The organism is Caryophanon latum (genome assembly GCF_001700325.1).
GTDB lineage: Bacteria > Bacillota > Bacilli > Bacillales_A > Planococcaceae > Caryophanon > Caryophanon latum.
Map to the genome: position 1 here is coordinate 1 of NZ_MATO01000016.1, position 115,243 is coordinate 115,243.

A 115,243-nucleotide genomic window follows, 5' to 3' on the forward strand; every position below is an offset into this window, starting at 1 on the left:
TGACCAACATCGTGTTCGCCGCCGAGCCCCAGGAATTTATCTGCCTCGAGTAACCGCAGAGGCAAAGCGAGCCGCAATACGCTTCTGCCAATTGATTGGCTAATCAACACGCTTGTAGGAAAAGCAAAAATTTTTTGCGACCAGTAATCGTAAAGGCACCCGAGACGAAAATCGCAGAACAAAGGCTACGTTCTTAGCGTCTATGCAACAACGCCATTGTGACTAACATCGTGTTGCCATCCGCGAAAAGCGTCCGTCGAAACAAAAGAGTGAACGGTTACAGTATTAAGTTCAATGTATATAGCGCTTTTATCGGCGCAATAAAATCACATGTGTACTATGAATTAGCGGGCATTTGAAATGAAGGTGTGACGCAAAACTTCATGAAACATAAGGTAATTTGCAGTAGATTTTGATATGATAATGAAGTACGTTCGATTTGTAGTCAGTGGAGGAAAAGTAAATGTTAAAAAAATGGTTCGGGAAAACGGAAACGTTGCCGCTAAATGAATCTTTTGAAGAACGTGTACAACAGGCGACTGAGCATACGGTGCCAACGCATATCGCCATTATTATGGATGGCAACGGACGCTGGGCGAAGAAGCGTAACTTGCCGCGTGTTGCGGGGCATCATGAAGGCATGAAAACAGTGCGCAAAATTACACGTTTTGCAGACCGACTTGGCGTCAAGGCGTTAACGGTGTATGCATTTTCAACAGAAAACTGGAAGCGACCACGCACCGAAGTAGAATTTATTATGAAGTTGCCGCAGGAGTTTTTAGGTGATTTTTTACCAGAGATGATTGAGCGTAACATTCGTGTTGAAACAATCGGAGAGCCAGAGCAATTGCCAGCGCATACGAGAAAGTCGTTAGCTGAAGCGATGGAGGCAACGAAGCATAATACAGGGCTTGTGTTAACATTTGCACTCAATTACGGCAGTCGTGCTGAAATTATTCAAGCAACGCAAAAAATTGCGCAAGCTGTACAAGCAGGGGAATTGCGCGTAGAAGATATTACCGAGCAAACGATGAATGAGGCATTAATGACGGCAAGCTTACCTGAGCCAGAATTGTTAATACGCACAAGTGGAGAGGTGCGTTTAAGCAATTTTATGCTATGGCAGTTGGCGTATACAGAGTTTTTCTTTACCGATATTAATTGGCCTGATTTTTCGGAGGAGCATTTGCTAGAAGCGGTTGAAAGCTTTCAAGGAAGAGATCGTCGCTTTGGCGGATTAAAAGGAGGAGAAGCGTAGTGAAAACACGCATGATCACAGGTGTAGTGGCAGCAGCTCTTTTCATTCCATTTGTGCTATATGGCGGTTTACCTTGGTCGATTTTAGTGTATGCACTTGCGGCGATTTCAATGTATGAGTTGCTGAAGATGAAGGATATATCGATTTTCTCAGCGCCAGGCGTCATGGGGACATTGGCGCTATTTGTTTTGCTGTTACCGACACAATGGGCAGTGAAGTTACAGGAATGGACGACGTATGACAAGCTAGAGCTATTATTTTTAGTTGTATTAGCGCTACTTGTTTATTCAGTTGTTGTGAAAAATAAATTTACGTTTGATGGCATTGGCTTTATTATTATGAGCGCGATGTATGTCGGACTTGGTTTTCATTATTTCATCGAAGCACGTGCAGAAGGTGTTGTTTATTTAATTTTTGCGTTCGTTGTCGTATGGACGACGGATTCAGGCGCATATTTTACAGGGCGCAAATTTGGAAAACGCAAACTATGGCCGCACATTTCACCGAACAAAACGGTGGAAGGCTTTGTCGGCGGTATCGTCATCGCGATTATTGCCGCGGTGATCATGGAGCTGATTTATCCGTTTGCACCTTCTTGGACGATGCTTATTATTGTAACGATTATTTGCTCGATTTTCGGACAAATTGGTGACTTAGTGGAGTCTGCGATTAAGCGTCATTACAACGTGAAAGATTCAGGGCGCATTTTACCTGGACATGGTGGTATTTTAGACCGCTTCGATAGTTTATTATTCGTTATACCGCTTTTACATTTTTTACACTTTATGTAGTGTCGGAAAGGACTTATAACAAATGAAAAAAATTAGTTTACTCGGTGCAACTGGTTCGATTGGCTTGCAGACGATTGATATTTTAGAGCAACACGCAGATCAATTTCAGCTTGTTGCATTTTCATCAGGACGCAATATGGAGGCGACGCGCAATATTTTACGTAAGCTAACACCACAGCTCGTATCAGTAATGACTGCTGACGATGCACATGCACTACAGCAGGAGTTTCCAAACGTAGCGTTTACATATGGCAACGACGGACTTGTCGAAGTGGCGACGCATCCAGAAACGACGGTGCTCGTCAATGCGGTGCTAGGCAGTGTCGGGCTGGCGTCAACGCTTGCGGCTATTCGCATGGGCAAAACGATTGCGATTGCGAATAAAGAAACGCTCGTAACAGCGGGGCATTTAGTAATGAGCGAGGCGAAGAAATATAACGCACCGATTTTACCAGTAGATAGCGAGCATTCAGCGTTATTCCAGTCAATGAACGGCGAAAACATAAAGCGCATTGAGCGTTTAATTTTAACCGCTTCTGGTGGCTCATTCCGCGATAAAACACGTGCCGAGCTTGAAGGTGTAACGGTAAAGGATGCGCTGAACCATCCAAACTGGTCAATGGGTGCAAAAATTACGATTGACTCGGCGACGATGATGAACAAAGGGCTTGAAGTGATCGAAGCACACGTTTTATTCGATATGCCGTATGACAATATCGACGTGTTATTGCACCGTGAAAGCATCATTCATTCGATGGTTGAATATAGCGATACGAGCGTCATGGCACAGCTTGGTTCACCAGATATGCGCGTGCCGATTCAGTACGCACTTAGCTATCCAGACCGTCTGCCGATTGCGAATGCACAGCGCTTAAACTTAGCACAAATCGGTCAGTTGCACTTTAAAGAAGTGGATTTTGATCGTTATCGTGCGCTGAAGCTTGCGTACGATGCAGGGCGTGCAGGTGGAACGGTGTTAACGGCGATGAACGCGGCGAATGAAGCGGCAGTTGCACTGTTTTTAGATGAGAAAATTACGTTTTTACAAATTGAAGAGTGCATCGAGCGTGTGATGGATGCACACAACAACATTTTACTGCCGGATTTAGAGACAATTTTAGCGGTAGATAGTGAAACGAGAAAAATTGTGCAGAGCATGGTAAAATAAGCAAAAGCATTGAGAGATGAGGGTGACAAGTATGCAAACAGTTTTAGCCTTTATCGTCATTTTCGGTGGGCTTGTTTTTTTCCATGAGCTTGGACATTTCTTATTTGCAAAACGTGCGGGTATTATGGTGCGCGAGTTTGCGATTGGGATGGGACCGAAAATTTTTGGCGTCACAAAGGGCGAAACCATTTATACGATTCGTTTATTACCAGTTGGTGGTTATGTGCGCATGGCGGGCGAGGATACAGACAGTGTAGAGCTAAAGCCAGGCTACCGCATTGGTGTCATTTTAAATGATGACAATGAAATCGAAAAAATGTATTTCAATCAAAACAAAACGTATCCGAACATTTACTTTTTAGAGGTGGAGCGTGCGGATTTAAACCGCGAGCTATGGGTGGAAGGCTATAACGAGGACGAGGAGCTTGTGCGCTTTAACGTTGCGCGCAATGCAGTGCTTGTCGAAAATGGTGTAGAAACAATTATCGCACCGTACGATCGCCAATTTAATTCAAAATCAGTTGGCGCGCGTACGATGACGATTTTTGCAGGGCCGTTATTTAACTTTATTTTAGCGTTCTTTATTTTTATGGCACTGGGCTTTATGCAAGGTGTACCAACGAACGAGCCGATCATTACGAAAGTTGTGCCAGAATCACCAGCTGCAGTTGCGGGTATGGAAGATGGCGACCTCGTAACGAACATTAACGGTACGACCATTTCGGAGTGGAATGACTTAGTTGCGATCGTGCAGGAGTCGCCAAAGGAATCGCTAACGGTAAATGTTGAACGTGATGGAGCGCCACTTACGTTAACGATGACACCAGAAGTCATTGAGCAAGACGGTGAGCAGTTTGGACAAATTGGTGTGCAGTACGCTTCGCCGATGGAACGTATCGTCAACCCGCTTGAAGCGGCATGGTACGGCGCTGTATCAACATATGAAGGGACAATTCGTATTTTTGAAGCGTTAGGCGATTTAGTGACAGGGCAATTCTCACTGGATAAGTTAAACGGTCCAGTCGGCATTTATAAAACGACGGAAATGGTCGCAGAAGACGGTGTGTTCCAGCTAATGCACTGGGCAGCGATGCTTTCGATTAACCTTGGTATTATGAATTTACTGCCATTGCCGGCGCTTGACGGAGGACGTTTAATGTTCTTCGCAGTGGAAGCGGTGCGCGGCAAGCCAATTGATAGCCAAAAAGAAGGCATGGTGCACTTTGTCGGCATTATGCTGCTAATGGCGTTAATGGTTGCCGTAACGTGGAACGATATTCAAAACTTTTTCTTCTAAATTCGTCCGTATGTGGCGAAACAATGGTAAAATAGCACAGTATATTGAACTGTGGCATGTCGTTGGCTTTGAGTGGATTTGTCAAATATTGACTAGCACTCAAAGCCAAATTTGATTATGCTAAACATGGGCGTGTTGATTAGCTGATTGTAGTGTCTCATGTTGCTTTTCACATCGAGGCAGGCTTTCCGCGGGCGTGGCTTGAGCCTCCTCACCGCAAGCGGTTGCGGGGTCTCAAGTCTCACGCTTATCCCGCTGGAGTCCGCCTCTCGTTTCAAGCAACAGCAGTTTCCTACGTGATCAGTAATGAATTACAGTATAATACATGCTTAAGGCTTAAAATGTTCGATGTGTATTCTATAGCACAATCGAGGTCGTTTCTTGTATTCATGTATAACCTGTAATGTTTAATGGCTGGAAGCGTCGCGGCAAGACTCCTAGGGGAATAGCTCGTGCCTCAAGATCCCACAGACACGAAGAATGAGTGTCGAGGAGGCTTGAGGAAGGCGATAAGCGCCACGTCCATGTGGCATCGCCTTCATGACAAACTTCGTGTTCGCCGCCGAGCCCCAGAACTTTTGCGACGAGTAACCGCAGGAGCACCGCGAAGCCGCATGACGCGACCAGACATACATGAGAGCCATTAGTGACTGTTCGCATATATATGGTGAGCTGCTGATTCACTAGCTAATCAAACACATGAAACATATTAACTTAAAAGGTGGAACTTTTATTATGAAACAAAGTAAAACATTTATTCCAACATTGCGTGAAGTACCAGCAGATGCGGACGTAAAATCGCACAAGCAATTGCTACGTGCAGGCTTCATTCGTCAAAATGCGAGCGGTATTTATTCATATTTACCACTTGGTCGTCGCGTATTAGCGAACATCGAGCAAATTGTGCGTGAGGAAATGGAAGCCATTAATGCAATCGAATTATTAATGCCAGCAATGCAAGCAGCGGAGCTTTGGCAAGAATCAGGTCGTTGGGAAGCATACGGTCCAGAGCTTATGCGCTTAAAAGATCGTCATGACCGCGATTTCGCATTAGGAGCAACTCACGAAGAGGTGATTACTTCTTTAGTGCGCGACGAAGTGAAATCATACAAAAAATTACCGTTATCACTGTACCAAATTCAAACGAAATTCCGCGATGAAAAACGTCCACGCTTCGGCTTGTTACGCGGTCGTGAGTTCATTATGAAGGATGCATACTCATTCCATGCGACGCGCGAATCATTAGATGAAACGTATGACGATATGTACCGCGCATACTCAAACATTTTTACGCGCCTTGGTTTAAACTTCCGTGCGGTAATTGCAGACGCTGGTTCAATCGGTGGTAAAGGGACGCACGAATTCATGGTGCTATCTGAAATCGGGGAAGATACAATCGCATACTCAGATTCTTCTGATTATGCAGCGAACATTGAAATGGCTGAAGTTGTAACACAATATACAGCGAGCGACTTGCCGATGAACGATATTGATAAAGTAGCAACACCAGATCAAAAGTCAATCGAAGAAGTGTCAGCTTTCTTAAACGTGCCAGCTGACAACTGCATTAAAACGTTAGTGTTTAACGTAGACGGTGAGTTAGTCGTTGTGTTAGCGCGCGGCGACCACGAAATTAACGACATTAAATTAAAAAATGCGTTAGAAGCAACGTCTGTTGAATTAGCGGATGAAAAAGATGTGCTTGCATTAATCGGCGCAAACATTGGCTCAATCGGTCCGGTGAAATTACCAGTAGATGTGAAAGTCGTTGCGGATAAAGCGATTAAATCAATTCGTAACGGTGTTGCTGGTGCGAATGAAGACGGCTTCCACTACGTAAACGTCAATCCAGAGCGTGACTTTGCGGTAAACGATTATTTAGACATTCGCTTCGTTCAAGTAGGCGATCCTTCTCCAGATGGGCAAGGGGTTATTCAGTTCGCTGAAGGTATTGAAGTTGGTCATATTTTCAAGCTAGGTACAACGTATTCAGAAAAAATGGGTGCAACGTTTTTAGATGATCAAGGGAAAGCGAAACCGTTCATTATGGGTTGCTACGGCATCGGGGTGTCACGTATTTTAGCGGCAGTGGCAGAGCAGTTCCAAGACGAAAGTGGCTTTACATGGCCGAAGCAATTAGCGCCATATGATGTACATTTAGTGCCGGTAAACACGAAAGACGAAGCGCAAGTTAGTTTAGCAGATGATTTATATTCTTTATTAAAATCATATCGCTACGACGTGTTATATGACGACCGTGCAGAGCGTGCAGGTGTGAAGTTTGCAGACGCAGACTTAATCGGCTTACCAGTGCGTGTAACAGTTGGTAAAAAAGCTTCTGAAGGTTTAGTTGAAGTGAAATTCCGTCAAACTGGCGAATCATTCGAATGGCAAAAAGAAGAGTTAATCGACCGTTTAAATGAGTTTTTCCGCACAAACTAATTCGTGGAAAGACACGCTTGAAACAGATAAAATAAAAGTAGAGTGTGTAGCGCATTTTACAAAATTAGAGCTGGCGTAGCTACGCCAGCTCTAATTTTTTCGCGCGAGCACAGATTGAAGAAAGTGTAGGTGACAACTATGTCAACGACTCAGGAGGCGCAGCAACGCTTTCAAATTTTATTACAGCAGCTCGATTTAACAGAGGATGTGTACATGTCATTTTTTGAACGCGGGGAATTAACGCGTATGACGGTGCATAAAACGAATCGACAGTGGCATTTTCATGTGAAGCTACCGCAAATTTTACCGTATAAATTATATGAATTATTCATCGTGCGACTGCGAGAGCGCTTTTCCGGCATTGCTGCGATTCAGCTAACGCTTGCGACGGAGCACCCTGAAGTAACAGCAGCACTTGTCCATGATTATTGGCAATTAGTGCTTGAAAGTATGGACGGGCTTTCACCGCCGATGCGCGAGCGCTTCAGCAGCCAACAACCACAGTGGACAGGTAATAAATTGCAGCTCGTTTGTGCGCAGCAAGTGGAATATTTAACGTGCAAAAATAAGTACGCAAATATTATTTCGGAGCATTACGGTTATTTCGGCTTCCCGCATATGCACGTTGAATTTGATTTACAGGAAAATCGCGATGAGTTCGAGCGCATGCAGCAGGAGTTTTTAGAGCAACGTTCACGTGAGGAGGAGGCGCTTAGCCAACAGGCGATTCAGATGGCGCAACGTAGTTTACGTGCAAGTAAAGAGGAGGAAGCAGCAGCTGAGCAAAATATCCCAGCAGGACCGATTCAAATTGGTAAGCCATTGCAAGACGTTAGCCAAATTACAGAGCTAAAGCGCATTCAAGAGGAGGAGCGTTTCGTCGTTGTAGAAGGGTATGTGTTTGACGTCGAAGTAAAAGAGCTAAAATCAGGGCGCTATATTGCGACGCTAAAAATTACCGATTACACCGATTCGTTCATCGTCAAAATGTTCTCGAACTCAAAGCAGGACGTGGCGCTCATGTCGATGCTGAAAACGGGTATGTGGGTGCGCGTCGGTGGTGGCGTGCAAAATGATACGTACTTGCGCGACTTAGTGATTATGGGGCGCTCGATTACCGAAATTTCGCGTGAATCGCGTAAAGATACGGCAAAGCCTGAAGAAAAGCGTGTGGAGCTTCATTTACATACGCCGATGAGCCAAATGGATGCAGTGACACCAGTAAGTAAGCTCGTTGCACAGGCTGCCAAATGGGGACACCCTGCCGTTGCGATTACCGATCACGCCGTCGTGCAATCATTCCCTGAGGCGTACGCAGCCGGCAAGAAAAACGGCATTAAAATTTTGTACGGCTTAGAGGCATATTTAGTCGATGACGGTGTGCCGATTGCGTATGACGTTGAGCATATCGATTTAGAAAACGCTACGTATGTCGTATTTGACGTTGAGACGACTGGTTTATCTGCGGTGTACGATACGATTATTGAGCTTGCGGCGGTGAAAATTCGAAACGGTGAAAAAATCGATGAATTTTCGAGCTTTGCGAATCCGCACCATAAATTATCGGCAACGACAATCGAGTTAACAGGCATTGAAGATAAAGATGTAGAAAACGCACCGGAAGTCGAGGAAGTTATTCGCAAGTTCCACGATTGGATCGGCGACGACAGCATTTTAGTTGCCCATAATGCATCGTTTGATATGGGCTTTTTGTACACGTCGTATAAAAAGTTTCATATTGCGACGACGCACCCAGTCATTGATACGCTTGAGCTTGCGCGTTTTTTATATCCAGATATGAAGTCGCATCGTTTAAACGTGCTATGTAAAAAGTTCAACATCGATTTAACGCAGCATCACCGCGCTATTTATGACTGTCGTGCTACCGGAGATTTGTTGCTGCATTTGATGAAGGAAACGGTGGAAAAGTATGACATTGTGTACCATGACGATTTGAATAAATACGTCGGTGAGGGAGATTCGTACAAGCGTGCGCGTCCGTATCACTGCACGATTTTAGCAGTCGATGATGACGGCTTAAAAAACTTGTTTAAAATTGTGTCCGATGCGCATGTGAAAACGTATTACCGCGTGCCTCGTGTAACGCGCTCGTCGCTTATGCAGTATCGCAAAGGCTTAATTGTCGGAAGCGGCTGTGATAAAGGGGAAGTATTCGAAGGGATGATGCAAAAGCAGCCTGAAGAAGTCGAGGAAATGGCGAAGTTTTACGACTACATCGAAATTATGCCAAAGCCGGTATACGCGCATTTGTTAGAAGGTGAGCGTGTACAAAATGAATTTCAGCTAGAGGATATTATTCGAAAAATCGTGAAGCTTGGTAAAAAGCTAGGCAAGCCGGTCGTTGCAACAGGAAACGTCCATTATTTAAACAAAGAAGATGCGATGTTCCGCCAAATTTTAATCGGCTCACAAGGCGGGGCAAATGCGCTCAATCGCTACAAGCTACCGGAAGTGCATTTTCGCACGACGAACGAAATGCTTTCGGAGTTTGACTTTTTAGGTGAGGAGCTCGCAAAAGAAGTTGTTGTGACGAACACGCAGCTAATTGCCAACATGATTGGCGATGTGAAGCCGATTAAAGACGATTTATATACACCGAAAATTGAAGGCTCTGATGAAGAAGTAACGAATTTGACGTATGAAATGGCGCATGCGATTTACGGTGAGACGTTACCGGACATTGTCGAAGCGCGCATTCAAAAGGAGCTGAAGTCGATTTTAGGGCACGGTTTCGGGGTAATTTATTTAATTTCGGCAAAGCTCGTAAAAAAATCACTCGCAGACGGTTACTTAGTAGGCTCGCGTGGCTCGGTCGGCTCCTCGCTCGTCGCGACGTTTATGGAAATTACCGAAGTAAATCCATTGCCACCGCATTACATTTGCCCAGATTGTAAACATTCTGAGTTTATCGCGGATGGCTCGGTTGCGTCAGGCTACGATTTACCGAACAAGCAATGCCCAAAATGTGGCGCCGATTATAAAAAGGACGGGCAAGACATTCCGTTCGAAACGTTCCTTGGGTTTAAAGGGGATAAAGTTCCAGATATTGACTTAAGTGCGACACGTTGCTAGTTGAAAAGACTAGCCACCATTATTGGTAGAACTGCTATTTCGAAGTGTGGAATGACGGAGTAACGCCCCGAAACACACTCGCTGAAGCTACGACATGCAAGCGGATGACTGCAAAACTGAAACTTGTATGAAGCTCGTTAAAGTAGGCTGAAGTTCACCCAAACAGTACGGCTGTGGAAAGGGAGACATCCTGTGAATGATAGGTCTGGCGTCTAAAAACTTCCTATGGTTAGAATCAGTACAATGACTGGGACGAACCCTCGATTGACTTTTCGTGAATATCACGTAGTAGAAATGCTATGGGGTCCAAATTAGGGCTTCTAGGTATGGATGAGTAAGCGTTTGGTTATGAAAATCCATCTTGTGTTACAGGCACATGCAAGCCGAGCGGAATTTAGGGGGAACCTAAGGGAAGATGTACAGATAGAAATAGTGGAACGTGTGAAGCTCCGAACGTAAGAGGAAGTTGCATTCCGATGACGACGGTGTAAGGAAAGGCTTTTGGCTATAACTTACTTAAACGGAGTGGCAGTAGTGCCGTAGTACCGATTAATGAAATGCCGAAGATGACTGAATATCCAATAGGTCGGAGGATAAAACATTTCAGAGGGAAGGGCACAAGTCGTTTTCGTTCAAGCTTGTTGATTTATTTTGCATAGTAGTCTACGAGTAACGTTAAGATAGTGCAATCGCTGGGCGTGTGGTGAGATTTCTTGAAGAATAGCTCGTGCCTGAAGAACGCGAGCCGCATAAAACGACTAGCAGACATCAAAATGAATCAATGAATTTAAATCAGTAAAACGATGGAACGCCGTGTGAGTGTGAAAGCCTCATGCACGGTGTGGGACGGGGGAAAAGCTGGTGATAACTTCAAAGGCTTACCTATCGTCATATTTCTCCGGCGAATATCAGCCACAAGCGCATAACTACACGAAAGTGCTGTTTGGTGAGGATTATGTTTTCCGTGCTGGCACGATCGGTACCGTTGCTGAAAAAACTGCGTACGGTTACGTAAAAGGCTACGCAACAGACAATAATTTAATGATTCGCCCGCCTGAAGTGGATCGTCTCGTACAAGGTTGTACAGGCGTAAAGCGAACGACAGGGCAACATCCAGGCGGTATTATCGTTGTTCCAGATTACATGGACATTTACGACTTTACGCCAGTGCAATATCCAGCCGATGCGCAAGATTCAGAATGGAAGACGACGCATTTTGACTTCCACTCGATTCATGACAACATTTTAAAGCTCGATATTCTCGGACACGATGATCCGACGATGATTCGCATGCTGCAAGATTTATCGGGCATTGATCCGAAAACAATTCCGACTGACGATCCGATTGTTATGAACATTTTCTCATCGACAGAATCGCTCGGTGTCACACCGGAGCAAATCGGTACGAAAACAGGGACGCTCGGCATTCCAGAGTTCGGTACAAAGTTCGTCCGTCAAATGCTTGAGAGCACGAAGCCGTCAACGTTTAGTGAGCTCGTGCAAATTTCAGGGCTGTCGCACGGTACGGACGTATGGCTCGGCAACGCGGCAGAGCTCATTAAAGAAGGAACGTGCGTGCTATCAGAAGTAATCGGCTGTCGTGATGACATTATGGTGTATTTAATTTATCAAGATTTAGAGCCGTCATTTGCGTTTAAAATTATGGAATCGGTGCGTAAAGGAAAAGGCTTATCAGAAGAGATGGAAGCGGAAATGCGTGATAAAAAAGTCCCGGAATGGTATATCGATTCGTGTAAAAAGATAAAATATATGTTTCCAAAGGCTCACGCGGCTGCATACGTACTCATGGCAGTGCGTATCGCGTGGTTTAAAGTGCATTACCCAATTTTATATTACACAGCGTACTTTACCGTGCGTGCGTCAGACTTTGATTTACTAACGATGACGAAAGGCTCGCAAATGATTCGTTCCAAAATTGACGAAATTAATTTGAAGGGGCTTGATGCAGCACCGAAAGAGAAATCTCTACTAACGGTGCTTGAAATTGCGCTTGAAATGTGTGAGCGTGGTATTACGATGCAAAAGGTCGATCTATATCGCTCCGAGGCGGCGGATTTCGTCATCGATGGACAGACAATCATTCCGCCATTTAATGCAATTCCAGGGCTAGGCGAAAACGTAGCGAAGCAAATTGTAGCAGCGCGTAAAGATGGGGAGTTTTTATCGAAGGAAGACTTGCAACAACGCGGTCGTGTATCGAAAACGCTCATTGAATATATGGATCAAATGGGGTGCTTAGAGGGCATGCCGGATGCGAACCAATTATCGTTGTTTTAATGAAACACCGCTTTTTTCGTGATGATGCGTTTGCAATTGCTGTAGGAAGTGTGCGCATTGCTTATGTGACGCGGCTTTCGATTTGCATTCTAGTGCTTACTATGCTATTCTAGTTAATAATTAATTGTTGAAAAACAAACGTTGATGAAAGAGTGGGACCTTCCCGCTCTTTTCTCTTTGTTTGCGAGTAAGACAGAAGTCAGGGGGATTTTATGAGCAATGTAACGTCAGTTATCGAAGCGTATGTCACGCCGATTGTCGAAGAGCTAAATTTAGTGTTAGTCGATGTCGAATTTGTTAAAGAAGGTCGTGACTGGTTTTTACGCGTCTATGTAGATACTCCTGAAGGCGGGATTGATATTGAGCAATGTGTACAAGTGAGCGAACGCTTGAGTATTGTACTGGATGAACACGATCCAATTGAGCAAAACTACTATTTAGAAGTATCATCACCAGGGGCAGAGCGTCCACTAAAAACAGACGACGATTATCACAATGCCATTGGAAAACTCGTTTTCGTCAAAACATATGAACCAATTAAAGATATGAAAGAATTTCTTGGCACGTTAGATTTTTATGATGGACAAACATTACAAGTTACGATTCGTATTAAAACACGTAAAGTAACAGTAACAATCGAAAAAGAAAAAGTTGCGCTTGCTCGTCATGCGATTGACTTTTAGCATAATTTAGGAGTGAATAAATAAAATGGGCAGTGAATTGCTAGATGCGCTAGTTGCGCTTGAAACAGAAAAAGGTATTTCTCGTGAGGTTTTAATTGAAGCGATTGAAGCAGCTTTAGTAACAGCATACAAACGCAACTTCAATCAGGCGCAAAATGTGCGTGTAGATTTAAATTTAGACAAAGGCACAATGCTTGTATTCTCACGTAAAGACGTTGTAGATGAAGTAACGGACGACCGTCTAGAAATTTCATTAGAAGATGCACAAATGATCAACCCGGTATTTGAAATCGGTGACATCGTAGAGCAGGAAGTAACGCCGAGCAACTTCGGTCGTATCGCCGCACAAACAGCGAAACAAGTCGTAACGCAGCGTGTACGTGAAGCGGAGCGTGGTAAAATTTACGAGGAGTATGTAGAACGCGAAGATGACATCGTAAATGGCGTTGTAGAGCGTCTTGATGCACGTAACATTTACGTAGGTATTGGCAAAATTGAAGCGGTATTACCGGTCAACGAGCAAATTCCAGGTGAAGCGTACAATCCGCATGACCGCATTAACGTCTACATTACGAAAGTAGAGCGCACAACACGTGGTCCACAAGTTGTCGTATCTCGTACACATCCAGGTTTACTTCGCCGCTTATTTGAAAAAGAAGTGCCTGAAATTTTCGAGGGACTTGTTGAAATTAAGTCGATTGCGCGTGAAGCAGGTGACCGTTCAAAAATTTCTGTTTACACAGAAACGGAAGAAATCGATCCAGTTGGTTCATGTGTAGGAACAAAAGGTGGTCGTGTGCAAACGATCGTTAACGAGTTAAACGGTGAGAAAATCGACATCGTAGAATGGTCAGAAGATCCGATCGTATTCGTTGCGAATGCACTTAGCCCATCAAAAGTGTTAGACGTACAAGTAAACGAAGAAGAAAAATCGACGACAGTTGTTGTTCCAGATTACCAATTGTCATTAGCAATTGGTAAACGTGGTCAAAATGCGCGTTTAGCAGCAAAGCTAACGGGCTGGAAAATCGATATTAAATCAGAGACAGATGCGCGCGAACTAGGCATTTATCCATCTGAAACGAGCGCTTACGTGCAGGAGCAATTCTCACAAGAGGACGTAACAGTTGATTTATATCAAGATGACGAAGAATAATAAGTAAAGTCGATTGAAAAGGGAAGGTGATTCTCATGGCGATCCAAAAGAAAGTACCTTTACGAAAATGTGTCGCTACGGGTGAAATGTTGCCGAAAAAGTCGATGATTCGCGTTGTGCGTTCAAAGGAAGGCGAAGTATCTGTAGATGTTACAGGGAAAAAGTCTGGACGCGGGGCATATGTTTCAAAATCCGAGCAAGCAGTAGAAATTGCCCGTAAAAAAAATGTTTTAGGTCATCAGCTTGAAGCAGAAGTACAAGAGGAAGTGTACGAAGAGCTTTTACGCATCATTCGTCGAGAAACAATTTTATGATGACACCACAGCAACAAATTATTCAAATGCTTGGTCTTGCTGCGCGTGCTCGTAAAATTATTACCGGAGAAGAGCTTGTCGTAACAGCGGTTCGCAACGGTTCTGCCAAACTTGTATTCCTTGCAGACGATGCATCAAAAAACAGCAATAAGAAAATTCAAGATAAATGCACGTATTATAAAGTGCCGTATGCGATTTTTGGCGATCGATATACACTTGGCCAGGCAACAGGAAAAGAAGCTCGCGTCACAGTGGCGATTACAGATGCAGGCTTTGCAAAGAAGCTGAAAAGTTTAATCGCGCAAATTAACGAAGCGTAACACCAAAAAACGGAACATACATCTTTAACGTATGCAAAAAAATCTATGAGAGAAAAAGGGTATCAAAATATAAATATGACACAAAATTCTAATAATAATTCTAATAATAATCGTAGCAACAATAACAACAATCGTCGCGGAGGCAATCAACGTCCAAGACCAGGTATTAATGGAGGAAAGCGTCGTACGCACCGTCCACAGCCGGTTCCAATGAAGCAAAAAGAATTGCCAGAAAAAATTACTTTCTATGAATCATTATCAGTAGCGGAGTTAGCGAAAAAGTTACACCGTGAACCTTCTGAAATTATTAAAAAATTATTCATGCTTGGTGTAATGGCAACAATTAACCAAGAGCTTGATAAAGATGCAATCGAATTACTTTGTGCAGATTATGGCGTAGAAGTAGAAGAAGAAATTCGCATCGACAAAACAGATTTAGACACATACTTCGATGAAACAATCGTTGTTGTAGATGAAGATGCACTTGAAGAGCGTCCACCAGTAGTAACAATTATGGGGCACGTTGACCATGGTAAAACAACGTTACTTGACTCAATTCGTAACACAAAAGTAACAGCGGGTGAAGCGGGCGGAATTACGCAACATATCGGGGCTTATCAAGTAGAAGCAAATGGTAAAAAAGTAACATTCCTAGATACACCAGGACATGCTGCATTCACAACGATGCGTGCGCGTGGTGCATCTGTAACAGATATCGCCATTATTGTAGTAGCAGCTGATGATGGTGTAATGCCACAAACGGTTGAAGCGATCAACCATGCTAAAGCAGCAGAAGTACCAATTATCGTAGCGGTAAACAAAATGGATAAGCCATCTGCAAATCCTGACCGCGTACAACAAGAATTAACAGAGCACGGCTTAGTACCTGAAGCATGGGGTGGCGAAACGATTTTCGTGCCGATTTCTGCTTTAAAAGGTGAAGGCATCGATGAATTACTTGAAATGGTTCTTTTAACTGCTGAAGTTGGAGAGCTAAAAGCAAACCCAACACGTACAGCAATCGGTTCTGTAATTGAAGCACAATTAGATAAAGGTCGCGGTGCAGTTGCGACACTTTTAGTGCAAGACGGTACGTTACGTGTAGGCGATCCAATCGTAGTCGGTCACGCATACGGTCGTGTTCGTGCAATGGTGAACGATTTAGGTCGTCGCGTGAAAGAAGCGGGTCCATCTACACCAGTAGAAGTAACGGGCTTAAACGAAGTACCGCAGGCGGGAGACCGTTTTGTAGTGTTCGGCGATGAAAAAACAGCTCGTCAAGTTGGTGAGTCTCGTTCGATGACAGCAATTCAAGCGCAACGTACAGAAAAGACACGTGTAACGCTTGATAACTTATTCGAACAAATGAGCCAAGGCGAAATGAAAGAATTAAACTTAATCGTAAAAGCTGACGTACAAGGTACAGTGGAAGCGATGGCTGCATCACTTATGAAAATCGATGTAGAAGGCGTAAACGTGAAAATTATTCACACAGGCGCAGGTGCAATTACAGAGTCTGATATTTCATTAGCGGCTGCATCAAATGCAATCGTAATCGGCTTCAACGTACGTCCTGACGTAAACGCAAAACGTGCAGCAGATGAAGAAGGCGTAGATATCCGTTTACACCGCATCATCTATAAAGTAATCGAAGAAATCGAGCAAGCAATGAAAGGCTTACTTGATCCAGAATTTGAAGAAAAAATCGTTGGACAAGCAGAAGTGCGTCAAACAATTAAAGTTTCAAAAGTTGGTACGATTGCTGGTTCTTACGTAATCGAAGGTAAAATGGTTCGCGATGCAGGCGTACGTGTAATTCGCGAAGGCATCGTTGTATTTGAAGGCGAGTTAGATTCATTAAAACGCTTCAAAGATGATGCGAAAGAAGTAGCAAAAGGTTACGAGTGTGGTATTACAATTAAAGGCTACAATGATGTTAAAGAAGGCGACATTATTGAAGCATTCGTAATGGAAGAAATTAAACGCTAATGATCGTGTACGCTGAATGTGAGTTTATGATTCATACAGCACACTCGTTAAAAGAAAAGCGCGCCGTGTTGAAAAAAATGACGACGCGCACGAAGCAAAAGTTTAATGTGTCGGTTGCTGAAATCGACCATCAAAATGTATGGCAACGAACGCGAATTGCGCTCGTTGCTGTTGCATCTTCAAAACTTGCAGCAGAGCAAGAAATTCAACGTGCCATTCGTTTTTTGCAGTCCAACCCAGAGTGGGAAGCAATTGACGTCTGGACCGAAAACTTATAAACAGAGGTGACATGAGATGTCTTTACGTTCAAATCGTGTTGCAGAGCAAATGAAAAAAGAGCTTGGTGATATTATTACACGCAAAATTAAAGACCCACGAGTTGGCTTCATCACAGTAACAGATGTAGCAGTAACAGGGGATCTGCAACAAGCGACTGTATATATTACATCACTTGGTAACGACCGTGAGCGTGCAGAAGCATTAAAAGCGTTGGAAAAAGCGTCAGGCTTTATCCGTACTGAAATTGGTTCACGCATTCGCTTACGCCGTACACCAGAAATTTTCTTCGAGTTTGATTCTGCGATTGCATACGGAAACAAAATCGACGCATTACTTCGTTCATTGCACGAAGAGAAATAATCGTTCAGTACGTCTACAGATTGTTCGCGTTGTACGGCTCGCTTTCCCGGGGCGCGGCTTGAGCCTCCTCACCGCAAGCGGTTGCGGGGTCTCAAGTCTCGCGCTTTTCCCCGAGGAGTCTCGCCGTAACGCTTCCAATCTGCTCAACGTCGGTTTACCGGACAGTGACGTGAATGAACATAAATTATAAAAAGCCTGCTCTGCATGAATTATGCGGGCAGGCTTTTTTTAGGAGGAAAACAAAGATGAACGGCATTATCCCATTATGGAAAGAGCGCGGCATGACAAGTCATGACTGCGTATTTAAACTACGCAAAATTTTACGCACAAAAAAGGTTGGACATACAGGCACGCTTGACCCAGGTGTTGAAGGCGTGTTACCAATTTGCATTGGCACGGCGACGCGCATTGCGGAATATTTAACAGACGCAGGGAAAACATACGAAGCGGTCATTTCGATTGGGCGTACGACGACGACCGAAGATGCAGAAGGCGACACAGTAGAGGAAAACACCGCGCCAAAATCGTTTACACGCGCACAAATTGAAGACGCGCTTGCTTCATTAACAGGTGTCATTACACAAACGCCTCCGATGTACTCAGCCGTTAAAGTAAACGGTAAAAAATTGTATGAATATGCACGCGCTGGTCAAACAATTGAGCGTCCATCGCGCGAGGTGACGATTTATGACTTAACGTTACTAAGCGATGAAGCGGTATTTGAAGGGGATGAAGTACGCTTTTCAGTGCGCGTTGCATGCAGTAAAGGGACATATATTCGTACGCTTGCTGTTCAAATTGGTGAAGCACTCGGTTACCCAGCACATATGTATGAGCTTGTGCGCACAGCATCTGGTACGTTTTCAAAAGATAACTGCTTCACGCTTGCGCAAGTGGCAGAATTGATGGAAAATGAGCAAATTGACGACGCATTATTGCCGGTTGAGCATGCGCTACGTGACTATCCGTACGTTGAAATTACGGCCGATGTGGAGAAGCAAATTCATAACGGTCAAGTGCTTCCGATGCACACATTACTACAAGAACATGATAAAGTAGTGTTTGGGAAGAATCATAAAGCAGTCGCAATTTATATTGCGCATCCGACGAAAGAGCATATGATGAAGCCAGATAAAATGTTTCCAAATGTAGAATAGAAGGGAGTATGGGTATGGACGTTATTCATTTAAAGTATCCACATCAAATTACGACGCAAGTGCAGCCGACGTCGCTTGCAATTGGTTTTTTTGATGGTGTGCATCGCGGGCATCAGGCGGTAATCACAGAGGCGAAAAAGAAGGCGCAGCAGCTTGGGATTCGATCAGCTGTTATGACGTTTGACCCGCATCCATCGATTGTGCTTGGTGGACGCAATGAACGCGTGTTTTACATTACGCTGCTTGAGGATAAGCTACGTATTTTAGAGGAAATGGGCGTAGATGTTGTGTATGTCGCACATTTCACATCACAGCTTGCTCAGCTATCACCGACAGACTTTATTGAGACATTTTTACGCGAATTAAATGTTAAGCATATTACAGCAGGCTTTGACTTTTCATTCGGAGCGTTCGGCAAAGGCAAAATGACGGATATCGAGGCAGCCGCAAACGGTGATTTTGGTGTAACAGTTATTGATAAGCAGCAATGTGGTGACGATAAAATTAGCTCAACGCGCATTCGTGCTGTGCTTGAAGCAGGTGACATGGAGGAAGCAGCAAAGCTACTCGGTCGACCGTTTGCAACGAGCGGCATCGTCGTACATGGCGATAAACGTGGTCGCACAATTGGCTTCCCTACAGCGAACGTGCAGGAGAAAGAAGGCAGCTTCATTCCAGCGGTTGGCGTCTATGCGGTGCGTTTATTCGTGCAAAATACGTGGTATGACGGCGTATGCAACGTTGGCTACAAGCCGACATTTAAAGACCCAGAAGCAAAGCAACTATCGATTGAAGTACATATTTTTGAGTTTGAGCAAGATATTTACGGCGAGGATGTTGTTGTCGCTTGGTACAAATATTTACGAAACGAGCGTAAATTTGCGGGACTTGAGGCGTTGAAGGAGCAGTTATACATCGATCAACAGCAGGCGATTGATTACTTTGCACAGCAGGTGTAGAAGATAGATGCACGATGTTATTAGCCGGGTATGATGGACGGGAACATTGCGGCGACACTCCTTGGGGAAAAGCCTGAGCTTCGAGACCCCGCAACCGCTCGCGGTGAGGAGGCTTGAGGAAGGTGGTGAACCTATCTTCAGAACAAACATCGTGTTCGCCCCCGGGTTCTAGAAACGCGAGCTGCAAAAGGTGACCGTCGACATAAACACAACAGTTGCACATTGATTTAAACGTGTGCTATAATGCTAAAGTATGTTATTGACATACGAACCTTGGCTAGGCTATTTGTTTCTCCGAACGATGGCGTTGCTAATGGGGATATTTATATTCTAGGAGGTCCATTCAAAATGGCAATTACAAAACAACGTAAAAACGAAATTATCGCTGAGTTCCGTACTCACGAGAGCGACACTGGTTCACCAGAAGTACAAATCGCTGTATTAACTGCTGAAATCAATGCATTAAACGCTCACTTACAAACACACAAAAAAGATTTCCACTCTAAACGCGGTCTTCACAAAATGGTAGGTACTCGTCGTAACTTATTAAAATACTTACGCGAAACTGAAGTTCAACGCTACCGTGAATTAATCAAACGTTTAGGCTTACGTCGTTAATCTTTGCGCATAACGTAAAAAGCGGGAGTATTCCCGCTTTTTATTTATGTATCGAATGTTCCTATAATTAACTTTCATATTAATTCATTATAAAATTAAGTAGTTGATCGTTGTTTATCGTTAAAGTAGCGTGCATTATTGCTCTTAAATGATACAAATAAACGGGTTTTTGACCAAAGTAGGTTCTTGATCGTTCTTCCATGTTGCAAGCACCGATTTTGGAATAAAACTAATTAACGATGATGAAATGCTAAAATTTTTCGCATATAATATAGTAATTTTGGTACACTGTGTATGATACATAGGCAGACATGTACAAGTAGAAAGGGGTTCAGTCAATGAACGATAAAAAAGTCTATTCTTTTGAATGGGCTGGCCGTCCTTTAGTAGTAGAAGTAGGACAGTTAGCAAAACAAGCAAACGGTGCAGCGATGATTCGTTACGGCGAAACAGCAGTGTTAGCAACAGCAACAATGTCAAAAGAAGCAAAACCAACAGATTTCTTCCCATTAACGGTAAACTATGAAGAGCGCTTATACGCAGCAGGTAAAATTCCAGGAGGCTTCATTAAACGTGAAGGTCGTCCGTCAGAAAATGCGGTGTTAACGTCTCGCCTAATCGACCGTCCAATCCGCCCAATGTTCCCAGATGGTTTCCGTAACGAAGTACAATCAATTTTAATGGTCATGTCAAATGATCCAAACTGTCCAGCAGACGTTGCGGCTATGTTTGGTTCTTCATTATCACTTGCGATTTCAGATATTCCGTTTGACGGACCAATTGCCGGCGTACACGTAGGCTACATCGATGGTGAATTTATCGTAAACCCAACGATGGAACAAGCGAATGCATCAACAGTTCACTTAACAGTTGCTGGTAATAAAGATGCGATTAACATGGTAGAAGCAGGCGCGTTAGAAGTACCTGAAGATGTGATGTTAGAAGCGATTATGTTCGGTCATGAAGAAATTAAAAAATTAATCGCGTTCCAAGAGCAAATTGTTGCTGAAGTCGGCAAAGCGAAAAAAGAAGTTGTATTATACGAGCTTGATGCACAATTAACAGCAGCGATTAAAGAAATGGCTGAAGTGGATATGAATACAGCGATCCAAACTGCAGATAAGCAGCAGCGTGAAATTAACATTACAGCGGTTAAAACGCGTGTAGTGGAATCATACGAAGCAGAAGAAGCAGATGCGGATACGATGAAGCAAGTAAAAGCAATTTTAGATAAAATGGTAAAAGACGAAGTTCGTCGCTTAATTACAGAAGATAAAGTGCGCCCAGATGGACGTAAACAAGACGAAATCCGTCCGTTATCTTCTGAAGTAGATTTATTACCACGTACACACGGTTCAGCAATGTTCACGCGTGGACAAACACAAGCAATTTCAATTACAACATTAGGTCCATTAGGTGATGTACAAATTATCGATGGCTTAGGTATTGAAGAAACAAAACGTTTCATGCACCACTACAATTTCCCAGCATTCTCAGTTGGGGAAACAGGTCGTTACGGCTCTCCAGGTCGTCGCGAAATTGGTCACGGTGCGTTAGGTGAGCGTGCAATTTCAGCGGTATTACCTTCTGAAGAGGAATTCCCGTATGCGATTCGCTGTGTAGCTGAAGTTGTCGAATCAAACGGTTCAACATCTCAAGCATCAATTTGTGCATCGGTTATGTCGTTAATGGCTGCAGGTGTGCCAATTAAAGCACCGGTTGCAGGTATTGCGATGGGTCTTGTGAAAAAAGGCGAACACTATACAGTATTAACAGACATTCAAGGCATGGAAGACCATTTAGGTGACATGGACTTTAAAGTAGCAGGTACTGCAAAAGGGATTACTGCACTTCAAATGGACATTAAAATCGACGGTTTATCACGCAACATTTTAGAAGAAGCGTTAACACAAGCGAAAATTGGTCGTATGCAAATTTTAGACCATATGCTACAAACGATTGCAGAGCCACGTACGACGTTATCAGCATATGCACCGAAAATTGTAACGATTAAAATTAATCCAGACAAAATCCGCGACGTTATCGGACCAGGCGGCAAAATGATTAACAAAATTATCGACGCAACAGGTGTTAAAATTGATACAGAGCAAGACGGTACAATTTTCATCGCTTCATCTGATGAAGAAATGATTGCACGCGCGAAAGAAATGATCGAAGCGATTGTACGCGAAGCAAAAGTAGGCGAGTACTACATGGGTACAGTAAAACGCATCGAGAAATTTGGCGCATTCGTTGAAATTTTTACAGGTAAAGACGGTTTATTACACATTTCTGAAATTCAAGAAGAGCGTACGAAGGAAGTTGAAGACGTACTGAAGCTTGGCGATCAGTTACTTGTAAAATGTGTAGAAATCGACAAGCAAGGTCGCGTAAACTTATCGCGTAAAATTGTGTTAAAAGAAGAAAAAGAACGCGCAGCACAACAATAAGCTGTTTGTGTTTTCAATATAACAAGGGGGCTGCGACATGTGCGTAGCCTCCTTTTACGATGGAATAAAATCAGGTCTGTTGATTCGCGGTTTTTATACAGCTGAATCGCTTGTTTTTAACGATAAAACTGGAATTATGGCGGCACTGTGATGGCAGTGAGCGTGCGGCGAGACTCCTTGAGCCGAGCACCAGTACGCACACGACCAGTTAAATAGCTAATCAACATGCTTGTAATAAAATATGAATACGTTTCATATGATCAGTCGAAAACGTAGAAAAGTGAGGAATTACATGGTACAAATTTATACATGTCAAAACGGCGTACGCATCGTGTCAGAGCACGTGCCGTATGTACGCTCTGTTACAATCGGCATTTGGGTAGATGCGGGCTCGCGCTATGAGCTACCGCACGAAAACGGCATTACACATTTTATCGAGCATATGTTATTTAAAGGGACCGCTACACGTTCAGCACATCAAATCGCCCAGGCATTTGACCGCATCGGCGGCGAAATTAATGCGTTCACGTCGAAGGAAAATACGTGTTATTTCACGAAGGTGCTCGATCATCACGGTGAGCATGCGATTGATATGCTCGCGGATATGTTTTTTAACTCAGCATTGCGAGAAGACGATTTAGAGCGCGAACGTCAAGTAGTTGGTGAAGAAATTTTAATGAGTGAAGATGCAGCAGATGACGACATTCACGAAAAGCTTTGGTACGAAATGTATCCGAAAGATGCGCTCGGCTTGCCGATTTTAGGGACGGCTGAAACGCTTGCAACGTTTGATGCGGATATGATTCGCAACTATATGGATAAGCATTATGCGCCAGAAAACGTCGTTATTTCGATTGCTGGGAACATTTCGACGGCATTAATACGTCATATTGAAAAGTTGTTTGGCTATTACGAGCGCACGGAGAAGTTCGTGAAATCTGCGCTAACATATCCTGAATTTACAGCGGGACATTACAAGGAAGAGCGTGATATTGAGCAGTCACATATTGCGCTTAGCTATCCTGCAATCTCTTGTAAAAATCCAGACTTTTACTCGTTCGTCGCGTTGAACAATTTAATTGGTGGCAACATGAGCTCGCGCTTATTCCAAGGTGTGCGCGAGGATCGTGGATTAGCATACAGTATTTATTCATATGAAACGGCGTATGCAGATATTGGCACATTTACGATTTATAGTAGCACGACAAATAAGCAAATGCCGTTACTCGTTGAAACGATCGATGCGACGTTACACGATATTGTAACGAATGGCATTACGCATGAGGAGTTAACGAACGCAAAAGAGCAATTGAAGGCAAGCGTCGTGTTAGGCATCGAATCGATGGAAACGCGCATGAGCCGTAACGGTAAGGCAGAGCTTATTTTCGGTCGCCATAAAACGATTGATGAAGTAATTGCAGGTGTTGATGCGATTTCGATGGAAGCATGCGATCGCCTCATTCAAACGATTTTCACGAAGGAACGTGCAACGGCTATTATTAACGGCACGGAGCAAGAAGCATAAAATAAAAAGGTGTGTTACACGTCAAATGAGACGGGTGCACACCTTTTTTGTGCCTATAACGATATAAAATGGCTCTTCACCATAACTTGGGGTTGCTTTTCACGTCGAGGCAGGCTTTCCGCGGGCGCGGAGGCGAACACGATGTTTGTCATGAAGGTGATGCCACATGGACGTGGCGTTTATCACCTTCCTCAAGCCTCCTCGTCGTTCGTGCCTCACGACTGCGGGGTCTTGAGGCTCGCGCTTTTCCCGCTGGAGTCCGCCTCTCGTTTTAAGCAACTTTTATACGTCAACCCCAGCTTACGGTGATGAACCTATAAAATGGTAATTAACATTTAGAACGAGAACAAGCTCGAAATAAAAAACGGACTTCAGCGCGAAAAGCGAAAATTGTTTTTGCGACGAGTGACCGTACAGGCAAAGCGAGCCGTAATACGCTTTTGCCGATTGAATGGCTAATTAACACGCTTGTAACGAAACATTACAATACATTCACCGTCTATTTACGTTAAAAAGCAAACGGGCATTCTTTTTCACCGCTAAACGAGTAAATGCTCGACATGAAAAAGGGAATTGTGACATCGGTGAAATCGCCAATGAATGCGTATAAATAGTCGTTTATACGTCTATTTATACAATTTTTGAAATAATACGATTTTTGTACTCAATTTAGAAATTGTGTGGTACAATATCACACATTATGGTTCACAAAAACATGTACAAATAATGAAATATGCACAAACAGCTATGAACCTACATACAGAAAAATGATGGATATATTTGAGGAGAGATGACAAAATGACAAAGCAATTAAACGTTGCTGTAGTCGGGGCTACTGGCGCAGTTGGAACAAAAATGATGGAGAAACTAATCGAACGTAATTTCCCAATCAAATCAATTAAATTTTTAGCATCTGCTCGCTCAGCTGGCAACCCAATCGAATTTAACGGCACAACATACAAAATTGAAGAAGCAACACCAGAAAGCTTTGAAGGCGTGGATGTAGCATTATTCTCAGCAGGCGGTTCCGTATCAGCTGCGTTAGCACCAGAAGCAGCTGCTCGTGGCGCAGTTGTAATCGACAACACAAGCCACTTCCGCATGGATCCTGAAGTACCACTTGTTGTACCTGAAGTAAATCGTCACGCATTAAAAACAATTCCTAAAGGCATTATCGCAAACCCGAACTGTTCAACAATTCAAATGGTTGCAGCATTGCAGCCATTACGTGAAAAATTCGGCTTAACGAAAGTCGTTGTATCGACGTACCAAGCTGTATCAGGTTCAGGCATCGCGGCAATCGACGAGTTAAAAGCGCAATCTCAAAACTGGGAAGCTGGTAAAAACGTTGAAGCGAACGTATTACCAGTAAAGTCAGACGTGAAGCATTTCCCAATCGCACGTAACGTTATTCCACAAATTGATAAATTTACGGACAACGGTTACACGTATGAAGAAATGAAAATGATCAACGAAACGAAAAAAATTATGGAGCTTCCTGAATTACACGTTGCGGCAACTTGTGTGCGCGTACCGGTCGTATCAGGTCACTCTGAGTCTGTATACATCGAGCTTGAGCAAGAAGCGACAGTACAAGACATTTTCGCAGCACTACAAGGCGCACCTGGCATCGTAGTACAAGATGACATTACGAACCAAACGTACCCAATGCCATTATTTGCAGAAAACGAAGACCCAACTTATGTAGGACGTATCCGCCAAGACTTAGACAACAAAAAAGGCTTCCACTTATGGATCGTAGCAGATAACTTATTAAAAGGTGCTGCGCTAAACTCAATTCAAATTGCAGAAGCAATGTTAGAGGATAACTTACTATAATAAGAGGAGTGTTTGTGAATGGATTTCGGACGTATTGGAACGGCGATGATTACGCCGTTTAAAAAAGACGGATCAATTAACTACCCAGAATTAGAACGCATCATTAATCACTTAATCGACAACGGTACAGACGCGATCATCGCTTGTGGGACAACTTCAGAAAACCCAACGATGTCGACGGAAGAAAAAATCGAAGTTGTACGTTTCACAGTTGAAAAAGTAGCAGGTCGCGTGCCAGTAATCGCTGGAACAGGTGATAACGAAACAGCATACTCTATTATGATGACGCATAAAGCGGAAGAAAACGGTGCAGACGGAATTATGCTTGTAACGCCTTACTACAACAAGCCGAACCAACAAGGGATGTACGCTCACTTCACGACAATTGCAAAAGAAACGAAGCTGCCAGTGATGCTTTATAACGTACCAGGACGTACTGGTGCTAACTGTAAAGCAGAAACGACAGTCGCACTGAGCAAAATCGACAACATTACATGTGTGAAAGAAGCTAGCGGTGATTTAGACCAAATGGGTGACATTATTGAAAATGCCGATCAAGACTTCATCGTTTATAGCGGTGATGATGGCTTAACATTACCACTTCTTGCAATCGGTGGTTACGGTGTCATTTCAGTAGCATCACACGTTGTTGGTAACGATATGCAAAAGATGATCAAAGCGTTTAACGAAGGTCGTCACGAAGATGCAGCGGCAATTCATCGTGCGCTATTACCACTTGTACGTGCGTTATTTGCACAGCCAAACCCATCGCCGATTAAATACGCGATGACGAAGCTAGGCTTTGATACGTTAGACGTACGCTTACCAATGGTTGAAATGACAGACGAAGAAAAAGCAGCATTCGATCAAATTTGGGATACATACCAAGAAAAAGCGAAAAACTTTAAATAATGATGGAAGCGATGCACACGTCTACAGACGAGTGCATCGTTTTTTTGAATTTCCGCACAATGAGCGCGGTCTCATTTTTCACGAGGTGAGGCGCAAATGAGTTGCTGCATGCCTCGCATTCATCGTTGTAGTTAAATTCTTATATACAGCAATCGTTTTTTTATGGCTTTTCACGTCGATGCAGGCTTTCCGCGGCAACACTATTTTTATGCTACTAAATGGATTGTTTTTGCAATATATGCAGCATCGAAATAGCAGTGAACGTGCGGCGAGACTTCTAGGGGAACGGCGTGAGACTTGAGACCCCACAGCGAAGCGAGGAGGCTCAAGCCACGTCCCAAAAACGCGAGCCGCAATCCGTTCACTGACGAATGAACATATGACCAACCTCGTATTTGTTTCCACAAAAAGCTGAACGCGACACGAAAAGCGCCACAATTGTCCCTCCAGGAAAGAATTTCTCATTTTTGTTTGTACAAAGTGTGAGCAACACCGTATAATAAGGACAAGTGGTTGTTGTTCGGGATATTTTTTAGGAGGAAACAAAGTGACGAAAACAAAAAATGAATTAATTCGAGTAATCCCTCTCGGCGGTGTAGGCGAGATTGGAAAAGCAATGTACGTAATTGAAATTGACGAAGAGCTATTCGTTGTAGACAGTGGCTTAATGTTCCCAGAGGACGAAATGCTAGGCATTGACATTGTCATTCCAGATGTTACGTATTTAGAGGAAAATAAAGACCGCGTCAAAGGTATTTTCTTAACGCACGGTCACGAGGATGCAATCGGTGCAATCGCGTACGTGCTACGTAAAATTAAAGCACCAGTGTACGGTTCAAAATTAACGATTGCCCTTGCAAAAGAGCATTTAAAAGATTTACCAGCGCCGTACCAAGTGAAGTTCTTTGAAGTAACGAATCGTAGTCGCATGAACTTCAATTCAACGCACGTAACGTTCTTCCATACAACACATAGCATTCCGGACTCATTAGGCGTTGTGTTCCATACGTCAGAAGGAGCGATTGTACACACAGGTGAGTTTAAATTCGACCAATCTGCACAAGGGAAGTTCCGCCCTGACTTAGCGAAAATGGCGCAGCTTGGCGAAGAAGGCGTACTCATGCTGTTATCGGAATCAACAGAAGCAGAGCGCCCAGGTTATACGACATCTGAAGCGGTAGTAAATGACCACTTAGCGAAAACATTCCACTCAGCACCAGGTCGTTTAATTGTCGCGTTATATGCATCAAACTTCATTCGTATTCAGCAAGTGTTACACCAAGCGCACGCATCACATCGTAAAGTGGCCATTATCGGTAAGCCGTTAGAAAAAGTGGTGGAGCTTGGTGTAAACTTAGGCTATTTAGAAGTCGAAGAAGATACAATTATTCCAATTCAAGATATTCATAAATATAACGATGATGAGCTCGTTATTATCGCAACAGGTAATCAAGGTGAGCCGTTAGATGCGTTAGATAAAATTGTGCGTAAACATCATCGTGAGTTAAAAATTAAAGATACGGATTCAGTACTGATCACGTTCACACCATCACCGTCGATGGAAGTGCAAATGTTCAACACGATGAACAATTTAGCAAAAGCAGGCGCACGCGTATTAACATCAGACAAAAAAGTGCACGTATCTGGTCACGGTAGCCAGGAAGACTTAAAGCTTATGTTAAACTTAATGCAGCCAAAATATTTCATCCCGATTCAAGGGGAGTACCGCATGTTAATTGCGCACTCAAAAGTGGCTCAATCAATCGGTATGCAAAAATCACAAATTTTTATCGCGGAAAAAGGCGATATCGTAGAATACAAAAATGGCAAAGTGCGCATGAGCGGTCGCGTACAAGCAGGTAACGTATTAATCGACGGCTCAGGAGTTGGCGACGTCGGCAACATCGTATTGCGCGATCGTAAATTATTATCACAAGATGGTATTTTCATCGTTGTCGTAACATTAAATCGCGCGCAAAAGAAAATTGCATCAGGTCCAGAAATTTTATCACGTGGATTCGTTTACGTACGTGAATCAGAGGAGCTTATGCAAGAGTCAGCGGACATTGCACGCAAAGTAATCGAAAAGTATGTTGGCAAAGAAACGTTTGAATGGACGAACATTAAGCAAGAAATCCGTGATACGTTAAACCAATATTTATTCCAAAAAACGAAGCGTCGCCCGATGATCATTCCGATTATTATGGAATATTAATTTCAATAAGCATACAAGAAATCATTCGAACTTTATTTTCGAATGGTTTCTTTCTGTTTAGGAATACGCTTTGACAACATTTCAAAATAGCCATACGATAGAGTGGAGAACTTTTTTGTCGTCATAGGCGTCATGAAAAAAGCTGGTCATGAAGGAAAGAGGTGATGAAATGGCACAGCAAAAACAAAAGGAAAGTACTCGCACACCACGTAAGCGTACGGCGGTTAAGACGGAGGAGGCTCCGGTGAAAAAGCCAGTACGCCGCCGCACAACTGCTGCGAAAAAAGAAAGTAGCACGCATACAGCGGAGCAAGCAGTGCAAAAATATCATCCACTTGCTTACGAAATTGTCGGCATTTTATTAATCGTATTAGCAATCGTTATTTTCCAACAATACGGAGTTGTCGGACGTGCGTTGCAATCGACGGCACGCTTTTTCTTTGGTAATTTACATTTTTTAATTCCTGCGACGCTCATTTTAAGTGCCGTGGCGCTCATGATGCGACGTAAAGTGAAACTGAAAAATCGCATCGTTGTCGGTGTCGGCTTATTGTTTACGAGCTTCATTATTTTTAGCCATGCGCTATTGTTTGAGCAGCTAACTGTATCGGGTGATTTAGCATCGACGTCGGTATTGAAGGAAACGTGGAATTTGCTCATTACGACAGGCGGTATTGAAAACCGCTCGAACGCACTCGGTGGCGGCATAATCGGCGGCATTATTTTTAGTGTGCTGTCGTTATTGTTTGATGTAGACGGAGCAAAAATTTTAGCGTGGGTGCTGTTACTCGTTAGTGCGCTATTATTTGGTGGTAAAGCGCTAATGCCGCTTGTAACGAATAAAGCGACGGAGCTACGCACGAGCATGAAGGAAAAATTCGTGCAGTGGAAGGAGCGCAAAAAGCAACAGAAGGCGGAAGGAGCAGTTGAAAAGCCTGAAAAGCCAGCTCGCAGTAAACGTAAAAAAGACGTTGCGTCCTCGTCTGATGAGGTCGACACAGTTATGCATGAAATGTCGCCGCAAAAAGAGGTAGACGAAATTGTCATTAAAACGTTTGCAGAGCGAGTAAATGATGAAAAGCCGTTTAGAGCAAATGAAAATAAGGAATATACAAAACAGAAGCCGCCGCGTGTAGATGCTGAAGATAACACGTCGTATACGTTACCGACGATCGATGTGTTGCAACGTTCAAAAGCACAGGACCAAAGTGATGAAAAGAAAAAAGCAGAGCGCAATAAACGCCGATTAGAAGAAACGTTTGAAAGCTTTAATGTGCGTGCGCGTGTAACGAATGTGTTGCTCGGTCCGGCGGTAACAAAATACGAGGTGACACCAGAGCCTGGCTATAAAATTAGCAAAATTGTTAGCTTGCAAGATGATTTAGCGTTAGCGCTCGCAGCGAAGGACATTCGTATTGAAGCGCCGATCCCAGGGAAATCTGCAGTCGGTATTGAAGTGCCAAATAGTGAAATCGCGGTCGTTACGTTGCGAGACGTTTTAGAAACAGACGCAAATAACAAGCCGGACGAAAAGTTATTAATTGGCTTCGGTATTGACGTAACAGGTGAGCCGATTTTGGCGCAGTTAAACAAAATGCCGCATTTACTCGTCGCTGGTTCAACGGGCAGTGGGAAAAGTGTGTGCATTAACGGCATTATCGTATCGATTTTAATGCGTGCAAAGCCGCATGAAGTGAAAATGATGATGATTGACCCGAAAATGGTTGAGTTAAATGTGTATAACGGTATTCCGCATTTGCTTGCGCCAGTTGTGACAGATCCACGTAAAGCGGCGCAAGCACTTCAAAAGGTCGTTTCGGAAATGGAGCGTCGTTATGAGCTGTTTTCGCATACAAGTACGCGCAACATCGAAGGATATAATGATTATGTCATGCGTCACAACGAAGAAACAGGCGATAAGCAGCCGAAGCTTCCGTATATCGTTGTCATTGTCGATGAGTTAGCAGATTTAATGATGGTTGCGTCAAACGAGGTGGAAGATGCGATTATGCGTCTTGCACAAATGGCGCGTGCAGCAGGCATTCACTTAATTATTGCGACGCAGCGTCCGTCTGTCGATGTCATTACCGGCATCATTAAGGCGAACATTCCTTCACGTATTGCGTTTGCCGTGTCATCAGCGATTGATTCACGCACAATTCTTGATATGGGTGGGGCAGAAAAGCTGCTAGGTCGTGGAGATATGTTGTTTATGCCAGCTGGTGTATCAAAGCCAACGCGCGTGCAAGGAGCGTTTTTATCTGACCAAGAAGTAGAACGCATTACCGAGTACGTCATCAATCAGCAAAAGGCGCAGTACGAAGAAAGTATGATTCCGACTGATGAGGAAATAAAGCAAATTGATGATGATGTAGACGAGCTGTATTTGCAGGCGGTTGATTTAGTTATAGAGCTACAAAGTGCGTCCGTATCGATGCTACAGCGCAAGTTTAAAATCGGCTATTCACGTGCAGCACGCATCGTCGATCAAATGGAGGCACGCGGAATTGTTGGGCCGCCGGAAGGATCAAAGCCACGAAAGGTTCTTACGTCATAAATTAACAGTAAGTTTTAAAGAAATTGCAGCTTGATTCAGACAATTAATTTTTTCTGTTTTGCCTGCAATTTTTTTGGCGAAAAAAGAATAAATTATGATGTATTATTTCTAAAACTATTCCTTTTTAAATCGAAAAGTGTTATATTATTTCTCAATTAGTAGGGATGTTTTACATCAGATGTCTGATTTCTAACTTTGGTGGTGGTTAAAAGGTGACTATTAAATCGGATCATCGTCATTTGTATTTACAAGTAATTGATCGATTAAAAGCCGATATTGAGCAAGGAATCTTCAAAGAAAACGAAAAATTACCTTCTGAGTTTGAGTTATCGAAGCTGCTCGGTGTAAGTCGCGCTACGCTACGAGAAGCACTGCGATTATTAGAGGAGGAAAATGTCATCGTTCGTCGACATGGTGTTGGGACGTTTGTTAACCCAAAGCCAGTGTTTACATCAGGCATTGAACAGTTAACAAGTATTTCTTCAATGATCGAGCAAGTTGGCATGGTACCGGGAACGGAATTTTTAAGTGCTGTTGAAACGGTGCCGTCTGAAGATGATTTAAAACGTTTTGAAAATACAGAGAGCGACAAAATTATTACAATTGAGCGAGTGCGTACAGCTGATGGCGAGCCAGTCGTTTATTGTATTGATCAAGCTCCAACAAGTTTACTGCCGAGCGATTTTGCACAAAGCAATCATCGGGAGTCCATTTTTGAGGCAATTGAACAAACGGGAACGGTTCGTGTAGCGTACGCCGTTACATATATTGATCCTGTTGGGTATCATGAAAAAGCGTCTCCGATATTAAAGTGCAATCGTGAGACAGCGTTACTCGTATTAAAGCAATTACACTACGACGAGCAAGACCGCGTAGTGCTTTATTCAAAAAATTATTTTAGAGCTGATAAATTCAGCTTCCATGTAGTGCGTAAACGGGTGTAAAACATTGTTGTCGTATTACCTGCTAATTACAAAATTTTAGGGGGATTCTTACATGAAAAAGCGTAAATTTGGTTTTGCATTAACAGCAGTATTAGCTGCAGGTACAGTATTAGCAGCTTGTGGTGACGAAGAAACAACGGACAATGGTTCTTCAACTGACGAAGGCGCAGCAACGACTGAAGATACATTTTCAGTAGCAATGGTAACAGACGTAGGTGGCGTGGATGACAAATCATTCAACCAATCAGCTTGGGAAGGGATTCAAGAGTTCGGTGAAGCAAACGGTTTAGCGAAAGGAAACGGCGGCTTCGACTACTTACAATCAGCTTCTGATGCAGACTACAACACAAACATTAACAACTTAATCCGTCGTGACTTCGATTTAGTATTCGGTATTGGTTACATGATGGAAGATGCAATGACTGAAATTGCAAATGAAAACACAAATTCAAAATTAGCAATCATTGATGGCGTAGTTGATGCACCGAACGTAGTATCTGTACTATTCAAAGAGCAAGAAGGAGCGTTTTTAGCAGGTGCTGTAGCGGCAACAATGTCTACAACTGGTAAAATCGGCTTCGTAGGTGGCGTTGATATTCCAGTAATTAACCGTTTCCACGCTGGTTACGTTGCAGGGGCAAAAGCAGTAAACCCTGACATCGAAATCCAAGTGCAATACACAGGTGCATTCGACAAAGCAGATTTAGGTAAAACAGCTGCAAACTTAATGTATTCTTCTGGCGTAGATATTATTTTCCACGCAGCAGGTGGTACAGGTAACGGTGTATTCTCTGAAGCAAAAGAGCGTAAAGCAAAAGATCCAAACGCAAACATTTGGGTAATCGGCGTAGATGCTGACCAGTACGATGAAGGTTAAGTAGATGCAAACACAAACATTACATTAACATCAATGTTAAAAGGTGTTAACGCAGCAGTAGTAGATATTTCTACGCGCGCACAAGATGGCGACTTCAACGGTGGCGAAACGCTTGTATACGGTCTGAAAGAAGGCGGCGTACAATTAGCAGATTCTCGCGGTGCAATTCCAGCTGACGTAATGGCAGTTGTAGAAGATTACACAGCAAAAATCTCTTCTGGTGAAATCGTTGTACCAGAAGAAAAACCAGCTCAATAATTTGTAAAACGATCGCTTATAGACATGAATATCATAGAGGTCATCGCGGCTTCTATGATGTTTTTTCTAAGTTATTAGATGAAAGATTTGTGTACATAAATCGAGCCTGTTCATGAGCCGTTTTTATGTAGCTGAATTGGTTGTTTTTGATAGCAAAATCGTTCATCACCATAAGCTAGGGTTGACGCTTGAACATGAATGTTGCTTGGAACAAGAGGCGGACTCCTGCGGGAAAAGCATGAGCTTGAGACTACAGGCTCAAGCCATGCCCGCGGAAAGCCTGCCTCGGCGTGGAAAGCAACCCCAAGTTATGGTGAACAGCCAGCAAAATGGAAATCAACGCGGCATTGTACTGGCAAAGAGCGTGCAGCGGCTTAAGACGAGCCGAAGAGACAACGTGAATTGCCGATTAAATGGCTAATTAACACGATTGTAAACAAATCTTTCATGTAGTAATTTATTAGTTTGATTGCTTACACAAACATATATTTTTATGTATATTGACAAGTTATTGATCGCAATATGCATCATATTTTTATTAAAATTTTGAAATGGCTAAAGGAGTGATTACAGTGGAATATGTGATTGAGATGCTCGGAATCCGTAAAGAATTCGGCAATTTCGTAGCGAATAACAACATCACGCTCCAACTAAAAAAAGGCGAGATTCATGCACTTTTAGGAGAGAATGGTGCAGGGAAATCGACTTTAATGAACGTCTTATTCGGACTTTATCAGCCTGAAGCTGGTGAAATTCGCGTACACGGGAAAAAGGTGAACATTGCGAATCCGAACATTGCAAATGACTTAGGAATCGGCATGGTGCATCAACATTTTATGCTTGTTGAAAATTTCACCGTAACGGAAAATATTATTTTAGGTAGCGAGCCGACAACATTTGGGATGGTTAGTCTTAAAAAGGCGGCTAAAAAAGTAAGAGAGCTGTCAGAGCGCTACAATTTAGATGTGGATCCGAATGCAAAAATCGAGGATATTTCAGTCGGGATGCAGCAGCGTGTTGAAATTTTGAAAACGCTTTATCGCGGCGCTGAAATGTTAATTTTCGATGAGCCGACTGCATCATTAACACCGCAAGAAATTGAGGAGCTTATTCAAATTATGCGCCTTCTTATTAAAGAAGGAAAATCAATCATCATCATTACGCATAAGCTAAAAGAAATTATGGAAGTGTCAGACCGCGTAACGATCATTCGTAAAGGTGAAGGAATCGGCACAGTTGTTACAGCGGAAACGAATCCAAACGAGCTAGCGGAATTAATGGTCGGTCGTCAAGTAGAGTTTAAAACAGAAAAAACAGAGGCGACACCAGGTGAGGACGTACTAGTTGTAAAAGATTTAGTCGTTTCAGATTACCGCGGTATCGATAAAGTTGTGAATTTAAACTTAAATGTGCGTCGCGGCGAAATTGTCGGCATTGCTGGTATTGATGGCAACGGTCAGTCAGAGCTAATCGAGGCGCTTACTGGTTTACGTAAAGTAAAGAGCGGTACGATTACGCTAAACGGTCAAAACATTACGAACTTAAAGCCGCGTTCGATTACAGAAGCGGGGGTTGGGCATATTCCAGAAGACCGTCATAAGCACGGCTTAGTACTCGATTTCCCAATCGGACATAACATCGCGCTTCAAACGTATTACAAGCCACCAATTTCAAAAGGCTTCGTCATGGATTATAAAAAAATTAGCGAAAAAGCGCGTCAAGTTATTGAGGAATACGACGTGCGTACAGGGCAAGGTGAAATGACGCCTGCACGTGCGCTATCAGGTGGTAACCAACAAAAGGCGATTATCGGTCGTGAAGTAGATCGTAATCCAGACTTACTTATTGCGGCATTGCCGACGCGTGGCTTAGACGTTGGGGCAATTGAGTTTATTCACTCACGCTTAATCGAGCAACGCGATAAAGGAAAAGCGGTACTGCTCATTTCATTCGAGCTTGATGAAGTAATGAACGTATCAGACCGCATCGCCGTTATTTATGACGGTACAATTGTCGATACAGTTTATCCGAAGTTAACGAGCGAGCAGGAGCTTGGTTTATTAATGGCGGGCGAGACGCGTCAACAACCAGATTCGCTTACAAAAGGAGGAACGGAATGATGTCAAATCGTATCGTAAATATTCTCGTTCCAGCTATTTCAATCATTGTCGGTTTAGTCGTCGGTGCAGTTGTTATGCTCGTATCAGGCTATGATCCGGTGCAAGGCTACACAGCGTTATGGAACGGGATTTTTGGAGATTCGTACTCAATTGGGAATACGATTCGTCAAATTACACCATACATTTTAGCAGGTTTAGCGGTAGCGTTCGCGTTCCGCACAGGCTTATTCAATATCGGGGTTGAAGGGCAATTATTAATGGGTTGGTTAGCTGCTGCGTGGGTAGGATATGCAGTAGAGCTACCACGAGTAATTCACTTGCCGCTTGCGATTATCGCAGCAGCAGTAGCTGGTGGTTTATGGGCATTATTAGTCGGGTTCTTAAAAGCACGCTTAAATGTGCACGAAGTTATTTCGTCAATTATGTTAAACTACACAGCACTTTACATTACGAACGCAATTATTAAATCATTATCAGATGGCGGTTTCAAAACTGAAACGGTTTTACCAACTGCGACATTACGTGCACAGTGGCTACGTGATATGACCGACAATTCAAGTCTTCACTTAGGGATTTTAGTAGCGCTAGCGATGGTGCTTGTTATGTGGTTCCTACTCGAAAAAACGACACGCGGTTACGAGCTAAAAGCAGTAGGTTTCAACCAAAATGCTGCTGAGTACGCAGGGATGAGCGTAAAGAAAAACATCATTTTAGCAATGACAATTTCAGGTATGTTCGCCGGTCTTGCCGGTGCGATGGAAGCGCTCGGTACGTTCCAAAATGCATCGATTAAAGCAGGATTTACAGGTGTCGGCTTTGACGGAATCGCCGTAGCACTACTTGGTGCGAACACGCCACTTGGGGTCGTGTTTGGGGCAACGTTATTTGGTTCATTAAAATACGGCGCACTGAACATGCCAAACGAAGCCGGCATTCCAGAAGAAATTGTATCGATTATTATCGCCTTAATTATTTTCTTCGTTGCATGTGGTTACGTTATTCGTTTACTTTTAGAAAAATTTGGATCAAAGAAGGAGGGCAACTAAGATGAGTGGATTAGACATTTTATACTTCATCATTCCTTCAGCGATTCTGTACGCAACACCATTAATTTTTACGGCAATCGGTGGCGTGTTCTCCGAGCGATCAGGTGTTGTCAACATCGGTTTAGAAGGGATCATGGTCGTTGGTGCATTCACTGGTATTTATGTGAACTTAGAATACGGAGAGGCGATAGGTCCAAACGTTATCTGGTTCGCGATTTTAGCAGCACTCGTTGCTGGTGCGGTGTTCTCTCTACTATTAGCAGTAGCGGCGGTATCGTTCCGCGCTGACCAAACGGTAACAGGGGTTGCGCTGAACATGCTCGGTGCAGCAGTAACGATTTTCTTAGTAAAGTTAATTTACGATAAAGGGCAAACGGATATGATCGCCAATTCCATTCAACGTTTTGAGATGGATGGGTTTGAGCTTTGGGGCATCAATTGGTTTCCGTTAGCAAATATTCCGTTTTTCGGGCCATTATTGTTCCAAAATGTATATAGCACGTCGCTATTAGCATTTGGAGTAGCAATCGTTGCATGGTTTGTCATTTATAAAACGCCATTTGGTCTACGTTTACGTGCAGTCGGGGAACACCCGATGGCAGCAGATACGATGGGTGTGAACGTAGCGAAAATGCGCTACATCGCCGTACTCATTTCAGGAGCACTTGGCGGTATCGGTGGTGCAGTATATGCGCAAACGATTACGCTAGACTTCTCAGCATCAACTATTGCAGGACAAGGGTTCATGGCGATTGCTGCTGTCATTTTCGGTAAATGGCATCCACTTGGGGCGCTTGGTGCAGCATTATTCTTCGGGGTAGCACAGACGCTTAGTATCGCAGGAAACCAAATTCCATATATTCAAGACATTCCGGCTGTATACTTACAAATTTTACCGTACGTACTAACAATTTTAGCGCTTGCTGGCTTCATCGGCAAAGCAATCGCGCCAAAAGCATCTGGTACACCGTATATTAAAGGAAAACGATAAAAAGAAAAGCGAGCGAATACATACAAAGTATTCGCTCGTTTTTTTACTTTGCGGTACAATGCTATAGACATGCTTTTTTAGCGTTCATCACGACAATGAAAATGCGCTGTTTGTAATAGAAGGTGTAATTAAATGAGTGATGAAATGTAGTTTTATGTATACGTATACACGCATGATGTTGTGAGATTCAATAGGTGGGAGCTTTGCGGCGAGACTCCTTGGGGAAAAGCGTGAGACTTGAGACCCCACAGCTGTGAGGAACGAACAGCGAGGAGGCTCAAGCCACGCCCCAGGAAAGCGAGCCGCATGTAGCGACCACCGTAATGATAACTAAGACGATGTATATTCGTTTTCGAAGGAGGAATCGGATTTTGTTTACAACAATCCAATTAGCAAAAGGTGTGCAGCTTCATGTACATCCAACAACACAATTTAAAACGGTAAACTTCTCAATTAAATGGCGTGCTCCGTTAACGGACGAGGCGGCAGCTGCACGTACAGTGTTAACGAACGTTTTACAGCATAGCAACGCAAAGTACGATACGACGGCGGCATTCCGTAGCTACTTAGACGATTTATACGGCACGGTGTTATATTTTGATACGGCAAAGCGTGGCAATGAGCATACGGTATTATTAAATGTTGAAACGGTAAACGACCAATATTTAAAAAATGCGAACGTGTTACAAGAAGTGCTACAAACAATTCATACGTCGGTTTTTGAGCCGAATGTGGACGAAGCAGGGCAATTCAAAGAAGCAATCGTCAACCGTGAGCGCGAAATGGTCGTGCAGCGCATTCAATCGATTTTTGATGATAAAACGCGCTATGCACAGCAGCAGTTAACGAAGCTAATGCGTCCAAATCACGCCGCTTCAATTTCAGCGAACGGCTCGCTTGAAGCGGTAAAAGCGTTAACTGTGGCGGACGTAACAGCAGCGTATCACGACATGCTTTTACACGATCGCATCGATATTTACGTTGTCGGCGATGTACAGCCTGATGAAATGGCGACGCGTCTAAAGCAAGAGCTACCATTTGCAGATCGTGATGCACAGCCACTTGAAGCGATTCCGGCAAGCACGACGGAATTTGAATACGTACGTGAGCAGCAGGACATGAAGCAAGGGAAGCTACATATTGGCTATAGCACATCAGTACGCTTTGGCGACGACGACTTTGCGGCGATGCAAATATTTAACGGCATGTTCGGCGGCTACCCACATGCGAAGCTATTTATGAACGTACGCGAGAAAGAAAGCTTAGCGTACTACGCGTCAAGCTCATACTCAGGGCATTACGGCTTAGTATTTGTATTAGCTGGCATTGAAGCGGCGAATGAGGAAAAAGCATACACGTTAATTCAACAGCAGCTAACAGCGATGCAGCAAGGTGATATGACCGAGCTTGAGCTAGCGCAAACGAAGGCGATGTTAACAAATCAATTAAAAGAGGCACTTGATTCGGCACGAGGTCAAATTGAAGTGTACGACCAATACAAAGAGTTAGACGAGCAATTTTCGATCGACACGTGGGCGGCTCGTTGGGATCGCATTACGTTAGATGACGTCGCGCGTATGGCGAAGTACGTAACGCTTGAGAAAGTTTACTTCTTAAGTGGGAAGGAGCAAGAATAATGGAGAAAATTACATTTGAACAACTAGACGAAACGCTTTATTACGAAAAGCTCGACAACGGCTTAGACGTATACATTTTACCGAAAAAAGGGTTTTCGAAAACATTCGTGACGTTCACGACGAAATACGGTTCGATTGATCGTACGTTCGTGCCAATTGGTGAGGAAGAAATGATTACCGTACCAGACGGCATCGCGCATTTTTTAGAGCATAAAATGTTTGAAAAGGAAGACGGCGATGTGTTCCAAAAATTTAGTGAGCTCGGTGCATCGGCAAACGCATTTACGTCATTTACGCGCACAGCGTATTTATTCTCAGGCACAAACCACATTTACGACAGCACGAAAACGCTGCTTGATTTCGTGCAGCAGCCGTACTTTACAGAAGAAACGGTCAACAAAGAAAAAGGCATTATCGGGCAAGAAATTACGATGTACGATGACCAACCAGATTGGCGTCAATATTTCGGCACGATTGAAAATATGTATCATAATCATCCAGTAAAAATCGACATCGCTGGAACGATTGAAACGATTGACGGCATTACAGCGGAGCATTTATATACGTGCTACAACACGTTTTATCATCCGTCGAATATGTTGCTATTTGTCATTGGGGCAGTGGAGCCTGAAGAAATGATGGACTTCATTCGCAACGACCAAGCGAGCAAGGAATTCCAAGAGCCGACGCCGCTTAACCGTCATTTCGACGAGGAGCCGACGCATGTTGCGGTGAAGGAACGAACGCTGCATATGGACGTGCAAAAGCCAAAAGTGATGCTCGGCTTAAAGGCGAAAACGGTGCATTTACAAGGTGCGGACATGTTAAAGCACGAGCTAGCAATGAACATCGGCTTTGAGCTATTGTTCGGACGCACATCACCGTTTTACACGCGCGTATACGAGGCGGATTTAATCGACGAGTCGTTCGGGCAAGATTTCTCACTTGAAGAAGGGTTTGGATTTGGTTTAATCGGTTCCGATACGTCAGAGCCAGCGCGTTTAATCGAGGAAATTCAGCAGGAGCTAAAGGCGGCTGAGTCGGCATTGCCGTTTACAGCAGAGGACGTTGAGCGCATGAAACGCAAAAAAATTGGCTTCTATTTACGCGCGATGAACTCGATTGAATTTATTGCAAACTCATTTACACGTTATAAATTTAACGACATGAACTTATTTGATGCTGTACCGACGCTTGAGCAATTAACATTTGACGACATTCAAGAAGCGTTAACGTCCATTCAAGGGCAAGACCAGCAAACGATTTTCACTGTATTGCCGATGGAGCAGCATGCATAAGCGATTTGCGCTCGTCGTCGGTGCATCGGGTGCGATTGGTCAAGCGATTTGTCGCCGCTTAGCGCAAGATGGCTGGTCGCTTTATTTGCAGTATTACAAAGGGAAAGACCGCATCGATGCATTGTATCACGAGCTAGCAAGCAACTACCGCGAGCAGGAATTTATGACGGTACAAGCTGACTTTAGCGTTGCAGACGGCGCAGAGCAGCTTGTACCGCACATTTTTTCGCTTCATGCCATCGTTTTTGCGAACGGGCAGGCATATTACGGCATGCTAGACGATACGAGCGTCGAGGTGATGGATGCGTTATGGCGCGTTCACGTACAAAATCCGATGCGTCTTTGTGCGCTTCTTAGCTCGAAGTTGCGTCAGGCGAACGGCTCGATTGTCGTCATCGGCTCCATTTGGGGCGAGGCAGGGGCATCGTTTGAAGTGGCGTACTCAGCAGTAAAAGGGGCACAGCATGCATTTGTGAAGGCATATGCACAAGAGGTCGCACCGAGCATTCGTGTTAACGCCATTTTACCAGGATTCATTCATACGAATATGAATGGGCATTTGAGTGAGGACGAGCAGCAGGAGCTACTCGCGGACATTCCGATGCAGCGAGCAGGAGAGCCAGACGAAGTTGCACATATGGTCGCATTTTATATGAGCGATGCGACGCGTTACGTTACAGGGCAATGCGTGCGAATAAACGGCGGTTGGTACATATAAAGGAACATGTCGTTTCATGAAAGTAAGGTTTATGAGATTTTTAGCGAATTTTCTATTAAAACGCCCTGAAATATCATGAATGGAACTTTTCAATAGGTAGAAAATCGGATATGATGATAAATAGAAGCAACCGCGTGCACACGCATCATAAAGGAGTTGATGTTCATGAATGAATGGTATTTTGAGTACGAAATTCAAGTCAATCGCCCAGGGCTACTTGGCGATATTTCATCACTGTTAGGTATGCTGCGTGTGAATATTGTAACGATTAATGGGATTGATGAGGTTCATCGAGGTATGTTGTTGTCAGCAGAACGCGAGGAATCCATTGATCGCTTTCGCTCGATTGTTTCAACGATGGAGCATATACATGTAACAAAGTTTCGTCAGCCGAAGTTGCGTGACCATTTAGCACTACGTCACGGTCATTATATTCCGAAAGATAGCGACGAAAAAAATACATTTCGCTTTGTGCGGAGCGAGCTAGGTATTTTAGTTGATTTTTTAGCGGAAATCTTTAAAAAAGATGGTCATAAAATGATTGGGATTCGTGGGATGCCACGCGTTGGAAAAACCGAGTCGATCGTGGCGGCAAGCGTCTGTGCAAATAAGCGATGGATTTTTTTATCGTCTACAATGATTAAGCAAACGTTGCGTAATAAACTGCTTGGGGATGAATTTAGCACGGATAACGTCTTTATTTTAGACGGCGTTGTAACGCGACGTTCAGGCGATGAGCGTCACTTGCAGCTAGTGCGAGAAATGATGAGCTTTCCTACAACGAAAGTAATCGAGCATCCGGATATATTCGTGCAAAATTCGGAATATACGCTTGATGATTTTGATTATATTATTGAGCTGCGTCATCATCCAGAAGAGGAAATTACATTTGAAATTTTAGAGCAAAATCAAAAACAATCCGATTTCGGTAGCTTTAGTGGATTTGGCGGAGGGTTTGATGGTTTTAATTTTTAAGTAAAGTAGGTGTTATTGGTGAATGATATTGGAAGTCGCTTGAGGGAAGCGCGTCTTGTAAAGCAATTATCGTTAGACGATTTACAGGATATTACAAAGATTCAAAAGCGCTATTTACAAGCAATTGAAGAAGGCAATTTTGACATGATGCCCGGCGCGTTTTACGTTCGTGCTTTTGTGAAGCAATATGCGGAAGCGGTCGGCTTAAACTATGAAGAATTATTAGTAACGTACAAACTGGATCTTCCAGAAGCAAGCACAGAAGAAGTGACAAGCTCAATTCAAAGTACACCTAATCGTCGAAAAATCTCTCGTTCATCAAGTAAACTAGTCGAAGCAATGCCGAAAATTATTGTCGCACTATTCATTATTGTGTTATTTGTCGTATTTTGGATTTTCTTACAAAAGAAGCTCGGCAATGATACAGCAGTTGAGAAAGAACAAGCACCTGAAGTTGAATATGTGGAAAAAGATCCGACAGAAGCAGGCGTTGTAGAAGACGGTGAACAAAACGAAGAGGAAGCGATTGAGGAACCAGCAGCACCAGCGCAAACACTTCCTCAAGGTGAAATTCAAGCAGATGGTGTAACGACAATTTATACACTTTCTAATACGGATACGATGAATTTACGCGTTGAAGCGTATGGTTTAACATGGATCGGTATTCGAAATGCAAGTGCAGCTGAGCAAGTAGATGCACGTGCTTACGATAACGGTGAAGTTGTCGAATTCGATGCAACGGCAAACCGCTTTGCCCGCATTCGTTTAGGTGACTCGACGAAGGCAAAAGTATTTGTAAATGGCGAAGAACTACAATACGCACAAAATATCGTCACGCAAAATATTATTATTCAATTTGCTGAATAATTTCGAGTCATTATTTTGAAAGGAAATAGTCATCGCATTATGGCTATTTCCTTTCTAATATGTACAATCATAACTAACGATTCGTCTCCACGCAGCTCTCGTAGTTGCGTGGTGTCTTATTAAAGAGGCAAGACGACATTTAAAACGAAAGGTGTTAACGAACATGAACATTCCAAATAAAATTACGGTGTCACGTATTTTATTAATTCCAGTCTTCATGATTTTTATTATGTTCGATTTTGGATGGGGCAACATGACGTTTATCGGAGCTGACATTGGCGTTAGTCAGTTCATCGGTGCATTAATTTTCATCTTTGCATCGGCAACAGATTGGGTAGACGGATATTACGCACGTAAATACAATTTAGTCACAAACTTAGGGAAATTTTTAGACCCGCTTGCAGATAAGTTGCTCGTTTCAGCCGCGCTTATTTTACTTGTTGAAATGCAATATGCACCTGCATGGGTAGTCATTTTAATTATTAGCCGTGAGTTTGCGGTGACAGGATTACGACTTGTGCTAGCAGGTGGTGGCGAAGTTGTTGCAGCAAACAACTTAGGGAAAATTAAAACGTGGACGCAGATTGTTGCTATTTCAGCGTTGTTATTAAACAATACAATTTTTACGTTAATTGACATTCGATTTGATTTAATTATGCTTTACGTGTCATTGTTCTTTACAGTATGGTCAGGATGGGGTTATTTTTATCCGAACCGTCACGCACTATTAACAAACAAGTAAAGGGGACTTTTTTGTGAATGCAGAAATCATCGCAGTAGGCTCAGAGTTACTACTTGGGCAAATTACAAATACGAACGCACAGTTTTTATCGCAGCATTTAAGCGAGCTTGGCATTAACGTGTATTATCATACCGTTGTTGGGGATAACCCACAACGTTTAGAGGAGGCGGTGGCGATTGCACAAAAGCGTGCGAACGTCATCATTTTCTCAGGTGGGCTTGGGCCGACGAAAGATGATTTAACGAAGGAGACGATTGCGCGTGTCGTCGGACGTAAGCTTGTAACGGACGAAATGGCAATGCAGTCGATTGAGCAGTTTTTCGCATCGCGCAATCGCGTCATGACAGAAAATAACAAAAAGCAGGCGCTCGTATTAGAAGGAAGTCACGTGTTTCCAAATAAAAACGGTATGGCTCCAGGAATGGCGCTTGAAACAGAAACGCATACATACATGCTGTTTCCAGGACCGCCACACGAGCTAGAGCCGATGTTCCAATTTGAAGCGAAGCCGTATTTAGCCGCGAAGCTTTGCGATGATGAAAGCATTATTTTATCGCACGTTATGCACTTTTTTGGCATTGGCGAGGCAGAGCTAGAACTGCGCATTCAACATATTTTAGATGCGCAAACGAATCCGACTGTTGCACCGCTTGCATCAGCTGGTGAAGTGAAACTGCGCATTACAGCGAAGGCAAAAACGATTGCCGAGGCGACGCAATTAAATGAGGATATGACGAAGCAGCTACAAGCAATCGTTGGACAGTACCAATACGGTGTGAACGACGATACGATCGTGTCAAAAACGGTTGAAATGCTACAGCGTCACGAGCTAACGATTGCCGCCGCGGAAAGTTTAACAGCAGGGCTATTCCAAGCAGAGCTCGCTGAAATTAACGGTGTGAGCGCAGTGCTTGCAGGTGGCGTCGTCGCCTACAACGAGGACGTGAAAGTACAGCAGCTCGGCATCGACCGCGCATTAATTGAGCAGCATTCTGTTGTGAGTGCAGAAGTTGCAGCAGCGATGGCGATCGGTGTGCGCGATAAGTTCCAAACAAATATCGGCATCGGTTTAACGGGTGCAGCTGGACCGAATTCACACGGCGACCAGCCACCTGGAACAGTTTTCATTGGCATCGACGTACAAGGTGATGTGAAGACGTACAAGTTAAATTTAAGTGGTATGCGTAATACAAACCGCATTCGTACGGTGAAATATGCATGTCATTATATTATGCAGCAGCTCGTTGCAAACGGTTATGAAAAGTAAATGATGGAGGTGGGCAATCAGTTAACAGAACTGCTGCACACCTCTTTTTTATGTGAAAAATAAAGAGCGTGTATGCTCCGGCTCAAGTCGTTTTGCTCCAGATTTCATGTGTTTTCCCGTATAATAAAGAGTGTGAAAAGCGCGTCATATAGCGTATTTGACTACATTTTGCAATGAATACGCCTAAAATAGTATTTTTATAAAAAGCGAAAATATGTTCGCTTTTTACTTGAATGTTTCAATGAAACGAGTTATACTTTAACTATAGTAATGGAGAAGAACGAAGGAGGAAATGCAGCATATGAGCGATCGTAAACAAGCGTTAGAAATGGCGTTAAAGCAAATCGAAAAACAATTTGGTAAAGGTTCGGTTATGAAACTTGGTGAGGCGACAGACCGTAAAGTAAGTGCAACACCATCAGGTTCGGTAGCGTTAGATATTGCATTAGGTATTGGTGGTTATCCAAAAGGACGTATTATTGAAATTTACGGTCCAGAATCTTCAGGTAAAACGACATTTGCGTTACATGCGATTGCAGAAGTACAAGCAAACGGTGGAACAGCAGCATTTATTGATGCAGAGCACGCGTTAGATCCGGAATACGCACAAAAACTAGGCGTTAAAATTGATGACTTATTATTATCTCAACCAGATACAGGTGAGCAAGCGTTAGAAATTGCAGAAGCATTAGTGCGCTCAGGTGCAATTGATATTATCGTTGTTGACTCAGTTGCTGCATTAGTACCAAAGGCCGAAATCGAAGGCGAAATGGGTGACTCGCACATGGGGTTACAAGCGCGTTTAATGTCTCAAGCATTACGTAAACTGTCAGGTGCGATTAATAAATCAAATACATTGGCCGTGTTTATTAACCAAATCCGTGAAAAAATCGGTGTTATGTTCGGAAATCCAGAGACGACTACAGGTGGTCGTGCGCTAAAATTCTACTCATCTGTTCGTTTAGAAGTGCGTCGTGCAGAGGCGATTAAGCAAGGTACAGAAATTATCGGTAACAAAACGAAAGTGAAAGTAGTGAAAAATAAAGTAGCACCACCGTTCCGCACAGTTGAAGTCGACATTATGTACGGTGAAGGGATTTCAAAAGAGGGTGAAATTGTGGACCTTGGTGCAGAGCTTGATATTATTCAAAAGAGCGGTTCGTGGTATTCATACAATGGCGAACGAATCGGGCAAGGGCGCGAAAACGCGAAGCAATTTTTAAAAGATAATCCACATATTCGTGAAGACGTAGCGGAGAAAATTCGCATTTATCATGGCATTGGTGAAGGTGTAGCACCGGTGATTGAAAAGAACGATTCTCATGACGCGGACGTACTAGAGGAAGAATAATAAATGGAGGGCAAAGCTGAACTGTTTTAGCTTTGCCTTTTTCTCATCTCATAGCGACTGTAAACACTACGCCGAAGTAAAGCGAACCGTTGCCGCTCCTTGACAGTTTGGCAACATTACATTTACAATTGAGAAGTATAATTTCTTACATTTGAAATGAAATGACGCATAAAAAGCGTACATCAATTGAACATGAGCTGACATTAGCAAGAGGAGGTGTTCGAATGCCAGAAATCATTACAATCATCATCTCCGCTATGCTTGGAATCATCGTCGGTGCCGTTGTTGTTTATTTCTACGTGAAACAAGTGAATGAATCAAAAGTAAATGGTGCAAAATTTATTGCCGACCAAATTGTTGATGAAGCAAAGCGAGAGGCAGACGCTTTAAAGAAGGAAGCACTACTTGAAGCTAAGGATGAAACTCACAAACTTCGAACTGATGCCGAAAACGATATTCGTGAACGTCGTTTCGAGCTTCAAAAGCAAGAAAATCGCTTATTACAAAGAGAAGAAAACTTAGATCGTAAGGATGAAGCTCTAAATAAGAGAGAAGAAGGGTTAGAGCGTAAAGATCAAAACGTCGCTGAAAGACAACAGCAACTTGAGCAGATGGAAAGCAAAGTGGAACAACTCGTTGCACAGCAACAATCTGAGCTAGAGCGTATTTCGGCGTTAACACGTGAAGAAGCAAAAGGAATTATTTTACGTGAAGTCGAGCAAGAGCTAACAGCAGATATCGCGACGATGACAAAAGAGTTTGAGCTACGTGCAAAAGAAGAGTCAGATAAAAAAGCGCGTGAAATTTTATCGCTTGCGTTACAACGTTTTGCGGCAGATCACGTTGCAGAAACGACTGTGTCGGTTGTCACATTACCGAATGATGAAATGAAAGGTCGAATTATCGGTCGTGAAGGTCGAAACATTCGAACACTTGAAACGTTAACTGGTATTGATTTAATTATTGACGATACACCAGAAGCAGTAATTTTATCAGGATTCGATCCAATTCGTCGTGAAACAGCACGTCTTGCATTAGAAAAGCTTGTGCAGGATGGTCGTATTCACCCAGCGCGTATTGAAGAGATGGTTGAGAAATCTCGCCGTGAAGTGGATGAGCAAATTCGCGAAACAGGCGAGCAAACGATTTTCGAAGTAGGAATTCATAACATACACCCAGATTTAATGAAAATTTTAGGACGTATGAAGTATCGTACGAGCTATGGTCAAAACGTTTTAAAGCATTCGATCGAAGTGGCGCATTTAGCGGGATTACTTGCAGCCGAGCTTGGCGAGGACGTAACACTTGCAAAACGAGCAGGCTTACTGCATGACATCGGGAAAGCAATTGACCATGAAGTCGAAGGTAGCCACGTTGAAATCGGCGTGGAGCTTGCGACGAAATATAAAGAGCACCCCGTTGTTATTAACAGTATCGCATCGCATCATGGTGATGTGGAAGCGACATCGGTTATTGCAGTGCTCGTTGCAGCAGCAGACGCTTTATCAGCAGCTCGTCCAGGTGCGCGCAGTGAGACGCTTGAAAACTACATTCGTCGTCTAGAGAAGCTAGAAGAAATTTCAGAGTCATATGACGGCGTTGAAAAATCATTTGCCATTCAAGCAGGTCGTGAAGTGCGCATTATCGTACAGCCTGACAAAATTGACGACTTATCAGCACATCGCTTAGCGCGGGATATTCGCAAGCGTATTGAAGAAGAACTCGATTATCCAGGGCATATTAAAATTACCGTATTGCGTGAAACACGCGCGGTTGAATACGCGAAGTAATAAGAAAAAAGGTAGCGGGATGTTAACATCTTGCTACCTTTTTTATATAATTCATCATAATTATCCAAATATTTCTTTTCAAAGGCAGTATATGTGATAAAATTGTATATAGATAAAAGGGGGAATTTTATCATGAAAAAACGATATCAATTTATCGCAACAGCAACTGCTGCTGCATTGACAGCTTCAGTTGTAGCTGTGCCGACGACGGAAGCAGCACAAGTGTTTCCAGACGTACCGACGACACACGGACATTTTGAAACGATTAACGAGTTAGCAGAGCGTAACATCGTTCAAGGGTTTCCTGATGGTACATTTAAGCCAGGTCAAGCGGTAACGCGTGGACAAGCTGCGAAAATGATTGCGGGTATTTTAGGGTTAGATACAGTAAATGTTGAAAATCCAAACTTTACAGATATTAAAACGAGCTTCCAATATTACGGTGCAATTGCTGCATTAGTAGATGAAGGCATTATCGACGGCTATGAAGATGGCACGTACCGCCCAGATGCGACGTTAACACGTGGGCATATGGCGAAAATTTTAACGCGTGCATTTAAGCTAGAGCAAGATGAAAACGTAGCGCCATTTACGGACATCGCGTTATCTGAGTACAGAAATGATATCGAAGCGTTATACGATCACGGCGTAACAGTTGGTACAACAGCTACTACGTATAGTCCACGTGAAAACGTAACGCGCGCGCAATTAGCATCATTCATCATCCGTGCTGAAGATGCGGTGGAGTTTGAGCTTGTTGAAGTAACAGGTACCATTACGAAAATTGAAAACGGCGTCGTGACAATCGGCGGTGTTGAATATGCAGCAGATAGTCAATGGGCGGCATTTTTCGGTGAAGCAAATGAAGCGGCATTACTTGGCGCTGAAATTGTGTTAACTGTACAAAAATCAAAAACAGGCAACGTCATTAAAAATGTAAAATCGCTAAAATTAAAAGCAGCGAACACGACGTTTGATGCGCAAAATTTAGCAGTTGAAGCAATTGAAATTGGAGCAGACGGCATTACGTTAAAAAATGCAGATGCAAAAGATGTGAAAGTTGCTGACAAAGTAAAAGTGACAATTACAGATAGCGATATCGACAACATTACGTTTGGTGTAGATGCAAACGCAGCATTCAGCGGCACAAACAACGTCGGCGGTATTACAGTACCAAAAGGTGTGAAACCATCAGACGTCATTACAGGCTTACCGAATGTAGACGATATTCCAGTGACGGAATACGAGCCGACGACACCACCAGTAGTGGATCCACCAGTAGTAAACCCACCATCAACAGGCGGTGGCGGTAGCTCAGGTGGAGGTGGCGGCAGCTCAGGCGGCGGAACGACAACAACAAACTACGAGCCAGGCTTTGAGTCGTTCTTAACAAAAGTAGAAGCAACAGAGCAGTTCCAAGCGTATAAAGCGCAATTACAACAACATGTAGAAAACATTACGTATAGCTATACATCATCAACAGGTGGCGGCTCAATTACAATTGACGTAACAGATACAGCAACATTAGCAGAGCTACGTGCAGCACTTGCGACAGAAGCGCAAGAAGGCTTAGGTTTAATGGCATTTGCACAAGAAGCGTTAGCAAATGTTACGGATTCACAAGTAGAAGCTTTAGATGCGTTATCAACAGTGACTGTAACAGTCAATAACGTAACAAAAGCTATTACAGTACCTGCAAATAAAACGTCAAATGAGTCGTTAGCTAACTTAGCAAGTAAGGTGAAAGTCGCAGCAGTAGAAGCGTACGATGAGTTAGGTGGCGACAAGCTTGTGAAAGATTTACAACCAGCAAACGTGAAAGTTGTATTCTCAAACAACACATCATTAACGTACGCAGTTACAGTAAAATAATGTAACGAAAAGGCGCGAAACGATACATGTCGTTTCGCGTCTTTTTTGTGCGCTTTTTTACAACGACTTGAAAAAACGCTATAATACGTATATCTATTGGAGAAAGAGTGATTATATGAAAGTTTTATTTATCGGCGATATCGTCGGCTCAATCGGTCGCGACGCTGTGGAAAAATATTTACCGCGCTTAAAGCGTAAGTATGCGGTCGATGTTGTTATTGCAAACGGCGAAAACGCAGCAGCAGGTCGCGGCATTACGCAAAGCATTTACAATGATTTATTACAAATGGGCGTTGACGTCATTACGATGGGGAACCATACGTGGGATAACCGCGACATTTTTGAATTTATTGACGATGCGGACTATTTAATTCGCCCAGCAAATTTTTCGCCAGAAGCACCAGGTAAAGGCATGGTACAAATTTCGAAAAACGGCGTAACGATGTCAGTTATTAACTTACACGGACGCACATTTTTACCGCCGCATGACGATCCGTTCGCAAAAGCAGATGAACTCATTGCAGAAGCGAAGAAAATTTCACCGCTCGTGTTCGTCGATTTCCATGCGGAAGCGACGAGTGAAAAAATCGCGCTCGGCTGGCATTTAGACGGTCGTGCATCAGTAGTTGTTGGCACGCATACGCACGTACAAACAGCGGACGCGCGCATTTACCCAGGCGGCACAGCGTACATTACTGACGTTGGTATGACAGGTCCGTACGATGAAATTTTAGGTATGACGAAAGAAAATGTCATTTACCGCTTCCAAACACAAATGCCTCAGCGCTTTGAAGTACCGAAAAAAGGACGCGACGTGCTGAGCGGCTTCTTCGTTGAAATTGACGATAAAACAGGCAAGGCGCTTCGACAAGAACGCATTTACATTAACGCAGATTATCCGTTTGAAGCGTAATGATTGAAAGCTATACGACAATAGGGACAGCCTTATTGTTGTGTAGCTTTTTTTAGTTGCGTATGCTTCGTGTTATTTCGTTCTACGTAGCGGTTCGTGCCAAAGCATGACGAATGAGATTGCGTGCGTTTTGCAGGCTCAGGCGGAGAGCGCGAATTGCTTTGATGATACGTTAGTAGTTAAAAAAGATAACCCACTACGAAAAGTAAAGTGACAAAATTCTGACTTTTTTCCATAAATCTATTTCGGCCTATTGACTGAAATTTAGAAAAAAGCGCGAGAAACGATAGTTTAACACGAATGTTCATGTTAAACTTATGAAGGAATTTTATATATATAATTAAGGAGATGTTTACATGTTACATCAGCTTTCGTGGAAAGTCGGTGGGCAACAAGGTGAAGGGATCGAGTCAACAGGTGAAATTTTCTCAACGGCAATGAACCGTTTAGGCTATCACTTATACGGCTATCGTCATTTCTCTTCTCGCATTAAAGGTGGCCACACGAACAATAAAATTACAGTACGTCCAACACCAGTACAGGTGATTGCAGACGATTTAGATATATTAGTCGCGTTTGACCAAGAAACGATCGATGTGAACTATAAAGAGTTAACGGAATCAAGCATCATTTTAGCAGATGCGAAGTTCAACCCAGTAAATCCAGAAGATAGTAAAGCACCAATGTATGCAATTGGCTTTACAGAAATCGCATCGGAGCTTGGGACATCTCTTATGAAAAACATGGTCGCAATTGGTGCGACGGCTGCGCTATTAAACTTAGATGAATCGGTATTCCAAAGTGTAGTAGACGAAATTTTCGGTCGTAAAGGCGAAGAAGTCGTAGCGAAAAACTTAGAGGCGATCAAGCGTGGGCGTGAAGAAGTAGTCGCACAAATTGGCGAGCGCGTCGGTGCATGGGAGCTACAGCCAGCAGACGGCAAGCGCCGCATGTTTATGATTGGAAACGATGCAGTTGCTTTTGGCGCGTTAGCAGCAGGCTCTCGCTTCATGGCAGCATACCCGATTACACCAGCTTCTGAAATTATGGAATACATGATTAAAAAGCTACCACTTGTTGGCGGAGCGGTTATTCAAACAGAAGATGAAATCGCAGCAGCAACGATGGCAATCGGTGCAAACTTCGGTGGCGTGCGCGCATTTACAGCATCAGCAGGTCCTGGTCTGTCATTAATGATGGAGGCAATCGGTTTATCAGGGATGACGGAGCAGCCGCTTGTCATTGTTGATACGCAGCGTGGTGGCCCTTCAACAGGTTTACCGACGAAGCAAGAACAATCAGATTTAATGGCCATGGTATACGGCACACATGGTGAAATTCCGAAAGTCGTTATCGCGCCATCAAACGGTGAAGAAGCGTTTTACGATACAATTCAAGCGTTTAACATCGCGGAAGAATTACAATTACCAGTCATTATTATTACCGATTTACAACTATCACTTGGTAAGCAAACAGTAGAGCCATTTGATTACAGTAAAGTTGAAATCCGTCGCGGCAAAATCGTCGACAGCGTAGAAGACGAAGAAACGAAAGAATACTTCAAGCGCTACGAAGTGACAGAAGACGGCGTATCACCACGCGTATTACCAGGTGTAAAAGGTGGCATTCACCACGTAACGGGTGTTGAGCATGACGAGCAAGGGAAGCCATCTGAAGCGACAGGTAACCGTCGTGCACAAATGGATAAACGTTTCCGTAAATTAGAGCATTTACGCTTTGACAACCCAGTGCATGTGAACGCACCACATGACGAGGCGGACGTATTACTTGTCGGCTTTAACTCGACGCGCGGCACGATTGAAGAGGCGATGACGTCACTTGAAGCGGACGGTTTAAAAGTAAACCACGCGCACGTACGTTTAATTTACCCATTCCCTGCAGAGGAAATGAGCGAATTAGTGAACCGTGCAAAACATGTTGTAGTCGTTGAAAACAATGCGACAGGTCAATTAGCGAACATGTTAAAAATGAACGTTGGCGGACATGCGAAAATTAAAAACGTGCTGAAGTATGACGGAACGCCGTTTTTACCACGCGAATTAGCAGGTCTTGTAAAGGAGAGCATCTAATATGGCAACATTTAAAGATTTTCGTAACGCAATTAAACCGAACTGGTGCCCAGGTTGTGGTGACTTCTCTGTACAAGCGGCCATTCAGCGTGCAGCAGCGAACGTCGGCTACGAGCCAAGCGAGCTAGCGGTGATTTCAGGAATCGGCTGTTCAGGTCGTATTTCAGGCTATATTAATTCTTACGGCTTCCACGGTATTCACGGTCGTGCATTACCGATTGCACAAGGCTTAAAAATGGCCAATAAAGATTTAAAAGTAATCGCTTCAGGCGGTGACGGTGACGGCTTTGCGATCGGAATGGGTCATACAATTCATGCAATCCGTCGTAATATCGACATCACATACGTTGTGATGGATAACCAAATTTACGGCTTAACGAAAGGGCAAACGTCCCCTCGTTCAGCGGCTGGCTTTGTTACAAAGTCAACGCCAGGCGGAGCAATCGAGCCATCGTTAAAGCCACTTGAAGTTGCGTTAACAGCAGGTGCTACATTCGTCGCACAAGGCTTCTCAACAGACATTAAAGAATTAACAGCTTTAATTGAAGCAGGTTTAAACCATAAAGGCTTCTCATTCATTAACGTCTTCTCACCATGTGTAACGTATAACAAAATTAATACGTACGACTGGTTTAAAGAAAACTTAACGAAGCTTTCAGACATCGAAGGCTATGACCCACATAACCGTGAGATGGCGATGCAAACAGCAATGCAGCATGAAGGGCTTGTGACTGGCATCATTTACCACGACACAGAAACGGCGTCGTACCAAGAAAAAATTCAAGGTTACTCAGAGCTTCCGTTAACGGATATCGACATTTCGTTACAAGAAGATCAGTTTAACGCACTTGTGAACGAGTTTATGTAATAAAAAAGCGTAGGTATAACTTATAAAGTCAAGAATGCTCATAAAATCGACAGACGTATTTTGCCTAATTGTAGTTGAGCAAATATGTTGTTGAAAATCAGTAACATTGTGGTTAGTAGTCAATTTAAACATTTCAAACAAAAACAATCTCTACCGAATTTTAAATTTGGTAGAGATTGTTTTTTAGTTAGCTCTTCACTATAACTTAAGTTCATAGTTCGCTAACTTGTATGAAATACCTTTTATATATATACAAGGTGATTGAAATTTAGAATGTGAACGAGGCTCTCGAAACAAGAGGCGGACTCCTGCGGGAAAAGCGTGAGCGAGAGACTACAGGCTCGAGCCACGCCCGCGGAAAGCCTGCCTCGATGTGGAGAGCCGACGAACAAAATGCTAAAATACATTCACCGTCTATATAGCTAAATTCTCTATTTTCAGCAGTAAGAAAGAAATATATGTGACATTGACAGAGCAGGGAGAGGCAATACGCGAATGACTATGCTTGTCTTTTTAGGAAAAACAAGCGAAAAAATATGATTTAGCGCGTGTATCGGACAGCTTATTTTTTGTATGGTACAGTAAAAGAAAAAGGGGGAATTCGAATGACACCGACGGCAACGGCACATACAGAAGCAGAGCTACAAGCAATCATTTATCAAGGAATGCGTCAGTTTACGCCGACATTTCACATTCGGTATAAAGGAATGATCGCAAATTTAGATGCAGCATTAACGCGTGCGATGAAGCGCGCCATTGCAAAAGATGATTACATCGCAGGGACGATTCAGCGTCACGGCTATTCGTATGAAGGCTATGACCGAGACGTGGACATTACGATTTCTTTAACGTACAATACGACCGCGCAGCAGGAGCAGTTCGTGCAGCAAGAAGTACGACGCATCGTCACGAATATGACGACGCGCGACATGCAAGACGTCGAAAAGGTGCAGGCGATTAACGAGTGGCTCGTATTACATACATCGTATTCAAAGCAGACGAACGGCAATCCGCACGCGGCACATACGATTTTCACCGAGCATAAAGGAGTGTGCCAAGGCTATGCGATGGCGGCGTACGCGATGCTCAGGCAGGCGGGGCTTCGCGCTCATTATGTAACAGGCGTCATTTTGAAAAACAATGAGCCGCACGCATGGAATATCGTACAAGTGGACGGACATTGGTATCATTTAGATGTGACGTGGAATGACCCGCGTTTGCAAGACGACATACGAGTGGACGATTTCATTTCGTATGAATATTTTTTACAATCAGAAGCAGCGATGTGCAAAACGCGTACCATTCATAATAAAGGACAGCTGCGTGCGACGAGCGAGCGCTTTCAAGTAATGCGCGACATTCCGTCTACGTTGCTGCGCATAAATGGCACGTTTTATAGCATTTGCCCGAGCTACGCAAACGGCAAGCTATATGCGGTGAAAGACGATACCGTTGTACGCATCGAGTTAACGGAAAATGTGCCGCGACTAGAGCCGATTGCGCGTATGTACGCACTTGGCATTGTCGCAACAGCAACGCACGTATACGTCATTGATGGGAAGCGGGGCAATCGCATTACTGAAATCGACACGCTAACGAAGCAAATGAAGCTACTTCCAACAGACGCGGTGACGAAGCTATGCATTGAAAACGGTACGGTCGTCGGCTATGCGAACAATCGCGTCGTATGGAAGCACGAGATAGCGCAAGTACAAACCGCAACAAAAGTCGTCGATCATAAAAGCGGGGCAGTTGTGCGACAAGCGGCAACGAAGGACAGTCGCACGCTCGCTGTATTGCCGCAGCATACGGTTGTACACGTTTACGACGAGAAAGGCGACTGGGTACGTGTGCGTGTGAACGGCATTGACGGCTACATGCTGCAAAATAAACTGCGTACGTCATGAGGTGACAAGATGGATATTATTGATTTTTTACAGCATAAAAACATACGCGATGAGGCGCAGTTTATGAAGCTGTTTACGAAGGCGCATAGCTTGGACGAGCGACTTGATGCACTCATTGCAAGTCAACATGTACAACTAGATGACCATCCGCGATTTTTAGCATTTTTAGCGTATTTACAGATGGAGCAAATTGAGCCGAAGACGTTATTTTACGATGTCGTTCATTTGCCGAAGTTTCAATTTGAAGCGAAGTATGCGATGAACTGGGCACAAGTTGTGAAGCTAAGTGTGACGTTTTTGGCGATTTTGCGTGAAAACGACCGCGAAAGCTACGAACAATTTAGCTCGTAACTTGTCACGTATGCGGGAAGTTCGCTATAATGATTGAATGCACTGCAAGGAGAAAGGAGCTATCGTCGGATGAATGAAGAACAACGACTAGCTAGTCAGCAAATTACAGCACGAAAAAAAGAGGAAAAAGATTATAGTAGCTACTTTGAGAAAGTATTTACAGCGCCGTCGCTGAAAGATGCAAAAAAGCGCGGTAAAGAGGATATTAACTATCATAAAGACTTTACGATTGATGAAGCGTTTTTAAATATGGGGGTAGGTCGCAAGTTTTACATTCGTACGTACGGCTGTCAAATGAACGAGCACGACACAGAAGTAATGGCGGGTATTTTCCAGGCACTCGGTTACGAATCAACGACAGAAATTGCCGAAGCGGACGTCGTGTTACTGAACACATGTGCGATTCGTGAAAATGCCGAAAACAAAGTGTTTGGAGAGCTTGGCTTCTTACTGAAATATAAGCGTAAAAACCCAGATATGTTAATCGGTGTATGCGGCTGTATGTCGCAGGAAGAAGCGGTCGTCAACAAAATTTTAAAGCAATACCAGCACGTTGATATGGTGTTTGGAACGCATAACATTCACCGCCTGCCAAACATTTTAAAAGAGGCATATTTATCAAAAGAAATGGTCGTTGAAGTATGGTCAAAAGAGGGCGACGTTATTGAAAGTTTACCGAAAAAACGTCTCGGCTCGATTAAAGCATGGGTCAACATTATGTACGGCTGCGACAAGTTTTGCACGTACTGCATCGTACCATACACACGCGGCAAGGAGCGCTCACGCCGACCAGAAGAAATCATTCAAGAAGTACGTGAGCTTGCTGCACAAGGGTATAAAGAAATTATGCTGCTTGGGCAAAACGTTAACGCATACGGCAAAGACTTTGACGATATCGAGTATCGTTTAGGCGACTTAATGGACGAGCTGCGCACAATCGACATTCCGCGCATTCGCTTCACGACGAGTCACCCGCGCGATTTTGACGATCACTTAATCGAAGTGCTTGCAAAAGGCGGCAATTTAGTTGAGCACATTCACTTACCAGTACAATCGGGCTCAAATGACATTTTAAAAATTATGGCACGTAAATATACACGCGAGCATTTTTTAACGTTAGTTGATAAAATTAAAGCAGCGATGCCAAACGTGACGCTGACGACCGACATTATCGTCGGCTACCCGAACGAGACGGAAGAGCAGTTCGAGGAGACGATTAGCTTATACCGTCAAGTCGGCTTTGATATGGCGTTTACGTACATTTATTCACCGCGCGAAGGTACACCAGCTGCGAAAATGGTTGATAACGTATCGGACGAGGAGAAAAAGCGTCGTCTACATCGTTTAAATGAAGTTGTAGCGGAGTATTCTGGTGCCGCGCTGAAAAAGCTTGAAGGAACAGTTGTGGAAGTGCTTGTAGAAGGTAGCAGTAAGCGCCGCGATGACGTGCTTGCAGGCTATACGCGCAGCAACCGTTTAGTGAACTTCGAGACGGACGTATCGCCAGAAGAGCTTGTCGGACAGCTTGTGAACGTGCGCATCGTGGAAGCAAAAACACACTCGCTATTAGGAGAGTTTGTAGAAGTAGTGAAATAAGAAGGGGTGGATGAGATGTCGACGTATTATACGAAAGACCAAATTATCGAAAAAGCAAAAGAGCTAGCCCACATGATTGCCAATACAGAAGAAGTCGCGTTTTTTAAACAGGCGGAAGCGCAAATTAATGAAAATCAATTTGTGCGCGAAAAAATTGCATCAATGAAAACACTACAAAAGCAAGCGGTCAATTTCCAGCACTTAGGGAAAGAGCAAGCGTTTATGAAAATGGAGCAAAAAATTGAGCAAATTGAAGCGGAAATTGATGCGTTGCCGATCGTGCAGCAGTTTAAGCAATCGCAAGTTGACGTCAATTACATTTTACAGCTCGTTTCTAACAGCATTGCGAACAACGTAACGAACGAAATTATTGAATCGACAGGTGGCGACTTGCTGCGCGGTGAAACAGGCGCGAAGGTGGCACATACTGCTAGCAATAGTTGCTCGTAACGAACGGTCATCTACACACATGTATTGTGCTGTAGATGGCTTTTTTTGTGCGTTCACAGTAGGAAATCATCGATATTTAGTAAAATCGATGCATGAATACGGTTGAATACTGTAAAAAGTGGGAACATAACGGGTAACCGATTAACACGATTAGGGAGGACGGACGATGACATTAAATGCACATGTTCAGCAAGAAAAAAAGGCACTTATGCAGTGGCTTATTCGATTAGGAGAACAAATTCAAGATGGGACAGTCATTTTAGATGCCACGAGTGCTTCTCCCGAAATTTTACATTGCAATGAGGCATTTACGAAAATGATGCACGGCGATGCGGACGTATTGAAGGAAAAACAGCTGCACCATTTTAACGACGATGTGACGCAGCAGGAGTTGTATCAGCGCTTTTATTTTACATTAGCAACAGGACAACAGCAGCAGCTTACAGTCATTACGAAGCGCGGAGATGACACGACGTTTTGGAATGAAGTAAGCGGTTACCCGATTAGCTCAACACAAGGCGATGTACTATTATTTTTTTGCATTTGCCGCGACGTGACAAGTGCGATTAATGACGGGGTGTTTTCAAATATTGAAAAGGATGTGTACGCCTCAATTCATGAGGAACGTTCATTGCAATCGACGCTGTATGATGTGTGCGAGCAAGTGCGTTTATTTATGCGACGCCCTGTATATACGGTCATTTGCTTAAAGAAAAACAATCAATTTTATATTGCGGGGAAAAATGATACGTTCAAGCAGTGGCATGAGCGCAATGAACAAGCGTTTCGTGCAGGACCTTACATATACGATGAGGAGGAAATGATCGTCAGCAATCGGCTATGGCATCATAACCGTACGTTGTTCCAAGAGCAAGACATTCATTGCGTCTGGCAGCAGCGCATTAACAATCAGCAGCAACGAATGGTCGCGCATTTTTCAGTGTACGTCGACGGCAGCGTGAGGCTCACTGCACAGGAGCGCATGTACTTGCAGCGCGTCACAAACTTGCTTAATGTGTATTTACAAGTGCAGCAACAAAAGGAGGAAATCGAGCGCTTAGCATACACCGATTATTACTCGACGTTGCCAAATCATAAATATTTCACGACATCGATGCAAACGATATATCGTCAACGCAAAGACGGCCATATTGTCATTTTAGAAATTAGCGAGTCGCAGCACATTATTGACTTGTATGGACGTGAAGGTATGAGTCGTTTAATGGAGCAAATGGCAAATCAAATGCAGCAGCTTGTCGGCGAGCCGATTTTACTTGCGCGATATGACAACGCGTCGCTGATCGTGTGCAATGACCGGCAGTACAATATGAAAAAGTTAAACGCGCACATTTTAGATAATTTAACGAGTGCGGCGTATGAACTAAAGGAACATAAAATGTACATTACGCTCAAAGTTGGTGTGAGCAAATATAGCGCTGAGACGAATTGGGAAGAGGCGATTCACCATGCGGAAATTGCGCTATCAGATGCGCGCAAAAGCATAGGTACAGTGATGCGCATGTACGATGAATCGTTAAAGCAAAACTTACAAAAGGAAATGGATTTATTGACGCATTTGCTTGAAGACTTGCAGCAACGCAAGCTTCAAGTATATTTGCAGCCACAAGTTGATTTACGCACAGGGGAAATTGTATCGTTTGAGGCACTCGCACGTTGGCATAGCGAACTGCTCGGCTTCGTGTCGCCGGCTGAATTTATTCGCGTCGCTGAAAATGCAGGCAAAATTCATAAGCTCGATATGTATATTTTGCATCTCGTGCTCGAATGGCAAAGTGAGCGCAAACGAAAAGGCTTACCGATGTACCCGGTATCTGTCAACATTTCAGCTGATCATTTTTATTACCCGACGTTCGTCGAAGATTTCACGAAAAAAGTCGATCGTTTCAACATTGAGCATGAGCTAATTAAAGTGGAAGTGACCGAAAGCATTGAGCTAAACGATATGCAGCGTGCGAAATGCATTATTTCGGAGCTGACGGAGCTTGGTTTTGATGTGTCGATGGATGATTTTGGTGTAGGGTATTCGTCGCTTAGCTATTTACAGCAGCTGCCGTTTCGTGAAATTAAAATCGATCGCAGCTTCATTAACAATTTAATCGATCAGCGTATGCACGCGGTTATGCGAACGATTGTGCAGCTGTCGAAGGACTTGTCGCTGCGCTCGGTAGCAGAAGGTATTGAAACACCAGAGCAGCAGCAAAAAATGCTAGACATTGGCTGCGATATCGGGCAAGGCTATTACTTTTATCGACCGATGCCGCTGCATGAAATTGATGACATTTTGTATAAGAAATAACGATAAAATCATTCGAAGCGCGCATGTTTCGAGTGATTTTTTCGTCTGCGTAGAGCAATCGCTTTTACGATACAGACGTTTGCGCTTTTTGTTATAATAAAGAAATGTTTAAAGCTTGTGGATTAGCGATTCATTCGCTGTATGTATATTTCGCTAATCGATAATGTCCAGAAGTAATGATAATGAGTGAGGTTTTATATATGGCACATACGCCAATGATGTTGCAATACTTAGAAATTAAAGAAAACTACAAAGACGCTTTTTTATTTTTCCGACTAGGCGACTTTTACGAACTATTTTTTAGCGATGCTGAGCGTGCGTCCCAACTGCTTGAAATTACGCTGACGAGCCGATCAGGTGACGGTGATAATCGCATTCCAATGTGTGGCGTGCCGCATCATTCGGTGCAAGGATACATCGAAACGCTCGTTGCAAAAGGCTATAAAGTAGCGCTTTGTGAGCAGGTGGAAGACCCAAAAATGACAAAAGGTGTCGTGAAGCGTGAAGTTGTACAGCTCATCACGCCGGGAACGATTACGCAAGGGAAAACGATCGATGGCAAAACGAACCATTATTTAGCGGCAGCAACGAAGGAATCAAACGGCTATGCGCTTGCCTATTTAGACGTATCAACAGGCGAAGCGGTCGCGCAAATGATTGATGGTGATGAACGTGCGCTGCTCAATCAATTAAATGCTTACAACATGAAGGAACTTGTTGTGGAGGAAACGTTTTACGATGCATTCGTCGAGCAAGCGGCAAACGCAGGTGTCGTGTTATCGATTGCGAAAAATAGCATCGTCGCAGAAAGTGTTGCACCGTTTATCGTTGACGTGCCAAGCTACATGGAGCACGCATGCACGCAGTTACTGTCATACGTTGAGCAAACGCAAATGCGCGCGCTTACGCATTTACAGCCGTTTACGTTTAATGAAGCGGAGCATTATTTACGCATCGATACGAACTCAAAGCGCAATTTAGAGCTTATTCAGTCGATTCGCGGTGGCGATACGAAAGGGACGTTACTTTGGCTCGTCGATGAAACGGTGACGGCGATGGGGGGACGCAAGCTAAAGCAATGGATGCATCAGCCGCTTGCAAGTAAACGTTTGATTGAGCAGCGCCAGCAATTCGTTTCGGACTTTCTAGATGAATTTTTCGTGCGTGCTGAGCTTCAGGAGTTACTGAAAAAAGTGTACGACTTAGAGCGTTTAGCAGGGCGCGTCGCATTTGGCAGTGTCGGTGGGCGCGACTTAGCCCAGCTGCGCGATTCACTGCGTCAAGTGCCAGCCATTTATGCACAGCTTGCTTCTGCACAATCGCCGACGCTACGTCAATTTGCGAGCAAGCTTGACCAATGTACAGATATTGAAGCGCTACTAGCACAGGCGATTACCGATCATCCACCGCTGACGATCAAAGACGGCGATGTTATTCGCGACGGTTATAACGCGAGATTAGACGAGCTGCGCGATGCATCGCGTAACGGCAAAGATTGGATTGCCCAGCTCGAACAGCGCGAGCGCGATTTACTCGGTATAAAAAATTTAAAAATCGGCTACAATCGCATTTTTGGCTATTATATTGAGCTGACGAAATCGTACGTGCACCATGCCGATTTATCTCGTTACGAGCGCAAGCAAACGTTAGCGAATGCCGAGCGTTACATTACGCAGGAGCTAAAGGAAAAAGAGGCGCTCATTTTAAACGCACAGGAGGAAAGTTTAGAGCTTGAGTACCGTTTATTCGTCGAGCTACGTGAGCAGTTAAAGGCGTTCATTCCGCGCGTCCAAGCACTTGCTGCACACATTAGCGAGCTTGATGTGTACATGAGCTTTGCGCAAATTGCTGAAAAATATCATTTCGTGAAGCCGGTATTTCATGACGGACGAGCGATGCGCATTGTGAACGGTCGTCACCCGGTCGTTGAAAAAATGCTCGGCAAGCAAACGTACGTGCCAAACGACTGCGTGCTAGAGGAAAATAGCAACATGTATTTAATTACCGGACCGAACATGTCGGGGAAAAGTACGTATATGCGTCAAGTTGCGCTCATTTTAGTGCTTGCGCAAATGGGTTGCTACGTGCCGGCAGATGAGGCGTTTTTACCTGTTACCGATCAAATTTTCACGCGTATCGGAGCAGCAGACGACGTAGCATCTGGGCAGTCGACGTTCATGGTCGAAATGATGGAATCACAGCACGCCATTACGCATGCGACCGCAAACAGCTTGCTATTATTTGATGAAATCGGACGCGGTACATCGACGTATGACGGCATGAGCTTAGCGCAGGCGATGATGGAATACATTCATGAGGAAATTGGTGCCAATACGCTATTTTCGACGCATTACCACGAGCTAACGACACTTGAAGACGCATTGCCACGATTAAAAAATGTACATGTCGCAGCAGCGGAGCAGGATGGCAAAGTCGTATTCCTGCATAAAGTAAAAGACGGTGCCGCAGACCAATCGTACGGTATTCACGTCGCAGAGCTGGCCGAACTACCAAAGCCGATTTTAACTCGTGCACAGCAACTTTTAGAGACGTTTGAAGCGCAAAGCGGAGACGTACAAATTGTTGAACGCATCGTTGAAAAGCCAGTCGAAGTAGTAAAAGAGATCATTGTCGAAAAGCCAGTTGAAGTAATCGTCGAGCGCATCGTTGAAAAAGACGCAAGCGCCGAGCAGTTATCCTTGTTTAGCGAAGAAATGACGCCACAGCAAAAGCAAGCACTCGCAAAAATCGAGCAGTGCAGCGTACTCAACACAACGCCATTTGAAGCGTTACAACTGTTAAATGAATTACAGCAGTTGTTGAAAAAATAAACGTATTGTGGCTCTATTTTAGAGAAAGATTTTGTAATATGTCATAGCAAGCGTGTTGATACGCCAATAAGTGGGCAGTACGCATATGGCGGCTCGCTTTGTCTCTGCGATTACTCGAGACAGAAAAACATGTGCTCCTGCGGTTACTCGTCGCAGAAGTTCTGGGGCTCGGCGGCGAACACGATGTTTGTCATGAAGGTGGTGCCACATGGACGTGGCGCTCACCACCTTCCTCAAGCCTCCGCGCCACTCCTTTGTCGTGGCTTACGGGGGCTTGATGCACGAGTTTTTCCCCAAGGAGTCTCGCCGCACGCTCTCTGCCACTGCAATGTAGCATTGATTTCGGTTTTACGGTTCAAAACAAGTAATTAAGATGTATACAAATGGCGTATCAACAGGCATGATGTCATCGTCTGTTCTGAAATGTAGGCAGCGACTTCTGCGGGAACAGCGCTAGCCAAAAATCCATTTTTTGCGGCTTGTCCGACAAAAATTAGTTGAGGCAACGCCCGCGAAAAGCGTCCGCCGAAATGGAAGAACGATTAAGATACCATTATTAGAAAACAAATAGGTGCAATGAAAACGTAAGGAAGTGACACGATGGGCAATATTCATATTATGGACGAATGGCTGTCGAACAAAATTGCTGCTGGTGAAGTAGTCGAGCGCCCCGCATCGGTCGTCAAAGAGCTTGTCGAAAACGCTATTGACGCAGGCAGCACGCAAATTGAAGTGTTTTTGCACGATGCAGGGTTAGGGAGCATTCAAGTGACCGACAACGGCAGCGGCATGGACGAGGAAGATGCATTCAAATGCTTTATGCGCCATGCGACGAGTAAAATTAGCAACGAGCACGATTTGTTTCGCATTCGCACGCTCGGCTTTCGCGGGGAGGCGCTCGCATCGATTGCCTCGGTATCGAAAATCCATTTAAAAACGTATGACGGAAAATCCGGCATCGAGCTTGTGCTTGAAGGTGGCATTGAGCGCGCACGCCATGCAGCACCGTCACGTCGCGGTACGGACATTACGGTATCGCAGCTGTTTTTCAACACGCCAGCGCGACTAAAATACATGAAGACGATTCAAACGGAGCTAGGGCATTCGATTGATTTAATGAACCGCTTAGCGCTTTGCAACCCGCACATTGCGTTTAAATTGATGCATCACGACCAGCTGCTGTTGCAAACGAACGGGCGCGGCAACGTTCAGCAAGTACTCGCATCGATTTACGGCATTCAAAATGCGAAAAAAATGATTCCGTTTGAAGGGAAGTCACACGATTACAACATTTCAGGCTACGCGACGTTACCTGAAATTACGCGCGCGTCGAAAAATTACATGTCGATTTTCGTCAACGGTCGATGGGTGAAGCACTTTTTAGCACAAAAGGCGATGACCGACGCGTACCATACATTTTTACCGATTGAGCGCTTTCCAATCGTCGTACTGTTCGTCGAGGGCGATCCGTATTTAACGGACGTGAACGTACACCCAGCGAAGCATCAAATTCGATTGTCGAAGGAGCCGGAGTTACTCGAGCTTATTCAAACGACGATTCGTGAGGCGATTCGTGCGGTCAACCGCGTGCCAGAAGCGGTGAAGCAAGCGAAGCCTGTTCGTGTACCGACCGAGCAAATGAACATGTTTAAGCCAACGTTTAACGAGGAGCGCTTGCAGCAAGTGACCGACGAGCTAGCAAAACGAAGCCCATCGCCGCCGCGCAGCACACTATCACCGCAACAGCGCATCGTCGCACAAGAAATATATCGCGACGTGACAAATGATGTACCGATTATGAAAGAGCCAGAGCCGGCGTTCGCGAACACGACAGAAACGGAGCCGATCGACGTCATTGAACCGATTGCACCGTCGCAAGCGGAGGAGCATTTCCCGCATGTTGAAATTGTCGGGCAAATTCATGGCACGTACATCGTCGCACAAATGGAAGACGGCTTTTATTTAATTGACCAGCATGCTGCACAGGAGCGCATTAAATACGAGTATTTCCGCGATAAAGTAGGAGACGTTAACCCGAATGAGCGTCAAGCACTATTGTTGCCACTGACGTTTCATTACGCGGCGGACGAGGCACTTCATTTAAGGGAACGTCGTGAGCACCTAGAGCAAGTTGGTGTATTTTTAGAGGATTTCGGGCAAGGGTCATTTATCGTTCGTGAGCATCCGAGCTGGTTTCCAAAAGGCGAGGAGCAACAAATTATTGAAGAGCTACTGGAACAAGTGTTACGCTTTAGCAAGACGGACATTAAAAAGCTGCGGGAAGACGCTGCCATTATGATGAGCTGTAAAAAGTCGATTAAGGCGAACTATTATTTAACGCATGAGCAAATGACGACGCTGATTGACGATTTACGCGCATGTGAGCATCCGTTTACGTGCCCACACGGACGTCCGGTGCTCATTCATTTTTCAACGTATGAAGTGGAGAAAATGTTTAAGCGAGTAATGTAGGAGGTTGCGATGATTACGTTAAACGACGGAACGAAAATTTTTGTACGACAGTTTGAGCCAGCAGGAAAAGCGATTGGGCATATTCATATTTTGCACGGCATGGCGGAGCATAGTGGACGTTACGTGCCGTTTGCGGAAAGTTTAGTAGAGGACGGCTACCGCGTGACGATGCATGACCACCGCGGACACGGTCAAACAGCCGAGCTCAACAATGCACCGTTTGGCTATTTTACAAAACGCGGCGGCTTTGAGCGCGTCGTTGATGATGTCGAGGAAGTGATGCAACAGCTTGGCGTGACGACACCGTTTACACTATTTGGACATAGTATGGGCTCGTTTATCGCAAGACGTTATGCACAGCGTTATCCGCATCGACTGCAGCGCCTCATCATTTGTGGCACAGGCTTTGTCACACCGCTTCATTACATCGGGCGCGTTGCCGGTCGAATGTTTGCCTATATGCAAGGCGACGACGTGAAAAGTCCGTTTTTAAACGGCATGTCGTTTAAAAGTTTTAACAACAAGTTTCGCCCGACACGTAGCGACTTTGACTGGCTTGCGCAAAGTGACGTAGCAGTGGATGCATACGTCCGTGATCCATACTGTGGCTTCGTGCCGACAACGCGCTTTTTTGCGGATTTGTCAGACGGTATCGTAAAAGTGTGTCAGTTAAAAGAAGTTGCCCAGATGAAAAACATTCCGGTACTGCTCATTAGCGGCAGTGAAGACCCGCTCGGACAGCGAGGAGTCGGGGTTTTTAAGTTGGCACGTCAGCTCACAGCAGCAGGGCTCGACAACGTACAAGTATATTTAGCAGAAAACATGCGTCATGAAATATTAAACGAAAGAAATCGTGCGCACACAATCGCACAAATTAAACGGTGGTTATATGAACAAACAAATTGATGTCATCGCAATCGTTGGACCGACTGCTTCTGGAAAAACAGCGCTAAGTATAGACCTTGCAAAGCGCTACAACGGAGAAGTCATTAACGGCGATTCGATGCAAGTATATAAAGAATTAAATATCGGCACAGCAAAAATTACGCCTGACGAAATGGATGGCGTTGTGCATCATTTAATCGACATTAAAGAGCCGACTGATTCGTTTTCAGTGGCGGAATACCAAACGCTCGTGCGCTACAAAATTGCGGACATTCAAGCGCGTGGCAAGCTGCCGATTTTAGTCGGTGGCACAGGGTTGTACGTGCAGTCTGTGCTATACGATTTCCGCTTTACCGACGATGAAGTCGATGAGGCGCGTCGCCAAGCGTATTACGCAGAGCTAGAAAAAATAGGACCTGAAGCGATGCATGCACGATTGGCGGCACTTGACCCGAAAACGGCAGCTGAGCTTCATCCGAACAATACGCGCCGTGTACTACGAGCGATTGAAATGATCGAAGCGAGCGGTGTGCAAAAATCGAGCGAGGAGCATCATTTAGGCGATACGCCGCTATACAATCATCTCATTATCGGCTGTGACTGGCCGCGCGACGTGTTGTATGAGCGCATTAATCGCCGCGTCGATATGATGATTGAAAAAGGGCTTGAAGCAGAAGTGCGCGGCTTATACGACCGAGGTATTCGTAACGTGCAGTCGATTAAAGCGATCGGTTATAAGGAGCTGTATGCTTATTTTGATGGGCTTGCAACGCGCGATGAGGCGATTGAAGCGATTAAGCAAAACTCGCGCCGCTATGCAAAACGCCAGCTGACGTATTTACGCAACAAGCTTGACGTACAGTGGATCGGGCATGACATCGCACAAATCGAAGCGCAGTTAAAAAAATAAAGCACGTCAATTTTATATAAAAAGCGAAAATGTTTCTGTGACAAATAGGTTTAAGAAGTGCTAGAATGTGGAAAATCCGAATAGGTGTATTAATGAAGGAGGGTTCTTTTTGAAATCAATTAACTTGCAAGAAACGTTTTTAAATTATTTACGCAAAAACAACGTACAAGTGACGGTGTTTTTATTAAACGGCTTTCAGCTAAAAGGTTATGTGAAGTCCTATGATAATTTTACAGTATTGTTTGAAGTAGACGGCAAGCAACACTTCATCTACAAACATGCCATTTCGACGTTTGCTCCGTCAAAGCCTGTGCCGTTCGGAGCGGATGCAGACGAACAGTAGCGCTTTTGATGCATTGCGCGTATAATAAAGTGGAATTTAATTTTTGGAGGCATGGAACATGAAAGTAATGACAACAGAAGAAATCGTAAACTTATTAGATGCAAACGAAGATTTACACGTAATCGACGTTCGCGAAGATGACGAAGTAGCAGAAGGTATGATTCCTGGTGCTGTACATATTCCACTAGGACAAGTTGAAGCCCGTGCAGGCGAGCTTGACCCGACAAAACCATACATTTTAGTATGCCGCGCTGGTCGTCGTAGCGAAGCAGCTTGCAACATTTTAGAAGAAAAAGGCTTCGACGTAACAAACCTTGAAGGCGGCATGATGGCTTACGACGGTGAGCTTGAATTCAAATAAAATCGTATAAAAAGAAGGAGTTGCCCGAACAATCGGACAGCTCCTTTTTCATTGAATCGGTAGCTTGCGAAACGGCAGCTGCCATTTGCGCGTATACGATAGCACACGAAGCGCTGTAATAATTAAAAACACGACATATAGCGCCCAATCTGAAGCGGCAAGCCCGAGCCAAATAACGATCGCAGCTAAAATTGCCCACACTGCATAAATTTCATCGCGCAGCACGAGTGGCTTACGCTGTGCCAATAAGTCGCGCACGATGCCACCGCCACAGCCTGTAAGTACAGCTGCTACAATAGCCGCACTCATCGGCAGCCCTAAATTAACGGCATGAATCGCACCTTGAATGGCGAATGCCGACAAGCCGATTGCATCGGTAAAGTTCCCCCAACGATGCCAATGCGACAGCAGTCGATGTGGAAAGAAGAAGAAAAATGTAATCGAAAAAATCGCAATTTGAAACATCATTTCTTGACTCCACAACGTTGAAACCGGTAAACCAATTAATAAATTACGAATCGCTCCACCACCAAATGCCGTCACGATTCCTAATAAATACACGCCAAATAAATCATAGCCTTCCTCCATCGCGACAATCGCGCCCGAAATCGCAAACGCAATCGTGCCGATGATGCTAAATACTTCCCAAGCCATGCAAAACGTCCTCTCTATAACGTATGATGCAAGCATTGTAGCAAATTTTTGAAGCTTGCACTATATAATTTTTAGTTTATTGCGATAATGCTTTTGTAACGAGGTTTTGCAAAAAGCGGCTGACACTATTTTTTAGTACCGATGAAGCTAAAAAATATGGTACATTGAAGCGATACTAACTTTTAATGGAGTGGAATGTTTATGTTTACATCAATTTTAACAGCAGCAACGTTACAGCGTGCGGCACAGGCGGAAGAAAAAGTACGTCCGTATCACGCAGCAGTAGACGAGCGCGCATTTATCAATCAACAAAAAGTATTGGCGGCGTTTCGCAAGCATCAAGTAAGTGACTTTCATTTAAATCCATCATCAGGCTACGGCTATGACGATGAAGGGCGCGACAATTTAGAGCGCGTCTATGCGACCGTGTTCGGGGCAGAAGCGGCAATCGTGCGCCCGCAAATTATTTCAGGCACGCATGCGATTACGCTTAGTTTATTCGGCGTGCTACGTCCAAACGATGAACTCGTGTACATTACAGGCAAGCCGTACGATACGTTGCAATCCATTGTAGACGGCGGTGAAAAAGATACAGGTTCGCTAAAAGATTTCCATATCGGTTACAAGCATGTTGATTTAATCGACAACCGCGACATCGACTGGGCAGGTGTCGAAGCGGCCATTACACCGAATACGAAAATGATTGCGATTCAGCGCTCAAAAGGCTATGCGACGCGCCCATCGTTTACAATTGCGCAAATTGAAGACATGTGTACACGCATTCGTACGCTTGCACCGAACGCCATTATTTTTGTCGACAACTGCTACGGCGAATTTGTTGAGCTGCAAGAGCCGACAGAAATTGGTGCGGACTTAATGGCAGGCTCGCTCATTAAAAATCCAGGTGGCGGCTTAGCGAAAATTGGTGGCTACATTGCAGGGCGTGCCGATTTAGTCGAACAATGTGCATATCGCATGACGTCACCAGGCATCGGAGCAGAAGCAGGCGCAACACTGAATACGCTTGCCGACTTTTATCAAGGATTCTTTTTAGCGCCACACGTCGTTGCACAAGCGTTAAAAGGTGCGATCTTCACATCAGCAATGCTTGAAGATGCAGGCATGACGACGTCGCCGCACTATAGCGACGTGCGCACCGACTTAATTCAATCGGTGTCATTCCAAACGCCGGAGCAAATGATTGCGTTTTGCCAAGAAGTACAAGCGGCGTCACCGATTAATGCACATTTCGCACCGGAGCCTGCGTACATGCCAGGCTATGAAGATGACGTCATTATGGCAGCGGGCACGTTCGTACAAGGGTCAAGCATCGAGCTAACAGCAGACGGCCCGATCCGCCCACCATACACAGCGTTTATTCAAGGTGGCTTAACGTATGAGCACGTGAAGTTTGCGACGTGTGCAGCGGTGCAAAAAATTACAGCACAATAAACGAGCATAAAGGGGTGGGTGAATGCGCATCGTTTTGATGTTATTTTGCAGCATTGTTTTAGCAAGTTGCAGTAGCGCACCAGCAGCAGTCGACGAACAAGCGCCGCATTTTACGTTGTCGACGCTTACGGGGGAAGAGCTGTCGCTTGCTGATGTTGAAGGAAAGCGCGTCATGTTAAACTTTTGGGCGACATGGTGTGCGCCGTGTCGCGAGGAAATGCCGCATATGCAGCAGGCGTATGACGAAAGCGATGTCGCCATTATTGCGATCAATCGCACGGATCAAGATTACGGCGCACAACGCGTTCAGTCATTCGTTGAGGAGTTTGGCTTCACATTTCCAATCGTGTTAGATGAGACGGGGGAAGTCGCGAAACAATACGGTGTCATTACGATTCCGACGACGATTTTTATCGACGAAGCGGGCAACGTGATCGAGCGCATTAGCGGCCCGGTAACGGCGGAGCAAATCGACAGCTACATGCAATGAAAAAACGCGGCGTAAATGTACGTCGTGTTTTCGTTCGGGCTTCAAACGAATTATGCCCAACCGTTGTCACAATATGCTACAATGGTTGGTGCTAAACTACGTGTAATGAATCGCTCAGTTGGCGTTGCGCATACGATGACATAGCTATAGCAGCGAATCCACACATATAGTGCGAAACAATGAACGAACAGAGAGGAAGAAAGCGTATGGGAGTTGCATCAAAACAAGGTGCAGAGCAAATGTCGCCGGCAAAATTAATGTGGCAAATGACACGACCACACACGTTAACGGCAACATTTGTACCAGTAATACTCGGCACAGTAATCGCGCTATTTGAGGCGAGTATGAACTGGGCACTGTTTATCGCGATGCTGCTAGCGTGCTTATGCTTGCAAATTGCGACAAACTTATTTAACGAATACTATGATTTTAAACGAGGGCTTGATACGGCTGATTCGGTCGGCATCGGTGGCGGCATTGTGCGTCACGGCTTAAAGCCACAAAACGTGTTAAATGTCGCCTTTTTACTATATGTCGTCGCGGCGATCATCGGCGTTTACATTTTCATTGAAACGAGCTGGTGGCTACTCATTATAGGCGTAGCAGGGATGGCGGTTGGCTACTTATATACAGGCGGCCCATTACCGATTGCGTACACGCCGTTTGGAGAGCTGTTTTCAGGGTTATTTATGGGCACAGCGTTTATTTTAATCGCAACGTTCATTCAAACAGGTACGCTGACGACACTTAGCGTACTCATCTCGATTCCGATGGGCGTATTAGTTGGCCTTATTAATATGTCAAACAATATTCGTGACATCGAAGAAGATACAGTTGGCGGACGAAAAACGCTGCCGATTTTACTCGGACGTGACCGCGCCATTACAGTGCTTGCAGGTGGCTTCGTATTTGCATACGCATGGATCATTGTACTTGTTATGATCGGGCAAATGTCTCCGTGGGCATTGATCGTTTTACTAAGTGTTATTAAGCCATTAACAGCAGTGAAAAGCTTCCGCAACGGAGTCGGCAATCCAGCAGTTACCGGCATGGCGATGAAATCAACAGCGCTGACGAACACATTTTACGGTGCGCTACTAAGCATCGGGCTAGCGATTCAGTTACTAGTAGGGTAATGTATCGTTCATCGCATGTCTTTTAATACGCCGTTTTTAACTGTAAAACGGAAATCAATGTTGGATTGTTGTGGCAGAGCGCGTGCGGCGAGACTCCAGCGGGAAAAGCGCGAGCCTCGAGACCCCGCCTCGACGTGAAAAGCAACCCCAAGTTATGGTGAAGAACCTAATTTATGAACAACTTACAAAAAACGGTTACAGACGACAGGAGTATGTCGTTTGTAACCGTTTTCTTGTATTTGTTGTCAGACGACGGAAATTTTCTTTATTTTTAAACAATCTTTCTGTTTCATAGACAAAATGCGTGCAGTAATGTTAAAATGGACAAAAATACGTGTTAGGTTTTCTTACATCGATTTGACAAACATTTTTGCAGTCGATATGATAAGTCTAACTAGAAGAGAGGTGACGTGTCATGAGTAGTGAAATTCGACGTTCAATGCCATTATTGCCAATCAGTATTGTGATGCAGTTAACAGAATTAACTGCACGTCAAATTCGTTATTATGAGGAGCATCATTTAATTGAGCCGCATCGCACAGCAGGAAATCGCCGTATGTTTTCATTGAACGACGTCGATACGCTTCTAGAAATTAAAGATTTATTAGAGCAAGGCATTAACATGGCAGGTATTAAAAAAGTATTTGCGCTGAAAGACTTGCCTGAAGAACAACAAAAAGAAACAGAAATTACAGATGCTGAGCTGCGACGTATTTTGCGAGAAGAAATGCGCCAAGCACAACGCATGCAAAAATCATCAATCCGACAAGGCGATTTATCACGATTTTTCCAATAATCGTATAAATGATACGTGTGAAGTACATATGATGATCGTTGGTGCATAGACAGTAACGAGCCCGCGGAAAGCCTGCCTCGACGCGAAGAGCACATAACAATGGCTGATACGTATCAATAAAATAACAAACCAAAAACTAGGAGTGTGCAATTTCGTGGGTAAATACACAAAAGAAGACATTTATCGTTTAGTTCAAGAGCAACAAGTAAAATTCATTCGTTTACAATTTACGGATATTTTAGGCACAATTAAAAACGTTGAAATTCCTGTAAGTCAATTAGAAAAAGCACTAGACAACAAAATGATGTTTGACGGTTCATCAATTGAAGGTTTCGTACGTATCGAAGAATCTGACATGTACTTATTCCCAGACTTAAGCACGTTCATGGTATTCCCTTGGACAGCTGAAAAAGGGAAAGTAGCACGTTTCATTTGCGATATCGCTCGTCCAGATGGTACACCGTTTGAGGGGGACCCACGTTCAAACTTAAAGCGCGTATTAAAAGAGATGGAAGCGTTAGGATTTACAGATTTCAACTTAGGGCCTGAGCCGGAGTTTTTCTTATTTAAGTTAGATGAAAAAGGCGAACCAACTCTTGAAGTAAATGACAACGGTGGTTACTTCGACTTAGCACCGACAGACTTAGGCGAAAACTGCCGTCGTGACATCGTATTAGAGCTTGAGGAGATGGGCTTTGAAGTAGAAGCATCTCACCACGAAGTAGCGCCAGGTCAACACGAAATTGACTTTAAATATGCAGATGCAATTTCAGCTTGCGACAACATTCAAACGTTCAAACTAGTTGTTAAAACAATTGCACGTAAGCACGGTTTACACGCAACGTTCATGCCAAAACCATTATTCGGTGAAGCAGGTTCAGGTATGCACTTTAACGTATCATTATTCAAAGGCAAAGAAAATGCATTTTACGACGAGTCAACAGAGCTTGGTTTATCAGAAACAGCAATGCAGTTCATGGCTGGCGTATTAGATCACGTAAAAGGCTTCACAGCAGTTATTAACCCAACAATCAATTCATATAAGCGTTTAGTACCAGGTTACGAAGCACCTTGTTACGTTGCATGGTCAGCGCAAAACCGTTCACCATTAATTCGTATTCCATCGTCTCGTGGCGTATCAACACGCGTAGAAGTACGTTCAGTTGACCCATCAGCGAATCCGTACTTAGCGATGGCGGTTATTTTAGAAGCGGGTCTTGAAGGTATTCGCAAGCAATTAACACCTCCAGCTGCGATTAACCGCAACATTTATGTAATGAGCGATGCAGAGCGTGAAGCAAACGGCATTGACAACTTACCAGCTTCTCTTGAGCACGCATTAGAGCTATTAGCAAAAGACGATGTGGCGATAAAAGCATTAGGTGAGCATATTTATGCAAACTTTAAAGAAGCAAAAGAAATCGAATGTGAAATGTTCCGTACGACTGTACACCAATGGGAACGTGACCAATATTTAAAAATGTTCTAATTAAAAATAGTTCAAATAGCTTTATAAGCTATTTGAACTATTTTTGTTTTTAGTCATTTCGAAATAATAATTTAGCTATTACTTTGTCATGCTAAAAAAAATAAAGACAACAACGTTCGACATATTGACAGATAACATTATTTTTAGAGAAAATAGGGGAATAACGATATTATTGAAAAAGGAGTTTTATGATGAGTTCGATTATTCCATTGAGATCGACAAATGAACAAGTGCATACGCAAGGAGTTGACGATGTTCAATCGAATGAACCGAAGAAAGTCCAAAATGACTCACAAGTGATTCGACTGTATAATTCACGTGAGCATGAGTTTGACGAAAGAGGCATTCATAAAAACGGTACACTCCTTGACGATGAAGGGTACAATGCAGCGGGGTTTAACTATTTAGGCTATGACCGAGAAGGATATGACCGAGGTGGCTTTAACGCGCAAGGTTATGATCGCCAAGGTTTCGCACGTAACGGTTACGACCGAGAAGGCTACAACCGAGAAGGTTACGATAAACGTGGCTATGATCGAGAAGGCTATGATAAAAATGGTTTTGATACGCGTGGCTTTGATAAAGAAGGCTATGATAAAAATGGTTATAACCAGTTAGGCTATGATCGAAAAGGCTACAATCGCCACGGTTATGACAAAGATGGTTACGACCGACAAGGCTATACGTTAGCAGGCTACGATGAAAAAGGGTATAACCGACAAGGATTCAACCGTGATGGCTATAACGAAGCCGGCTACGATCGTCAAGGTTACGATGTAAACGGATACAATGTGCGCGGCGAATATCGAGAGCCACGATTTAATTATTACAAACGTTAAGCGTTTATTGGCTTTGTCCAATAAACGTTTTTTCATTTTTCTGAAAGTATTGTATGATGAGGAAAAAGGGGGACGTTTGTATGCACATTCCATTTACGAAAATGCACGGCTTAGGTAATAATTATATTTATATTAATTTATTTGATACCGAATTACAGGAGGAGCAACTCGTGCCATTAGCGATTGCGATGTCTGATGTGAAGCGCGGTATTGGGTCAGATGGTATTGTGCTCATTCATCCGAGCGACGAAGGGCATTGTGGCATGCGCATTTTTAATAAGGATGGCTCAGAAGCAACGAACTGTGGCAATGCGCTTCGCTGCGTCGCGAAATTCGTGTACGACCGCGGCATTTTACCGTACGAACAGTTTATTATTGCGACGAAATCGGGGCTTAATTACGTGCAAGTAACAGCACAACATGGCTTAGCGAGCACGATTACAATCAATATGGGCAAGCCTGCATTTGACCGGGCAGCGATGAATATGAAAGGTGAACCGAGCGCACACGTCATCAACGAGCCGTTCGTCGTCGAAGGGCATACGTTACATATGACGAACGTTTTTTTAGGCAATCCACATGCGGTATTTTTTGTCGAGCGCATTGAGGAAGCACCGTTACATACACTCGGTCGTCAAATTGAAACGCATGACGTATTTTTACAGCGTACGAACGTTGAGTTCATCGAAATAGTGAGCGACACGGAAATGCATTTTCGCGTATGGGAGCGGGGGTCAGGTGTGACAGAAGCATGCGGTACAGGGGCGTGCGGAGCGGTCGTTGCGGCAGTTATGAACGGAAAGTGTAAGCGTGGTGAGGACGTTCTCGTGCATTTAGCTGGTGGCGATTTAACGATTAAGTGGGATGATGACGGCGATGTATGGATGACTGGTCCAGCCGAATTTATTGCAGACGGTCTCTTTTTTACATAAAAAGGGTTCGTCACCATAAGCTACGGTTGACGCATAAAGGTTGCTTGAAACGAGAGGCGAACTTCAGCGGAGACCCCGCAGTCGTGAGGTGCGAACGACGAGGAGGCTTGAGGAAGGTGATAAGCGCCACTACACGAGCCATCACCTCATCACCTTCAGAATAAACATCGTGTTCACCCCTGGGTCCGCGGAAAGCCTGATTCGACGTGAAAAGCAACCCTACGTTATGGTGAAGAGCGATCAAAAGCAAAAAATCATTCGAAACGATGTCGTCTCGAATGATTTTTTATGTTATTGAATGTTGCGGTATAGCCCGATAACTTTCCCTAAAATCGTCACGTCATCGACAATGATTGGGGCCATTGCCGCGTTTTCAGGCTGTAAACGGAAATAGCCATCTTCTTTAAAGAAACGTTTTACTGTCGCCTCGTTATCAATCGTCATGGCAACGACGATATCACCGTTTGTCGCCGTATTCGTTTGACGTACAATAACATAGTCTCCGTTTAAAATACCTGCATCAATCATCGACTCGCCCATAATTTCAAGCATGAAAATAGAATCGTCACCATTTGCATATGTGCTTGGCAGTGGGAAATATTCTTCAATATTTTCAATTGCTGTAATCGGTGAACCGGCTGTTACTTTACCGATTAAAGGCACGTGCATAACATCTGTTTTACGCAAGCCGTTCATTTCACGTTCGTCTAAAATTTCAATTGCACGGGGCTTCGTAGGATCGCGGCGGATTAAGCCTTTGCTTTCAAGTCGTGCTAAATGTCCGTGAACGGTTGAGCTAGACGCTAAACCTACTGCTTCTCCAATTTCACGTACAGATGGTGGATAGCCTTTTGTGCGTACCTCGTCTTTAATAAAATTTAAAATGTCGAGCTGTCGTTTCGATGCCTTTTTCATAGTTTCCCCCTCCTACTCATTTTTATGGTTTATCACTACAAGCTAGGGTTGATCTATATATTGCTTAAAACAAGAGACCGATTACTTTCACAAAAAATATCGTGTTTGCCCTCATGTCCGCGGAAGGATTCCCTCGACGTGTGAAGCAACCCTAAGTTATGATGGATAGCCATTTTTATTACAAATAGTATAACAACTGTTTTATTAAAGTGCAAACACAAGTTCGAAAAAGTAGTTGACAAAAACAACTGTTCGCATTACATTATTTTTTATAGAAAGTGAACATTTGTTCGTAAAAAGAGGTGGCGCAATGGAACAGCTCAAACATTTTGTATTATATGTGATAAAATTAACGGTGCTTATATGTATAATTGGTTTTTTTCTATTGAAAGAAGATGTATCGTATATGGTGCATACTGTACAGCATGGTGAGGATGTCCATGCGCTTTCCGAACAGTATCGTGGTACGCTAAGCGAGGAGAAATGGATCGCTATATTTGAGCGGGAAAACAACATGTATTTTGGCACATACGTATATAGAGGACAGTACGTCGTCGTGCCGGTACATGATACAGTCAATCTAATAGATACAATTGAACGAAGGCTGGTGAGCAATAGCTAATGAAACAACAATGTGTCATTTATTGTCGGGTTAGTACACAAAAGGAGCAGCAGCAAACATCTTTGCAAAGGCAACAAGCAGAGCTACAAACATTCGCTCAGCAGCTCGGCTATGACGTGGCGGCTATTTTTACAGATGAGCATAGTGGCTATGATGTTGAGCGAGACGGCTTGCTCGATTTATTTGCGTATATAAAAGAGTACGGCATTGATGTTATTTGTGTGCAAGATGAAACGAGGCTAGGACGTGGCAATGCGCGCATGGCAATCATTCATATGCTAACGAAGCAAAGTATTACCGTATATACGCTTAGCAACGGCGGACAAATGGCACTTACCGATATGGATACGATGATGCTGGAAATTTTAGCGATCGTTGAGGAATATCAACGCAAAGTACATAACGCCAAAATTAAGCGAGGGATGCAGCGCGCGGTAGCAAACGGCTTTCGTCCTGAAAAAAATTTAACGAAGGGTGGCAATGTGGAAGGACGCGAGCGCATCGATGTGCCGATGGAAGACATTGTGCAGCTGCGAAAGGAAGGATTAACGTTCCAAGAAATTGCGACGATTTTGCGTACGCGTGGCTTTAAAGCGAGCAAAGCGACCGTCCACCGCCGATTTATGGAATACGAGGCACAGTCGGAAGATTAAATGCTTGCGATTCTAGCCTTTTTTGCATACCTTTGTATAGAACGTACTATAGAAAGGTTGAGAAAACATGTTATCAAAAGAAAAATTACAGCGCATTAACGAACTATCAAAAAAGAAAAAAGCAGGCACATTAACGGAAGCTGAAACGAAAGAGCAAGCTGCGTTACGTGCAGAATATTTAGAGACATTTCGTGCAACGATGCGTGACAATATCGAAAGCTTGAAAATTGTGGATCCAGAAGGTAATGACGTAACGCCAGATAAGTTAAAAGAAATTAAAGCGAATAAGTTTTTAAACTAGTAGCATATTATGTGAAGTATGTTCATTAGCTAGTCAATCATCATGCAAATTAATGAAAAAACATGAATTAGTATGTCATAATTAAAAAATATGTCATAATTTTTTTGTTAATGATGCAAAATAGCATTGTTTTATTCGTCAAATTTGCATAAACTGTACTATGAAGATTTTATTATGGAACGAGAAAGGATGTCTCTTTTAACATGACTCTACAAGCGGATCAATTAGCAATTAATGCAATTCGAACTTTATCGATCGATGCAATCGAAAAAGCAAATTCTGGCCACCCAGGTTTACCAATGGGTGCAGCGCCAATGGCATATACTTTATGGACGAAACAACTTCGACACAACCCACAAAATCCGAACTGGTTCAACCGCGACCGCTTCATTCTTTCAGCAGGTCACGGCTCGATGCTTCTTTATAGCTTATTGCACTTAGGTGGCTATGGCTTAGAGCTAGACGAAATTAAAAACTTCCGTCAATGGGATTCAAAAACACCTGGTCACCCAGAGTTCGGTCACACAGTAGGCGTTGAAGCGACGACAGGTCCACTTGGTCAAGGAATCGGTATGGCTGTTGGTATGGCAATGGCAGAAAAGCATTTAGCCGCAACTTATAACAAAGAAGGTCATGACGTAATCGACCATTACACATTCGCACTATGTGGAGATGGTGACTTAATGGAAGGCGTTGCAGCAGAAGCGATTTCACTTGCGGGTCACTTAGAGCTTGATAAATTAATCGTTCTTTACGATTCAAACGATATTTCATTAGATGGCGATTTAGAAAAGTCATTCTCTGAAAACATTCAAAAGCGCTTCGAGTCTTACGGCTGGAGCTACTTAAAAGTACAAGACGGCAACGACATTGCAGACATTAACGAAAAAATTGCAGCAGCAAAAACGTTAAACGGTCCGACAATTATCGAAGTCAAAACAGTTATTGGCTTCGGTTCACCAAACAAATCAGGTAAAGCGGATTCTCACGGTGCGCCATTAGGAACTGACGAAGTAGCGTTAACGAAAGCAGCATATGGTTGGGAGCGCGAAGCATTCGACATTTCTACTGAAGTGTATGACACATTTAACGCAGCGGCAAAAGTGCAAGGCGAAGACGCAGAAGCAGCTTGGAACGCACAATTTGACGCTTATAAAGCAGCATTCCCAGAGCTTGCAGCACAATTAGAAGAAGCGATCGAAGGAAAAATCGTTGTAACAGATTTACCACAGTACGAAGTAGGTAAATCAGTAGCAACACGCTCATCTTCAGGTGACGCAATTAACGCGATCGCACAAGCAGTACCTTCATTCTTCGGTGGTTCAGCTGACTTAGCAGGCTCAAACAAAACGACGATGAAAGGTGCAGGTGACTTCTCAAAAGACGATTACGCAGGTCGCAACATTTGGTTTGGCGTACGTGAATTCGCAATGGGTGCAGCACTTAACGGTATGGCATTACACGGTGGCTTAAAAGTATTCGGCGGTACGTTCTTCGTATTCTCTGACTACGTGCGTCCGGCAATTCGTTTATCAGCACTTATGGGCTTACCAGTAACATACGTATTCACACATGATTCAATCGCTGTCGGTGAAGATGGTCCAACACACGAGCCGATCGAGCATTTAGCTTCATTACGCGCAATGCCAAACTTATCGGTAATCCGCCCAGCAGATGCGAACGAATCAGCAGCTGCATGGAAAATCGCAGTAGAGTCAGAAAGTACACCGACATTACTTGTACTATCTCGTCAAAACTTACCAGTGTTAGATGCACCAGTTGAAGCGGTTTATGCAGGCGTAGAAAAAGGTGCTTATGTTGTATCTCCAGCAACGAAGGAAACACCGGATGCAATCTTAATCGCAACAGGCTCTGAAGTATCGTTAGCAGTGGAAGCACAAAAAGCGTTAGCGGCAGATGGCATCGATGCATCAGTTGTTTCAATGCCAGCGATGGATCGCTTCGAAAAGCAATCAGCTGAGTACAAAGAGTCAGTATTACCAAGCACAGTAACGAAACGTTTAGCAATCGAAATGGGTTCTTCATTCGGTTGGCATAAATATACTGGCTTCAACGGTGACGTGCTTGCAATCGACAAGTTCGGTGCATCAGCGCCAGGCGAAATCGTAATGGAAAAATACGGCTTCACAGTAGAAAATGTAGTAGCGAAAGTAAAAGCGCTATAATTTCAACGGTAGTCGTTAGTTATTTGCAAAAGCGGAATGCTCGGAACAAAGGGCGACTCAAGCTATGTTTGTGAAAAGCTTGCCTCGATTGGAGAGCTGACTAACAAAACGTATAGTTTAATAAACAGTGATAAGAGCGACGAGGCATATTTGCTTCGTCGCTCTTTCGTTGTATAACGCCGCATTTTTTGGCATAATGATGAAAAAGAGTATGTATGCATTTTCGATACATTAAGTTGTAGTATCACTTTTAAAATTAGTGTATAATCGAGCGTGGAGAGTTTTTCTCGGACATCGCAAGTGGAGGAGGTTGGATAACATGGCTATATGGTTAGCAATCGTATTAATTATCGTTGCTTTAATCGGGGGTACAGCATTAGGTTTCTTTATTGCACGTAAATATATGGAGAAATACTTAAAAGAAAACCCACCAATTAATGAAAACATGTTACGTATGATGATGATGCAAATGGGTCAAAAACCGTCTGAAAAGAAAATTCGTCAAATGATGGCGCAAATGAATAAAGTTCAAGATAAATAATAGTAAAGGCTGTCGCGTGCGTGAAAACGGATGCGGCAGCCTTGTTTGTACAATAGGAGGGACTACACATGGCGAAAAAGAAGCAGCAACAAGTACCGAGCTATGAAAAGAAAGAGCAGCTGTCACTGAAAGATCAATTAGGTGGTGACGTATTAGCGAAGCTTCAGCAAGCAAAGCAAGGGCTGTTGGAAAAAGAGGAGCAAGAAGCAAAAGCGCTAGCGGAGCAAAAAAAGCAAGAGCGTAAACAGCGTGAAAAAAATATGTCGTTTGAGGAGCTATTAAATACGTACGGCGACAAAGGCTCGAAATTTTAACGAATGACGGTGCGGAGGAAAAAGCTTCGCATCGCGTATTCATATGTTTTTTTTGAAAACGCTTTCAATTTTGACGTCAAATCGACATGATACTTTACAAAACTGTAAGCTAGTAATGTATTGATGGAAATTTATCTTAGTAGTAAGATAAATAAAGAATGAACGGATTCGACTTTACGACAGAAAGTGAGGCAGGAAGAATGACCGTTACAATTTATACACAGTCTAGCTGCTCTTCATCTAGAAAAGCAATTAAATGGTTGAAAGCAAACGACATTCCATTTACCGAAAAACGCATTACACCATCAGCATTTACATTAGCACAATTTAAAACGATTTTACGCATGACGGAAAATGGTACGGACGATATTATTGCGACGAACTCAAACGATTTTAAAGCATTGCAGCTTGACGTCGATCAACTGTCGCTTCAGCAATTGTTTGAGCTGATTCAACAATACCCGCGCTTATTGCGTAGCCCGATTGTGAAAGATGAAAAACGTTTGCAAATCGGCTATAACGAAATTGATATTCGTCGTTTCATACCGCGAAAAGTGCGTGCATATGAACTACATACGTTGCAGCAAAAAGCGATTGCGCTTGATTAAAAAAACACGAAATGCCGCCTATGCGCGTTCATTTCGTGTTTTTTTTCGTTTTAATTTAAATACAATATACGCAAGCGTGACGAAAATGATTGCACCTGCTGTATCGATATACACATCTTTAATTGTGCCAGTGCGGTCAGGCGAAAAGCTTTGGCGATACTCATCTAAGCAGCCGAGTATGAACACGGCGATGATCGCAAGCAATGGAGCAAAGCGTACGCGACGCAGCACGTAAAAGATAACGACGCCAATTAAGCCGAAAAAGCTAAAGTGCGTGCCTTTTCGAATGATGAATTCGACGAAATGGAAATAGCCAGATTGCTCAACTGAAATCGTGCGCCCCCAATATGTAAATTCAAATTGACTTAAAAACGGGGTGAATGGCTGACTAGCGAGCAATAGTTGTAAAAGCGGGATAAGCGATTGCTGCTCATACGTCGTGTTGGAAAAGACGATGAGCAGCGTAAGTAAAAATAGTAAAAAAACATATTTTTTCATCGATGATTTGTATAATGTGCAGCGGTTGTAAGCTGCTCAACAAGCGATAAATCAGCAATTTCTTGTGATACGTCATATGCGGCAATGGTAGCGTTTAGCTGCTCGTTGCTGCTTGCGCCAATTACAGTTGATGCAACAGCTGTGTTGTTTAAGTTAAACGCTAATGCAACCGCTTGAAGATTGCCATATTGCTGCTCAAGCTCGTTTAACAGTTGCTCGAGCTCCCCATATGCGTACGTTTCGTATCCTTTTTCTGTAATGCGCTCTTTCCATTCATATGATAGTAACCCTTTTGCAATCGTGCCGCGTGATACGACAGATGCACCCGCTTCTTCAATGAGTGAGAACCATTCCTCTGGGCGTCGGTCAAGTAAGCTATATTGCATCATAACCGATACAGCCGCACTATTTGGCACGAAGCGAGAGATGACGTTTGGACGAATCGATGAAATGCCGTATTCGCGAATGAGCCCCTCTTGCTTTAACGCTTCAAACGTTGCCGTAATTTCCTCGAAGTTATCATCTGTCGTGCCGCCGTGCAGTTGATATAAATCGATGTAATCGGTATCAAGTCGCTGCAAGCTACTACGCACAGCGCGGTTTATGTAGTCGCTTGATGCATCCCATGTCCAACCTTCTTCGCCATCTGTCCACTTGTTGCCGACTTTTGTCGCGATATACACTTCGTCGCGTACGGGCTTTAAAATTTGTCCGAGCATTTCTTCGTTTTTGCCGTTATTGTAAAGGTCGGCTGTATCGAAATAGTTAATGCCATAGTCGAGCGCTGTTTGAATAATTTGCGCTGCGTCGTCAATTTGCGTCGGTAAAGACATGCAGCCAAGTGCAAGCTCCGACACTGAAAAATTACTATTACCTAATGTACGTTGTTTCATCCGGATAACCTCCTTTATCTTTCCAGTCAATTCTTAATAATGGTACAATGAATCATAGTGATAAAACAAGTGAGGGATAGCAATGAAAAAATTTGAAGAACGAACGATTCAAAGTGAGCATCATTTTAGTGGACGCGTTATTTCATTACAAGTCGATACTGTACAATTACCCGATGGACAGCAAGCAAAACGTGAAATTGTGAAACATCCAGGTGCAGTTGCGATTATTGCGTTAACGGACGATGGCAAGCTCATATTAGTTGAGCAATACCGTAAAGCGCTGGAACGCTCGCTCATTGAAATTCCTGCTGGTAAGCTTGAGCCAGGTGAGGAGCCAATCGTGACAGCGCGCCGTGAGCTGGAGGAAGAAACCGGCTATGGCTGCGGTGAGCTAACGTACATTCAAAGCTTTGCGACGTCACCAGGATTTGCTGATGAAGTCATTCATTTATACGTCGCGAAGCAGCTGTTTAAAATCGATCAGCCACAAGCAGGAGATGAGGATGAATTTATTGAACTGCTATATGTGACGATTGAGGAAGCAGAGGAGCTTATGGCGTCTCAAGCGATTTATGATGCGAAAACGGCATTTGCGATTTTATGGGCAAAAATGCAAAAATAAAATGGTGATCGTCAATCGAACGCTTTGTTTATACGTAATTTTGAAAGAAACGTGACAAATTTTGTGTGACTGTTTCGGCAAAAAGTGAATAACGCTCGCTACTTTTGCTATTTTCGCGTATACTAAGTAAGGTTTGACTTACTAAAAATGTAGCGAAGACATCGTTGATTGAGCATGACGAAACATTTATTTGAAAACATAAAAGAACTTGTAACATGAAAGACATTGCGTAGCTTCTGTTCAAGTTTTCATAGCACGATGCATGACGATGTACATAACACATCAACATAAATGAGCTGTTCACGTATTATAGTAAATGGTTGAAATGTTTTCATTGAATGAGAGCGACAATGTTGTCAGCCATTTTAATCATTTGGTATAATAAGATGAGTTTAGGAGGGCGTCATATGGAGAGCCGTATTGATCGAATTAAAAAACAGTTGCATAGTGCTAGCTATAAGCTGACGCCACAGCGAGAAGCAACAGTAGCGGTACTTTTAGAAAACGAGGAAGATCATCTTTCGGCGGAGGATGTATATTTACTCGTAAAAGAGAAAGCACCTGAAATTGGGCTTGCAACTGTATATAGAACATTAGAGTTGTTAACAGAATTAAAAGTAGTGGATAAAATTAACTTTGGCGACGGTGTATCTCGCTATGATTTACGCCAAGAAGGTGCGACACATTTCCATCATCATTTAGTATGCTTAGAATGTGGCGCAGTTGACGAAATTCAAGAAGATTTACTTGAGGATGTTGAAGCGGTTGTAGAAAAGCGCTGGAACTTCCAAATTAAAGACCATCGCTTAACGTTCCACGGCATTTGCTGGCGTTGTCACGATGGCAGCGATGAAGATCATAAGTAATAAGCAACGAATGTCATTCGAATCATTTTTCGAATGGCATTTTTTTGTTGTGCACGAACGAAATTTTGGTACAATGATGGCACGGTTTTGATTGTCAAAAAGCAGTAACGACGCAATGTATATGTGAAATATAAGCTGCTCGTAACGTGATGTGGACGCAGACGGTAAAGGCTAATTGCTTCGCGTCAGAGCGACAACGCCTTTGCAATCTCGACCGAGTTAACGGCTGGGAAACTTTGTGACGACGTGAAGAGCGATATTGTTCGAAAACATAGAAAAAGGGGTATGCGTATGAATGAGCAGCAATTTGCACTGGAAGATTATTTGCATTTTTTACGAGTAGAACGTCAATTAGCGAGCAACACGCTACAAGCATATAAGCGTGATTTAATCGCCTATTTAGCGTATATTGAGACGCAGCAGCTAGCGTTATGCGATGTGGAGCGACTGCACATCGTTGAATTTTTACAGCAGTTAAAAGGACAAAGTAAAAGCACGCGTACAATTGCGCGCCATATTTCGTCGATTCGCAAGTTTCATCAATTTTTAGTGCGCGAACAAAAGGTGACGCGCGACCCAACCATTCATTTAGAAATGCCAAAGCTTGAGCAAAAGCTGCCACACGTCCTATCCGTGGAGCAAATCGATCGTTTAATGGACGCGCCGGATGTGACGACACCACACGGTATACGTGATGCCGCGATTTTAGAGCTATTGTACGGAAGCGGCATGCGTGTTAGTGAATGCATGACGCTCAATTTAGATGATGTGCATATGACGATGGGCTTCGTGCGCGTGTACGGCAAAGGTGGTAAGGAGCGCATCATTCCACTTGGGCGCGGTGCATTGTCAGCATGTACGCGTTATTTACAGGAAGGACGACCGGCGTTTTTAGCAGCGAAAACAGATGCTTTTTTCATTAATCAGCGTGGCAAGCGGTTAACACGCCAAGGAATTGGTACGATTTTAAGGCAGTACGGTGAGGTAGCGGGGCTTGTAATGAGCATTACGCCGCATATGCTGCGCCATTCGTTTGCAACACATTTAGTAGAGAACGGCGCCGATTTACGCGCAGTGCAGGAAATGTTAGGGCATGCGGATATTTCAACGACGCAAATTTATACGCACGTGAGTAAAAAGCGTTTACTAGAAGTGTACAAACAATTCCATCCACGTGCATAAAAAAACTTAGTCTGATGTCTGACGTATATTTTTTAAGAAATGTTTGATAGAATAGAGCGAGCAGCAACGTAGGAGGAAAAACGTATGACATTTAAAAAAGTACATGTAATTGTAATGGATTCAGTAGGCATTGGCGAAGCACCAGATGCCGCGCAATTTGGAGACGTAGGAGCAGATACGCTTGGGCATATCGCCGCGCATATGAACGGCTTACATATGCCGAACATGGCAGCACTAGGCTTATCAAATATTCGTGAAATTGACGGTATCGAAAAAGCCGCAGCACCGAAAGCGTATTATACGAAAATGCAAGAAGCGTCAGTCGGCAAAGATACGATGACGGGACATTGGGAAATTATGGGCTTACACATCGACAAGCCGTTTAAAGTGTATCCAGACGGTTTCCCGCAGGAGCTCATTGCATTAATCGAAGAAAAAACAGGGCGCAACGTCGTATGTAACTTACCTTACAGCGGCACAGCAGTCATTGACGACTTCGGTGCGCAACATATGGAAGAGGGCAATTTAATTGTGTACACGTCAGCTGACCCAGTGCTACAAATTGCGGCACATGAGGATGTTATTCCAGTAGAGGAGCTATACCGCATTTGTGAAATTGTACGTGAGCTAACACTTGCACCTGAATATTTAGTCGGTCGTGTTATTGCACGTCCGTTCGTTGGAACACCAGGCAACTTCACGCGCACATCAAACCGTCATGATTACGCGCTTTCACCGTTCGGGCGCACGACGATGGATGCGTTAAAAGATGCAGGAAAAGACGTCATCGCAATCGGCAAAATTTCAGATATTTTCAACGGTGCGGGCGTAACAGAGGCGATTCGTACGAAACATAATACAGACGGCATGGATCAACTATCAAAAGTCGTGCGCCGTGAATTTGAAGGAATGAGCTTCTTAAACTTAGTGGACTTTGACGCGAACTTCGGACACCGCCGCGACCCACAAGGTTACGGGGAGGCGCTTGAAGAATTTGACCGTCGCTTACCGGAAATACTCGATGCGCTCGGTGAAGATGATTTATTAATGATTACAGCAGACCACGGCAACGACCCGACATTCCCAGGGACAGACCATACACGTGAATACGTGCCGCTGCTTGTATATTCACCGCGCTTTAACGGTGGTGCTGCACTCGACATGCCAGAAACATTTGCAGACATCGCCGCAACGATTGCGGAAAACTTCGGCGTCGATGCACCACCATCAGGCAAAAGCTTTTTAGCGAAATTAGTGTAATGAATGGAGCTGTGCTAACGAGATGTAGCACAGCCCTTTTGTACCGTACTTATAAAGAAAGAAGTGACCTATATGAACATTTTAAGCATCATTGAACATAAAAAAAATCACCACGCATTGACGAACGAGGAAATCGAATTTTTCATTCAAGGTTATGTAAACGGTGACATTCCAGATTACCAAATTTCAGCGCTACTGATGGCCATTCGCTTAAACGGCATGACGCCAGAGGAAACGTTTGCGTTAACAGACGCGATGATCAAGTCAGGTGACGTCGTCGATTTATCGTCAATTGACGGCTTCAAAGTCGATAAGCATTCAACGGGTGGGGTTGGCGATAAAGTAACGCTCGTTGTGACACCAATTTTAGCTGCGCTTGGCGTGCCGGTAGCGAAGTTTTCAGGACGCGGCTTAGGCATTACAGGTGGTACGCTTGATAAATTAGAATCGATTAAAGGGTTACGTGTAGAGCTTGAGATGGAGGAATTTATCGCAAACGTGCAACATGCGAACATCGCGGTGGCAGGTCAAACGGCAAACATCGTACCAGCAGACAAAAAGCTATACGCACTGCGCGACGTAACAGGTACAGTCGATTCGATTCCGTTAATTGCTGCGTCGATTATGTCGAAAAAAATCGCTTCAGGCGCAGACGGCATCGTGCTTGATGTGAAATATGGCAACGGGGCATTTATGAAAACGATCGAGGACGCGCAGCAGCTTGGCCAAGCGATGGAGCAAATTGGCGAGGCGTTCAACCGCAAAATGAAAATTCATTATTCGGACATGAACAATCCACTCGGTCGCTTTATCGGCAACAAGCTAGAAGTCGTCGAAGCAATTGACGTATTAGCAGGAAACGTCGACAAAACGAGCCAAGATTTAATCGATACGTGCGTGGACGTGGCAGTAGATATGTACAACATGGCGACGAACAACAAGCCGACAGCGCGTGACGAAGTGCTAGACGTGTTACGAAGCGGTGCGGCAAAGGAAAAATTATTTGAAATGATTCGCTTACAAGGCGGCGACGTGAACGATACAGTAATGAACGATGTCGCGCATAAAATAGCGGTCGTAGCAAACAAAGCCGGTGTTGTGCAATCAATCGACGCACAGCAAATCGGCGAAGTATCGGTTGCACTTGGCGCAGGTCGCTTAACGAAAGAATCGGTGCTTGATTTTGATGCGGGCATCGAGCTAGTTGTAAAAGACGGCGAACGTGTAGCAGCAGGTGACGTGCTTGCGTATTTATATGCGAACAACGATATTCAAGAACACATTGTGGCACAGGCGTTACGTGCATACAACGTGCAATAATGAAGTAGAGGAATTATATTCAACGGGCGTGCCTTTTGAATATAATTCCTTTTTATTCGTTTGAATGAATAAAAATTAAGAAAACATTGGCAATGTCAAATGGTCGCCAATCGATGTAGCACACGTTCAACCTAACATAGCGATGGAATAAACATTTTTTGCACATTCATAATTATTCAAACATTCGAATAAGTAAGACGAAATTCGTTGCGGCAATGTCGGCTGTGTGGTAAAGTTTTCTTCATAATAAATCGCGAATGTTTGAGCCGAAATGAATCAACATTTGTGGTAATAAATTGACAGTAAGGGGAAACATTAGATGCATTTATATGGAACACAAGCAATTGAAAACAATGAATTAACAATCGGTGGCGTGAAAACGTCTGAGCTCGTAAAGGAATATGGCACGCCGTTATTCGTTTACGACGTAGCACTAATTCGCGAGCGCGCACAAGGGTTCGTTGAGACGTTTAAAGACTTAGGCGTTGAAGCACAAGTAGCGTACGCATCAAAAGCATTCGCATGTGTCGCGATGTACCAATTAGCTGCGCAAGAAAACATGTCAGTAGACGTCGTATCAGGCGGCGAGCTATTTACAGCGTTAAAAGCAGGCGTACCAGCTGGGCGCATCCATTTCCATGGCAATAACAAAAGCGTAGAAGAAATCGAAATGGCGTTTGATGCAAACCTTGGCTGTATCGTCGTTGATAACTTTTACGAAATCGACTTAATCGAGCAAATCGGTGCGCAAAAAGGTAAAACGATGGACGTATTATTACGTGTTACACCAGGCGTTGAAGCGCACACGCACGAGTTCATTACGACAGGTCAAGCAGATTCAAAATTTGGCTTTGATTTAAATAACGGTCAAGCAGACGAAGCGTTCAAAGTCGTACAAGCGAAACAAAACATTTCATTATTAGGCTTACATTGCCACATCGGTTCACAAATTTTCGAAACAGAAGGCTTTAGCTTAGCAGCAGGCAAGCTAATGAACAAATTAGGTGCATGGCGCGACGAAACAGGCTTCACACCGCAAGTATTAAACTTAGGTGGCGGCTTTGGTATTCGTTACACAGCAGAAGATACACCGCTTGAGCCGAAGCAATACGTTGCGGACATGATTAAAGTCGTGAAGGAAGAAGCAGCGAAATTAAACTTAGACGTGCCACAAATTTGGATCGAGCCAGGTCGTTCATTAGTCGGCGATGCAGGTACATCACTTTATACAATCGGTTCTCATAAAGAAGTGCCAGGCGTGCGTGAGTATATCGCAGTAGACGGCGGTATGAGCGATAACATTCGTCCAGCGTTATACGATGCAAAATACGAAGCGGTCATCGCAAACAAAGCGAACGAAGCAGCAGATTACACGTATACAGTAGCGGGTAAACTATGTGAGTCAGGCGATAAATTAATCGTTGACGCAGCGCTACAAAAAGCAGAAGCGGGCGATACGTTAGCGATGTTCTGTACAGGTGCATACGGCTACTCAATGGCTTCAAACTACAACCGCGTACCACGTCCAGCAGTTGTGTTTGTAGAAGAAGGCAAACACCAATTAGCAGTTCGTCGTGAAAGTTACGAAGATTTAGTACAAAATGACTTACCGCTTACATTAAAATAGTCGCATTAAAACGTTGTAACGAACGTACTTTCGTATATTTTAGCCTAAATATTGGAATAAAATTTGCCCTTCTGCTTGAAATCGTGTAGCATATGTCATGTGAAATTACGTGATTACTAAAAGATGAGGGATTAAACAAATGTTATGTCGTTACAAAAAAGCTTTGGAAAAATTAGCGATGGGGTTATTATCATTCAACCCGGAGCAGAAAGATTTGAAAAAGCTACGAGAGACGATGTGTTGTTACGAAACGGAAGAAACGTGGCAACTGTATTTATGGAAACAAAATGACGAATATTTAGGCTTAATTGGCGTGCAGCACGATGGTGACGTTGCGTATGTACAGCATGTGTCCGTCATGCCAAGTCACCGTGGAGAGGGGATTGCGCGCCGTATGGTAGAAGCGGTGGAAGCTTTGCCAAACGTCACGCGCATCGAATCGGTAAAAGCGAATCAGTCTCTTATTGAAAAATGCATTAAACAACTGTAACCAAAAATGACCGCCATTGCGCGGTCATTTTTGTTTGCTTGCGATTTTTTGTGCACGTGCTTGCAACAGGTCGGAGCGGTCGCGCAGCTGATGCTTATGCAGTAAAAACTGTGGATCGACAGGCTGAAGCTCCTTCATGCGTGCTGTAACGGTTGCATTTAATGCATCGTTTGTGACGTGCATCGTAAAGGCACAAAACGTTTTGCCGTCTTGCATGCGCTGTAACGCTCGTGTGCAGTCGTCGTGCAGCTGCTTCATGTCGATATACTCCGTAAAGCGTTCGTCAGTCGGAGTTGCAAGTAGCGTCATACCTTTTTTGAAAATGCGCGCAGCCCCGTTTACATTGCCACGACGCCAATGATACATACCTGTCGCAATTTGTACGTAACCAACGAGCGGGTGACATTTATCGCCAGGTGCTACGTCTTTCCAATATTCCTCTAGCACTTCATGGCATTCAAAATAGTCATGATTGCCGTTAAAATAGGTGATATAATCGATAAACAATGGGTGATACAATGGATGCAATTGTCGTTCACTTCCTCTATACTGAAATGGGATAAATATGTTTAAGCAACGGTACACAGATAGTTTTTGACTAACGATGACAGGATGGATTTACATGACATATGAAGTAAAGGTCGATGCGTTTAGCGGCCCGCTTGATTTATTATTACATTTAATTCACCGTTTGGAAATTGATATATACGATATTCCAATGGCACAAATTACGTCGCAATATATCGAGCACATTCATGCGATGAAGGAGCTTGAGTTAAATGAGGCGAGCGAGTATTTAGTAATGGCTGCGACGTTGCTAGCGATTAAAAGCCGTATGTTGCTGCCGATTCATGAAGGGGAGCTAGAGGACGAGACGTTTGAGCTTGACGCACCCGACCCGCGTGAGGAGCTTGTTGCGCGGTTAATTGAATATAAAAAGTTTAAGGAAGCGGCACAAAGCTTGCAGCAGCTTGAGGAGGAGCGCGCGCGTAGCTTCACGCGTCCACCGACCGACTTATCACATTTAGCATCGGTCGAGCAGCTACAGCTATTTGATCCGAACATTAACGTATACGACATGCTCGGGGCGTTCCAAAAAATGCTGCGCCGTAAACAGCTGCGCGCACCTGTGCAAACGACCGTGAAGCGTGCGGAATTTTCGATTAAGGCACAAATGCGTAGCGTCGTGACCGCACTGCAGCGAAGTGAAGGAAAAGCGATGTTTTCGACGCTGTTTCCGTACGAGGAAAAAAGTGAGCTCGTCGTGACTTTTTTGTCGCTGCTAGAACTTATGAAGCGCCAAATGATTACGGTCGAGCAGCCGCACAATTTCGACGATTTACAAGTGGTGCTTATAAAAGAGGAGTTTGAAGACGATGACGATACAGAGTAAAATTGAAAGCTTATTATTTGTCGTAGGTGATGACGGCTTAACGCTTGCACAGCTTGCTTCGATTTTAGAGCAAGACCAAAAATTAGTGGCGAGCGCGCTTGTTGAATTCAAGCAGCAGCTCGATGACGACGATACGCGCGGCATTACGATTAAAGAGCTTGCAGGGACGTATCAGCTCGTGACGAAGCAGTCAATGGCAGAGACGATTCAAAAGCTTGTTGAAAACCCGTCGACGCAATCGATGTCACAGGCGTCTTTAGAGGTGCTAGCAATCGTGGCGTACAAGCAGCCGATTACGCGCGTTGAAGTAGAGGAGCTGCGCGGTGTGAAATGTGAGCGTCCAATTCAAACGCTCGTATCAAAAGGGTTAATTCAAGAAGTCGGACGCGTCGAAGGAACGGGACGCGCCATTTTATACGGCACGACGAGTGAGTTTTTAAACTTTTTCGGCTTGAACGATTTGCGCGAGCTACCGCCATTACCAGACGCTGAAGTCGACGAAGCGAGCACCGAAGCGGATTTATTTATGACGAAATTCCAAGAAGCTTTTGAAAACGATCCGAATTAGCGGTATACTAGTTATTTACGGCATACAACGTGCTAATGAAATAGCGATTAATCTAATTATTCATCAAAGCTGTTGATTAACGATTTTTAACAACAAAACAAAAATCAACGCTGTATTTTAGTGGCAGTGTGCGTGCGGCGAGACTCCTTGGGGAAAAGCTCGTGACTCAAGACCCCGTAAGCCGCGACGTAGGAGCGGTGCGGAGGCTTGAGGAAGGTGATGAGCGCCACGTCCATGTGGCATCACCTTCATGACAAACATCGTGTTCGCCGCCGAGCCCCAAGAAAGCGAGCCGCATGACGCGAACTGCCAAAACGTGTGATAATTCATATAAAGCTATTTGATGTGAACAACATCAAGGCAACGAAATGTACGAACTCAATGAGGTGAAACGATGGAACGATTACAAAAAGTAATTGCTTATGCGGGTGTAGCATCACGTCGCAAAGCAGAGCAGTTAATTTTAGAAGGTAAAGTAAAAGTAAACGGTCAAGTTGTAAAAGAGCTTGGCACAAAAGTATCAAACTCGGATACAGTCGAAGTAAACGGTGTGAAATTAGAAAACGAAGATAAAGTATACTTCCTACTATATAAACCACGTGGCTACATTTCAGCTGTAACGGACGATAAAGGTCGTCAAACGGTAATCGATATTTTCGGCAAGCATGTCATCGAGCGCATTTTCCCAGTCGGTCGTCTTGATTACGATACATCTGGTTTATTATTAATTACGAACGACGGTGAATTTGCGAACTTAATGACGCATCCAAAATTTAAAATTGATAAAACGTACGTTGCGCGTGTAAAAGGTATCCCGACAATTGACGGTTTGAAAAAATTACAGCGCGGCATTAAGCTAGAAGACGGCAAAACAGCACCAGCGAAAGTGAGCATGATGTCGTATGACGAAACAGCAGGCAAAGCGATTTGTGAAATTACGATTCATGAAGGGCGTAACCGTCAAGTGCGTCGTATGTTTGAAGCAATCGGTACACCAGTTGTGAAATTAAAGCGTGAGCGTTTTGCTTTCCTTGATTTAGGGAACTTAACACCAGGTGAATATCGACAACTATCAAAGCATGAAGTAAAGCAACTGCGCGTACTAGCAGAAACAGGTACAATCGGATAAAAAAGATGCTGGGTGTCATGTGACATTCAGCATCTTTTATATGTTTTTCGAGAATAAATGCGCTTAATTAACAGGAAATCCTTCTTTTTGCTATACTATTAGTAATTGACGTACATAAAGGATGTGAGCTGATGGATAAAAAGAAAAAGCGCCGCATCATGCGTGGAAGTATTTTGGCGCTGCTTGCGGTCGCAATTGTATATGCGATCGTCAATAGCGGCGGCGTTGGAGAACGTAACGTACTTAAAATTGGCGACGACGCACCGAACTTTTCGCTTGTTGATTTAGAAGGTAATACGCGCACGTTATCGGACTATCGCGGCAAAGGGGTATTTTTAAACTTTTGGGGTACGTGGTGTGAGCCGTGCAAAAAAGAAATGCCTGCGATGACGCGCCAATATGCGGTGTACGAGGAGCGAGGCGTTGAAATTTTAGCGGTGAACATCGAGCAATCGACGTTTGAAGTCGAAAATTTTATGCGTCAACATAACTTGAAATTTCCTGTAGCAATCGATACGACAGGGGATGTGAAATACGCGTATAGCATTATTCATTTACCGGCAACGATTTTAATCGATGAGTTTGGCGTCGTCACAAATATTATTACAGGCGAAATGAGCGAGCAGCAAATTGCCGCGCATATGGAGTCGATTAAGCCGGGCGCTACTACTGCACAAATGTCGCAACGATAAGGGGTTTTTACATGAAAATGAACATGTGTGAATGTGGACAGCAAAATCCGTACGGCACGCATTTATGTATACAATGTGGCAGACCGCTCACGGACGAGGAGAAGGAAAAGAAAGTTGCCGATATGCGCTATGAAGGCTCAGCTGTACGTTCAAAAACGTACAATGCATCGTGGATCGATAAAGTGTGGAACTTTTTCTCAAGCGTGAAAGTAGGCGTCGCACTCATCGTCATTACGCTCGTCGCCGCGGCAATCGGCACATTTTTACCGCAAGCATTTTTCATTCCCGCTACGGAGGAAAATGCGGGCGCTTATTACGAAAATGTATACGGCACGTTCGGCAAAATATATTACGCGCTCGGGCTTACCGACTTGTATACGACGTGGTGGTTCCAAGTTATCGTCGGTTTGCTCGGTGTGTCGATCATCGTCGCAAGCTTAGACCGCGGCATTCCGTTACATAAATCATTAACGAATCAGCGTGTGAAGCGCCATACGAGCTTTTTAAAGCGTCAGCGTCTATTTGCACAAGGGAGCAATGACGTTGACTTACAGCAAGCGGCTAACACGCTTAAACAAATGAAATACAACGTACGTACAGAAGACGGCGCAGTGTTTGCGGAAAAAAACCGCTTCGCTCGCTACGGGGCGTACGTTAACCACGTCGGCTTAATTATTTTTTTAGCTGGTGTGATGTTGCGCGTCATACCGGGCATGTACGTGGACGATTCGATGTGGGCGCGCGAAGGTCAAATTACAGCAGTGCCAGGTATGGACGGCTACTTTTTAGAAAACAAAGAGTTTATTTTAGAGCTGCATGATGAGCAGGAACAAACCGCCGCAATGGCAGAGCAAGGCGTCAATACGGTTGCGAAAAACTTCCAAACGAACGTCGTGCTATATAAACAGCCAGAGGGCGCATTGCCTGGTAATACGTCTAACTTAGAAGTCGTGCAGGAATATGCAATTCGCGTCAACCATCCGTTAAAGGAAGCGGGCTATGCGTTTTATCAAATGGATTACCGCTTAAACGATGAACTGAAGACGATGACGTTTGCGCTGACGAATAAAGAGACGCAGCAGTCGCTCGGTGAAGTGACGATCGATTTATACAATCCAGAAACGTCGTACGTCATCGATGAACAGACGCGCATTGACATCATCGGCTATTATCCGCATTTTACAGGCTTTGAAGAGGGCGAGCCACAAACCGGTTCGCGCTTCCCGACAAATCCCGCATTTTTATTTAAAATGTTCACGCCACAAACACCAGAAGGCGAAACGAGCTTCGTCGGCATTCAGCAAACGGTGGAGCCACTCGGGGACAATGCGTATCAAATGCGCTTCGTGTCGACGGAGTTTACGGACATTTCAGGCTTAACGATTCGTCTTGACCGCACGATTCCGATTTTATTCGTCGGCGCTATTATTTTCTTGATCGGCGTCGCAATGGGCTCGTATTGGCAGCATCGTCGCATTTGGCTGCTCGTGCAAGACGATACGCTATACGTCGCAGCGCATACGAATAAAAACTGGTTTAGCATGCAAAAAGATATGAAGCGACTAGAAGAAGCGGTGCAGCTACCGCACGTCGTCGATCAGCTAGATGAGGAACCGCAACAACAAAAGGGGGATGATGCGCAGTGACGCTATTACAGCTAAGTGGCTATTTATTATTTAGTGCCTTTATCGGATATTTAGTGGCGACGTTATTATTTGGTGGTGCGATTAAGCAATCTGCACAAAAAGGACCGCGCACGAAATGGGAAACGTACGCCGTCGCAATTACGGTCGTGTCGTTCATCTTAAACGTCGGCTACTTCGTGACGCGCTGGATTCACGTTAAGCACGCGCCGGTAAGCAACATGTTTGAATTTACAGCAGCGTTTGGCATGTTTATCGTCGGCGCATTTTTAGTCATTTATTTCATGTACCGTTTGCCTGCGCTTGGCGTTGTTGCACTGCCGCTTGCTATTTTAGTCATCGGCTATGCGGCGATGTTTGACCGTGACGTATCACCACTCGTGCCGTCGCTGCAATCAAATTGGCTAACAATTCACGTCATTTGTGCGGCGATGGGTGAGGCGATTTTTGCGATCGGTGCTGTTGCGGGGCTCATTTATTTATTAAAAAATGTCGATACAAACAAGCGGACGAAACAATCGATTGCACTAGAGGGTATTATGTATACGCTCATCGTCGTTGTCGGCTTCGTTGTGGCGACGATTACGTTTTCGTCAATGCAATATGAATCTAATTTTAATTACATCGACAAAGAAGGCAAAGAGGCGAGCATTACGTACACGATGCCAGCTATTTGGGGAATGAACGAATACGAGCAGCTAGACGATACGTTTACGCCGCTTGTCGAAACACCACCCGTTATTAATGCGAAAAAGCTAACGACGGTGACGTGGGCATTTTTATTCGGTACAGTGCTATACGTACTCATTCGCTTACTTGCGCGTCGCTCGATTACGAATATGTGCAAGCCGCTATTTCAGCGCGTCAACTCACAGCTACTCGATGAAATTAGCTACCGCGCCGTCGTAATCGGCTTCCCGATTTTCGTGCTCGGTGCGCTATTGTTTGCGATGATTTGGGCGCAGCAAGCGTGGGGGCGTTATTGGGGATGGGACCCAAAAGAAGTATGGGCACTCATTACCGCATTGTTTTACGCTGCTTTTTTACATCTTCGCCTATCAAAAGGATGGGAAGGAAAAAAATCAGCGTGGCTTGCGGTCATCGGCTTCGTCATTATTATGTTTAATTTAGTTGCCGTGAACTTAATTATTGCTGGGCTGCATTCATACGCGGCGTAAACGAGGAGAGGTGCTGTCTACACGCAGCCCTCTCTTTTTTGTCGATTGTTTTTCGGATATTTCACAAAAATATCAGAAAGGTTATGAAACATTTCGCACTTTTCATTGTAAAGGAGCGGCAGATGTATGCGCTTTTTTCATGAAAAGCGCTGATTTATCGGGCATTGTCGCTCTTTCTCTTTTCATTTGTGTCAACAATATGTAAAATGAGAAGTAAGTAAGTATGAAAGGGGTTTGCCTTGTGTCAGAAAATATTACGATTTTAGTAGTAGATGACGAGGATCGTATTCGTCGTCTGTTAAAAATGTATTTAGAGCGTGAAGGCTACCACGTTGAAGAAGCTGAAAATGGTGAGCAAGCGTTACAAAAAGCGCTAGACTTTGATTATCACTGTATTTTATTAGATATTATGATGCCGGAAAAAGATGGGCTTGAAATGTGCGGCGAGCTGCGCGAGAAGAAAACGACGCCGATTATTTTACTGACGGCCAAAGGGGAAGAAGCAAACCGCGTACAAGGATTTGAGCTTGGTGCAGATGATTACATCGTCAAGCCGTTTAGCCCGCGTGAAGTCGTGCTGCGCGTCAAAGCAATTTTACGTCGCTCAGCGGCATTTGCACCGACTGTTAATCCATCGTCTTCAAAGGATTTAGTCGTATTCCCACATTTAACGATCGATCACGATGCACACCGCGTAACAGCAGATGGCATTGAAGTAAACTTAACACCGAAAGAGTACGAGCTACTATACTTTTTAGCGAAATCACCGGATAAAGTGTTTGACCGTGAGCAGCTATTAAAAGAAGTGTGGCATTACGATTTCTTCGGCGATTTACGTACGGTTGATACGCATGTAAAACGTTTGCGCGAAAAGCTTAACCGCGTATCTGAAAACGCTGCAAAAATGATTGTAACGGTATGGGGCGTTGGCTATAAATTTGAGGTCGTGAATGAATAAAATATGGCGAAGTGTAGTCGGGAAGCTATGGGCAACCATATTGCTTCTCGTTTCATTTATTGTATTTGTTTTTACGGTGCTGATGTTGGAGTTTTTAGAAGAATACCATACCGAGCAAGCTGAGAGCTCCTTGCGTCAAACCGCGACGACGATTGCTAAGCTCATTGACGATAATGAGGATCCGGCACGTACGTTAACGATCGTGCAAGACATTTTACCACAGCATACGAACGCGCTCATTGCGACTGACAAAATGAATATTGCCTTTGCGGTACAAGAAGGCATTAACGAAGAGCATATTCAAGCAGACATTTTAACGAGTAATAAGTTTGATGATGTGTACGTAACGAATCAGCCGATTGTACGCGAGATGATGTTGCCGTCAAATATTGAAGAAGACCGCATTGAAAAATATGTCGTACTTGGTTTCCCGATTGATGCAGAAGCGGCGGAACACGGGGCAATTTTTATTTACGAATCACCCGCTGCGCTACGTGAGGCGACGACACAAACGACACGCATCGTCTTCATTTCTGCTATTATCGCATTTGTGTTGACGACATTTTTTGCGTTTTTCTTATCAAGTCGTATTACGCTGCCGTTGCGTCGTATGCGAGAGGCAGCATTTGAAGTCGCAAAAGGCAAATTTGATACGAAAGTTGAATATAAAGGTAACGATGAAATTGGACAGCTTGCGACTGCTTTTAATAAAATGGCGCGTCAAGTGCACCATCATTTAGAAGTAAGCAACCAAGAAAAAGAGCAGCTTTCAAGCATTTTAACGTCGATGACCGATGCAGTGATTACGTTTAACCGCGACGAGACAATTTTAGTGACGAACCCGCTTGCCGAAAAGCAGCTGCAAGAATGGTACGCACAAAAAGCATACGATGAATCGACGAAGCATTTACCACCAGAGCTGTATCATATGCTCGACCACGTGTTGCATTTTGAAGATCATTTATCCGAGCGCGTTGAAATTGGTGGGCGTTACTTAATTATTTCACTTAGCCCGTTATATAGTGGCAACACGGTGCGAGGGGCGCTCGTTGTCATTCGCGATAAAACGGAGCAGCACCGATTAGATAAGCTGCGTGCAGATTTCGTATCGAACGTATCGCATGAGCTGCGCACACCAATTGCAATGTTACAAGGCTATTCAGAGGCAATTATTGATGGCGTCGTGCAAAGCGAGGAAGAAAAGGACGAAATGATTCGCATTATTTACGACGAATCACAGCGCATGAACCGTCTCGTATCGGACTTATTAACGCTTGCACGCACAGAATCGGGTAAAATGCGCTTGTATAAAGACTTTTTGCCGGTCGCGTCAACGTTTGAACGCATGACATATAAATTTAGCCAAATTGCCCGCGAGAAACAGGTGACGCTTCGTTTTGTATCCGAATATACAGACGACTACTTTATCGAAATGGACGAAGATCGCATCGAGCAAGTGTTAACAAATTTAATTGACAACGCACTGCGCTACACACCGCAAGACGGTACGGTGCAAGTATCTGTTTGGCGTCAAGTCGGCACAGCTCGCATTGAAGTGCGCGACACAGGGCAAGGTATTCCGAAAGAAGATTTACCGTTTGTATTTGAGCGATTTTACAAGGCAGATAAAGCACGTACACGCGGTAAAGGTGGCACAGGGCTCGGCTTAGCGATTGCGAAAAATATCGTTGAAGCACATAACGGCACGATCAAAGTGGATAGCATTCAAAACGTCGGCACAACATTTACGTTTGAGCTGCCAATAGAGCATTAAAATGAAAGAACGTTGAATCGTGCATTTTGGCAACGTTCCAAAGCAAAGTTATTTACTTTGAATTGAAAACATGTATAATAAACGTATACAAAATTTAATATTGATTCATCTTCGGGGCAGGGTGTAATTCCCGACCGGCGGTAATTAACGTGTGTCGCTTCCGACCGTAATTGGAGGATGCGACCGTATAGCGTTTCGAGCCCGCGAGCCGATAGTTTTCGTGCAGGATTTGGTGCAATTCCAAAGCCGACAGTATAGTCTGGATGGGAGAAGGTGAAGGTGCAGTCATTCATGACGCGCATAGTCGAGCAGTGTGTTGACAACTGTTTATTTCGCTACGGCAAAATAAATCGTTCACAAACGCTTATTTCGTGTACCTATTTCTCCCTTATCAGTTCATTGGTAAGGGGTTTTTTATGTAGGTGAGCGTGTGCATGTATACTGTCCTTTCTTCTTAGCGAGATGGTCAGCAAGAGGAGAGTTGTTACTTATGGGTAAGCAAAGTCAAAAACTTCGTGCATTTGTCACAATCGGGATGTTAAGCAGTATTTCATTTATTTTAATGCTACTGAATTTCCCACTACTATGGTTTCCAGCGTTTTTACAAATCGATTTTAGCGACGTGCCAGCGTTACTTGCGACAATTATTATGGGTCCAGTAGCGGGTATTACAGTGGAACTAATTAAAAACGTGTTAGACTGGATTTTCTCAGGCGCTCCAACAGGCGTACCAGTAGGACATATGGCAAACTTAGCGACAAGCATTTTATTCATTTTACCGACGTACTACATGTATAAAAAATTAAAATCAACAAAAGCATTAGCGACAGGCTTAGTAGCAGGTACAATCGCAATGGCAGTAGGAATGAGTATTTTAAATTACGTTGCGTTTTTACCGATGTACACATATTTATTAGGTTGGGGCACGTTTGATATGTATGAAACAATCGTGCTTGGAATTTTACCATTCAACATCGTAAAAGGTGTGCTGCTAACAGTCATTATGCTTTTACTATATCGCACGATGCATACGTGGATCGCGAAGCAGCGAAAATCGTATATGCCAGCAGTGTAAACAATATGAAAATCGCCCCGCAGCAATTTGTTGCGAGGGTGATTTTTTGTTTGTTACGTCACAAGCATGTTGATACGCTAGTTAATTGGCAGGAGCGTATTGCGGACTTCGCTTTATCTTTGCGATTACGTGAGGTACATAAATTTTTGGGGCTCAGCGGCGAACACGATGTTAGTAATGAAGGCGATGACTCATGTAGTAGTGCTGATTGCCCGCACTTCTTGAGGCTTGCGTTTTTCCCGCTGGAGTTGTCGTTTCAAGCAATCTTTATACGTCAATCCTAGCTTATGATGATGAGCTGAAAAATAGGTATTTTTTTCTATCTAAATGTGAGATAAATTCGTTCGAAAAAGGATATGTTATTTTTCCTTACATGTACTTGCTTCATGAATGGACGTGGTGGTACAGTTATACATGTGAAGAGGAGGTAGTTAACATGAGTCAACAAGATAGAAAAGCGATTCCGCTATTATCGATTAGCACTGTTATGAGAATTACCGATTTAACGGCGCGTCAAATTCGCTACTATGAGGAGCATCATTTAATTTCACCACAGCGAACGGAAGGCAATCGTCGCATGTTTTCGTTAAACGATATCGACGCATTGCTAGAGGTACGTGAACTGTTAGAGCAAGGGATTAATATGGCAGGTGTCAAGCTCGTATTTAATATGAAAGCAGCGGGGAAAACGGCAAAACGATCGGATACGCTGAAAATTTCAGATCAAGAGCTGCGCGCCATTTTACGTGAAGAAATGCAGGCCCAAATGCTGCAACGAACATCAGGATAACTAGCGGAAAAATATTCCCAATATTCTGAATAGAGTAGGGCCATAAAACATAATACATATTAGGAGAGTGAAGCAAGATGGGGAAATACACAAAAGAGGATATTAAACAATTAGTGCAAGATAAAAATGTAAAGTACATTCGTTTACAATTCACAGACATTTTAGGCACAATTAAAAACGTTGAAATTCCAGTAAGCCAGTTAGACAAGGCGTTAGACAACAAAATGATGTTTGACGGTTCATCAATTGAAGGCTTCGTACGCATCGAAGAATCAGATATGTACCTACGTCCAGATTACGATACATTCATGATCTTCCCTTGGACAGCTGAAAAAGGAAAAGTAGCACGCTTCATTTGTGACATTGCCCGTCCTGATGGCTCTCCGTTTGAAGGCGATCCACGCTCAAACTTAAAGCGCGTTTTAGACGAAATGAAGGAGCTTGGCTTTACGCATTTCAACTTAGGGCCAGAGCCAGAATTCTTCTTATTTAAGTTAGACGAAAAAGGGCAGCCGACACTTGAATTAAATGACGACGGTGGCTACTTTGATTTAGCGCCAACAGATTTAGGTGAAAATTGCCGCCGTGATATCGTGCTAGAGCTAGAAGAAATGGGCTTTGAAATTGAAGCATCTCACCACGAAGTAGCACCAGGTCAGCACGAAATTGATTTCAAATACGAAGATGCAATCGCAGCATGTGACAATATTCAAACGTTTAAATTAGTTGTCAAAACAATCGCTCGTAAGCACGGCTTGCACGCAACGTTCATGCCAAAACCGTTGTTCGGTGTAAATGGCTCAGGCATGCACTTTAACTTATCGTTATTCAACGGTGACAAAAACGCGTTTTGGGATGAAGGGGCAGAGTTACAGCTTTCACATACAGCGCGTCACTTCATGGCAGGTGTATTAAAGCATGTACAAGGCTTCACAGCAGTAACGAACCCGACCGTGAACTCGTACAAACGTTTAGTGCCAGGCTACGAAGCACCTTGTTACGTTGCATGGTCAGCACAAAACCGTTCACCGTTAATTCGCATTCCAGCGTCACGCGGCTTGTCAACGCGCGTCGAGTTACGCTCAGTTGACCCATCAGCGAACCCTTACTTAGCGATGGCAGTTATTTTAGCAGCGGGCTTAGACGGTGTGAAAAATAGCATTACACCGCCAGCACCGGTTGACCGTAATATTTACGTAATGAACGCACAAGAACGTGCAGAAAACGGCATTGCGAACTTACCAGCATCACTTGAAGCAGCACTATATGCACTTGAAGGTGATGAAGTAGTAAAAGCGGCACTAGGTGAGCACATTTACTACAACTTTAAAGAGGCAAAAGAAATCGAATTTGACATGTTCCGTACGCACGTCCACCCATGGGAGCGCGACCAATACATGAAAATGTTCTAATTTATGAAAGAGTCGCGAGCGTTTCGCGGCTCTTTTTTTATGCTTAAAAGCGTATTGATTAGCGAGTAAATAGATTACAACTCGCGGTGCCTATTTACTCGTCGCAAATCAATTTACAGGCGAACACGATATTCGTTATGAAGGCGATGTGTGTAGTAGTAATTATCGCCTTCTTCAATCTTTCGCAACGCTCTTACGTCTCTTGACGCACGAGTTTTTCTCGTCGGAGTCTGTCATTTCGAGTCGTTGCTTATTATAAATCGCAATTACGGTCTATATCGTTGCTTCATTATAACAGGCGAGCATTTGCTCAATTGTCGTCTTCATTTCTTCACGCAGCGAACGAGGCTCTAGCACTTCGACGTATTGTGCCTGGGACAGTAGCCACATTTCAATGCCGCGCCCAAATACTTCGGCTGTTACGATAAAATGGTCGTTCTTTTTCGTTAGCTTCGCAGTTGGCAAACGATCGAGTACAGCTTGCGGTGAGCGTCCAGTAAATTTAAATTTTAAATAAATTAGCTCACCAGTATGCATAAATTGAACGCGCTTGCGAAACATTCCTTCTTCAAAGCGAGAACTATGCGGCTGTGAAAATTTCATTTGTAGCACGGTGAAGTCGATAATGCGGTCGATGCGAAACGTAATCGGAAAGTTATCGTCCTTCGTTGCATCGTATGCGATGATGTAAAAATAATATTCCGAAAACATAACACCAAGTGGTTTAATACGTCGATACGAAGCTGTTTTGTCATGCTCCTTTAAATAATAAATGTCGACATAGTGCGATTGCGAGCTCGCATTTGCAAGCTGCCATACGCTTTCAATGAGCGATAAAGGGGAACGCTTCTTCACTGGAGTGTAATGAATGAGCTCATTTTTTGCGAGCTCCTCCACCTTTTTACGATCATGTACAACTGTGACGTTGAGTAGCACATCTTTAATTGTATGCAGCTCCTCTTGTGTGTATGCACGTGAATCAAACAAAATTTTAAACAGCGCATACGCAATCGAGCCGTTAATCGCGCGGTTGTAAGACGATAAAGCGTATGAGTTCGTTTTTTTATTGTATGGTAGCTCGACACGGCCGTTTGCTGCAAACATCGTGCGCAAATCTTCAATGTCTCGCTGAATTGTTTTTGGCGACACTTGATAATGCTGTGCTTCGACTGATTTTTTTATATGTTCTCCACTCATTAGTCGTTCATATAGTTCCAGCAACCGTTGATTTTGACTCATATTCATTTGTGACCCACCCTCCAAAACTTAACATGTGCATTTATTATAAGGGATATTTGGTTTATTTAGAAGGTTAAAATTAGGTATAATGTTTTATTTTTATCTGTAGGTTAAAAGTACCTTTGTTAAAAGGGCAGAGGTGAAGAAGAAGAGTGCTTAAATTTTTGGGGAAAATAGGATAAAAAACACGCGGCACACATATCGTATGCCGCGCACAAATCGAGATGCAGTGATGTTAACGTATGAGTAGCGGAAGTTACAAATCGACGAAATGCCAAAAAGTATTACCCCATAATGTGATAGCCGCTATCGACGTAAATTGTTTCGCCTGTTACACCGCGAGATAGTGGTGACAGCATGACAAGTGTCATATCGGCCACTTCCGCTTGGTTCGTGTTGCGACGAAGCGGTGATTGCTCCTCGACTTTATGTAAAATGTCGTTGAAGCTTGGCACACCTTTTGCAGCGAGTGTACGAATGGCACCGGCTGAAATGGCATTAACGCGCACACCTTGTTCACCTAAATCATATGCTAAGTAGCGCATAGCAGCCTCGAGAGCCGCTTTTGCAACCCCCATAACGTTGTAGCCTGGTAGCACGCGCTCAGCACCTAAGTAGCTCATTGTGACGATGCTTGCATTTGGCGTGAAGTATGGCTGAGCCGCTTTTGCGACAGCGACAAGTGAGTATGCGCTCGTATCTTGTGCAAACGCATAGCCGTCACGAGATGTGTTAATAAAATTTGTGCGTAAGTCTTCCGCGTTAGCAAATGCAACCGAGTGCACGACGCCGTCAATTTGACCGTATTGCTCGCCGATTTGTGTAAATGCTTGCTGGATGCTTTCGTCGCTGTTAACGTCACACATGAACGTTGCTGTATTGCTGTTAGCGTAATCAGCTAAAAGTTTGTCGATTTTTGATTTTGAACGATCTTTGCGATATGTAAAAATAACAGTTGCCTGCTCTTCAAGTAAGCGCTTTGCGACACCCCATGCGATGCTGCGCTCATTTGCGACACCCATTACGACGTATGTTTTGTTTGAAAGTTGTAAAGACATTGTATAAACCCCTTTGTAATATGTAGTATTAGTACCTGTTACTAATGACTAGTGTAACATGAAATAAGTGGGGCGTAAAGAGGGAAGTACGTAAATAAAGCTTAACAACTAGGCGTGTTAATTAGCCAGTCAATTGGCATGCGCATTTTGCGGATCGCGTTCTTAGGGTGTAGCTTGAGCCTCTTCGCTTCGCTGTAGGGTCTCAAGTTTCGCTCTTTTCCGAAAAAAGTCTCGCCGCATGCGCACTCACACTAACATACAGCATGATTTCAGCACATAAAAAAGGCTAATGAACCAACCTTGCCTAATCACAAATAAAAAGCCCTACACGACTGTTACGATCGTGTAGGGCTTCACCGTTCAACTAGAGGGGACTAGCTGCTCAATTATACGTTTTGTAGCTCTTTATGGAAGTTCGTGCCGTCTGTCGTTGCAGCGATGAAGCCTGCGCGGATGACGTAATCACCGAAGTGCTCGCCTTCGTTACGCTCTTTTGCGTAGCGTTGTAAAATCGGTGTAAGCTCAGCTAAAATTTCTTCTTCGCCGATGTTTTCTTTATACATTTTGTTTAAGCGGCTGCCGTCATGTGCTGCGCCTAAGTATAAGTTGTACTTACCAGGACCTTTACCGATGAAGCCGATCTCACCAAGTGCCGCACGTGAGCAGCCGTTCGGGCAGCCTGACATACGAATGATGATTTCTTTGTCGCGAATGCCTGCTTCGTCCACAACTGTTTCAAGCTTTTCAATTAATGATGGTAAGTAGCGCTCTGCTTCAGCCATCGCTAAGCCACATGTAGGGAATGATACGCAAGCGATTGAGCTGCGGCGTAACGCGGAGTAGTGCTCGCCAGCTGTTAAATTGTATTCAGCGATTAACGCTTCAATTTTCTTTTTCTTTTGTGCAGAAACGTTTGCGATAACTAAGTTTTGGTTACCTGTCATACGGAATTCACCTGTATGAATTTTCGCAATTTCACGTAAGCCTGTTTTTAGTGGGTAGCCGTCGAAATCTTTTACACGACCGCTTTGGATAAATAATGTGAAGTGCCATTTTTTATCTTCGCCTTGCACCCAGCCGTAACGATCGCCTGAATGCTCGAAGTTGAATTCACGTAACTGTTCAAGCTCGTAGCCAAGACGGTCAAATAGCTCTTGTTTTACCGCGTCGATACCTAGACGGTCAACAGTGTATTTGAAGCGTGCGTTTTTACGCTCTACACGGTTCCCGTTGTCGCGCTGGATCGTTAGTAACTTTTCACATACGTCCACCACTTTATCTTTTGCAACGTAGCCGACGAAGCGCCCAAGCTGTGGATACGTTGTGTCATCGCCGTGTGCCATACCCATACCGCCACCAGCAAGTACGTTAAAGCCGACTAATTCGTTGTTTTCGATAATGGCGATTAAGCCGATATCTTGTGAGTATACGTCCACATCGTTTAACGGTGGGATCGCCATACCGATTTTGAATTTACGTGGTAAGTAAAGCTCACCGTAAATTGGTTCCATTTCGCGGTCAGGTGTTGCTTCTACTTTTTCACCGTCTAACCAAAGCTCATGGTAAGCGCGTGTTTTCGGTAAAAGATGTTCACTAATTTTTGCAGAAATGTCGTATGCCTCTTTGTGTAAGTTTGAGATGAATGGGTTCGCATTACACATTACGTTACGGTTTACGTCACCACACGCTGCGATACAGTCAAGTAACACGTCGTTAATTTCTTGCATGTATTTTTTTACGTTCCATTTTAAAATGCCGTGTACTTGGAACGCTTGACGTGTCGTTAATTTTAATGAGCCGTTTCCGTACTTGTCGCCCATTTCGTCCATGACTAACCATTGCTTCGGAGTTGCGACACCACCTGGAGTTCGTACGCGCACCATGAATTGATACGCTGGCTCTAATTTTTTCTTCGCACGCTCTGCACGTACGTCGCGGTCATCTTGTAAGTAAGAGCCGTGGAATTTCATTAAACGGTTGTCATCGTCGTTAATACCAGAGCTAATTGGTTCAACCATTGACTCTGCTAACGTACCGCGTAAGTAATTACTTTCCGTTTTAATACGTTCTACATCACTAAAGCTACCGTCTTGTGGTGCGATTTTAATTTTTTCTGTCATACCGTTCGTTCCCCCTCATTAATACACGTCGCGTAAATAACGACCGTCTTGCTGTAATTGTTTGACGAATGCTGCTGCATCTTCTGCTGATTTGTTGCCTTGTGCTGCTACGATGTCGATTAACGTTCGCTCAACATCTTTTGCCATATGCTTTTCGTCGCCACATACGTAAATGTAAGCGCCGCGTTTGATCCACTCGTATAGCTCAGCTGCTTCTTCTTGCATGCGGTGCTGTACGTAAATTTTTTGATCTGTGTCGCGTGAGAATGCAACGTTTAAGTTCGTTAATGTACCGTTTGCGAGCCATGCTTGTAGCTCTGTTTGGTATAAGAAGTCTGTTACGAAATGCTGCTCTCCGAAGAATAACCAAGATTCACCAGTAGCGCCTGTTTCTTCACGCTCTTGTAAAAATGAACGGAACGGTGCAATCCCTGTACCAGGACCGATGAAGATTGCTGGTTGATCTTCAGCAGGTAGCTTGAAGTTCGGGTTTTTGTGTACGTATACGTTTACTGTATCGCCAATTTCGATTGAGTCTGCAATGTGCGTAGAAGCAACACCGAAGCGCTCACGTCCATATGCCTCGTAGCCTACGCGACCGATCGTTACGTGTACTTCCTCATCCACTGCTGCTTGTGAGCTTGAGATAGAGTACAGACGGCCTGGAATTTTGCGTAAAAGATTAGCGAATTGCTCTTCGTTCCAAGAAAATGGTCCGTATGCTTCTACTACATCTAATACGTCACGTCCGTAAACGAAATCTTTTATTGACGTTTGGTTGACGATGTTTTGGAAATCGTTATGTGTTGTGAATTCAGCGATTTTTTGTAATAACGGCTTTGATAATACTGTAATTTCAAGGTCATTAATAAGTGCATCGCGAAGTGTTACTTGCTTATCTGTTACGAGTTTGTTTGCATTAAAGCCAAGTGCTGCGATTAATGCGTCTACAAGTTGCTCGTTGTTTTTCGGTACGATGCCTAAGCTGTCGCCTGGCTCATATGTAATGCCTGAGCCTTCAAGTGATAGCTCTAAATGGACTGTATGTTTGTTTGAGCCGGTCATATTTAAGTTAATTTTTTCTAATACTTCTGCTGCGAACGGCTTGTTGCGTGTATATTCTGTGCCGCCTGCTGTTGGTGCTGCAGTTGCTTGTGCTGTTTCAGCTGAAGCCGTTGCTTGTGCTAAAATGTTTTGAACGTCTGTGAACCATTTTGCTGCTGGCTCTTCGTAATCTACATCACATTCAACGATTGGTAATAACTGCTCTGCACCAAGCTCTTTTAAGCGGCTGTCGAAATCGTGACCAGTTTTACAGTAAAACTCATATGACGTATCGCCAAGTGCTAACACTGCGTAGCGTACGTGATCAAGCTTCGGTGCGCGCTTTGAATGTAAAAATTCGTGGAAGCCGATTGCGTTATCTGGTGGTTCACCTTCGCCGTTCGTGCTTGCAACGATTAATACGTCTTCTACTTTTTTTAAGTTGTTTGGCTTAAATTTCGCCATTGAAAGCACTTCTGCTTCGATGTTTTGTGCTTGTAGCTCAAACGTTAGCTTTTGTGCTAAGTTTTGTGCGTTGCCTGTTTGAGAAGCGAATAACACCGTCACTGTGCGCGTTTTTTGTGGTGCTGCTTGTACAGCTGTCGGTGCGTTGTTGTCGATCACTTCTTCAATGATGACGTCCGATGCGCTCGTTGCAGCTAAGTAGCCATTTAACCATGTTTTTTGTGCGCTCGTTAATTTTGGTAGTAAATCGTTTAACAGTGTTACTTGCTCTTCGCTAAAAGGGCTATTGTTTACTTGTAATTTCACGTAGTTCACCTCGTAAAAGATTGTTATTTTAATCGAATTTTTTCGCTTTTTTCAATTTGCACAATATAGTTATCTTGCACAACTAACGTAACGGAACCGTATTGAAGGTCACGCAACAATTTTTTCACTTGCTCGATTGATGCGTCGTGATTTTCTGTACGTTTATCCATATGCGATCTGCTCCTTTATTTGCTGCAATGTTTCGTCTGTACGTTGTGCTAAAACATGCTGCACATTTTCGTCGTATCCGAGCGGAGCACAAAGCGTTACATTAGCTGTTTCAAATTGTAGCGCATGAATTGTTTTTTCAATATGATGCTGCAATAAGCCACTAAACAGTAAGTACGGGATAATATAAATCGGTGTAGCATCGTTTTGCTGCTGAATGTGTTGGAGTGTTTCTTCAAATGTTGGTCCAACACCGTATAAAAAGCATACATCGACCGGGCGCTGAATCCGCTCGCTAAGTAAAGATGCAATGCGTGATAAATCCTGTTTTGGCGTCGGGTCACTGCTGCCACGTCCTATTAAGTAAATGCGTGCATGCTGCTCCACGGCATGCGGTGCTAAACGGTCAACGAGGCTATCGATTAATTTTTCATGAATGCCAAATGGTGCGCCGACTGTAAAGCGTACAGTAGGGAATAGCTGCTGTGCCTTATGAAGCTCCTCAGGAATATCCTCTTTTGCATGATTGGCGGTTAACAATAAAATTGGAACGACAGCAATGTGTGTAGCACCTTGTGTGACACATCGTTCTACACCTTCAACAATTGATGGTGCTGCCAGCTCTAAAAAACAAATTTCTTGAATTGGTGCCGCAACTGTTTGTTTCACCGCTTCAATAAATCGAACGGCTTCGTCAATGCCTTTTTGCACACGTGTACCATGTGCTACATATAAAACTGCTTCCATTTTGCTCACCTACTTATACAGAAATTTCTTGAAGCATTGCGTCTTTTGCCAGCTTTTGCTCAAACCATTGAATTTTGTCACGCACTTTCACAACATCGCCGACAACGATCATGCTTGGGTTTGCGATATTCGCTTCTGCGACAATATCAACAATCGTCTCTAACGTACCCGTAACCGTTTGTTGGTTATGCGATGTTCCCCAGTGAATGAGTGCAACAGGCGTCGTTTTTGCTTTGCCGTTGTTCATTAGCTGACTTGTAATGTAAGGTAAATTCCCAACACCCATGTAAATCGCTAACGTATCAACGCCTTGTGCTAAGTTCGCCCATTTGATCGCGTCGTCTTTTCCTTCGCGCATATGCCCTGTTACGATCGCAAAGCTTGATGCATAGTCGCGATGAGTTACCGGAATACCAGCATATGCAGGAGCGGCGATACCAGATGTAATACCTGGCACGATTTCAAATGGAATGTTCGCCTCAGCTAACACTTCAGCTTCTTCAGCACCGCGTCCAAAGACGAATGGATCGCCACCTTTTAAGCGTGTCACAATTTTGCCTTTTTTTGCGTGCTGTACGAGTAGCGTATGAATGCGGTCTTGAATGACGCCGTGATAGTTCGGTAACTTACCGACGAAAATTAACTCAGCGTTTGGTTTCGCATAAGATAATAATTCTTTATTAATAAGACGGTCATATAAAATGACGTCTGCTTGCTGAATGCATTTTAAACCTTTTACTGTAATTAGATCGACATCTCCTGGGCCAGCGCCGACGATGTAAACTTTGCTCATGTGAATCCCCCTCTGTTTGTTGCAATCAGTTGCTTATTGTTGAATGTGTCAAAACCGTATCCTGAATATTCAGCAACTAAAGTGTTTCGTGTTTTCCGATTTATCTAACAATTTAGGATAGTCCTATAATAATAATTAAAAACATATAAGTCAACTAGGGATTTAAGGTTTTTCGTGAAAATGAATTGTTGAGTATAGTGTTTTTTGTTGAAAGTGTACGTATGTCGCTTGTTTTCGACAGGAATTGCGTGAAAAAAATTTTTGCACCATGTAAGATGAAGATGAGGGAATGGGGAGAGGGTGGAGTGCCAGTAAAAGAAAAAACGCAAGAGACATCGCCCTTACGTTTTCATATACTTATTCGAATTTTAATGCGTCACCGTCGAATGTTTCGTCCGCGATTTTAATTGAATCGGTTGGACAGCCTTCGAATGCGTCTTGCATATCTTCTAATAAATCTTCGTCTACTGCACATGTTCCCATGTTATCATCTAAAATTACGAATGCAATGCCTTCATCGTCGTAATCATAAATGTCTGGAGCAGCTGCACCACAAGCGCCACAAGCGATACATGTATCTTTATCTACGATTGTATATTTAGCCATGTTAATCTCTCCTTAAAATTGTCTTTCCAAAAGCTACTACCTTATTCTAAAGCTGATTTGCCGACTTTTCAATAAAAACACTAAAAACGGAGGAATTAAGTTTGAAATTCAAACAACTTCTATTATATTTGCTACAACGTTTTCAACAGCAACGCACCGTTTCCGCACCGTTTCATTTGCTAAAAGGAAAGAAGTCTGGGCAAACGATCCAAGACGTCGGGTTGTTTTCATTATATCCGTACTTTAGCTTATTGCCAAAATTATCGCGCGCCCGATTTGATGAAGCGATTCAAGCGCTCGTAATTGACGGGACCATTATCGTGCATGAACAAGGAGCGTATGAAGTACTAGCTGAGCGAGTAACGGACGTATGTTATTTTAACAGCTGGCATTACCGCGGCAATGAGCATATTTTTTTCGCGCGTTTATCGCTCGTCGTCCAAACGTTATCGCAGCAGCAAGCAAACGATATGCGATTCGTACCGCTGCAAAAGGACGAATCGGTGCAGGCGTATGTGCGCGACTTTTTACGCTGGGCGCAATATGACAGTGGCACACTCGGCACCGTATTAAAGGAGGAGCTAACGATCGTATGTGAGGAACTAGACGAACAAGCAGCACAGCTTTTACTACTTCGGTTAAGTGGTGCAAACGTGCCTGGTTATTCGTGGGCACAGCTTGCACATTACCGACAGGAGGAGCTACTCGATACGCAGCTGACGTTCATTAGCGCGCTCCATCATGTGCTTCGACAAATTGAGCTGCACAACGTACCACTTCTTCAGGCGTTGACGCAGCATATTAAAGTACAAGCATTTGTTACACAATCTGCACAGCAAACCGCGCAGTTACATAAAGCGGGCTACAGCATTGCGCAAATTGCACAAATGCGTCGTCTAAAGGAAAGTACAATTGAAGATCACATCGTCGAAATGGCGATGAGCGAGGAGCAGTTTGAGCTGTCGCAGTTTGTAGACGTAGAAGAGGTAAAAAAAGTGTGGGCGCTCGTGCAGTCAATCAATACGCGCAAGCTAAAAATAATAAAGGAGCAGCTGCCACATTTAAGTTACTTTCAGCTGCGCCTTATTTTATCAAAAGGAGGGCAATGAACATGCTACAGCAACAATTAACTCGCTATTTTGGGCATGAAGCGTTTCGACCAGGGCAGCAAGACGTCATTGAAGCAGTGCTGCGCGGTGAAGATGTTGTCGCCGTGCTGCCAACAGGAAGCGGCAAGTCGTTATGCTATCAGCTACCGACGAAGCTATTACCGCATGCGACGCTCATTATTTCACCACTTTTATCACTTATGCAAGATCAAGTGGAGCAATTAAAAAAAATGGGTGAGCGCCGCGTAATTGCGTTAAACTCATTTTTAAATCGCAGTGAGAAGCAGCATGTACTCCAAACGCTGTCGCAATACGAATTTATTTTTACATCGCCAGAAATGCTACAGCAGTCAAATGTACGTCAGCTGCTTCGACAATTACCGCTGTCGCTCATTGTCGTTGATGAGGCGCATTGCTTGTCGCAGTGGGGCTTTGATTTTCGCCCGGATTATTTGCAAATTGCGGACGTGTTTTCTGACATGAAACGCCCAGGCATATTGGCACTATCTGCAACGGCGACGATGCAAGTGCTGCGTGACATTAAGCTTTATTTACACATGCAGCAGCCGTTTGAGCTCATTCAGCCAATTGACCGCCCGAATATTCGGCTAATGCGCGAGTCGTTTATGACGCAGGAGGAAAAGCTTGCATGGGCGTATGACTACATCGTACGTGCAAATGGTGCGGGTATTTTGTATACGCAGTCGCGCAAAAAATGCGAGCAATACGCCGAGGCACTCATGATGCGACAAGTGCGCGTCGCCTATTACCATGCTGGAATGGATTTGTACGACCGTCAGCTCATTCAGCAGCAGTTTTTAGACGGGCATATCGATTGGGTTGTGGCAACGAATGCGTTCGGTATGGGGGTGCATAAAGACGACGTGCGCCACATCGTGCATGACGTTTTCCCTGCGACGATGGCAAATTACATGCAAGAAATTGGGCGAGCTGGGCGCGACGGGAAGGAGGCGATTGCCGTGCTGCTGTACGCGCAAGGCGATGAGCAAGTTGTGACGTATGTTGCGACTGAGGAGCTGCCAAACGATTTGCAAGTCGATGCGTACATGTTACATGCACAGCCGCAGCAGCTCGTACAAGAAGGTGCTGTTAGCGAGACGCAATTTCGCGTGCTTCACTACTGGCTACAGCAAAAAAATCCGGCAGAAGTGAAACAATTGATGGCACAGCTACGTCTACAAAAGAGTAACGAAATTGACGCGATGCAGCGAGTTGTTCATGCAACGACGTGCTTACGACACATGATTATTGGAGCATTTGGTCAACAATTACATGAAAAAGTGGCGCAGTGTTGCGTCAATTGTGGTGCGACATATGAGCTACATGTAGAAGCGCCAAAAAAAGAAGCTTTTGCAATGGATGTCACGTGGCAGGAGCGACTAAGCGCCTTATTTCCACAATGATTCGTTCGAAACCTTGAAAATAGACGGTTTTTGCGTTTACAATTATGCTGAAATTCGTCATAATAAACGAAGAGAAAGTGAAAGACGGGGTGACTCCATAGCCATCAAGTTTACCCATTCGATTCATTTCTTCAAAATG

General features: G+C 43.9%; 96 protein-coding genes, 3 pseudogenes and 1 riboswitch. Of the genes and pseudogenes, 86 read left to right on the forward strand and 13 right to left on the reverse strand.

Features of this window, described 5'->3' with window-relative positions:
* Window positions 1–463: 463 nt before the first annotated feature.
* The 52 genes and pseudogenes from A6K76_RS04420 to A6K76_RS04680 all read left to right on the forward strand — a co-directional run bounded on the left by A6K76_RS04420 (window position 464) and on the right by A6K76_RS04680 (window position 68,727).
* On the forward strand, window positions 464–1,258 hold the full coding sequence (locus tag A6K76_RS04420) for an undecaprenyl pyrophosphate synthase (protein ID WP_066462515.1): 795 nt from the start codon (window positions 464–466) through the stop codon (window positions 1,256–1,258).
* Complete coding sequence (locus tag A6K76_RS04425; RefSeq protein ID WP_066462520.1) at window positions 1,258–2,049, forward strand: phosphatidate cytidylyltransferase; 792 nt, start codon at window positions 1,258–1,260, stop codon at window positions 2,047–2,049. Before A6K76_RS04420 ends, A6K76_RS04425 begins: the two co-directional genes overlap by 1 nt.
* A gap of 22 nt (window positions 2,050–2,071) precedes the next feature.
* Entirely contained in the window at window positions 2,072–3,217 is a 1,146-nt protein-coding gene (locus tag A6K76_RS04430; protein WP_066462521.1) for a 1-deoxy-D-xylulose-5-phosphate reductoisomerase, read from the forward strand.
* Between the two features lie 31 nt (window positions 3,218–3,248).
* Window positions 3,249–4,514: an RIP metalloprotease RseP gene (gene rseP, locus A6K76_RS04435; RefSeq protein WP_066462522.1), complete on the forward strand. Its 1,266-nt coding sequence runs from the start codon at window positions 3,249–3,251 to the stop codon at window positions 4,512–4,514.
* A gap of 735 nt (window positions 4,515–5,249) precedes the next feature.
* Window positions 5,250–6,956, forward strand: coding sequence for a proline--tRNA ligase (locus tag A6K76_RS04440; protein ID WP_066462528.1), 1,707 nt, complete (start codon window positions 5,250–5,252; stop codon window positions 6,954–6,956).
* A gap of 138 nt (window positions 6,957–7,094) precedes the next feature.
* Window positions 7,095–10,034: pseudogene (locus tag A6K76_RS04445) on the forward strand (PolC-type DNA polymerase III); the annotation flags it as partial.
* Between the two features lie 909 nt (window positions 10,035–10,943).
* Window positions 10,944–12,347, forward strand: a pseudogene (locus A6K76_RS04450) (PolC-type DNA polymerase III); the annotation flags it as partial.
* 212 nt (window positions 12,348–12,559) lie between these two features.
* Window positions 12,560–13,030 carry a ribosome maturation factor RimP gene (gene rimP / locus A6K76_RS04455; RefSeq protein ID WP_066462531.1) on the forward strand — a complete coding sequence of 157 codons (471 nt, stop codon included), beginning with the start codon at window positions 12,560–12,562 and terminating at the stop codon, window positions 13,028–13,030.
* 25 nt (window positions 13,031–13,055) lie between these two features.
* The gene (gene nusA / locus A6K76_RS04460; RefSeq protein WP_066462532.1) at window positions 13,056–14,186 is read left to right on the forward strand and encodes a transcription termination factor NusA; all 1,131 of its coding nucleotides are present in this window, start codon (window positions 13,056–13,058) and stop codon (window positions 14,184–14,186) included.
* 35 nt (window positions 14,187–14,221) lie between these two features.
* Entirely contained in the window at window positions 14,222–14,500 is a 279-nt protein-coding gene (gene rnpM / locus A6K76_RS04465) for an RNase P modulator RnpM (protein ID WP_066462534.1), read from the forward strand.
* On the forward strand, window positions 14,500–14,820 hold the full coding sequence (locus A6K76_RS04470; protein ID WP_139108648.1) for a YlxQ family RNA-binding protein: 321 nt from the start codon (window positions 14,500–14,502) through the stop codon (window positions 14,818–14,820). The genes rnpM and A6K76_RS04470 overlap by 1 nt, the downstream gene beginning before the upstream one ends.
* Window positions 14,821–14,895: 75 nt before the next feature.
* Window positions 14,896–16,809, forward strand: a complete 1,914-nt coding sequence (gene infB, locus A6K76_RS04475) for a translation initiation factor IF-2 (protein WP_342669487.1) — start codon at window positions 14,896–14,898, stop codon at window positions 16,807–16,809.
* Window positions 16,809–17,087: a DUF503 domain-containing protein gene (locus tag A6K76_RS04480; RefSeq protein WP_066462536.1), complete on the forward strand. Its 279-nt coding sequence runs from the start codon at window positions 16,809–16,811 to the stop codon at window positions 17,085–17,087. Before infB ends, A6K76_RS04480 begins: the two co-directional genes overlap by 1 nt.
* A 16-nt stretch (window positions 17,088–17,103) precedes the next feature.
* On the forward strand, window positions 17,104–17,448 hold the full coding sequence (gene rbfA / locus A6K76_RS04485; protein WP_066462537.1) for a 30S ribosome-binding factor RbfA: 345 nt from the start codon (window positions 17,104–17,106) through the stop codon (window positions 17,446–17,448).
* Between the two features lie 245 nt (window positions 17,449–17,693).
* Complete coding sequence (gene truB, locus A6K76_RS04490; protein WP_066462538.1) at window positions 17,694–18,605, forward strand: tRNA pseudouridine(55) synthase TruB; 912 nt, start codon at window positions 17,694–17,696, stop codon at window positions 18,603–18,605.
* Window positions 18,606–18,619: 14 nt separating this feature from the next.
* The gene (gene ribF / locus A6K76_RS04495) at window positions 18,620–19,564 is read left to right on the forward strand and encodes a riboflavin biosynthesis protein RibF (RefSeq protein WP_066462539.1); all 945 of its coding nucleotides are present in this window, start codon (window positions 18,620–18,622) and stop codon (window positions 19,562–19,564) included.
* Window positions 19,565–19,912: 348 nt separating this feature from the next.
* Window positions 19,913–20,182 carry a 30S ribosomal protein S15 gene (rpsO, locus tag A6K76_RS04500; RefSeq protein ID WP_066462540.1) on the forward strand — a complete coding sequence of 90 codons (270 nt, stop codon included), beginning with the start codon at window positions 19,913–19,915 and terminating at the stop codon, window positions 20,180–20,182.
* Window positions 20,183–20,520: 338 nt separating this feature from the next.
* Window positions 20,521–22,632, forward strand: a complete 2,112-nt coding sequence (pnp, locus tag A6K76_RS04505) for a polyribonucleotide nucleotidyltransferase (protein ID WP_066462541.1) — start codon at window positions 20,521–20,523, stop codon at window positions 22,630–22,632.
* A 292-nt stretch (window positions 22,633–22,924) separates the two neighbouring features.
* Window positions 22,925–24,157 (forward strand): M16 family metallopeptidase, encoded by a 1,233-nt coding sequence (locus A6K76_RS04510; RefSeq protein ID WP_066462542.1) that lies wholly within the window; start codon window positions 22,925–22,927, stop codon window positions 24,155–24,157.
* A gap of 798 nt (window positions 24,158–24,955) precedes the next feature.
* Entirely contained in the window at window positions 24,956–25,996 is a 1,041-nt protein-coding gene (locus A6K76_RS04515) for an aspartate-semialdehyde dehydrogenase (RefSeq protein WP_066462543.1), read from the forward strand.
* Between the two features lie 18 nt (window positions 25,997–26,014).
* Complete coding sequence (gene dapA, locus A6K76_RS04520) at window positions 26,015–26,908, forward strand: 4-hydroxy-tetrahydrodipicolinate synthase (RefSeq protein WP_066462548.1); 894 nt, start codon at window positions 26,015–26,017, stop codon at window positions 26,906–26,908.
* 547 nt (window positions 26,909–27,455) lie between these two features.
* Window positions 27,456–29,123 carry a ribonuclease J gene (locus A6K76_RS04525; protein WP_066462551.1) on the forward strand — a complete coding sequence of 556 codons (1,668 nt, stop codon included), beginning with the start codon at window positions 27,456–27,458 and terminating at the stop codon, window positions 29,121–29,123.
* 169 nt (window positions 29,124–29,292) lie between these two features.
* On the forward strand, window positions 29,293–31,680 hold the full coding sequence (locus A6K76_RS04530; RefSeq protein WP_083995283.1) for an FtsK/SpoIIIE family DNA translocase: 2,388 nt from the start codon (window positions 29,293–29,295) through the stop codon (window positions 31,678–31,680).
* Between the two features lie 212 nt (window positions 31,681–31,892).
* Complete coding sequence (locus A6K76_RS04535; RefSeq protein ID WP_066462552.1) at window positions 31,893–32,624, forward strand: GntR family transcriptional regulator; 732 nt, start codon at window positions 31,893–31,895, stop codon at window positions 32,622–32,624.
* Between the two features lie 52 nt (window positions 32,625–32,676).
* A pseudogene (locus A6K76_RS04540) lies at window positions 32,677–33,759 on the forward strand (BMP family lipoprotein).
* A 572-nt stretch (window positions 33,760–34,331) separates the two neighbouring features.
* On the forward strand, window positions 34,332–35,879 hold the full coding sequence (locus A6K76_RS04550; RefSeq protein WP_066462554.1) for an ABC transporter ATP-binding protein: 1,548 nt from the start codon (window positions 34,332–34,334) through the stop codon (window positions 35,877–35,879).
* On the forward strand, window positions 35,879–36,925 hold the full coding sequence (locus A6K76_RS04555) for an ABC transporter permease (protein WP_066462692.1): 1,047 nt from the start codon (window positions 35,879–35,881) through the stop codon (window positions 36,923–36,925). Before A6K76_RS04550 ends, A6K76_RS04555 begins: the two co-directional genes overlap by 1 nt.
* A gap of 1 nt (window position 36,926) precedes the next feature.
* Complete coding sequence (locus A6K76_RS04560; RefSeq protein ID WP_066462557.1) at window positions 36,927–37,916, forward strand: ABC transporter permease; 990 nt, start codon at window positions 36,927–36,929, stop codon at window positions 37,914–37,916.
* A gap of 371 nt (window positions 37,917–38,287) precedes the next feature.
* Complete coding sequence (yfmF, locus tag A6K76_RS04565; RefSeq protein ID WP_066462559.1) at window positions 38,288–39,553, forward strand: EF-P 5-aminopentanol modification-associated protein YfmF; 1,266 nt, start codon at window positions 38,288–38,290, stop codon at window positions 39,551–39,553.
* Window positions 39,553–40,851, forward strand: a complete 1,299-nt coding sequence (yfmH, locus tag A6K76_RS04570) for an EF-P 5-aminopentanol modification-associated protein YfmH (RefSeq protein WP_066462561.1) — start codon at window positions 39,553–39,555, stop codon at window positions 40,849–40,851. The genes yfmF and yfmH overlap by 1 nt, the downstream gene beginning before the upstream one ends.
* Window positions 40,844–41,569, forward strand: a complete 726-nt coding sequence (ymfI, locus tag A6K76_RS04575) for an elongation factor P 5-aminopentanone reductase (RefSeq protein WP_066462564.1) — start codon at window positions 40,844–40,846, stop codon at window positions 41,567–41,569. Before yfmH ends, ymfI begins: the two co-directional genes overlap by 8 nt.
* A gap of 165 nt (window positions 41,570–41,734) precedes the next feature.
* Window positions 41,735–42,544 (forward strand): DUF3388 domain-containing protein, encoded by an 810-nt coding sequence (locus A6K76_RS04580; RefSeq protein ID WP_066462566.1) that lies wholly within the window; start codon window positions 41,735–41,737, stop codon window positions 42,542–42,544.
* An 18-nt stretch (window positions 42,545–42,562) separates the two neighbouring features.
* Window positions 42,563–43,411: a helix-turn-helix domain-containing protein gene (locus A6K76_RS04585; RefSeq protein ID WP_066462567.1), complete on the forward strand. Its 849-nt coding sequence runs from the start codon at window positions 42,563–42,565 to the stop codon at window positions 43,409–43,411.
* 163 nt (window positions 43,412–43,574) lie between these two features.
* The gene (gene pgsA / locus A6K76_RS04590; RefSeq protein WP_066462569.1) at window positions 43,575–44,153 is read left to right on the forward strand and encodes a CDP-diacylglycerol--glycerol-3-phosphate 3-phosphatidyltransferase; all 579 of its coding nucleotides are present in this window, start codon (window positions 43,575–43,577) and stop codon (window positions 44,151–44,153) included.
* A gap of 13 nt (window positions 44,154–44,166) precedes the next feature.
* Window positions 44,167–45,420, forward strand: coding sequence for a competence/damage-inducible protein A (locus A6K76_RS04595; RefSeq protein WP_066462571.1), 1,254 nt, complete (start codon window positions 44,167–44,169; stop codon window positions 45,418–45,420).
* Window positions 45,421–45,721: 301 nt separating this feature from the next.
* Window positions 45,722–46,771 (forward strand): recombinase RecA, encoded by a 1,050-nt coding sequence (gene recA / locus A6K76_RS04600; RefSeq protein WP_066462573.1) that lies wholly within the window; start codon window positions 45,722–45,724, stop codon window positions 46,769–46,771.
* Window positions 46,772–46,995: 224 nt separating this feature from the next.
* Entirely contained in the window at window positions 46,996–48,561 is a 1,566-nt protein-coding gene (gene rny, locus A6K76_RS04605) for a ribonuclease Y (protein WP_083995284.1), read from the forward strand.
* A 132-nt stretch (window positions 48,562–48,693) separates the two neighbouring features.
* Window positions 48,694–50,433, forward strand: coding sequence for an S-layer homology domain-containing protein (locus A6K76_RS04610; protein WP_066462575.1), 1,740 nt, complete (start codon window positions 48,694–48,696; stop codon window positions 50,431–50,433).
* A gap of 115 nt (window positions 50,434–50,548) precedes the next feature.
* The gene (locus A6K76_RS04615; RefSeq protein WP_066462577.1) at window positions 50,549–51,346 is read left to right on the forward strand and encodes a TIGR00282 family metallophosphoesterase; all 798 of its coding nucleotides are present in this window, start codon (window positions 50,549–50,551) and stop codon (window positions 51,344–51,346) included.
* A 356-nt stretch (window positions 51,347–51,702) separates the two neighbouring features.
* Window positions 51,703–53,436 (forward strand): 2-oxoacid:acceptor oxidoreductase subunit alpha, encoded by a 1,734-nt coding sequence (locus A6K76_RS04620; protein ID WP_066462578.1) that lies wholly within the window; start codon window positions 51,703–51,705, stop codon window positions 53,434–53,436.
* Between the two features lies 1 nt (window position 53,437).
* Window positions 53,438–54,304, forward strand: a complete 867-nt coding sequence (locus tag A6K76_RS04625) for a 2-oxoacid:ferredoxin oxidoreductase subunit beta (protein WP_066462579.1) — start codon at window positions 53,438–53,440, stop codon at window positions 54,302–54,304.
* A gap of 605 nt (window positions 54,305–54,909) precedes the next feature.
* On the forward strand, window positions 54,910–56,211 hold the full coding sequence (locus tag A6K76_RS04630) for a transglutaminase domain-containing protein (RefSeq protein WP_066462580.1): 1,302 nt from the start codon (window positions 54,910–54,912) through the stop codon (window positions 56,209–56,211).
* A 9-nt stretch (window positions 56,212–56,220) separates the two neighbouring features.
* A complete protein-coding gene (locus tag A6K76_RS04635) occupies window positions 56,221–56,562 on the forward strand; it encodes a hypothetical protein (protein WP_066462582.1) in 342 nt (113 codons plus the stop codon).
* Window positions 56,563–56,631: 69 nt separating this feature from the next.
* Window positions 56,632–58,158 (forward strand): tRNA (N6-isopentenyl adenosine(37)-C2)-methylthiotransferase MiaB, encoded by a 1,527-nt coding sequence (miaB, locus tag A6K76_RS04640; protein ID WP_066462584.1) that lies wholly within the window; start codon window positions 56,632–56,634, stop codon window positions 58,156–58,158.
* Window positions 58,159–58,173: 15 nt separating this feature from the next.
* Entirely contained in the window at window positions 58,174–58,608 is a 435-nt protein-coding gene (locus tag A6K76_RS04645) for a YlbF/YmcA family competence regulator (protein WP_066462586.1), read from the forward strand.
* Window positions 58,609–58,774: 166 nt separating this feature from the next.
* On the forward strand, window positions 58,775–60,925 hold the full coding sequence (locus A6K76_RS04650; protein WP_066462590.1) for a sensor domain-containing protein: 2,151 nt from the start codon (window positions 58,775–58,777) through the stop codon (window positions 60,923–60,925).
* Window positions 60,926–61,107: 182 nt separating this feature from the next.
* Window positions 61,108–63,756, forward strand: coding sequence for a DNA mismatch repair protein MutS (mutS, locus tag A6K76_RS04655; protein ID WP_245671953.1), 2,649 nt, complete (start codon window positions 61,108–61,110; stop codon window positions 63,754–63,756).
* A 600-nt stretch (window positions 63,757–64,356) separates the two neighbouring features.
* Entirely contained in the window at window positions 64,357–66,228 is a 1,872-nt protein-coding gene (mutL, locus tag A6K76_RS04660) for a DNA mismatch repair endonuclease MutL (RefSeq protein WP_066462600.1), read from the forward strand.
* A gap of 9 nt (window positions 66,229–66,237) precedes the next feature.
* Window positions 66,238–67,134 (forward strand): alpha/beta fold hydrolase, encoded by an 897-nt coding sequence (locus tag A6K76_RS04665; RefSeq protein ID WP_066462601.1) that lies wholly within the window; start codon window positions 66,238–66,240, stop codon window positions 67,132–67,134.
* The gene (gene miaA, locus A6K76_RS04670; RefSeq protein ID WP_066462603.1) at window positions 67,118–68,023 is read left to right on the forward strand and encodes a tRNA (adenosine(37)-N6)-dimethylallyltransferase MiaA; all 906 of its coding nucleotides are present in this window, start codon (window positions 67,118–67,120) and stop codon (window positions 68,021–68,023) included. The genes A6K76_RS04665 and miaA overlap by 17 nt, the downstream gene beginning before the upstream one ends.
* A gap of 109 nt (window positions 68,024–68,132) precedes the next feature.
* On the forward strand, window positions 68,133–68,366 hold the full coding sequence (gene hfq / locus A6K76_RS04675; RefSeq protein ID WP_066462605.1) for an RNA chaperone Hfq: 234 nt from the start codon (window positions 68,133–68,135) through the stop codon (window positions 68,364–68,366).
* Between the two features lie 58 nt (window positions 68,367–68,424).
* The gene (locus A6K76_RS04680; RefSeq protein WP_066462607.1) at window positions 68,425–68,727 is read left to right on the forward strand and encodes a rhodanese-like domain-containing protein; all 303 of its coding nucleotides are present in this window, start codon (window positions 68,425–68,427) and stop codon (window positions 68,725–68,727) included.
* Between the two features lie 48 nt (window positions 68,728–68,775).
* Here the strand turns inward: A6K76_RS04680 and A6K76_RS04685 are convergent, their stop codons facing one another.
* Window positions 68,776–69,381 (reverse strand): trimeric intracellular cation channel family protein, encoded by a 606-nt coding sequence (locus tag A6K76_RS04685; RefSeq protein WP_066462608.1) that lies wholly within the window; start codon window positions 69,379–69,381, stop codon window positions 68,776–68,778.
* Between the two features lie 201 nt (window positions 69,382–69,582).
* Between A6K76_RS04685 and A6K76_RS04690 the strand changes: the two genes are divergently transcribed.
* The 7 genes from A6K76_RS04690 to dapF all read left to right on the forward strand — a co-directional run bounded on the left by A6K76_RS04690 (window position 69,583) and on the right by dapF (window position 76,515).
* Complete coding sequence (locus tag A6K76_RS04690) at window positions 69,583–70,833, forward strand: methionine gamma-lyase family protein (RefSeq protein WP_066462609.1); 1,251 nt, start codon at window positions 69,583–69,585, stop codon at window positions 70,831–70,833.
* 22 nt (window positions 70,834–70,855) lie between these two features.
* The gene (locus A6K76_RS04695; protein ID WP_066462610.1) at window positions 70,856–71,323 is read left to right on the forward strand and encodes a TlpA family protein disulfide reductase; all 468 of its coding nucleotides are present in this window, start codon (window positions 70,856–70,858) and stop codon (window positions 71,321–71,323) included.
* Window positions 71,324–71,529: 206 nt separating this feature from the next.
* Entirely contained in the window at window positions 71,530–72,459 is a 930-nt protein-coding gene (locus tag A6K76_RS04700) for a 1,4-dihydroxy-2-naphthoate polyprenyltransferase (protein WP_066462611.1), read from the forward strand.
* 415 nt (window positions 72,460–72,874) lie between these two features.
* Window positions 72,875–73,255 carry a MerR family transcriptional regulator gene (locus tag A6K76_RS04705; protein ID WP_066462612.1) on the forward strand — a complete coding sequence of 127 codons (381 nt, stop codon included), beginning with the start codon at window positions 72,875–72,877 and terminating at the stop codon, window positions 73,253–73,255.
* A gap of 154 nt (window positions 73,256–73,409) precedes the next feature.
* The gene (gene glnA, locus A6K76_RS04710; RefSeq protein WP_066462614.1) at window positions 73,410–74,744 is read left to right on the forward strand and encodes a type I glutamate--ammonia ligase; all 1,335 of its coding nucleotides are present in this window, start codon (window positions 73,410–73,412) and stop codon (window positions 74,742–74,744) included.
* 191 nt (window positions 74,745–74,935) lie between these two features.
* Window positions 74,936–75,583 carry a hypothetical protein gene (locus A6K76_RS16465; protein ID WP_083995285.1) on the forward strand — a complete coding sequence of 216 codons (648 nt, stop codon included), beginning with the start codon at window positions 74,936–74,938 and terminating at the stop codon, window positions 75,581–75,583.
* A gap of 80 nt (window positions 75,584–75,663) precedes the next feature.
* Window positions 75,664–76,515 (forward strand): diaminopimelate epimerase, encoded by an 852-nt coding sequence (dapF, locus tag A6K76_RS04720; protein WP_066462616.1) that lies wholly within the window; start codon window positions 75,664–75,666, stop codon window positions 76,513–76,515.
* A 291-nt stretch (window positions 76,516–76,806) separates the two neighbouring features.
* Here dapF and lexA read toward each other — a convergent pair whose 3' ends face one another.
* The gene (gene lexA / locus A6K76_RS04725) at window positions 76,807–77,430 is read right to left on the reverse strand and encodes a transcriptional repressor LexA (RefSeq protein WP_066462618.1); all 624 of its coding nucleotides are present in this window, start codon (window positions 77,428–77,430) and stop codon (window positions 76,807–76,809) included.
* 310 nt (window positions 77,431–77,740) lie between these two features.
* Between lexA and A6K76_RS04730 the strand changes: the two genes are divergently transcribed.
* The 7 genes from A6K76_RS04730 to spx all read left to right on the forward strand — a co-directional run bounded on the left by A6K76_RS04730 (window position 77,741) and on the right by spx (window position 82,655).
* Window positions 77,741–78,052: a hypothetical protein gene (locus A6K76_RS04730; protein WP_066462620.1), complete on the forward strand. Its 312-nt coding sequence runs from the start codon at window positions 77,741–77,743 to the stop codon at window positions 78,050–78,052.
* Window positions 78,052–78,705: a YneB family resolvase-like protein gene (locus A6K76_RS04735; protein ID WP_066462622.1), complete on the forward strand. Its 654-nt coding sequence runs from the start codon at window positions 78,052–78,054 to the stop codon at window positions 78,703–78,705. Before A6K76_RS04730 ends, A6K76_RS04735 begins: the two co-directional genes overlap by 1 nt.
* Before the next feature lie 67 nt (window positions 78,706–78,772).
* Window positions 78,773–79,006: a DUF896 domain-containing protein gene (locus A6K76_RS04740; RefSeq protein WP_066462623.1), complete on the forward strand. Its 234-nt coding sequence runs from the start codon at window positions 78,773–78,775 to the stop codon at window positions 79,004–79,006.
* A gap of 203 nt (window positions 79,007–79,209) precedes the next feature.
* Window positions 79,210–81,192: a transketolase gene (gene tkt, locus A6K76_RS04745; RefSeq protein WP_066462625.1), complete on the forward strand. Its 1,983-nt coding sequence runs from the start codon at window positions 79,210–79,212 to the stop codon at window positions 81,190–81,192.
* Window positions 81,193–81,511: 319 nt separating this feature from the next.
* Window positions 81,512–81,733: a YneF family protein gene (locus A6K76_RS04750; protein WP_066462631.1), complete on the forward strand. Its 222-nt coding sequence runs from the start codon at window positions 81,512–81,514 to the stop codon at window positions 81,731–81,733.
* 68 nt (window positions 81,734–81,801) lie between these two features.
* The gene (locus tag A6K76_RS04755; protein ID WP_066462632.1) at window positions 81,802–82,047 is read left to right on the forward strand and encodes a YqkE family protein; all 246 of its coding nucleotides are present in this window, start codon (window positions 81,802–81,804) and stop codon (window positions 82,045–82,047) included.
* Window positions 82,048–82,247: 200 nt separating this feature from the next.
* On the forward strand, window positions 82,248–82,655 hold the full coding sequence (gene spx / locus A6K76_RS04760) for a transcriptional regulator Spx (protein ID WP_066462695.1): 408 nt from the start codon (window positions 82,248–82,250) through the stop codon (window positions 82,653–82,655).
* An 18-nt stretch (window positions 82,656–82,673) separates the two neighbouring features.
* Here spx and A6K76_RS04765 read toward each other — a convergent pair whose 3' ends face one another.
* A complete protein-coding gene (locus A6K76_RS04765) occupies window positions 82,674–83,153 on the reverse strand; it encodes a VanZ family protein (protein ID WP_066462633.1) in 480 nt (159 codons plus the stop codon).
* Window positions 83,150–84,046 carry an aldo/keto reductase gene (locus A6K76_RS04770; RefSeq protein ID WP_066462634.1) on the reverse strand — a complete coding sequence of 299 codons (897 nt, stop codon included), beginning with the start codon at window positions 84,044–84,046 and terminating at the stop codon, window positions 83,150–83,152. The genes A6K76_RS04765 and A6K76_RS04770 overlap by 4 nt, the downstream gene beginning before the upstream one ends.
* A gap of 82 nt (window positions 84,047–84,128) precedes the next feature.
* On the opposite strand from A6K76_RS04770, the gene A6K76_RS04775 reads away from it, so the two are divergent.
* From A6K76_RS04775 to A6K76_RS04805, 7 genes are all read left to right on the forward strand, one after another.
* Complete coding sequence (locus A6K76_RS04775) at window positions 84,129–84,668, forward strand: NUDIX hydrolase (RefSeq protein ID WP_066462636.1); 540 nt, start codon at window positions 84,129–84,131, stop codon at window positions 84,666–84,668.
* Window positions 84,669–85,075: 407 nt separating this feature from the next.
* Entirely contained in the window at window positions 85,076–85,534 is a 459-nt protein-coding gene (fur, locus tag A6K76_RS04780) for a ferric iron uptake transcriptional regulator (protein ID WP_066462637.1), read from the forward strand.
* A 291-nt stretch (window positions 85,535–85,825) separates the two neighbouring features.
* Complete coding sequence (gene xerD / locus A6K76_RS04785; protein ID WP_066462639.1) at window positions 85,826–86,716, forward strand: site-specific tyrosine recombinase XerD; 891 nt, start codon at window positions 85,826–85,828, stop codon at window positions 86,714–86,716.
* A gap of 84 nt (window positions 86,717–86,800) precedes the next feature.
* Window positions 86,801–87,976: a phosphopentomutase gene (gene deoB / locus A6K76_RS04790; RefSeq protein ID WP_066462641.1), complete on the forward strand. Its 1,176-nt coding sequence runs from the start codon at window positions 86,801–86,803 to the stop codon at window positions 87,974–87,976.
* A 72-nt stretch (window positions 87,977–88,048) separates the two neighbouring features.
* Window positions 88,049–89,296 carry a thymidine phosphorylase gene (locus A6K76_RS04795; RefSeq protein WP_066462646.1) on the forward strand — a complete coding sequence of 416 codons (1,248 nt, stop codon included), beginning with the start codon at window positions 88,049–88,051 and terminating at the stop codon, window positions 89,294–89,296.
* A gap of 319 nt (window positions 89,297–89,615) precedes the next feature.
* Window positions 89,616–90,923 carry a diaminopimelate decarboxylase gene (gene lysA, locus A6K76_RS04800; protein WP_066462647.1) on the forward strand — a complete coding sequence of 436 codons (1,308 nt, stop codon included), beginning with the start codon at window positions 89,616–89,618 and terminating at the stop codon, window positions 90,921–90,923.
* 178 nt (window positions 90,924–91,101) lie between these two features.
* Window positions 91,102–91,413, forward strand: coding sequence for a GNAT family N-acetyltransferase (locus A6K76_RS04805; RefSeq protein ID WP_245671954.1), 312 nt, complete (start codon window positions 91,102–91,104; stop codon window positions 91,411–91,413).
* 24 nt (window positions 91,414–91,437) lie between these two features.
* Here the strand turns inward: A6K76_RS04805 and A6K76_RS04810 are convergent, their stop codons facing one another.
* Window positions 91,438–91,941 (reverse strand): DUF309 domain-containing protein, encoded by a 504-nt coding sequence (locus tag A6K76_RS04810; protein WP_066462650.1) that lies wholly within the window; start codon window positions 91,939–91,941, stop codon window positions 91,438–91,440.
* A gap of 94 nt (window positions 91,942–92,035) precedes the next feature.
* Between A6K76_RS04810 and A6K76_RS04815 the strand changes: the two genes are divergently transcribed.
* The 11 genes from A6K76_RS04815 (at window position 92,036) to glnA (A6K76_RS04870) (ending at window position 104,025) form a co-directional block, all read left to right on the forward strand.
* On the forward strand, window positions 92,036–92,806 hold the full coding sequence (locus A6K76_RS04815) for a segregation/condensation protein A (RefSeq protein WP_066462651.1): 771 nt from the start codon (window positions 92,036–92,038) through the stop codon (window positions 92,804–92,806).
* The gene (gene scpB / locus A6K76_RS04820; protein ID WP_066462656.1) at window positions 92,790–93,374 is read left to right on the forward strand and encodes an SMC-Scp complex subunit ScpB; all 585 of its coding nucleotides are present in this window, start codon (window positions 92,790–92,792) and stop codon (window positions 93,372–93,374) included. Before A6K76_RS04815 ends, scpB begins: the two co-directional genes overlap by 17 nt.
* A 394-nt stretch (window positions 93,375–93,768) precedes the next feature.
* Window positions 93,769–94,503: a pseudouridine synthase gene (locus A6K76_RS04825; protein WP_066462659.1), complete on the forward strand. Its 735-nt coding sequence runs from the start codon at window positions 93,769–93,771 to the stop codon at window positions 94,501–94,503.
* Window positions 94,504–94,634: 131 nt separating this feature from the next.
* The gene (gene resA, locus A6K76_RS04830; protein ID WP_066462661.1) at window positions 94,635–95,195 is read left to right on the forward strand and encodes a thiol-disulfide oxidoreductase ResA; all 561 of its coding nucleotides are present in this window, start codon (window positions 94,635–94,637) and stop codon (window positions 95,193–95,195) included.
* Between the two features lie 11 nt (window positions 95,196–95,206).
* Window positions 95,207–96,841 (forward strand): cytochrome c biogenesis protein ResB, encoded by a 1,635-nt coding sequence (gene resB, locus A6K76_RS04835; protein ID WP_066462663.1) that lies wholly within the window; start codon window positions 95,207–95,209, stop codon window positions 96,839–96,841.
* Window positions 96,838–98,016 carry a c-type cytochrome biogenesis protein CcsB gene (ccsB, locus tag A6K76_RS04840; protein ID WP_066462665.1) on the forward strand — a complete coding sequence of 393 codons (1,179 nt, stop codon included), beginning with the start codon at window positions 96,838–96,840 and terminating at the stop codon, window positions 98,014–98,016. The genes resB and ccsB overlap by 4 nt, the downstream gene beginning before the upstream one ends.
* A gap of 241 nt (window positions 98,017–98,257) precedes the next feature.
* Window positions 98,258–98,974, forward strand: coding sequence for a response regulator transcription factor (locus A6K76_RS04845; RefSeq protein ID WP_066462666.1), 717 nt, complete (start codon window positions 98,258–98,260; stop codon window positions 98,972–98,974).
* A complete protein-coding gene (locus A6K76_RS04850) occupies window positions 98,967–100,748 on the forward strand; it encodes an ATP-binding protein (RefSeq protein WP_066462667.1) in 1,782 nt (593 codons plus the stop codon). The genes A6K76_RS04845 and A6K76_RS04850 overlap by 8 nt, the downstream gene beginning before the upstream one ends.
* Before the next feature lie 103 nt (window positions 100,749–100,851).
* Window positions 100,852–101,027, forward strand: a riboswitch (FMN riboswitch).
* Between the two features lie 211 nt (window positions 101,028–101,238).
* Window positions 101,239–101,823, forward strand: a complete 585-nt coding sequence (locus A6K76_RS04855) for an ECF transporter S component (RefSeq protein ID WP_066462668.1) — start codon at window positions 101,239–101,241, stop codon at window positions 101,821–101,823.
* Between the two features lie 436 nt (window positions 101,824–102,259).
* Window positions 102,260–102,613, forward strand: a complete 354-nt coding sequence (locus A6K76_RS04865; protein WP_066462671.1) for a MerR family transcriptional regulator — start codon at window positions 102,260–102,262, stop codon at window positions 102,611–102,613.
* Window positions 102,614–102,690: 77 nt separating this feature from the next.
* Entirely contained in the window at window positions 102,691–104,025 is a 1,335-nt protein-coding gene (gene glnA / locus A6K76_RS04870) for a type I glutamate--ammonia ligase (protein WP_066462673.1), read from the forward strand.
* Window positions 104,026–104,298: 273 nt separating this feature from the next.
* On the opposite strand, the gene A6K76_RS04875 is transcribed toward glnA (A6K76_RS04870), so the two are convergent.
* From A6K76_RS04875 to A6K76_RS04905, 8 genes are all read right to left on the reverse strand, one after another.
* Window positions 104,299–105,270 (reverse strand): helix-turn-helix transcriptional regulator, encoded by a 972-nt coding sequence (locus A6K76_RS04875; RefSeq protein ID WP_083995286.1) that lies wholly within the window; start codon window positions 105,268–105,270, stop codon window positions 104,299–104,301.
* A gap of 278 nt (window positions 105,271–105,548) precedes the next feature.
* The gene (locus A6K76_RS04880; RefSeq protein WP_066462674.1) at window positions 105,549–106,322 is read right to left on the reverse strand and encodes an enoyl-ACP reductase FabI; all 774 of its coding nucleotides are present in this window, start codon (window positions 106,320–106,322) and stop codon (window positions 105,549–105,551) included.
* Window positions 106,323–106,708: 386 nt separating this feature from the next.
* Window positions 106,709–108,442, reverse strand: a complete 1,734-nt coding sequence (cysI, locus tag A6K76_RS04885; protein ID WP_066462677.1) for an assimilatory sulfite reductase (NADPH) hemoprotein subunit — start codon at window positions 108,440–108,442, stop codon at window positions 106,709–106,711.
* A gap of 18 nt (window positions 108,443–108,460) precedes the next feature.
* Entirely contained in the window at window positions 108,461–110,257 is a 1,797-nt protein-coding gene (locus A6K76_RS04890; protein WP_066462679.1) for an assimilatory sulfite reductase (NADPH) flavoprotein subunit, read from the reverse strand.
* 23 nt (window positions 110,258–110,280) lie between these two features.
* The gene (locus A6K76_RS16470) at window positions 110,281–110,427 is read right to left on the reverse strand and encodes a YezD family protein (protein ID WP_083995287.1); all 147 of its coding nucleotides are present in this window, start codon (window positions 110,425–110,427) and stop codon (window positions 110,281–110,283) included.
* Window positions 110,420–111,172 carry a sirohydrochlorin chelatase gene (locus tag A6K76_RS04895; protein WP_066462681.1) on the reverse strand — a complete coding sequence of 251 codons (753 nt, stop codon included), beginning with the start codon at window positions 111,170–111,172 and terminating at the stop codon, window positions 110,420–110,422. Before A6K76_RS04895 ends, A6K76_RS16470 begins: the two co-directional genes overlap by 8 nt.
* Window positions 111,173–111,185: 13 nt before the next feature.
* Window positions 111,186–111,965 (reverse strand): uroporphyrinogen-III C-methyltransferase, encoded by a 780-nt coding sequence (gene cobA, locus A6K76_RS04900; RefSeq protein WP_066462683.1) that lies wholly within the window; start codon window positions 111,963–111,965, stop codon window positions 111,186–111,188.
* 357 nt (window positions 111,966–112,322) lie between these two features.
* Window positions 112,323–112,571, reverse strand: a complete 249-nt coding sequence (locus A6K76_RS04905; protein ID WP_066462685.1) for a ferredoxin — start codon at window positions 112,569–112,571, stop codon at window positions 112,323–112,325.
* A gap of 101 nt (window positions 112,572–112,672) precedes the next feature.
* On the opposite strand from A6K76_RS04905, the gene A6K76_RS04910 reads away from it, so the two are divergent.
* Window positions 112,673–113,680 carry a YpbB family protein gene (locus A6K76_RS04910; RefSeq protein WP_066462687.1) on the forward strand — a complete coding sequence of 336 codons (1,008 nt, stop codon included), beginning with the start codon at window positions 112,673–112,675 and terminating at the stop codon, window positions 113,678–113,680.
* Window positions 113,681–113,682: 2 nt separating this feature from the next.
* Window positions 113,683–115,104 carry a RecQ family ATP-dependent DNA helicase gene (locus tag A6K76_RS04915; protein WP_083995288.1) on the forward strand — a complete coding sequence of 474 codons (1,422 nt, stop codon included), beginning with the start codon at window positions 113,683–113,685 and terminating at the stop codon, window positions 115,102–115,104.
* Window positions 115,105–115,243 lie beyond the last annotated feature (139 nt).

Bases quoted from the DNA above. Each gene is read 5' to 3' on its own strand.
- A6K76_RS04420 (WP_066462515.1), top strand. From the start codon at position 464: ATGTTAAAAAAATGGTTCGGGAAAACGGAAACGTTGCCGCTAAATGAA.
- A6K76_RS04430 (WP_066462521.1), top strand. From the start codon at position 2,072: ATGAAAAAAATTAGTTTACTCGGTGCAACTGGTTCGATTGGCTTGCAG.
- rseP (WP_066462522.1), top strand. From the start codon at position 3,249: ATGCAAACAGTTTTAGCCTTTATCGTCATTTTCGGTGGGCTTGTTTTT.
- A6K76_RS04440 (WP_066462528.1), top strand. From the start codon at position 5,250: ATGAAACAAAGTAAAACATTTATTCCAACATTGCGTGAAGTACCAGCA.
- rimP (WP_066462531.1), top strand. From the start codon at position 12,560: ATGAGCAATGTAACGTCAGTTATCGAAGCGTATGTCACGCCGATTGTC.
- nusA (WP_066462532.1), top strand. From the start codon at position 13,056: ATGGGCAGTGAATTGCTAGATGCGCTAGTTGCGCTTGAAACAGAAAAA.
- rnpM (WP_066462534.1), top strand. From the start codon at position 14,222: ATGGCGATCCAAAAGAAAGTACCTTTACGAAAATGTGTCGCTACGGGT.
- A6K76_RS04470 (WP_139108648.1), top strand. From the start codon at position 14,500: ATGACACCACAGCAACAAATTATTCAAATGCTTGGTCTTGCTGCGCGT.
- infB (WP_342669487.1), top strand. From the start codon at position 14,896: ATGACACAAAATTCTAATAATAATTCTAATAATAATCGTAGCAACAAT.
- A6K76_RS04480 (WP_066462536.1), top strand. From the start codon at position 16,809: ATGATCGTGTACGCTGAATGTGAGTTTATGATTCATACAGCACACTCG.
- rbfA (WP_066462537.1), top strand. From the start codon at position 17,104: ATGTCTTTACGTTCAAATCGTGTTGCAGAGCAAATGAAAAAAGAGCTT.
- truB (WP_066462538.1), top strand. From the start codon at position 17,694: ATGAACGGCATTATCCCATTATGGAAAGAGCGCGGCATGACAAGTCAT.
- ribF (WP_066462539.1), top strand. From the start codon at position 18,620: ATGGACGTTATTCATTTAAAGTATCCACATCAAATTACGACGCAAGTG.
- rpsO (WP_066462540.1), top strand. From the start codon at position 19,913: ATGGCAATTACAAAACAACGTAAAAACGAAATTATCGCTGAGTTCCGT.
- pnp (WP_066462541.1), top strand. From the start codon at position 20,521: ATGAACGATAAAAAAGTCTATTCTTTTGAATGGGCTGGCCGTCCTTTA.
- A6K76_RS04510 (WP_066462542.1), top strand. From the start codon at position 22,925: ATGGTACAAATTTATACATGTCAAAACGGCGTACGCATCGTGTCAGAG.
- A6K76_RS04515 (WP_066462543.1), top strand. From the start codon at position 24,956: ATGACAAAGCAATTAAACGTTGCTGTAGTCGGGGCTACTGGCGCAGTT.
- dapA (WP_066462548.1), top strand. From the start codon at position 26,015: ATGGATTTCGGACGTATTGGAACGGCGATGATTACGCCGTTTAAAAAA.
- A6K76_RS04530 (WP_083995283.1), top strand. From the start codon at position 29,293: ATGGCACAGCAAAAACAAAAGGAAAGTACTCGCACACCACGTAAGCGT.
- A6K76_RS04555 (WP_066462692.1), top strand. From the start codon at position 35,879: ATGTCAAATCGTATCGTAAATATTCTCGTTCCAGCTATTTCAATCATT.
- A6K76_RS04560 (WP_066462557.1), top strand. From the start codon at position 36,927: ATGAGTGGATTAGACATTTTATACTTCATCATTCCTTCAGCGATTCTG.
- yfmH (WP_066462561.1), top strand. From the start codon at position 39,553: ATGGAGAAAATTACATTTGAACAACTAGACGAAACGCTTTATTACGAA.
- ymfI (WP_066462564.1), top strand. From the start codon at position 40,844: ATGCATAAGCGATTTGCGCTCGTCGTCGGTGCATCGGGTGCGATTGGT.
- A6K76_RS04580 (WP_066462566.1), top strand. From the start codon at position 41,735: ATGAATGAATGGTATTTTGAGTACGAAATTCAAGTCAATCGCCCAGGG.
- pgsA (WP_066462569.1), top strand. From the start codon at position 43,575: ATGAACATTCCAAATAAAATTACGGTGTCACGTATTTTATTAATTCCA.
- recA (WP_066462573.1), top strand. From the start codon at position 45,722: ATGAGCGATCGTAAACAAGCGTTAGAAATGGCGTTAAAGCAAATCGAA.
- rny (WP_083995284.1), top strand. From the start codon at position 46,996: ATGCCAGAAATCATTACAATCATCATCTCCGCTATGCTTGGAATCATC.
- A6K76_RS04610 (WP_066462575.1), top strand. From the start codon at position 48,694: ATGAAAAAACGATATCAATTTATCGCAACAGCAACTGCTGCTGCATTG.
- A6K76_RS04615 (WP_066462577.1), top strand. From the start codon at position 50,549: ATGAAAGTTTTATTTATCGGCGATATCGTCGGCTCAATCGGTCGCGAC.
- A6K76_RS04620 (WP_066462578.1), top strand. From the start codon at position 51,703: ATGTTACATCAGCTTTCGTGGAAAGTCGGTGGGCAACAAGGTGAAGGG.
- A6K76_RS04625 (WP_066462579.1), top strand. From the start codon at position 53,438: ATGGCAACATTTAAAGATTTTCGTAACGCAATTAAACCGAACTGGTGC.
- A6K76_RS04630 (WP_066462580.1), top strand. From the start codon at position 54,910: ATGACACCGACGGCAACGGCACATACAGAAGCAGAGCTACAAGCAATC.
- A6K76_RS04635 (WP_066462582.1), top strand. From the start codon at position 56,221: ATGGATATTATTGATTTTTTACAGCATAAAAACATACGCGATGAGGCG.
- miaB (WP_066462584.1), top strand. From the start codon at position 56,632: ATGAATGAAGAACAACGACTAGCTAGTCAGCAAATTACAGCACGAAAA.
- A6K76_RS04645 (WP_066462586.1), top strand. From the start codon at position 58,174: ATGTCGACGTATTATACGAAAGACCAAATTATCGAAAAAGCAAAAGAG.
- A6K76_RS04650 (WP_066462590.1), top strand. From the start codon at position 58,775: ATGACATTAAATGCACATGTTCAGCAAGAAAAAAAGGCACTTATGCAG.
- mutS (WP_245671953.1), top strand. From the start codon at position 61,108: ATGAGTGAGGTTTTATATATGGCACATACGCCAATGATGTTGCAATAC.
- mutL (WP_066462600.1), top strand. From the start codon at position 64,357: ATGGGCAATATTCATATTATGGACGAATGGCTGTCGAACAAAATTGCT.
- A6K76_RS04665 (WP_066462601.1), top strand. From the start codon at position 66,238: ATGATTACGTTAAACGACGGAACGAAAATTTTTGTACGACAGTTTGAG.
- miaA (WP_066462603.1), top strand. From the start codon at position 67,118: ATGAACAAACAAATTGATGTCATCGCAATCGTTGGACCGACTGCTTCT.
- A6K76_RS04680 (WP_066462607.1), top strand. From the start codon at position 68,425: ATGAAAGTAATGACAACAGAAGAAATCGTAAACTTATTAGATGCAAAC.
- A6K76_RS04685 (WP_066462608.1), bottom strand. From the start codon at position 69,381: ATGGCTTGGGAAGTATTTAGCATCATCGGCACGATTGCGTTTGCGATT.
- A6K76_RS04690 (WP_066462609.1), top strand. From the start codon at position 69,583: ATGTTTACATCAATTTTAACAGCAGCAACGTTACAGCGTGCGGCACAG.
- A6K76_RS04695 (WP_066462610.1), top strand. From the start codon at position 70,856: ATGCGCATCGTTTTGATGTTATTTTGCAGCATTGTTTTAGCAAGTTGC.
- A6K76_RS04700 (WP_066462611.1), top strand. From the start codon at position 71,530: ATGGGAGTTGCATCAAAACAAGGTGCAGAGCAAATGTCGCCGGCAAAA.
- A6K76_RS04705 (WP_066462612.1), top strand. From the start codon at position 72,875: ATGAGTAGTGAAATTCGACGTTCAATGCCATTATTGCCAATCAGTATT.
- A6K76_RS16465 (WP_083995285.1), top strand. From the start codon at position 74,936: ATGAGTTCGATTATTCCATTGAGATCGACAAATGAACAAGTGCATACG.
- dapF (WP_066462616.1), top strand. From the start codon at position 75,664: ATGCACATTCCATTTACGAAAATGCACGGCTTAGGTAATAATTATATT.
- lexA (WP_066462618.1), bottom strand. From the start codon at position 77,430: ATGAAAAAGGCATCGAAACGACAGCTCGACATTTTAAATTTTATTAAA.
- A6K76_RS04730 (WP_066462620.1), top strand. From the start codon at position 77,741: ATGGAACAGCTCAAACATTTTGTATTATATGTGATAAAATTAACGGTG.
- A6K76_RS04735 (WP_066462622.1), top strand. From the start codon at position 78,052: ATGAAACAACAATGTGTCATTTATTGTCGGGTTAGTACACAAAAGGAG.
- A6K76_RS04740 (WP_066462623.1), top strand. From the start codon at position 78,773: ATGTTATCAAAAGAAAAATTACAGCGCATTAACGAACTATCAAAAAAG.
- tkt (WP_066462625.1), top strand. From the start codon at position 79,210: ATGACTCTACAAGCGGATCAATTAGCAATTAATGCAATTCGAACTTTA.
- A6K76_RS04750 (WP_066462631.1), top strand. From the start codon at position 81,512: ATGGCTATATGGTTAGCAATCGTATTAATTATCGTTGCTTTAATCGGG.
- A6K76_RS04755 (WP_066462632.1), top strand. From the start codon at position 81,802: ATGGCGAAAAAGAAGCAGCAACAAGTACCGAGCTATGAAAAGAAAGAG.
- spx (WP_066462695.1), top strand. From the start codon at position 82,248: ATGACCGTTACAATTTATACACAGTCTAGCTGCTCTTCATCTAGAAAA.
- A6K76_RS04765 (WP_066462633.1), bottom strand. From the start codon at position 83,153: ATGAAAAAATATGTTTTTTTACTATTTTTACTTACGCTGCTCATCGTC.
- A6K76_RS04770 (WP_066462634.1), bottom strand. From the start codon at position 84,046: ATGAAACAACGTACATTAGGTAATAGTAATTTTTCAGTGTCGGAGCTT.
- A6K76_RS04775 (WP_066462636.1), top strand. From the start codon at position 84,129: ATGAAAAAATTTGAAGAACGAACGATTCAAAGTGAGCATCATTTTAGT.
- fur (WP_066462637.1), top strand. From the start codon at position 85,076: ATGGAGAGCCGTATTGATCGAATTAAAAAACAGTTGCATAGTGCTAGC.
- xerD (WP_066462639.1), top strand. From the start codon at position 85,826: ATGAATGAGCAGCAATTTGCACTGGAAGATTATTTGCATTTTTTACGA.
- deoB (WP_066462641.1), top strand. From the start codon at position 86,801: ATGACATTTAAAAAAGTACATGTAATTGTAATGGATTCAGTAGGCATT.
- A6K76_RS04795 (WP_066462646.1), top strand. From the start codon at position 88,049: ATGAACATTTTAAGCATCATTGAACATAAAAAAAATCACCACGCATTG.
- lysA (WP_066462647.1), top strand. From the start codon at position 89,616: ATGCATTTATATGGAACACAAGCAATTGAAAACAATGAATTAACAATC.
- A6K76_RS04805 (WP_245671954.1), top strand. From the start codon at position 91,102: ATGGGGTTATTATCATTCAACCCGGAGCAGAAAGATTTGAAAAAGCTA.
- A6K76_RS04815 (WP_066462651.1), top strand. From the start codon at position 92,036: ATGACATATGAAGTAAAGGTCGATGCGTTTAGCGGCCCGCTTGATTTA.
- scpB (WP_066462656.1), top strand. From the start codon at position 92,790: ATGACGATACAGAGTAAAATTGAAAGCTTATTATTTGTCGTAGGTGAT.
- A6K76_RS04825 (WP_066462659.1), top strand. From the start codon at position 93,769: ATGGAACGATTACAAAAAGTAATTGCTTATGCGGGTGTAGCATCACGT.
- resA (WP_066462661.1), top strand. From the start codon at position 94,635: ATGGATAAAAAGAAAAAGCGCCGCATCATGCGTGGAAGTATTTTGGCG.
- resB (WP_066462663.1), top strand. From the start codon at position 95,207: ATGAAAATGAACATGTGTGAATGTGGACAGCAAAATCCGTACGGCACG.
- A6K76_RS04850 (WP_066462667.1), top strand. From the start codon at position 98,967: ATGAATAAAATATGGCGAAGTGTAGTCGGGAAGCTATGGGCAACCATA.
- A6K76_RS04855 (WP_066462668.1), top strand. From the start codon at position 101,239: ATGGGTAAGCAAAGTCAAAAACTTCGTGCATTTGTCACAATCGGGATG.
- A6K76_RS04865 (WP_066462671.1), top strand. From the start codon at position 102,260: ATGAGTCAACAAGATAGAAAAGCGATTCCGCTATTATCGATTAGCACT.
- glnA (WP_066462673.1), top strand. From the start codon at position 102,691: ATGGGGAAATACACAAAAGAGGATATTAAACAATTAGTGCAAGATAAA.
- A6K76_RS04875 (WP_083995286.1), bottom strand. From the start codon at position 105,270: ATGAATATGAGTCAAAATCAACGGTTGCTGGAACTATATGAACGACTA.
- A6K76_RS04880 (WP_066462674.1), bottom strand. From the start codon at position 106,322: ATGTCTTTACAACTTTCAAACAAAACATACGTCGTAATGGGTGTCGCA.
- cysI (WP_066462677.1), bottom strand. From the start codon at position 108,442: ATGACAGAAAAAATTAAAATCGCACCACAAGACGGTAGCTTTAGTGAT.
- A6K76_RS16470 (WP_083995287.1), bottom strand. From the start codon at position 110,427: ATGGATAAACGTACAGAAAATCACGACGCATCAATCGAGCAAGTGAAA.
- A6K76_RS04895 (WP_066462681.1), bottom strand. From the start codon at position 111,172: ATGGAAGCAGTTTTATATGTAGCACATGGTACACGTGTGCAAAAAGGC.
- cobA (WP_066462683.1), bottom strand. From the start codon at position 111,965: ATGAGCAAAGTTTACATCGTCGGCGCTGGCCCAGGAGATGTCGATCTA.
- A6K76_RS04905 (WP_066462685.1), bottom strand. From the start codon at position 112,571: ATGGCTAAATATACAATCGTAGATAAAGATACATGTATCGCTTGTGGC.
- A6K76_RS04915 (WP_083995288.1), top strand. From the start codon at position 113,683: ATGCTACAGCAACAATTAACTCGCTATTTTGGGCATGAAGCGTTTCGA.